This is a genomic window from Moorena sp. SIO3H5 (assembly GCF_010692395.1).
Classification (GTDB): Bacteria; Cyanobacteriota; Cyanobacteriia; order Cyanobacteriales; family Coleofasciculaceae; genus Moorena.
On record NZ_JAAHHS010000003.1, the window covers coordinates 1 to 95,773 of the forward strand.

Consider the following 95,773-nt stretch of genomic DNA (forward strand, 5'->3'; position numbering starts at 1 on the left):
TCTTTCTCTACTACTTTCCCAAGTCGTTTGATCATTTTGGCGTTAAAAACCTGGTGCCGATACTTGGAGGTTAACACCAGATGGGCTTTTAGAACACTTACTGATCGTCATGCCTGAAAGGAAATCACTTGTCATTGCAACATTTTCGGAATATATACTACAATTAGTGTATCCTTGTTTATAATAGTCACAAATCAGGGAGATGAAATACACTTACCAGTACAAAGCATTTCTAACCACCGAACAAAAGCTAGAATTAAATTTCTGGTTAAGAGTTTGTCGGTACTGGTATAATCGTCAGCTCGGCGAAAGGTTTGACTGGTGGGAACGCCATAGAACTGCGGTAAACTCTTGCCCATTGATATGTCATCTCCCTGAACTGAGAGATCGTCCTAGCTACTATAGTCAAAAGAAGTTGTTGCCAGGACTTAAGCATAGTGAAATCAGTGTGAACTGGTCAGGAGAGAATCTGGAATTTTCGCGGGTTCCTGCCAATACTCTCCAGGAAGTATGTAAACGTGTAGATAAAGCTTTTGAGCGATTTATTTCTGGGGATAAAAATAACAAAAGAAGTGGGAAACCTCGTTTTAAATCTCACGCTCGTTATCGTTCATTTATTGTTGAAGGAGCAGGATTAAGCCTACACTCCTGTTCAGTTGGGGGGAAATTTATTTATCTAAAAATACCCAAGATAGGCTTAGTAAAAATTCGCTCTCACCGCCATATCCCGGATGGTGCAATCCTGAAGCAGGTGCAATTCATCAATAAAAATGATGGATGGTTTGTAAATCTGAAACTTGATGACCCTACTGTTCCCAATACTCCTTCCGAAAAAATCATCCCTAATTGGGATAATTCCATGGGCATGGACGCGGTACTCCAATGGGATCATTACCTTGCCACTTCTGAAGGAGTTAAGCTTCCATCAGTAAAGTATTTGCGGGGCAACCAAGCTAAATTATCAAAGATTTCCAGAAATAAAAATGAACGCAAACGTGGGAGCAAAGCACGTCGAAAGCTAGCAAAAAGAGAGGGAAGGGTACATCAACAAATTGCTCGCGCCAGGAAAGATTTCCAGTACAAAACTGCTCACAGTTTGATGAGAACAGGCAAAAAGGTATTTTTTCACGAAAAATTAAACCTAAAAGGGCTAACTAGGCGTAACTCCCCTAAGCCAGACAAAAGTGGAAAATATTTACCTAATGGCCAATCGGCAAAATCTGGACTCAACCTAAGTTGGGCAGATGCCGCTTTTGGTGAGTTCTTTTTGATTCTTGGTCACATAGCTGAAAAAGCTGGAGCCATAGTAATCTCAAAGAATCCTGCTTATACTTCTCAAGTATTATCCTATCGAGATCAAGTAATCTTCACTGATTGTAGTATCCGAGAATATTGGGATGAAATAGAAAACCTCTGGGTTGATAGGGATATTAATGCTGCTATAAACATCAAGAGAGTGGGGCTGGACGTGTTCCCCACTATAAAACGCCGTAAAGGTGCCATTGTAGTAGTTGGTTCTACTACAGATGATACCTCTAAGGAAGTTCTACGCATTCTTCGGAGTGTCTGAGAAGCCTACACCATACCTGTAAAGGTTGGTGTGGGAGCGTCACTGATAGATAATTTGTATATGAGGCAACATTTTGCTTCACAATGAGTAAAGAAGCACGTAAGGAGTACTCCGAAAATGCTGGCATACCTCTTGGCGTTGGTTATAGCTCTTGGTAGCTCTGTCTTTTACCTAGCTGCCTTCTTTTTACCAGAGGTGCATCGTAAATATGACTTTATCTGGAGTGGAGTGGGATTATTCTACGCTCTAGTGTTATGGATTTGTGCTGGACGCATTACTGGCGGCGTCTTAATCGGTCAAATTGCGGGTGTATCGTTGGTAGGCTGGTTGGGTTGGCAAACCTTGACCTTGCGACGAGCCTTGATACCGATTGACCAACAAACCCCTATCCCAAGTCAAGCTGAATTGATCGCCAAGATTCAAGAAATACTGCCAATTGAGTCATTAAAAGGGCTACTACCTAAAGTAACTGGCTTTATTGGCAATCTTTTGGGCAAACGCCAAAACTCAGGCCGAACTCCTGGTGTACCGGCAGATACCACCATGGCGTCGCCCACCGAGGAAACTAATCCCAAAACTGCCCAACCAAGCTCTGCACCGGATGAAGCAACTACGGTAGAATCCACTACCCAAGCAGCGGTCTTAGAAAAAGAAGAGACTAAAACCTCAGATTCGGCTGAAACGACTCCCCCTAAAATAGAAACCCCCCAACCACTAGCAGTGCCTAAGGAAGACTCACCTCCCGCACCGCCAGAGTCAAGTCAGGAGCCAGAGCAGAAACCAGAAGCGATCGCACCAGAAGCGATCGCACCAGAAGCAAAAGCCCCACCACCTCCTAATCCCAAGGCCGGGAAAAAATCTCAGGAGCCAGAGCAGAAACCAGAAGCGATCGCACCAGAAGCAAAAGCCCCAACTCCTCCTCCTAATCCCAAGCCGGTAGAAAAGTCTAGCGCAACACAAAATCCGCCCCCAGCTCCAACTCCCAAAAAACCGATTCCTAAAAAATCCGACAATCCTTCCGAGGAAAGTTGAAAGAAAGTTGAAGGTTGGCGAGATGGTTGCCCATAATAAGACGGGTATGTATATATAGATATATATCCTTTGTTGACCGTTGATTGTTTAATTTTGCCGTAATGTTGAATGTAACGACGAGCGCAGTAAACACTCAGCGGTTAGCAGCTTAACTTGGGTTATAGCAATCTAATCAACTGATCTACTAGAATTTTGGCTTCAAACCTGTGACAGCATCCAAAAGCTATAAAGATACGGTCAATCTGCCCAAAACTGAGTTTAATATGCGGGCAAACGCTATCAAGCGAGAACCAGAACTCCAAAAGTTTTGGGCAGAGCAAACTATTTACGAGCGCCTGTCACAAAATAATCCTGGCGAGATTTTCGTGTTGCATGATGGTCCTCCCTACGCCAACGGCTCTCTGCACATGGGTCACGCCCTTAATAAAGTACTCAAGGACATCATAAATAAATACCAACTGCTGCAAGGTCGCAAAGTGCGCTATGTGCCTGGTTGGGACTGTCATGGCTTGCCCATTGAGCTGAAAGTCTTGCAAGCTATGAAGCTAGAGGATCGTCAAAAGCTCACTCCGCTAAAACTCCGCTGGAAAGCGAAGAAATTTGCCCTGAAAACAGTAGAGCAACAAAGCAAAGGTTTCCAGCGCTATGGGGTATGGGGAGACTGGGAAAATCCTTACCTGACTCTAAACCCACGGTACGAAGCGGCTCAAATTGGGGTCTTTGGTCAAATGGTCTTGAAGGGCTACATCTACAGAGGCCTGAAGCCAGTTCACTGGAGTCCCAGTTCTAAAACAGCCCTAGCGGAAGCGGAGTTGGAATATCCCGAAGGTCACACCTCCCCAAGTATCTATGCCGCTTTCCCAATGACTAAGGCAGCGCCAGGGATAAAGGAAATCCTAGACCCATTTTTGCCAAATCTTGGTGTGGCGATCTGGACTACGACTCCCTGGACAATCCCTGGGAATTTGGCAGTAGCCGTTAATCCAGAACTGACCTATGCGGTAGTCGAAGGTGCTCCGGAAACTAACCAATCCCAATTCCTATTAGTAGCAGCGGATTTGGTGGAAAGACTATCAGCTACTTTAGAAACTCCACTTACCGTCAAAACGACTGTTAAGGGTGAGGCGTTGGAAAATTGTACTTACCAACATCCCCTATTTGAGCGGGAAAGCAAAATTGTGATCGGTGGGGATTACATCACCACGGAATCGGGTACAGGTTTGGTTCACACGGCTCCTGGTCATGGTCAAGAAGACTATGGTGTGGGTCAGCGTTATGGCTTACCTATCCTTTCTCCAGTAGATGGGGATGGTAAGTTTACGGCAGAGGCCGGACAGTTTGCTGGATTGAATGTACTAAAGGATGCCAATCCAGCCATCATTGATGCACTGAACACAGCTGGATCATTGCTGAAAGAGGTGCCCTATGTTCATAAATATCCTTACGATTGGCGCACTAAAAAGCCAACTATCTTTAGAGCCACAGAACAATGGTTTGCTTCAGTAGAGGGATTCCGGGATGAAGCAATAAATGCGATCGCATCCGTAAAATGGATACCTGCCCAAGGACAAAACCGGATTACCCCGATGGTAGCGGATCGTTCCGATTGGTGCATTTCCCGCCAACGGAGCTGGGGTGTACCAATTCCGGTATTCTACGACGAAGAAACTAACGAACCCCTGCTCAATGAAGAAACCATTGCTTATGTCCAAGGGATTATAGCTGAGAAAGGTTCCGATGCCTGGTGGGAACTATCCGTAGAGGAATTGTTACCAGAATCCTATCGTAATAATGGTAAGACCTACCGCAAGGGTAACGATACCATGGATGTCTGGTTTGACTCCGGGTCCTCTTGGGCAGCTGTGGCCGAGCAACGGGAAGAATTACGCTATCCGGTAGATATATACTTGGAAGGCTCAGACCAACACCGGGGTTGGTTCCAGTCCAGCTTACTCACCAGTGTAGCCAGCAATGGCTATGCCCCCTACAAAACTGTTTTAACCCACGGCTTTGTACTAGATGACCAAGGGCGCAAGATGAGTAAGTCTATAGGGAATATCTTGGAACCAGCTATCATCATCGAGGGTGGTAAAAACCAGAAAAAAGAACCCCCCTACGGCGCTGATGTACTGCGATTGTGGGTATCTTCTGTAGACTATTCCTCAGATGTTCCCATCTCTCAGAGTATTCTCAAGCAGCTAGCCGATGTCTATCGCAAAATTCGCAATACATCCCGTTTCCTACTAGGCAACCTTCATGACTTTGACCCAGCTGAGCATAGGGTGCCTGTTCAGGAATTACCGGAATTAGACCGCTACATGCTGCACCGGATAACAGAGGTATTTGAGGATGTAACTGATGCCTTTGAGAGTTATCAATTCTTCCGCTTCTTCCAGAGCGTGCAGAACTTCTGTGTAGTAGACCTGTCTAACTTCTATCTGGATATTGCCAAAGATAGACTCTATATCAGTGCTCCCAACTCACCACGGCGGCGTAGTTGTCAGACAGTGCTACAAATAGCACTAGAAAATTTAGCTAAAGCGATCGCACCTGTACTCTGTCACATGGCAGAAGATATCTGGCAATACCTCCCTTACCAGAAATCCCATGAATCCGTGTTTGAGTCAGGTTGGGTAAAATTAGACGAGCAATGGAAAAACCCTGAACTAGCGCTGTCTTGGTCAACCTTGCGCACCATCCGCACAGAAGTAAATAAAGTACTCGAAAAAGCCAGAGCCGAAAAGATGATTGGCTCATCTCTAGATGCTAAGGTCTTGCTTTATGTTAAAGATAAACAATTAAAGCAGCGCCTGGAAGCCATGAATCCTTCCGATAGCCTGAGTGGAAATCAAGTGGATGAATTGCGCTATCTCCTGTTAGCCTCTCAAGTAGAATTAGTAGATTCCCCAGAAGCCATAGAAACAGCACCCTATAGCGCTGAATCAGACACTATAGCCCTAGGGGTAGTCAATGCAGAAGGCATAAAATGCGATCGCTGTTGGAACTACGGATCTAAAGTTGGTACAATTGCTGAGCATCCTACCCTCTGCGAACGCTGTAATGCGGCCTTAGCTGGTGACTTCTGAAGTGGCTTGTTAACTGAGTTGTGAGCTATTAGTGATTGAAAAATTGCTAAGGACGGTTAGCACTATTAGCCAGATCAGGGATTAGAGTTTGAACAGTAATCCCTGATCTATTCCATAGTTTTAATCGCCTCAAGCTTAAGCAAAAATTCTTCTGTTAACTTGAAGAACGCTTTAGAGCCAGCAGAATTAGGATGAGCGATAACTACAGGACTAAAACTATCTACGGCTTTAGCAACATTAACATCCATGGGAATACGAATTTGAAAAATTTGGTTGCTATCGAAATCGTTATCAACTCGCCTCATCACTTGCCTATAGTACCTACCCATCAGTCCACCGCCTGACAAAATAAAGATAATCCCCAACAGGTGTAAGTTAAGAGGACTGTCTTGCTTATGACTTTCTTTGAGCCTGGCAATCCGTCTTTCTAGGAGTTGAATCCCTACAATAGATAAAGGTTCTGGTCTAGCTGGTAGCAGATAGAAATCACTAGCCACAATGCCACTGCGAGTCAAAAGATTGTAGCCAGGAGCGCAATCTAAAATAATAAAGTCATAATTAGGGATAATCGGCTCTAATATTCCTCTGATTAATAGACTTTCAAAGCGACTCCAAACCTTACTAAATTCCACCTCCCCTTCCTGAATAGATTGCTTATGGAGTAGATCAGAAACTACATATTCATCATAAAGCTCAATATCTCCTGGTAATAAATCCAATCCTTTGATATTACAATTATCAGTTTGAATAATATCCTCAATTGTTAAGCGACTGCGATAGCTAGGTTTAGTCACTTTGTCAATTAACCGACTTAATGTCCGCCTTCCTTTTCTAGCTTTAGCAAATGCTTGGGGCTGCATTAAGCTCAAGGTTCCACTAATTTGGCTATCTAAATCGACTACTAATACCCGCTTATTATGATTTTTGGCTAAGCAAGTCGCCAAGTTGACGGTAAGGGTGGTTTTGCCCACACCACCTTTCATATTAACTGTACTAATAACTAATCCCATTGATTAACGTGATCTTGCCATGACACTATTTATTATCATTAAGTATTATCGGTTACTAGGCAAGAATTCTGATCGATTACGATAATTTACCCTTGGGCAGTCCGCAATCATCCAGTAAGTTATCGAGAGTTACACTGGAATCGTCGGTTGAATCCTCAACTGATGTCATCGTTTTGTATCGTGGTGATTCTATTAGAGAATTCAGTTGCCAGAGCCAGATTTGTTTTGTATCCTAACTAAATACCCCCCAAAATTGGGGGGATTTCAGCTAGGGAAAAGGTATTTGGAGAAAAGTGAACTGTTATAAAACCTTTTCCCTTCTCTTTTTTAGACTAATCAGAAACCAAGGGTTTCTAAACTTCCCTTGGGAAGATTTTTAGATAATGTTAGTGAGATTGATGGTTAGATTTTCCGCGTTTTCCTTTGAGCATGGAAGCAGCACCAAAGGCACCAAATACTAACATACCCAATACAGAGGTAGGCTCGGGAACTTTAACACCACCATTGATGAAGAATAATGTCCGGTCATACACCTTGTCACCAACTTGTCGCCCTAACTGTCTGCCGAATAGATCTCCATCATCGAAGTGAATTCCACCATAGATCCGAGAAATACCAGCTTCATCAGCAGCATCGGAAAATGTCTCCCAAAATAGGGTGACTTCATCCGTGGGAGTCAAACCAGGTTCAAAACGAGAGGCACCAGGGGCAAAGGTTACTGAATTGCCGAACTCATCACTACCGGTAAATAGCTTGAAAATCTCAGCTGCAGAAGCACTGAAAGCACTATGTCCTGAGGTGAATTCCGCAAAGGGAGGGGATGGATCGGCACCAGGAGTTTGGTAGGTAATGAAATCACTGGCTAATAGCCTGATCGTTCCTACTCCTGGTCCACCATAGGATTCGATGGCAAAGCCTCCCAGCTCCTCATCGAATTCACCAATTAAGCCCAGCTCACCCAGTTCACGAATCGCTCGGACGGGACGAGTATAGTCGTAGAAGACTTTTGCTTCCCAAGTCGCAATACCGGCATCCAAAACTGCATTCCCCAGACCAAAGTAAAGTTGGATATCTTCATCTAGGGTTTGGTCATCCCGTTCTGAGACGAAGGAACCAAAACTCATCCAAGTTCCAGGAGGGTAGGGAGTGCCAGAGGGGTCTTCCCAAAACTCAGCTACTAGTTTTTGCTCATCGGTGAGATTAGCGCTAGCCTCAATGACACGCTCAGCTTGTTCGATAAACCCAGGGTTAACAACGTCAGTATTAACCTCCCCGTCTTCGTTAACCAGACTAACCTCTGTACCATCCTCAAGAGTAACGGTACGCTCCTCCCGATTCAGAGTACCCTCTACTAGCAGAAAAGGTTCTGGTGCTGGTGGTCGAAATTCAGACCCAGAGTTCAAGGCAAAGGGAGTAACATTTCCCCACTGGGGAGTCAGAAAGCGTTGTAGTCTGGCATTGGGGTCGCCAATTGGTACTCGTTCTGGTGTCCAGCGAGTGATATCGACTACGTTATCGGAACTGTTCAGGGGCTGATAGCCAGTGGTGTCGGAATAAGGAACACCAAGTGTACCCCTCGGGTCATCCCCTAACTGGTTGGAACCATCCTGACGTCGGAATTCCAATAAACTGTTGGCTACTGTGTTACCAACTTGGGTAGCAGTAGGGATAGAAGCAGACTCGCTAGCAAGCGATGAAGCGAAGCTTCCGCTTGCTAGCGAACGCAGATCACTCAGAAGGGCATCGAAGGAAGCAACTTCAGAAGGAAAAAGGTCCGAGAGGACACTATGAGCCGCATAGCTAATCGCTAGGGACTTATTTTCCAGGGTGTTTTCAATATCAGGACGTTGCAGAGTATCCCCAAGAGTAGTACTAATCGGCGTTCCTTCATAAGCCGACCAGGCATCGTACATGGCAGTACCCAAGATGCCATAAGCCCGGGAGGCTCCTGTTGGTCCCAATGGCGGGTTATTTTCTACTGCCCTTAAGGCTTGATCCACCCAGAGATTAGCGCTGTTGTCTAGTGTTAGCTCTATGGCTTGTGCTGGTAAACCCAGGGATAGCCCTGCGGTTGTTACTCCAATGGTTAGGAGCGACGATAGATGCTGTCGTTTTTTCAGCCCTTGATGATGAGCCGAAAATAAATTTTTCATATTTACACCCGTGACTGGTTGTTTTTCAAAGATTGAATGGTAGATTGAAAGATAGCCAAACGTTCCGATCGGATTGATTACTTAGGAAAAAGCAATAATTCAGATCAGGTCGTCTCGCTAATTTAGGAGAAAATTTAGGATAAATAGTCTCCTGATAACACTACAGGTAAAAACACGAAGGTCTTGTCGTTGAATCAAGTACCAAAACAGACTAGCTACTCTGGCCATAAAGCCAGAAGCTCTTTAGATCTGGTTGATCAATCAGATTGTTTACTTGATACATAAGTCAACATTTTTGCCTGGAGTTCAATCTCTCATTTATCATCGGTACTTTCAGGTACAATGTCAATTGTCATCCGGAAAATTACTGATAACTTTAAAAAAGTTTCACAAACAATATCTGTATTTTTACTAGCTTCACAAAAAAATGCTTAAAAAAAATAATAATAGTTATGATTATAATTAAGGCGGCTAGGGTAAACTGCGACACAATACCGACCATGATTAGCTTAATCCAGCAAAGACTAAAACCATTGCTATATCAGGTTTCCTGCTTAAATTGTTAGCCATTATTAATCAGTTTATTTTATTGATTAGATGTGGCCAACTATGATGATCACAATCTTCACAAATTAGTCTAGTATTGTAACAGTGAAAATCCCTGGTGATTTTCACTGTTACTGACTATTACCAGGGATTTTCACAAATATTCAGTTTTTTTACCTAATTTTAACAATTTTCACAGAGTTACTATTTTGTTTGATTAATAACTCCCCCATTTTGATCCAGCTTGCGAAACATTTATTAACACGATTAAAGCATTGATATTCCGTGTCATGGTCGCAAACTATTTTATAGTTTTGTAACGTAATCAACGGCAGAATCGGTGTTTTGGATATTAACTTATATGTAGTTATTTATTCAGCAGGATCAATTTTGGGGTAATTTCAGCTAGGGAAAAGGTATTTGGCGAAACATGAACTGTTATGAAACCTTTTCCCTGTTCTGGTTGAGCTTTATTGACCTGAATAAGTAACAAGCTAAATTTATCATTGAACCTTGGACAAGACAGGTTTAAGCGCTAACCACTACTCGTCCTACAGGACGAGCCACACAAGTCAAAATCATCCCTTCCTGCCGTTCCTCGTCTTCCAAAGCGTCAGGCTCATCATCATACTCTACTTTCCCTTCTAGAAGCTTGCGCTTACAAGCACCACAGGCTCCCATCCGGCAACCGCTTGGTAATGGTACCCCTTCTTGTTCCGCCACATCTAGGATCACATCCTCAGCATCACAGCTGACCTCTTTTCCAGACTCAGCAAATACCACAGTGGGTTCATTAGAGGTTGATGGTGATTCTACTAAGTGTAGTCTAGGACGATCTTCCCCTTTTACTGGTGCAGGAGTTGTTGCTGCTGCTTTCTTTTTTGAGGGCTTTTTGCCGCCAAAGCTCTCTTCATTGTAGTTTTCCATCGGGAAGTCTAGACCGGCTAGCATCCCTTTCACCCCTGCCATAAAGGGATTCGGACCACAGACATAAACAATGCGATCGCGAAAATCAGGAGCCATCTGTTCCAGCATGGCTTCATTGAGTCTGCCGGTATAACCAGACCAAGCTTGATCAAGTTCTGGGCGAGTCATGGTAATCGCCAGCTTAAAATTAGGGTACAAAGCTGCCATCAACTGTAATTTCTGATGGTATATGATGTCTTTTGGGCTACGAGCACTGAAGACAAAGACAACATCCACATCAGCACCGGTATCACAAAGCCATTTGGACATGGACATCATCGGGGTAATGCCACTACCTGCTGAGATGAACAGCAGTTTATCAGCCCTATGGTCAGCACAGGTAAATTTACCCATTGGACCATTTAATCTCACCTCGGACCCGACTTTAATGTTGTCGTGCAACCAGTTAGACACCAAACCCGCTGGCAGATCAGGAGCGTCTGGTGGTGCTGGAACTCTCTTGACAGTAATTTCCAACGTATGAGGACGTGAGGGAGACGAAGAGATGGAGTAGGAACGCTTCACGGGTTTGCCATCAATCTCCAAATCGAGAGTGACAAACTGACCTGGCTTGTAGCTGAAGAGTATTGGTGGTTCCGCCACAAAGCGGAATGTTTTTACATCATCGGTCTCATCAATGACCTGTACACAGCGGACAGTAATCTCACCCTTAGTCCACTGCTTTATGCCAGTGCTATTACCATCTACCAGGTTGGCTTCCTGACTAGAACCATAGAGCTGTAAGTCTTTGACCAACAACACAAATTCACCGATGCGGATAATGTCATCTTCTTTCAGGAGCCAGTTTTGGTTAACATCTACCTCCTCATTATTGATCCGAGAGCCATCGGTGCTACCGAGGTCAGTAAAGTAGTACTTTCCTCCTTGACATAGAATTCTGCCGTGTACACGACTCACTACAGGACTATCCAAGACTAGGTCACAACTTGGATGGCGGCCAATCAGATACTCTCCTTGAATTCCAGTTTCCGGTTTCAGGGTTTTTTCCTGTAACTCGTTGGTTTGGTAGTTGATGACTGTAGTCGTAAGCATGTTTTGTGTCACTCCAAATTACCGAACTAATGGGTCAATTGCATCAATTGCTGAAATTTATGAAGGGATTGTCCATTGTGAGTTCACAATTCATCTCAACTTGTCTTCATTGGTAGTACCCTTACCCTTGGCCTGAGCCACTAGTAAGTGTTTTATAAGTGTTTTACTAGTGGCTATATCTTTATCAGCCTCTTTTTTTTTTTTTATGAAAAATTCTCTTTTTTTTTTCGGTATATCCTCCTCGTCTCACCCTTTTGAATGTACTATTTTGGAACACCTTGGACTAGTCATGATCAACTCATTGATTTTCATCTTTGCGGTCTTTTAGCAGCTTGGTGCGCTTATCAGAACGATTCTGCTTGCGGGATTCCCTGAGTATAGTGCGTTGATTAGAAGTACTAGTCTTCTTGTGCTCTTTGATGGTGCTCAGTACTTTATAAGGGTCCTGTCGATAATGGGGATACAAGATCGGTAAGTTTTCTTGCTCTTTACCAAGTTCTTCTAAAACCTGATAATGTTGCTGATCGTTGATACCCAGTTCATCCCGGATCTGCTGGAGAACCTCGAGACTACTAGCGGAATTCACATGTCCAGCTTGAATCGCTTCTCTTAGCACCCCTTTGTATACCCCCAAGCGGTATTGTTGGTTAGCACCGGGTAGGGTTTTAGCCAGGATGTGTAATTCCTGAGGTTTGAGATCATCCACGGAACGACCTTCCAGAAATTCCGAGAAGTCCAGGGGTAGCTTCTTGAGTTGACGGCGCAATTTGTCGGCCAAACTTTCTTGGGTATATTGATGGGAACTACGACCCCAAGTTTTATAAAGCCATAAGCTGCTCACCAGAATCACTACACTCTGAAACAGGAATTGCAGTATAACAGGGAAGCGATTAATTTCGGGACGACCCCCGTAGATGAAGAAGAAGTTAAAGGCAATAAAGCTACAAATGGAAAAGACTCGGTGCAATACCTGCTCGTGAGTGATAGACTTATTTTTTCGCCACAGAGCCGCTTTGTATAGCTTCTCTAGCTTGGTACAAATTACACAACTGAGGGCCACAAAGACAACAAAGGTAAGAGGAGTTGCCACCAGTTTAGGAATCGCAATCGGGTGATTCATGATGTAAAACCCTGGCTTGAAAAGCGCACCTAACTGATTTTCTTCATGGGTCCAAGCCCCAGACAGGTAATAATCGAAGTTTCCTGCATACAACCAGTAGTAGACGAAATAGCCAATCACCATGCCTAAATAACCGTATTGGACTAATTTCCGGCCAGGCTTAGTCAGTTGTTGCCAGTAGGCTTTTTCGGAATCGATATCCATACAAGGGGACTTACAACTGATACAAGCACTTTTTTCTTTACTTGTGGTCTCGTCTACGGTGCGGCACATGGACTGGGTAATGGTTTTTGGTGGTGCGTTGTGAGCTTCAGTGCCAAGCAATCCCCGTGGTCCAGTAAATACCATCTGAACCATGCCAAATGGACAGACATAATGACACCAACTTCTGCCACCATAAAGGAATACCATCATAATGGCGGATACGATAGTTAAGCTCAGAAACAAACCCAGAACCAAGCGGTCAGAGTTAACAAATAGAATCCGACAGTTCAACCCGATAAAGAAAATGGCAAACTGCACATATAAATGGTTACGAACTAGCCAGGGATTTTTGCTGATATCCTTCTGTGGCTGCAATCCCAACGCTCTCGGAATTTGGGACAGAAAGTAAAGTGGGCAAATGCGTCGCCAAGTCTCATGACCAAACACTAAAACAATCATGATGGCGCTAGGCACAATCATGCCCCAAAACAGTCGCGCTCCCAAGGCATAGGGTTTTTCATCTAGGCATACTCCCTGGACTAGAACACATGGCTCTCGGGTGAGTATGGGATCCCGAAACAGGCTCAATAGATTATCAGGATCAGTTAAATTGTGTGAGATCGGGTCATAAAACAACGAGAATATTAATATTAGCCAACTAATCGCTAGCACCCAACGGACTCGGTGCCAACTTTGTTCCGGTACCTTTGACAGCATCACTTTAACCCCCTTTTGCTCCATTGTGGGAAACCAGTTCAGGTATTGCCAGTACCCGTTTGGGTACTTCCTCACAGCTAGCACCAAAACCAATCCTAAGGATGAGCATTACCTTTCTTTGGGCATAATCTGCTCTATAAGACTAGCAAGAGTTAGGTCAACTCTGTTGAGCTTGGGTTTGTTGGCAACCTAACCAATACCATTGGTTTTTAGTACCAATTAGTTATCTGGTTGAGTCCATACCTTTTATGCAGTTTCCGAATTACTTATCTTCTGGTTGAGTCCATACCTTTTATGCAGTTTCCGATTTTTCTACATAACAACACAAAAATAACCCAGATGCTTCTAATCTGACTGTTGGGTAGACATAGCTCTACTTGTTGTCAGAAAGAGAATTGCTTGGAATTGTTCAAAAGTACTCTTAGCTATACCTGATGGGGTTGGGTAAGTTAGCTTTGTACCAATTATTATGAATAGGCTGATATAGTCATTGAAACTTATATTGAGACAACTCTTTATTGCTATTAAAGGGTTTCAGCCCCAACATGGTTCCATTGTTATTTGAAATGACTATAGTTTAGGTAGAGCTTTTAAAAAAGCTCTCGATGCTCTCTCTGTTGTCTCAAATCAGCACAAACTGCTCCCATTGGACAGCGGTATTGGGGAAATTCCCTCGCTCACCCTCTCATCAACATCGGTGTAACTAGATTTTACCAATAGGCCTAACTAAACTAGGCATCAATCACCACTTAGGCGCTTTGCTAGTTAGGATAGCTTGGGCAACTCCTTAATTGAGGTTATAGATGGATCTCAACAGCTCCCAGGAGTTAATCCACAAACTAACCGAATCTTGACGGCGAATCATCATATGCACCCTTATGGTTATCTGACTAGAGGACTTTAATGGCTTATTTCCCTCCACAGATAGTTTATCAGATTAATATAGAAACTTTACTAAAAATTTGTATAAATTTGGGTCAATCCACGGGTTTACCCAACCCATGTAGCTGGAATTATTTGCCAGTAAGGGATTCAGGAATATCTTCTCCCTTGGGCTTTGGCTTGGTGATCATCAGCATTCGCATCAAAGCGGGACGCGCGTCCATGGCATCTTCACAATCTTGAAGTGTAAAGCCCCCCAATTCCCAGTTTTCCTAAGCCTGGAAATGGGAATCACGAATAATTAACTAAGTGGTGCTCGTTCTCTCGATTAGTTGTAGCTGTTGATACCAATAATTGATAATTTAGTATCTAGTCATACTCAAACTGCTGGTATGGTAACTTTCATTACATTAGAGGAATCAAAATAATGATCAATAAATCAAAATAATGAGCGCCAGAATGGGCGCTTTTTGGGTTTAAGGGTATCGGTATTGTCCTGACTAACTGTCTTGTGATCAGCCTCTAGACCTAATTTTGGAGAGTTGGACTTTGGGGATTTTCGATTAGAAATGTTTTTACCCAACTGCCAGTCATTGTCAGCCTGCAATAAAACATAGGTAGCCACATTTTCAATCTGCTCGTCAGTCAGCTTCTTATTGAAGGAGGGCATAGCGTTTTTCCCATTGGTTACCTGGGTTTTAATGCTTTCGAGGTCATACATCTTGTATCGTTTCAGTACAGGTTTCTTCAAGGTTTTATTGGCCATAATCACGTTATTGCCACCGATATGACAAGCAGCACAATTTTGAGTAAAAACCTGAGCTCCCTGATCGGCATCACCAGCGAAGGCTGGACGTTCTAGAGCAAATGTAAACCATACCGTAGCAGTCAACAGGATTGATAGCAGCTTCTTCAAGGGTATTCTCCTTCTGATCAAACAAACAGCAGGCTACAGAGTGGCCTATAATTATTCCCTAGAATGACTGTAAGCCCATTAATAACCGCTGTCAAACCTAAGAAGCAAGACAAGACTATAAATAAAGGAAGCAGACCGACTAGATACCATACACGAAAGCCTGGCGGCTCTCAACTTAATACACTATTAATCAGTTTTAGAACCAAAATTACCTTAAAATTAACCCAAAATCAACCACTAATCTATGAGTCCTCTACCCCATCATCGCCCTAAACAACTATCCCTAGGTCCATTGGAACGAGAAATCTTGGAGATCATCTGGGCATTAGGTTGCGCTACTGTCAAAGATGTCCATGAACAGATTTTGTCTGACCCAGATCGGGAATTAGCTTATGCTTCAGTGACCACAGTGCTACGCCGCTTGACCCAGAAAGGTTGGCTCAGTTGTGATAAACGACAGCGTACCTTTTTATGGAGACCCTTAGTGTCTCGCCAAGAAGCTCATGTACTCGCAGCCCATGACCAGCTCAATCGCTTTTTAGCCGTAGGCAATCCAGATGTAGTTGCTGCTTTTGCCGATAGCTTAGATGCAGCCAGTGTAGAACAAATTTCTGCGATCGCACAACGACTGCAAGCCGCACGTCAAAGGCGGAAGGAGGTAAAATAGTGCATTTTGTAATGATAATAGCAGCATTAGGGCTGGCTTGCTGGCACAGGCACACAAGCTACCCACTCCCAGGGAGTTGTCCCAGGCTCTGGCAACAGGTACTAGTGCAATTTCTTGCTCCACCTCTACTCCTGCTAACCACTGCTTTGGCTGTCCTATGTATGGGGCCAAAGGGACAAATGATCGGGTTACGCACCGACTGGCTCAGCTACTGTCTAGCGCTAGGATTTCTGGGTTGGGGACTAGTGTTGTGGCTAAAGTCAGCAAAGCTTGGTTGGCAGTCTTTGCAAGAAATTCGTTCCTTACCCCAAATTTGCTTAATAAATGGGCAATGGGAAAGGGTTGAAAACTGTCCTGGCTTGACTCCAACCCCTGAATCCCTAGCTAGTCAGGGTCAATTGGCTCGTCTTTTAGACACTCCCATACCCTTTATTGCTCAGATTGGCTTTTGGCAACCCGAACTTTTGGTCAGTCAGGGACTATTAGAAACTCTCTCATCGGAACATCTAGAGGCTGTTATCACCCATGAGCAAGCTCACCACCATTACCGAGATACCTTCTGGTTTTTCTGGCTAGGGTGGATTCATCGAATTACTGCTTGGTTACCAAATACAGAGTCATTGTGGCAAGAACTATTGAGTCTACGAGAAATCCGTGCTGACCATTGGGCCGCTAAACGGGTCGATGCCCTATTGTTGGCAGAATCACTGTTAACTATGGTTAGCAGTCCGATGATTACTACGGAAAATTGCTGTGCTCCCTTTAGTAGACCTGTTCCTCCCAGCCGTTTCCAACAGAGAATCGATGCACTGTTGACAGAGCCAGAGTCTGCCACTGGTACTAGCTCCTGGAATTACTCCTGGAATTGGAGTTGGTTGTTATACGTATTATTACCCCTATTGGTTGTACCATTTCACCAATAAAATTAAGGGCTACAGGCATTACCACAGGCATGTTTGCCCCAGGGAAAGGAAAAAAAATATTTTTTTTGTCTTGACGTCGCGACATAGTGATGTAAATATATAAATATATCGCGACAAAAGGAACGAACACAGAAAACACTTAAGTAAAACACTTAAATAAACCCTCTAAGTGTAGTAACTACCTAAGTGTATTAACCAGTGTATTAACCCATTGTCATGATATCACGATATACCAATAGAAGTATATCGTGACAAAATGTGCCAAACTTATAAGAGGACAATCAAAATGTTGCTCTCTCCCGAGCTAGAGGACAAGGACATTGGTTCACAAAAAGACAGATCCCCGGTATGCATTACTGCGAGGACATATTCCAAAACATCTACTAAAGCGCTTCCGCAACTACTGTGTCGAACACGAGCTTGACTACAGTGAAGGGCTAGAAGATACGCTGACTCAATTTTTTCAGTACCTAGACAGCAGCCAACTATTAGCAGTTCCAGCACAAACGTCTACCATTGCTGATCTAATTCAGGGCTGGGACTTAGAAGAACTATCACGATTAAGTGAAGTTAGCGTTGAAAATCTGCAAGCCATTTTGGAAGGAAACCGAGCCACAGATGATGACTTGATTGGTTTGGGTGTAGTGCTATGCAAGAACAATGGTGAACCTTGGACAACGGATGAGTTAGTGGAGATTCGCGATCGCTGTTTCTACGGTTTTCCAAAATTGTCTAGCAACAACGAGTTGCCAAGGATTCAATAACCGTATTGCGGGCTAACAACTGCCAATGGTTATTGCTATCAGAGGGGATGTTTTAGACAAATTATCGTTTTTTGAAGCGATTTTTGGCTAAAATCAATCCTGCCAGTTACTGTACTATGGAAGCCGTCGGTTACTTAAATCACCAACCATAGAAGTTAGCCATAGTCTCCGTTTGTCCGGTTTAACTTGCTTAACAGCAACACTCACAAATCAGCGTGTCATTTTAGGTTTCAGTCTTCAACAATGGACAATTTCTTTTTCTCAGGGTGCCATCTATCAGTTACCACCGAGAGTTTCAATATTGAAGCTCCATCACGATTAGCGGCTTATGCTCTAAGGCGACATGCTAGTGAGCTGGCTGTATCTGCTCAAAAACTCAGGCTCCAACGGGCTATTGTATCTTGGCCCGGATGCGAGCGACCTTACCAAATTCCCACCTCCATACTCAGGAGCCAGATAAAGATGACCGGACCAATACGCCAAGACGGAACCTATTTGCTAGGAGCAAACTACCTTCGTGTTAATGATTTTATCAAAGAAAAGCGTGAAGAAGGTCGGATTGTAGTAATTACGTCAATGTGGAATGATGTTTGCTTACATACCAATGACCTACTTGCACCAGAACGAGGCATTCTCCAACCCCATCAGTGGACTGGCTTTAATTATCGGTACTTGTGGCGTGATAGTCGCGATGATTATAACGAACTAATTGATCGATTGACTCGGGAGCGTTACATTCCCAAATTCCAGTACACACTGAGGCGTCCCGATGGCACATTAGGCCGCTATGAGACCGATTATTACCTGGTAGATGATTATTTGAACGTACCAGTGCGCATTGGTGTCAGCAATGTCAATGCTTGGGAACTGATATCAGAACCGTTAGCAAGTTAGTTTCCATTTAGTTTCCATTTTCTATCAGCCATAACTCACCACCAAGACTCAAAATCGTTGATCCTGTTACCTAGGTAAGCGGCTTGGCGCTTAAGGATTGACGTTGGCCTAAAGGCCACGCTAGGCGAATGATTCGCGCTCGGGAACAATAAGGTATTACCTGACTTAATTGACCGGTCAATTAAGTACGCTCATTGAATAACTCCGAGGCGCTCATCTAATGGTCTACTTGAGCTAAGTAGCCAACAGCGATTTATTTCCCTAAAATTGCCAACAAATAACTATGCAAAACCAATCAATTAATTCGGTGCCTTCTGGCAATCATAACTGTGAAGCCAGCACTAGTGGTTTGGTGAATTATCCAACTGACAATCATAATGAAAAACAGCCGATAGTAAGGGGAGGGTATATTTTTGCTCTGATTGTGGCGATGATTTTGGGATTCCAGTCACTGGAAGCTTCCTATGAAAGAGTAAATGGTGAGGAAAATATTTCTTTTGCTACCAAGTCGGCTCCTTCTAGTCTCGTAATGGGTGGGTTAACCTTGATTGGCTTGGGGCTAGGTATTGAAATTGATAAATCTACAATCTCTTCCAAAAGCAAAGGAATAATTGAACTGCTAGTAAGTTACTATATGGATGAAGAGGATTAATATCATCTATAGTACCATCAATTAACGTACTGATTAGTCAAGACTTATGGTTTAGTTAGTTGTTTAGTTAGTCACCGGTTGAGTTCTAATTTCATGTCTGAAGACTATATCAGCTATCTATCTCAGCTATCTATTATCTATCTCAGCTGTATATCTCAGCTATCTATATCAGCTATCTATCTCAGTTATCTATTATCTATCTCAGCTGTATATCTCAGCTATCTATTATCTATCTCAGCTATCTATCTCAACTAGAAGACGCTGCTGACTAGTTTGCAATTAGTCAATAGCATTTATTCAGGGTTGCCAACACCTTTACAAAGGGTGTTAAATCTACTACTACTTCTAAAATTAATTGTATGACTGTCCTAGATTATTATAGTAAACTTGACTCTAGAAAGCAATGGCTACACATAACTAAACAATGGATACAAGGGGTTATAGGAAGAAAAATAGAACAGTACTATACGCCTCTAGTGATGCGACAGCTGCCAGGAAAAGGCTGTAAGTTGTTGCTTCTGGAAAGAAACACACCGGGAGCTGTCAGCACATGGCGATTTAACTGTGAGCTGCTGCAAAGACAATACATGCTAATTACTCTAGATAACCTAGCAGATTTAGATAGATATTTTCAGAGAAGCAATCGCCAAAGAAAACCAGGTAACACCAAAAGAGAAATTGTTAATTTACCGATTAGTAACGTCTCTCATCGCATCGGTATTAGCCTAATTGACCCCTTCAAAAACCAAGAGTGGATTGGGGTATGGGATTTAAACCTAATCGACGATTGGTCAACTTATCACGCAGAAGATTATAAGGCAGAGCAACTAGTGTTATACCTCGGTCGTCGCCTGATTAGTTCCTATGAGTTTATGCCCGACTTTTTTGAGCAACAGATTACAGAAAAGCGATGGTGGCAACAGCGTATTATGACTTTGTGTAAAGCAGATTTTACCAAAGATCACGATGTTAATCTTACACCACTGTCAGAAACAAAACCAGTGTCAGGAACAAAACACAGGTCAAACTTAATAGAGTTCAGAAGAAAAGTTGGATGAGCTGTACCAGTTAACTAGGTTAACCTAGTTAACTGGTACAGCACTCAGGAACTGATTTATTACTGACGCTTAACGGTTGAGGGTTGAGGGTTGACACTTAACCCTCAACAGCGAGAAAGATGGTGAGATCCCTTTCAAGTCAAGCCAGTTCGATACAGATGGCTCAAAGCTCTTGTAGTTGTCTTGGCTACATGGTATAAAATGCTACAGATTTCAAAAACGGGGTGTGTTCAGGAGTGATTGCTCAGTCAGCTGCGGTTGACTGGTGCAGAAGCAATCGCTCCTGTTTTTTTTTTCTGATAGAACTTACGAAGTTTAGTTGGTTTTGCCCCTCTAACCCCCCTTGCTATGTCTGACCAATGTGGGTGTTCGGTGATCCAGTATGGGTAGTGAGCCATGCGCTAGAGTAGGATAGATAGGGTAATTGAGATTAATTAACGGCGTAAGGAACGCCGACAAAAGGATGAGCTCTTGGCGCGATCGCTTAAATAAATTTGGTGGCAAAACTAGATTTGTAGTTTTTCGTTTGTTTGTACACTTAGCTGGTTCAGAAGTAACACCCTTGTTGGGGGTACTCAATCGTGCGGCACGGGAAGCCGTTGAATCAGATGGGGATTTGAACGTATTAGGGGAAGAACTGGTAGCAATTTGTCAAAACCTGCTACAGCTGCAGATCTACTGGCAATCCGCAGGGAATGAAGGGGATGTCTTCTGGAAGGAAGGAGAAGCTGGGGACTACGTTAATGAACTGTTTACTGACTCAGCTGGGCGCTATCTGTCTGAACCAGATTTCACTACACCCTTAGCTGACAACGAACCTTTATCCATACCTGTGACCCAAAACGTAATTGTTATGATCACAGTAGCCTACGAAGGGGAAGTTCCTGAACTAGAAACTAACCTAGCTAGTGTTGAGTACCTCGAAGCAGGTCTAAAGGCTTTGATTAATCTCCACTATCAGGAAAGTTTGCAAGCTATCCAGGTTCACTTCTCTCCAGCACAGTTGGGTGACGAACTGACTGATGAGCAAATTTTACTTAATTTCCCGGAACTGATTCCCCTGTAATCAGCATAAAATAGGTTAACTAAATATAGTGTTATAGTTTTCACTATCAGGTGATGGGGTGATGGGGTGATGGGGTGATGGGCAAGACGAACGGAAAATCTTCCCCAAATTGTCTTATTAAAAATTAACTAGCCCTCACGCAAAGCGCGATTAGATCAGCGCGATTGGACAATAATGATTTAAGAGAACAATAGTGATTTAAGAAAACTTTTTTAAGTATATGTTACGTACAATTGCGATTTTTGTTCTATCTCTAACCCTATGTTGGACTACAGTAGGGTGTGGTTCTCCTAACTCAAGCCAAGTTTCCCTGAATCGGGGTGGGAATACATCCTTTACTCCGACTCGGTTGAGTGATGGAAAATATCCCGTACAACAGGCTACCTACGATGATGTCAATGGGGTATATACCCTAATGGTACTCAATACTCCTGCGGGTAGTCCGCCAGTTTTTCGCAGCCAGGATTTGCAGATGGCACGTCTGACTGATGAGCAGGTCGCTGCTGGGGAAAATACTTATCTGAGTATTGATGACAATCAGCCGGTGATGTACCTTACCGAAGACTTCCGGATTGAATATGTTCACAATGTTACTGAGAATAGACCTAATCCTCAAACTGGTCAACAAGAAACAGTAATCGTGCGTCAGCAATCCAGTTTCTGGGCTCCGTTTGCTGGTGCGTTGGCTGGTCAAGCTATAGGTAGCCTACTATTTCGACCTCAATACTATGTTCCACCGGTTTATCAACCAGGAGGAGTTTTAACTGGTTATGGTGGGTATGGTAACAGCTATAGTCAAGCAGTGAAGCGATATGAAACACGGTACCAATCACCGCCACCCGTGGTTAAAAATACTCGCTCTTTCCGCACTACTGGTAGCTTAAGAAAATCTCCTACAGCTAATCAAGCCACTACTCGTAAAGCCTCACCCAACACTAATCGCTCCACAGGAAGTGGTTTTGGTTCAAGTCAGTTACGCACCTCTAGTCCATCTAGTGCTCAGAAAGCCAAACCAAGAAGCAGTGGTTTTGGCAGCACGAATCGATCACGTTCTGGCTTTGGCAGTAGTCGTGGTGGTAGTCGTTCCTTCAGACGCCGCCGCTAGTTTTAAGGCCCCTTAAAATATCCTTAAAATACATTAAGAAGCTTCTAAAGTCTTTAGAAGCTTCTTATTTTGCTGAACTATCAGGTTAGTTTGTGATTGACTAGGATAACCTGACTACTATAACTGGGGTGCTAGGATTCGAACCTAGGAATGGCGGGACCAAAACCCGCTGCCTTACCGCTTGGCTACACCCCATTGATTCCACTCCTACGATGATAACAGATCTGAGTGGGAATATGTCAAGTATTTTTTTGGATTATTTTTTCTGTGTTTGGGTGAAAGGGGGATTGGGGGTGATGGGTTGATGGTCACCGGAAGGTTGGCTACAGTTAACTAAAATCTCCAAAAATCTATCATAATATTGTAATATATGTTAGATTAAAACCATGGTACTCGTTCCACTCCGTAAGGCGGTCGAACTTACGGGACTCTCCAAAACCACTCTGAGGAAGTATGCAGACAATGGCACCATTAAATGCGAAAAAACCCCAGGAGGAACAAGATTCTTTGACACCGAAAGCTTGCTCAGTCTCGGAAGAAGACAACACAGTGATCCAGCTACCATCTGTTACTGCCGAGTCAGTAGTAGTAAACAATTTGACGACCTCTCTAAGCAAGTCGCATACATGCACTCCCTCTTCCCGGAGGCGGAAATCATCAAAGACATCGGATCAGGACTCAACTACAACAGAAAAGGTCTTAAAGCCATACTGGAACGACTTATGTGCGGAGATCAGCTCACAATTGTTGTTGCCTGTAGAGACAGACTTACCCGATTTGGGTTTGAACTCTTTGAGTACTTGGTCAGTATCAACGGTGGAAAAATCTTGGTTCTCGATCAACCTGAAAGTTCTCCAGAAGCAGAACTTACCGCAGATCTTCTCTCGATCATTCACGTCTTCTCCTCTCGTGTCCACGGACTCAGAAAGTACGGTTCAAAAATCAAAAAAGATCCGGATATTCCTCAACGCTGAGCAACGTGGGATTGTACGCAAATGGTTTGGAGTGTCCCGTTACGTTTTCAACAAAACCGTCAAAATTCTTGAAAATGGCGAAGTAAAGGCTAACTGGTTTTCCATTAAGACTAGCATATTGAATGACCTTCCCGAGTGGTGTAAAGCAGTACCTTATCAAATCAAATCTATAGCGATAAAGGATGCCTGCACCGCTGTCAGGGAGGCTAAAAAGAAGTACAATTTGACAGGAATTATAAATCGAGTCCGTTTTAGATCTCGTAAAAATCCTGTTCAGTCTTGCTATATTCCTAAATCCGCTGTTTCAACTAAAGGAGTTTATCACAAAAATTTAGGAGAGCTTACTTTTGCCGAGACGCTCCCGGACAATATTGGGGATTGTAGACTGACAAGCACCAACGGGGACTATTATTTGACAGTCCCCCACAAGACCACTCAGACAAAAACCGAAAACCAAGGCAGGGTAGTGGCCTTAGATCCTGGCGTTAGAACATTTTTGACATTTTTTAGTCAAGACTCTGTTGGTAAGATCGCAAATGGAGATTTTTCTAGGATTCAGCGAATTTGTTCTCATCTCGACAACCTCTTGTCAAAAATAAGCAAGGCAAGAGGGAAGCAAAAACGTCGAATGAGAAAAGCTGCGAGACGAATAATCATCAAAATCCAGAATTTGATCAACGAGTTACATCACAAAGCTGCCAGATTTCTAGTTGATAATTTTGACGTGATCCTACTCCCTAGTTTTGAGACAAAGGAAATGACCAAAAGAGGGAGTAGGAAAATCAGATCTAAAACAGTTCGGAATTTACTTTCTTTTGCTCACTATCGATTCAAGCAGTTCCTAAAGCATAAGGCACAAGAGACAGGCAAGGTAGTGGTTGATGTTTGTGAAGCTTATACCAGCAAAACTGTTAGCTGGACTGGGGAACTAGTCAAGATTGGTGGCAGTAAGACTATCAGATCAAAAATTGATGGCCAGTCGATGGACAGAGACATCAATGGCGCTCGCGGGATATTCCTGAGGGCTTTGGGAGATACCCCCTGGCTGAGAAATCAGCTTGCATTGGCGAGCTAGAGTTTACCTTTGGTAGATTCTGGTAGCTAAAAAGTATCGGAAGAGAAAGAGACCTTGATTGTTTGACCTCCGCATGTTTTTATCCCCTCTCTTCCTCTGCAACCTAGATTCAGGCCGGATAAATCCGTAAACGTCGGTTGGGTTCATCGCCAAAGCTAGAAGACTTGAGGCGATAGTGTTCAACTAACTCGTGTTGCATCTTCCGCACTTTAGGCGATCTGGGCAACAATTCTACGGGTTGGCCTTTGGGAATCACAATTTGCTCAACTGCTAAACGGGCTTCTTCTAGAGCCTCGATTTCATCTTCGCTAACGCTTTGGGCAAATAACTCCAAATCAGCAGCATCGGGAATTGTGGGGTCATCCATGTGCAACAGACGCCTTAATGCCCGAGTAATCTGGGGGATGGAGCTAGCTTTGATGGCGTGAATCGGGATCTGACGAGATTTAGCAATGGACTTGAGCTTGGAGTGGCTTTTGACATGCGATCGCAATCCTAAAACCACATCAGCAGTATCCATGTTTTTTGTCAAGACCACAGGCAAATTTAGGATTTGGATCACTTGCTCGATTTGATGACGACTAATGCCGTAAGGATAGACCTGTAGTGGCAAATCCTCACCATTGGGTCCTAACATCTCCATCCCTTTACCCAAGCGGTCTTGCTGTGACCAAGATTCAGCCAGCAGCTGTTCAAACATGCTATTTTCTCGAACTGGCTCTGGTTCTTGAAGGGATAGGGGCTTCATCTGTCCAGATGAACGCCAACCTTTTGGTTGGCTAGGAGTCGTTAGGGTAAGGTGACCCTTGGTCCGACCATTTGGCGGAATTGCAACTGGAGCGCTAGGTAATTCTCTGGTAATGGTGACCTTACCATTTTCATCTTCTGTCCTGACTGGAGGATTTGGTTGACGTCCCCTGAGCAAATTATCAACCGTGTCCGCAACACTTTCGTGTACTACCCAACGCTTACGCTCTAGCATTTCTACAGCGATTTCAAAGGTTGGGGGGGCTTTGCGCTCCAAAACGGTTTTCTGAGAGCCTCGCCGTCTGGCTTCGTCATCGCCTAGGGTGACAGCCTGGATACCGCCTACTAAATCCGAAAGAGTGGGATTTTTAATTAAGTTTTCAATCCGATTGCCGTGAGCAGTCCCCACCAGCATCACCCCCCGTTCCGCAATGGTACGAGCGGCCTGAGCTTCTAGTTCTGTACCAATTTCATCGATAACGATCACCTCTGGCATATGGTTTTCCACCGCCTCAATCATCACCTGATGCTGATGTTCTGGGCTAGCCACCTGCATCCGTCGGGCTCGACCAATAGCTGGGTGGGGAATATCCCCATCTCCAGCAATTTCATTAGAGGTGTCGATAATCACTACCCGTTTGTCTAATTCGTCTGCCAGAACTCGGGCAATTTCCCGTAAAGCAGTGGTTTTGCCTACACCAGGACGCCCCAGCATCAAAATTGACGAACCCGTTTCCACCAAGTCACGAATCATGCCGATGGTACCAAAAACCGCTCGACCAACACGACAGGTTAAGCCAATAATTTCTCCTGGACGGTTCCGAATCGCACTAATGCGGTGCAAGGTGCCCTCAATTCCTGCTCGGTTATCACCGCTAAAGGATCCTACTCGCTCAACACAGTGATTGATTTGTTCGATAGTAACTGGTGTATCAGAAAGGTATTCTGCCCGGTCACGAAAACGCACTTCTGGAAAGCGACCGAGATCCATAATCACTTCGATCAAACTGTCCTTTTCAGGATGTTTCTCCAATGATGAGCGAATTTCGGCGGGCAATATGTCTAGTAATTTTGGTAGGTCATCTGTAATTTTTTCACAGTTTGAAATCCCCTGAGTTTTGTCCACTGTTTCTTGGTGTTCCTTGGGAGGTATAGTTGCAAAATCTAGTTGAAGATTGTCACTTACCTCTGAGGATGGACCACTAACGGTCATCGCCTCAACCAAGTTATTTTCATAAACCACTGGTGATTCTTGATTGAATGACAGTTGTTGCTCTGAAAGCTTGTTTAGTGGAAAATTCACCATTTGTTTTGACCAAATAAAGCGATTTCTGCTGTTAACTTTTGCCCTGTTTAACTTTCGGTTGTTAGTCAGGTTTTGGATTTAGGTCATGTCTAATTTTCCTCCCTAATAATTTAAGGTTTTGATCCCAATTTAATCCAACAGTATTCATCGATTAAAGTCAAGAACATTAAATACTCTCGGGAATTTTTTTGACTGATTTGAGTTGAGCCACCAGGGCATGGGCAGTTGCCACAGCCTGCCAGAGCAGATCTGGTAAATCTTCAAGGTTTCTATAAGAGGGATTAGCAACGAATCCCTGGTGGTGATCAACGTCTTTGTCATAGTCTTGTTCTAACTTTTCTAGAATCGGTGAGAGTAGAACTCGGGCGTAGCTACCGTAAGCCACACCGGCAACGTAGGGTAGGTTATTTGGTTGTTCCCCTAGGGTGACCTTTTGGCAATGGTTGTTGTAAGAACGTTCAACCGGCAACCTATCAACTTGGGCTAGCTTAAAAAGGCTAGCTGCTCTTAGTTTGCTGACGGTGTGGTTATTGGTCCCACCAGCTAACTGTACGTATCCTGGTAATCCAGCAGCGATGACTTTTTGAGCGAGTTTGACAGCAGCATGAGTTGTACCCATGCCTATATCCCCACTCATAGGACGTCCATCAGTTTGCCAGATTAGACGACAGGGTAAAGGCTGGATGAGTTGGTAGATTTCTTTTAGGTAGTCAATCAAATCTTTACCATCTGGGCAGCTAATGGCTAGGAGTTTGAGTTGAGCGCACCAGGGTGCGATCGCATTCCATAGTCTTTTAAAATCGGTATGCANCCTGCTCCCTGCTCCCTGCTCCCTGTTCCCTAAAATCCCGAAATTGTAGACCTCATAGCTATGATAATTGCTATATTTATCCCTCGATACTCAAGGCTTAGTTTGCAGTGTTTCGCAATGTTTCTGAAGGTAACTCCCCAAACATAGCTTTGTAATCTTGAGTAAAATGACAAGGACTGTAGAACCCAAATTGACTAGCAAGGATGGCTATGGTACAACGTTCTGGTTCGCTTGCCTTCAAGCGTTCTCGCACTGCATTAAGTCGTCGTACCTTGAGATAGCGCATGGGACTCAAGCCAAATAAGTCCTGAAAACCATAAGATAAGGCAGAACTGCTAGACCCTAAATTTTGAGCTAGCTGTTTTAAGGTCAGAGGTTTTTCCAAGTGTGCTAACATTTCTTTTTCAGCTTGGGCAATCAACTTTGCTCTTCGGGAAGGTTTGATCAAACAATTGGAATTTAACTTAGTCGGAATATTACTAATCAACAAAGGAAGGAAATCATCAGCAACGAGTTGCTCAATATGAGGGTTTTGTAACCAATTGGGTTTGTGTAATGCTAACCAAACAAGTTGTTTCAGGTAATCTTTAATTTCGTTCATCCCCGTTGGTAGCAAATTCACATGATTTTTACTCCGGAAATTATCGTCTAGATCGTGGCGTTGTAGTTGGTCTGCATAAGCATCAAAGGTTTTAACAGGGATTATAATGTGTGTCAACCTTGCACCTTGAGGAAATATGTCGTCTGCTTCCCTGTTATTGAAACCAAAAATAGTCCTTTGAGGCTCCACAGGGTGACGGAAGGAGTAATATTCCTTTTCATTGTCAGACCAAAGTATCGCAAAAGATATGTATTCCTTTGTACCATCACCCGAAAATTTAATCCCTTGGTTCGCCTGATTATATACAAAAAATAAGTTACCAACCTGAATCGACAAAAACTCAGCTTGAAGAGGACCGGGACTGAGTTGTATTATTTCCTTATTTTGATACTCAAAAAACTCTTTGAAAGTATCCACATCTGTAAAGGATTTGGAGAAAATATTCTGATTGCCTGTCCCACGATCATCCTCAGCTTGGGTAGTTTTACTTTTGTTGGCATCAATTAACAAACTCATTTGAGCACCACTCGAACAAAAAAATAATCCAACCAACTATAAGCAAAACTAATATATTTAAAAAATTAGTTATTTAAAACTTATAGCTTAGAAAGTTGGAATTTTTGATTATTCACAGAGATAGTTTACTACTAAAGTTGACTTGGGGTAAGACCCGTGACGAATTTAATTACGGCTCAAGGGCACCGTGAGGTCTTTGACTTACCCCATAGCACAACAGAGTGGGCATGACCCACCCTGCATCGATTAGGGCTTTGGATGAATGCTTTTTCCTGGTGTGGAATAGTTCTCGACCTTGGTCAGCACCCCACTCTGAAGAGTTACGGCTCAGTAGAAACCTCCGCGCCTAGCCTGCGGCAACGCTGCGGGAACAGGCGCAAGAGGATGTCAACAAAGAGTTAATCAATGAAAAACTCAAGTGTTAACAGCACTAACTGTATGAAGAAAACTGTACTAAAACTTAAAAGATTACTCAATCTCCTAATTGTGGCAATTTTTTGCCTAGGAGTATTGGTACCACCAGCCTTGGCTCAGGCAATTCTGCCCCAACCTGACCCAGAATTTAAAGGTGACATTGGTGTCACTTACGAAACTTCCGGGGAGCCAGATAAGTCAATTATGGAATCCCCTGAAGCCCCAGATGATGCCCCTAACATTATCCTTGTCCTCTTGGATGATGTGGGATTTAGTTCCTCAGAAACCTTTGGTGGCTCGATTGAAACACCAACTTTGGAGAGGCTAGCAGACGAAGGGATAACGTATAATCGATTCCACACAACTGCCCTCTGCTCGCCAACTCGTGCGGCTCTACTAACAGGACGCAATCACCACTCAGTAGGCAGTGGAGTGGTTCAGGAACTGGCAACAGGTTATCCTGGTTATAAAGGCTTGATTCCCAAAAGCACAGCTACAATTGCCGAAGTTCTGCACGAAAATGGCTACAGCACAGCTTGGTTCGGCAAAAATCACAATGTTCCTGATAACCAAACCAGTATGGTTGGTCCCTTTGACCGCTGGCCTAATGGTTTGGGATTTGACTACTTCTACGGATTTATTGGTGGAGAAACAGACCAGTGGTATCCAGCACTGTATGAAAATCAGAACCCAATCAATGCACCAGCCAAAACCAGTGATGGAGAAGACTACAACCTAACCCATGACCTTGCGGATAAAGCAATTGGTTGGATGAACAATCAGCATTCAATTGCACCAGATCGTCCTTTCTTCCTTTACTTTGCTCCCGGTGCTACCCACTCACCTCACCAACCACCAGATTCCTATCGCGATAAATACAAAGGTGTGTTTGATGACGGTTGGGACGAAGAGCGTGTGAAAATTTACAATCGTCAGATGGGCATTAACGGTGAAACTGCGAAAACTCCCGATATAATTCCTGCTGATACTGTACTTACCCCTCGCCCAGAAGGAATACCTGCTTGGGATGACTTCGACGAAAGCGCTCGTGAGGCATTAGCCAAGGAGATGGAAATCTATGCGGCTTTTCTAGATTACACTGATGTAGAGGTCGGTCGTGTCCTTGATGCTATTCCTGAAAAGGAAGTAGAAAACACCATGATAGTCTATATCGTGGGTGACAACGGTGGCTCAGCAGGCGGTGGTGTGAATGGAACTTGCAACACCATGAAAAATCTTAACGGACTGGGCTATAACATAGAAGAAATCAAGGAGTGTGCAGAGGATTGGGGTGCGCGTGACACCGGAACCTCGCCAGGATACTCCGTTGCCTGGGCTTGGGCTACGGATGCGCCTTTCCAATGGACAAAGGAGATAGCTTCCCATTTTGGCGGTACTCGCAATCCCATGATTATTAAATGGCCTAAGGAGATTCCGCTTACTCCAGACAAAAGGGAGATCCGAGACCAGTTTCACCATGTTATTGATATCGCACCGACAATTCTGGAAGTAACTGGGATTCAGGAACCAGAGATCGTTAACAGCATCCAGCAGCAGCCGATAGAAGGGGTGAGTTTAGCCTATACCTTTGGTTTTGATAAGAAACTTCGTAATGGAGAAGGTGCTGAAGGTACTCATAAAACTCAGTATTTTGAGATGTTTGGGAATCGAGGCATCTACAAGGATGAAGGAGAACACGAATGGATGGCATCAACTGTGCATTCTAAACCAGTTGGCGATGAACCTCTTAAACCTTTCGATGAAGATGAGTGGGAACTGTACGATTTAAAGACTGATTTCTCCCAAGGCAACGACTTATCTAAAATCAGTGACTTATCTGCATCACCCTATCTTCCTAAGAAATTAGAGGAACTCAAAGACTTATTCCTAGTTGAGGGAGGTAAGTATAATGTTTTTCCTCTGGACGATCGCTTTGTTGAACGAGGTGATGTTAGTTTACGTCCCAGTTTTACTGCAGGACGCTATCATTTCGACTTCTATGAAGGTGCCGTTCGACTGCCAGAAGGGACAGCACCCGATGTGAAAAGCAAAGATCATAAAGTGACGGCTCAGGTAACGATTCCTGAGAGACGCGCTAAAGGTGTAATCTTGGCGCTCGGTGGAGAGACGGGGGGCTATAGCTTCTACATTAAGAAGAAAAAACTCCACTATACCTACAACTACTTTGGCACCCCCTATGATGTTGTTTCTGAGGCAGATGTTCCCAGTGGTGATGTTGAGCTAGGATTCGTGTTTGAATACTTAGGAGATTATGGAGATGGTGCGGGTAGTCCAGCTACAGTTAACCTCTTCATCGACGGTAATCAAGTTACTAATTTCACTGAAAACATCGAACATACTGTACCTGCACGATTCTCTCTGGAAACTCAAGATGTAGGGATGGATTTACTCACACCAGTAACTCATAACTATAAGTCACCTTTTAAGTTCAAAGGCACAATTAAGAAGGTGACAATAGACATTGAACCTCCTCCGGAAGAATCTACTTGACCATGGCAATGCCCACATTAACCACTAACTCTCCGTTGAAGTGGCTAATTGCATTGTAAGCTTAGACGCATTCATGTTTGCTGCTGATTTCTTTACCTATAAGGCTGTCAAGAACAAAAAAGTGCAATGTGTGTGCGTCTAAGCTTATTCCATTCACCTACAGTTCAGCTACAAAATTATTAAATGCCATGAATCCGGAAACTTTGGTATATACAGAAAATTACTACTCCAAACCGAGAGAAGAGGGTCAGAATATTTATGATCTTTGGGAAGAAGGAAAAGCTTACCAGGATTCGATCACTCCTAGTATCTAAATTCCCCAATACCGCAAGTTTATTACCAGCAGAATTAAATCTTTGGTTGACTATGACTACAGTAAACCGATTTTAAGTGTGGGTAGTGGGAATGCTTTTGTGGAAAGGGATTTACACCAGCAGGGTAAGCGCAAGAAAAAATGGCTCATAATGTGCATTGGTTAGATATCGCTTGATCGTGGTTTGAAACCCCTATAATCTCCTAGAACTGTACTCGCAATAGAGTTAATTTGTTGAGAATGACCTAGCTTTTTTCGAGGGTAAGCCACAGCTTATTGATTCTTGCCCTTACCCTGCCACCAACTATAAGTTTTAGTTATAGCTGGTGGAAAATTATTTAATTATATTTTATAGCTGAGAAAGTTGGAATTTTTGATTATCCACAGAGATAGCTTACCCCTAAGCTAGAGAATGTCGGCAAAGTCAATTTCCGAATAGCAAAAAAATAGACCTCTTGCAAAAGTCGATTTTGGCTACGTAAGACCAATAATTTCGGTTCCATTTTTGGATCCATTTTTGCATTTATGCAAGAGGTCTATTGTGTTAACCCCTTTTATGAGGTTTTATCTATGTTTTTCAACGGTCTTTTGCACCGGATAAAAAGAGGAGTGATTTTGGCGATCGCTACTTCCCTCTTCTTCAGCAAACTATCGCGTTTACTGTCAACAAAAAGACAGCAGGCAATTATCGCCCTAACGATGGTTTGTTTGTTTCTCTCAATGCCATCCTTAGCACTAGCTGAGGAAATTTGCACCGATGCAGAAATTCAGTACACCGATCAACCCTGGGACGGAGAAATTCGCTACAAAGCAGAAAATTCTACCCCAGACTATTTTGAAGCCCCAGAACCTCTTGCTGGAGCCCCCAATATCTTGACTATTGTTATTGATGATGCGGGTTTTGCTGGATTAAGTTCCTATGGGGGTCGTATTCAAACCCCTCACTTAGATCATCTTGCCAATAATGGTTTGCGCTATAACAACTTTCATGTCACTCCAGTATGTTCCCCCACTCGTGCGGCTTTATTGACAGGACGTAATCCTCATACAGTAGGTATGGCAGGGATTCCAGAAATTTCCAATGGCTATCCGAATAAGAGTGGTTCCATTCCTTCGAGTGCAGCCATGCTACCAGCATTGTTGAAACCCCAAGGATATACCACATTTGCCCTCGGTAAATGGCATTTGACCCCAACTTGGGCGGTGAATCCGGCGACGGGACACTTTGACCAATGGCCTACAGGTAAAGGATTTGACCATTTCTACGGCTTTCTTGGTGGTGAAACCAATCAGTATTACCCGGAACTTTATCGAGACACCACTCGCGTACAAGCACCTAAGTCTCCCGAAGAAGGCTATCACCTGAGTGAAGATTTAGTAGATAACGCGATTGGTTATATCAAAGACCTAGAGTCCAGCGATCCAGAACGCCCCTATTTCATGTATCTTGCCTTTGGTGCAGTGCATTCTCCCCATCATACTCCTGAATTTTATCGGGATATGTATAAGTATCACTTCGATGAAGGGTACGATGTAGAACGGCGTAAAATTCTCAAAAAACAGAAAGAATTGGGCATTGTTCCAGAAGATACTCAACTCACAAAAAGACATCCAGAAAATCCAAGGTGGCTTTCCTTGGATGACGATGAAAAGCAGTTGTTTACCACTTTCATGGAAAACTATGCGGGTTTTATGACCCATGTTGATGCTCAAATAGGTCGTTTAGTTGACTATCTTGACTCTATCGATCAACTTGATAACACATTAATTATGGTTCTTTCCGACAACGGTGCCAGTTCAGAAGGAAGTGAATATGGTACTCTCAACGAAATGACTTATTTCAATGGAGTTCCCACCGACGTTGATTACAATATAGAACATCAAGATGACATTGGCACCGTCCGTAGTGAACCTCACGTTCCTTGGGGTTGGTCCTTAGCTTACAATACACCTTTCCAGTGGGCAAAACGCTTTCCCCATGAAGGCGGTATTCGGGTTCCCTTTATTGTACATTGGCCTGCTGAGATTCTCGATCCAGGTGCGATTCGTTCCCAATGGCAATACGTTACCGATATTGTACCAACACTCTTAGAGATTCTAGGTATTGAGTTGCCTAAAACTGTTAATGAATATGTACAGCAACCTTTGGCTGGGGAAAGTTTTTATGACTCTTTCGAAAATGCTGATGCCGATAGTACCCATACGGTTCAGTATTGGGAAAACAAAGCAAACCGAGCAGTTTATCAAGATGGTTGGAAAGCTGTAACTGCACATACTACCCTACTTGGCAGTGTACCTGATGGACATAAAGGGAAGTTTGGCAAAGATACTTGGGAGCTTTATAACTTGGCAGAAGACTTCTCAGAATCCCATGATTTGGCAACCAAAAACCCCAAGAAGTTGCAACAGATGAAAGCTCTATTTGTGAAACAAGCCAAAAAATACAACGTTTATCCCTTAGACGATCGGGAAACCGCCGAACTTATTGATCTTCAGAATAAGGAATTAGGTGGAGAAAAAACTGACTTTACTTTCTATCAGGGGATGTCACCTCTCCATCAAGCCCTTGCCCCGAATACTTTTGGTAGTTCCTATACCATTGATGTTTATCTAGATCGGGAGCATCCTGATTCTGAGGGGGTACTGGTTGCTCACGGAGGCTCCGGAGGAGGCTACACTCTATACATCAATGAAAATAATAAGTTGGCGTATGAGTACAACTACTTAGGTTTTGAACGATTCAAGATTAACCCCGATCTTTTGGTTCCTACCGGAAAATCCAAAGTAACCTACAAGTTTACTCAAACTGGCATCGATCCAAACCGAAAATATTATATCGGGAATGGACAACTGTTCCTTAATGATGAACCTATTAGCGATGAAGTAGAAATTCATACTGTTCCCGCTTCCTTTGGTCTTGAGTTTTTTGATATCGGTCAAGATACTCAATCTCCTGTCTCAGAAGCTTACAAGCCAACCTTTACCTTTAATGACTCCATTGAAAAGGTAACTGTTCATATTGAGTCAGACGAACAGCCAGGAAAGTCGAGAAAAATGGTCCGAAATTATTTCGACTAGAACCCGAATTAAGCAGTACCAAACTGTTAGTAGGGTGGGCAATGCCCACCCTTATTCATCTCATCGCCCGAACTAAAACGAAACGGTTCAACCGCTCTGCGATCGCCCCGACCCCCTCTGAGATTACTGTTCTTGAATATCCATGTTTTTCTCCTTGCTTCAGAAGAATTTAACTCGTCATCTTGTTGGGATTTTGCTGGCAGTCTCCCTCTTCTTCCTCTTCCCAACCGTTTTAACTTCGTCACCTTTGGCTTTTGCCGATTCTCCCTGTCCTGAAGGTATGGTGTCGATCCCTGGGGGAACCTTTACGATCGGCTCCGACACCTACTATGCTTCAGAGCGTTCTGCTGTTGATGTGACCGTGGATAGTTTTTGCATCGATCGCCACGAAGTTACCAACGCCGAATATCAAGCATTTGTCCAAGCTACAGGCTACCTCACCGTTGCCGAACGTCCCCTGGCCAAAGACCAATTCCCTGGCTTAACCGAAGCGCAACGACAGCCCGGTTCCCTGGTGTTTCAGCCCCCTGGACCGGGTATCCAACAAGTAGCTTCTTTAAGCTGGTGGGATTGGGTTGTTGGTGCTAATTGGCAACATCCCTACGGACCCGACAGCACCATTAAAGGTTTTGACAACTACCCTGTTGTTCACATAGCCTATGAAGATGCGGTTGCCTATGCCAATTGGATCGGTAAAACCCTCCCCACCGAAGCCCAATGGGAATATGCAGCACGGGGTGGTCTTGACACTGACACCTCGATCCCTGGTGAACAATATGCCCCTCACAAAGCCAACACCTGGCAAGGCTTCTTCCCCTTCTTCAACACCAAAGCCGATGGCTATCTCGGTCCTGCGCCGGTCGAATCCTTCTCTGCCAATGGTTACGGTCTGTACGATATGCTGGGCAACCTTTGGGAATTAACCGCAGATTGGTATCGTGTGGGTCATAGGGGGAAAGATCGCAGCCTCAATCCATCGGGACCGGATCAAGGGAGTAGTTTCGATCCGCAAAAGCCTGATCAAGGGGCACTCCATGTGATTAAAGGCGGATCTTTCCTCTGCGCCCGAAATTATTGCAGTCGTTATCGTCCTGAAGCACGAGAGTCCCAAGCTCCTGATACAGGAACCAATCATGTGGGTTTTCGTTTAGTGGCGATGCCTTGGCACGATCAAGGTTAGGGCTGAAATCATTATCGTTCTGTCTATCCCAAAGTTACGGCTGACTGCTTACCTTAATTAATTTTGAAACAGCAGTGGCTGGTGCGTTACGGCGCTCCTGGCGTAAACTCTAAACTGTTGCTAGTTGATTACGCCGCACCTAATGCACCCTACGGGATCATTTATTAAAAACTGGTCACTGAATTCAGCCTACCACTTATCAGCCTGTTGTAAAACATAAGCAGCTACATCTTCAATTTGATCGGGTTTTAAAATTTTACCAAAGGCAGACATCATTCCTTTGCCGTATGTTACTTGTGTGATGATAGCTTGAGTAGGAGACGCTTTATAGCCCTCCAGATATTTCTCCAGGGCCTCCTTCTTCAGCGTTTTCGCGGGATTGAGTAGATTTTTGCCACCCGCATGACAAGCACTGCAGTTAGCGTTAAATACCGCTGCCCCTTTAGCTGGATTACCAGCAGCTAAAGCGGAATCAGGGAAGCTGAAAGTTATTAAAGCGAAAACTAGCAGAATCGCAATTAGTATTTTTTTCAAAGTGTTTCTCCTCTCAATATGGCGTTGAGCCAGATATTATCGTAAGCTGAGAGGGGTGACTCGGTCAAACCCCAGGGTGTGAAAGTTATAACAATAATTAACAATTAATAAGATGGGCAATCTCCACTCAGGGGAAACCAAAGAATCAATAAGGCAGCCTTAATATCAATATTATTGATATACCTATGCAATAGTCCTGATCATCAAGGCTTAATAGGGTCATAATATTTGCCCAATTTGAAGGTGATAACCTCTAAAATTTATTAATAATAAATAGCATTAAAGGTAGGCTAATTTAGGCAAGTGTGATTGACCGTAGGTCAATCACACTTGAGGTGCAAGTATTCACCGGTCAGTGGTCAGCCGTCAGTGGTCAGCTTATTTTATTCAAAAGCTGTTGGGGTAGCTTGGCCAATGGCTGATAACTGAATGCTGAACGCGCACGCGTGCGCGTAGCGCTTAAGCTGATAGCTGATAGCTGATCCCATCAGCCTCTGAGCCTTGTGATGGAGAAATTTACAATAAAACAAAGAAAGTCTTAGCATCTAAGTATCAACCAACATCCATGAGTCAAACCGAACAAATCCTATCCCAGTTACCTGGTGATGTTCTCGGACGCCTGCGCAGTGCTGACAAAGTCTGGAAAGCCTTACGAGATGGCACAACTCCGATTCCAGAAGTGATTACAGAAACCGAAGAGGGATTAGGCACCCTAGACTTGGATGTAGTAATCTGTGGCGGTACCTTAGGAATTCTGATTGGTGCTGCTCTACAACAGCGAGGCTGGCGAGTTGCGGTAGTTGAACGGGGGGTTTTGCGCGGTAGAGACCAAGAGTGGAATATCTCTCGCCAAGAACTGGAGGTATTCCTGGAACTTGAGTTACTCTCAACGGCGGAATTAGAGAATGCGATCGCATCCGAGTATAACCCAGCTCGGATCAGTTTTTTCCAGGGTCCTGATTTCTTGGTAAACGATGTACTCAACATTGGTGTTGACCCAGTCTTTCTGCTCGATACCCTCAAAGCCAAATTTTTAGCTGCTGGCGGTAAGCTCTTTGAAAAGACATCCTTTACACAAGCAACTATTCATCCCGATGGCGTCTCAATCGGGTTAAAAGTAAACCAGTTGGAGGTTACCCAAGTTAAAGCTCGTTTACTGATAGATGCCATGGGACATTTTTCCCCAATTGTTAAGCAAGTCAGGCAAGGTCAGAAACCAGAAGGGGTTTGTTTAGTAGTTGGTAGCTGTGCTGAAGGCTATCCTAAAAATGACATGGGGGATTTGATAGTATCCTTCACTCCTATCCAAAATCAATGTCAATATTTCTGGGAAGCATTTCCAGCCCGGGATGGTAGAACAACCTATTTATTTACCTACTTAGATGCTAATCCCGAACGTCCTAGTTTAGAATTTTTATGTGATGAATACTTCCGTCTCTTACCAGAATACCAGGGAGTAGACTTATCCCAACTTGATTTTAAACGAGTACTATTTGGCTTTTTTCCTTCCTATCAAAAAAGCCCCCTAAGAATGCCTTGGAATCGGATTTTACCCATAGGGGATAGCAGTGGTGGCCAATCACCAGTTAGTTTTGGTGGATTTGGTTCCATGGTCAGACATTTAAAGCGTCTAAGTAACGGAATTCATGAAGCCTTGGACTATGATTTGCTAGACCGCAATGCCTTAGCCCAACTACAACCCTATCAGCCGAATATTGGCGTAACCTGGATGTTTCAACGAACAATGAGTGTTGGCATCAAGCAACAATTAGCAGCAAATCAAATTAATCAATTACTCACTGGCGTATTCCAAGCCATGGCAAACCTAGGAGATGATGTGCTTAAGCCCTTCCTCCAAGATGTAGTGAAGTTTTCAGGATTATCTAAAACCCTATTTGTGACATCATTAACTAAACCAGGATTAGTGGTGCCAGTGATTCCTCAAGTAGGATTAACGATGCTATTGGATTGGATGGTTCATTATAGTAATTTAGCCCTTTACAGTAGTTTGTATCCAGCAGGTAAATTACTCAGTGGCATGTTGAATACCTTGCCACCCAAACCAAGATACTATTACCACCGTTGGCTGGAAGCATGGCGCTATGGGTCTGGGGGGGATTATTAATTTTAGGTTTTAGGTTTTAGGTTTTAGGTTTTAGGTTTTAGGGAGGTAAGCTATCAGCTATCAGCTTTCAGCTATCAGCCATTCCCGTAGCGTGGCCTTTGGCCAAGGTCTGTGGCGACGCTACGCAAACAATTTATGCCCATAGCGCACGCTACACCAAACAGCTTTTGAACAAAATAAGCACCTCAAGCAGCGTGAGCTTTAGGCTGACGGCTGTTCGCGTAGCGTGGCCAAAGGCCTTCGGCTGACGGCTGAATGCTTACAAGTCAAACCCCTTGAATAAGATGCACCCAGCCAGGATTGATGATCGTGATATTTTTGCCATGATAGAAGTAACTCCTATTTAGGTGGGAGGAAAACCGCGCTGATGTTGATTAAGCCTCTTACCAGCGCGGTTATTAGTATCGGTCGTAACTTTCTATAGTATAAATAACTCCTGGGAAAAATGCAAGGAGTAATTGAAAAGTTTTACATTTATTTACAAATAGTAATTTAGGATTTTATAGACTAAAATATGTGTAAAGTTTTGGCTTTATTTTGGTTATTTTAATCCTAAGTTAATTGTAATAATTTTTGTTGACTATTCCCTGCTCCCTTTTTACATCAATATTATGTTTACATTTAAACTAAAAATGCTATAGGATAGTATCAATCATCATTTACAAACTAGTTATGTTAACCCTTGATGAAATCGAAACGGCTATTCGACAATTACCGAAGAGCGAGATTCGAGAGCTGGCAGCCCGCTTACAACATTATTTAGATGATTTAGACAATCGGTGGGACCAGCAGCTAGAATCTGACCTAAAATCGGGAAAGCTAGATAGCCTGATGAAGCGAGCAGAAGCAGATATTGCTACCAATCAAGTTAAGGAGCTTAATGAAATCCTTTACGACACCTGATTTTTGGAAAACTTACGCCTTACTTCCGACCTCAGTTAAGGAGCAAGCGCGAAAAGCTTACCGAATTTGGCAGCAAAATCAATTTCATCCATCATTGCACTTCAAGAAAGTGGGTAACAATCTTTGGTCAGTACGTATCACTCTTAACTACCGGGCTTTAGCAATCAAGAAAGGTAACGATTACTACTGGATTTGGATTGGCACACACGATGAGTATCAAAATCTTATCAATAGCTAATCTTTTGCCAATTTAAATTGGAGATTACTCAGTTATTAAAAAAACTCAAACCCTATCCCCCGATTCCCGACTCCCGATTCCCGATTCCCGATTCCCGATTCCCGACTCCCTGCTCCCTTTGCTAAAGTTATATACTAAAACTGTGAGTAATCTCCTTCAACTATGGAACCATTAGCTGCTGCCGTTGTCGCTATTTCTACTGTGCTCGCCACTAAAGCCTTAGAAAAAACTGGAGAAAATGTCGGGCAAGTTGTATGGGACCAGACTAACCAGTTTGTGGAATCCCTCAGAAACCAGTCTCCAGATACAGTAATGGCTATCGAGCAAGCTCCAGAGCAACCTCTTGATTATGCTGAGATGGTATTGGAGGTAGAAGCAGCAGCGAAGCAAAATCCCAAAGTTGCCCAAAGTATCGAGGGTTTGGTGACTACGGTTGATGCTGAAGCTTTGCCTAACTTAGAGGAAATTCTTGAAAAGATTACCAAAGCCTTGGAATCCCACCAGGCTACTAGTGAGACTTACAACATTGAGAACATAATTGAAAACGTGGAGAACTTTGCCAAAGGAGATATTAATCAAGGTAATACTAATATTGGAAGAGATAGTATTGGAAGAGATAGTATTGGTCGAGATAATATTGGAGGAGATAGTATTGGTGGAGACAAAATAACTAATAATTATAATTGACTACAGTCGCCTGGGAGGCAGGTTAACCAAACTCGAACAAATCAAGCACCCCCACTACCTGCGTATTATGTCGAACGCCCGGAAGTAAGCGAACAACTAAAACAAAAGCTTTTATCGGAAGAAACCGCTAGAGCTGGCACCTTAGTGGTTAGTGCCATCTATGGTTTAGGAGGAATTGGTAAATCTACCTTAGCTGCAGCCTTAGCCCATGACAAAGATGTTCAATCCCATTTTCCCGATGGGATTTTTTGGGCAACCTTAGGTCAGCAGCCTGATATCTTATCCTTTCTAAGTACGTGGATACAGGCATTAGGAGATTATGACTTCAAACCGATTAATATTGATAGCGCTTCGTTACAATTAAGAACATTATTATCCGATAAACAAGCCTTGCTAGTCGTGGATGATGTTTGGCATCCTGACCATGTTGAACCCTTTCGAGTAGCAGGGGGTGGCTGTCGGGTTTTAGTGACCACAAGAGAAGCCCCAGTTAACGGTGCGATTCGCTATGATTTAGATGTGATGACTCCAAAGCAATCCTTAGAGTTATTAACCGCTTGTTTCAACAATGAGTTAACTAATCAAGAACTCGACTATGCTAAAACCTTAGCTAAAACTGTGGGCTACTTACCCCTAGGATTAGAATTAGCAGCTGCTCAAGTTAGGGATGGATTCTCTTGGGAAGAGTTACTTAGTGAATTACAAGCTGAAATTGCTGATTTAGAAGCCTTGGATCGATTGGAAGCAGAGGAAGAACCAAGTGACGCGAAGCGCAAAAACTACAGTCTAGTCGCTTCCTTTAATCTCAGTTTAAAGCGATTATCTGCCGAGAGATTGAAACAATTTGCTTGGTTAGGGGTACTGCCGGAGGATGTCACTATTACTGAAACCATGGCGAAAACGTTATGGGACTGTAATTCAGTTCAAGCCAAAAAGACCTTAAGAGTCTTACGAAAAAAAGCGTTATTATTACCAGGGGTCTCTAGTACCCAAGACACTAACTATCGCCTCCATGACTTGTTACATGATTTAGCCCGTAATTTGCTGCAACCAGAGTTAGGATTATCCATTATAGAAGCTCATCAGCAATTATTAGAACGTTATCAAACTAAGACCGATAAGGGATTATGGCATAGCTTACCCGATGATGGTTATATCTATAGCCACTTAACCTGGCACCTAGAGAAAGCCAAAAGAATTAATGAAATTCATCAACTCCTGAAAGAAGAAACTCCAGCAGGAGATAACGGTTGGTATTGGAAGTGTGAGAGACAGGGAAACACTGCTAATTTTATCAAGGATGTATCCAGAGCTTGGGCAATAGCAGCAGCTAAGTTTAAGGAAAATCCTACAGAATCGATTAGTTTACAGTGTCGGTATGCTCTGATTACGACATCCCTCAATAGCTTGGCTAGCAATATTCCTCCAGAGTTAATGGCAGCATTACTTAAGAACAAAATTTGGACGCCAGCCCAGGCACTAGCTTATGTCCGACAGAATAAAGAATATAGCAGTCAAGTACAGGGTTTGGAGGCAATTAGTGAGTATCTTCCCGCTTCTTTATTACCGGAAGCCTTAGATTGCGCCAGAGAGATTTCCCATAAAAGATACCGAGCCAGAGCCTTAGTGGCCTTAGCCCCCCACTTACCCAATCTGTTACCGGAAGCCTTAGATTGCGCCAGAGGGATTTCCGATGAATACTCCCGAGCCGATGCCTTAGGAGCCTTAGCCCCCCACTTACCGAATGTGTTACCAGAAGCCTTAGATTGCGCCACAGGGATTTCCAATGAAATATACCGAGCCAATGCCTTAGGAGCCTTAGCCCCCCACTTATCCGATGTGTTGTTAGCCAAAGCCTTAGATTGCGCCACAGGGATTTCCAATGAAATATACCGAGCCAGAGCCTTAGGAGCCTTAGCCCCCCACTTACCTGATGTGTTACCCCAAGCCTTAGATTGCGCCAGAGGGATTTCCGATGAATACCACCGAGCCGATGCCTTAGTGGCCTTAGCCCCCCACTTAAGCGAAGTGTTATTACCCCAAGCCTTAGATTGCGCCAGAGGGATTTCCGATGAAAGATACCGAGCCGATGCCTTACTGGCCTTAGCTCACCACTTACCAGAACTGTTACCCCAAGCCTTAGATTGCGCCACAGAGATTTCCTATGAAAGATACCGAGCCGATGCCTTAGTTGACTTAGCCCGCCATTTACCGGAAGAGTTGTTACCCCAAGCCTTAGATTGCGCCACAGAGATTTCCGATGAATACCACCGAGCCAGAGCCTTAGTGGCCTTAGCCCCCCACTTACCAGAACTGTTACCCCAAGCCTTAGATTGCGCCACAGGGATTAAGTCTGAATACTTCCGAGCCAGAGCCTTAGTGGCCTTAGCCCCCTACTTATCCGATGTGTTGTTAGCCCAAGCCTTAGATTGCGCCACAGAGATTTCCGATGAAAAATACCGAGCCGATGCCTTAACAGCCTTAGCCCCCCACTTACCCGATGTGTTACCCCAAGCCTTAGATTGCGCCAGAGGGATTAAGTCTGAATACTTCCGAGCATTAGCCTTAACAGCCTTAGCCCCCCACTTACCGGATGTGTTGTTACCCCAAGCCTTAGATTGCGCCACAGAGATTTCCTATGAAAGATACCGAGCCGATGCCTTAACAGCCTTAGCCCCCCACTTACCGAATGTGTTACCAGAAGCCTTAGATTGCGCCAGAGGCATTGACCATGAATACCACCGAGCCGATGCCTTAACAGCCTTAGCCCCCCACTTCCCGGATGTGTTACCAGAAGCCTTAGATTGCGCCAGAGGCATTGACCATGAATACCACCGAGCCGATGCCTTAACAGCCTTAGCCCCCCACTTACCGAATGTGTTACCGGAAGCCTTAGATTGCGTCAGAGGCATTGACCATGAATCAGACCGAGCCAATGCCTTACTGGCCTTAGCCCCCCACTTAACCGATGTGTTGTTACCCCAAGCCTTAGATTGCCTCAGAGGGATTGACCATGAATCAGACCGAGCCAATGCCTTAGGAGCCTTAGCCCGCCATTTACCGGAAGAGTTGTTACCCCAAGCCTTAGATTGCGCCAGAGAGATTTCCTATGAAAGATACCGAGCCAGAGCCTTATTCGTCTTAGCCCTCCACTTACCGGATGTGTTACCGGAAGCCTTAGATTGCGCCACAGGGATTTCTGATGAATCAGACCGAGCATTAGCCTTACTGGCCTTAGCCCCCCACTTAACCGATGTGTTGTTAACCCAAGCCTTAGATTGCGCCAGAGGAATTTCCGATGAAAGATACCAAGCCAGAGCCTTAGTGGCCTTAGTCCCCCACTTACCCGATGTGTTACCAGAAGCCTTAGATTCCGCCAGAGGGATTTCCGATCAAGACTCCCGAGCCAGAGCCTTAGTGGCCTTAGTCCCCCACTTACCCGAAGTGTTACCGGAAGCCTTAGATTGCGCCAGAGGCATTTCCAATCAATTATTCCGAACCTATGCTTTAAAGGACTTAATTAAGACCTTAACTCCTTCGTCAGTTGATTTTCCTCTTTGGCAACAAATTCTTGATGGTTTAGCTAGTCTAACCCGTCGCAATTTTTTTGAAGCTCTTCCTCAATTAGCTCCTTTAATCATCAAGTTTGGGGGTATTGAAGCCCTAAGAGAAACGGTAGCAGCGGTTGAAGATGTTAGTCGATGGTGGAAGTAAATAAGAGGGAGCAGGGAGTAGGGAGCAGGGAGTAGGGAAGAGGCAAAAGGCAAAAGGCAAGAGGCAAGAGTTAATCAAGGATAGAGGAATTATGATTAGCTTTACTGGGTGTGAAGTTAACCAGTGTTAGGATTCAGTTGAAATTTATTATAAAATTAAAGTATAGAACTACGCATTAAGGTGTTTGACATTGATAAAAGCTTAAAAGCTAATGCACGTCAATTTTTGCCTCTTGCCTCTTGCCTCTTGCCTCTTGCCTCTTGCCTTGCGCCTAGCGTGGCAAAGTCAGTTTTTGTACTCTTTAATTATACCGTTATTTTTGAAGAATTTAATAAAGGTAACTCTTTCCCTCTAGCTTGGTAATCTTCTACCAAAAGCTCCAACACGTCTTTAGCATTTTTTAGAGCTTCTTCGTAGCTGCTGCCATGGGTATGAGCATAGGGACCAAATTCTGGCAAACTGGCAATGTAGGTTTGGTCTTGCTCTGACCATTGAATTAAGATACTATAGTGGTTTGTCATTTGTATTTATTTCTGTAAATTATCTAAGTCTATGACCTTATCAAGAAAAAGAAGTGATAGAAGTACTCAAAGAACTGGCAGAGTTAGAACAGGAGGATGAATCATGAAATATAGCATTTTAATTCAATGGTCAGAGGAAGATAACTCTTATGTGGCTAGTTTACCCGAATGGGGTAACTATGCTCGTACCCACGGTGACACCTATGAGGAAGCTCTTGAGAATGCTAAGGAAGTTTTAGAGGATTTGGTGTACGCTTATAGCCAAGTTAATAAAGAGTTACCAACTCCAAAGATACTAGAGGTAGCCTGAAATTAGTCTAAAAGTAAGCATTTGCCTATTATAGCAATTCTAGGACTTGTGAGGTACAAATATATGGGTTTTAGGGAGCAGGGAGCAGGGAGCAGCGCTGCATCGCTATTGCCTATTGCCTATTGCCTATTGCCTTGCCCTATACATCTTCATACAAAGCCTCAAGACTAGTCCTAAAATCCACAGTTTCTAGATGAATCTCACTGCCCGGATAATAAAATTGCAATGTCCAAACTCCTTCGGAATTCCGGCGAAAGCAATCTAGGCGTTTACGATTTTGGCTAATTAAAACATATTCCACCAAGGTTTCTAATTGTTGATAGTCCGAAAATTTGTCACCCCGGTCAAATGCTTCAGTCTTGGGAGATAAAACTTCTACAATTAAACAAGGATATTTTTTATAGTTAGCTAATTCTCGGTCTCTGGTATCGCAAGTCACTAGAACATCAGGATAATAATAACTATTGGATGCTTCGACATAAGTTTTCATATCTGCCATATAAACCCGACAGCCAGTGCCCCTGACATGATTTCTTAAGGCTGAAGCCAGGTTAAGGGCAATAGTAACATGGGCATCACTCGCGCCAGCCATGGCATAGACTTCTCCATCACTATACTCGTGTTTGATGGCACTATCCTCTTCGTAGGATAGATACTCTTCTTTGGAAATGTAATTGGGGCTTTTATCAGCAATCATGACAGTTTCAAGAGAGTGACACTATTAGTATAGAATAAAGGGAGTAGGGAGTAGGGAGTAGGGAGTAGGGAGTAGGGAATCGGGAATCGGGAATCGGGAAGATTTAAAAAATTATGTGTAATTCATAACTGCAAAAAAGGCTATAAAACTATAATATTTTTACAATTATTAGGGATTTATGGGGCTTTTTTTTTTAAACGTAATATCGATCATTAATAATTAAACTTAGTCAAAAAAACATTGAAGGCTGGTGGGCAAATTAATCTAATCTAAACCACTAAAACTTCCCAATTTTTTTTTAATCCTACAAGAATATCAAGAGTCAAAACAAATATCAATTGAAGTCTGGTGGGCAAAGTAATCTAATCTAAACGAATCAAAATCACCTAACTTTCTTTGCCCACCCTACAAGAATATCAAGAGTCAAAACAAATACTAATTGAAGTCTGGTGGGCAAAGTAATCTAATCTAAACGAATCAAAATCACCTAACTTTCTTTGCCCACCCTACAAGAATATCAAGAGTCAAAACAAATACCAATTGAAGTCTGGTGGGCAAAGTAATCTAATCTAAACCACTCAAAACTAACCAAACTTTCTTTGCCCACCCTACAAGAATATCAAGAGTAAAAACAAATACCAATTGAAGTCTGGTGGGCAAAGTAATCTAATCTAAACCACTCAAAACTAACCAAACTTTCTTTGCCCACCCTACAAGCTCCCGACTCCCGACTCCCGACTCCCGACTCCCGATTCCCTGTTTCCTATAAAAATAATTTTGTCAACCCCTCTTCAGGCGATATACTAAAATTTAAGCATATTTTTAGATTTAAAATGAACTCCTCAACACCATCCATCCAATTCTTTGACGGTATTTATGAACAGCTGAGTGACGTCAGCCTCAGAAAAAACCGACGCTCAGGAGCCCGCATCGTCTTGATGACCTTTGAAAAGTTAAAGGCTATTGAACAATTCAACAGTTATAGAAACCGATTTTCTCAATCAATGGTCTTAACAGACGAAGAAGGGGTGATTAATATGACTCCATCCTCAATAAAATTTCGCTTCGGTGGTCCAGAAGGAGATGACCTAGCAGGAGTGGAGTGTAAAGTTGAAATTGATCAAGACGACCACTGGGAACGCTTCATGCGCTTCATGAGTCGGTACGCTGAAGCCAACGGTATGGCTTACGGTGAAACCAAACCAGCAACTGAAGGATAAAGGGTGATAAGCCGTTATGCATTAAAAATGCATAACAGTAAGGCAGAAGGCAGAAGGCAGAAGGCAGAATGGACAAGAGTTTAAGGTTTTTTTGCTGATTTAATAAAACCTCATGTAAATCCGCAACAGCAGATCAGGCCCGATTCATTGCCCATTCTAAAAATTTCCCCCGGTCTTCGGGTCCCGTTCCAGGTTAACGTGACATACTCCCAAACTGAATCAAAGATTACAGTGTGGACTTCTTACCAACTCCACCCAACGGTTAGGATACTCGGTAAGCTTTATTAACGACACGGGATGCCCCTCCGCGCCGGAACAATACAATAAGTTGTACTTTTGATTAGTAGGTGGCGGTTAGCTCTTAATTTGTCTTCCCTACTATATCTAGTATAAGCGAGATAAACCCTGTCCGCAATTCATCTGACACTCATGCTGCGCATGTTCGTTGTGAGGCAATTGAGCGGACGATGCAAACATATGAGTGTGCTATCAGACACGATATAAACCATGAAGGATGAAGTATGAAAGTCGCAATTACTGGAGCAACAGGATTTGTCGGTAGCCGCTTAGTGGAGCGTCTACAGGAAGAAGGACATCAGCCCTTAATCTTAACCCGTGACTCAGCTAAAGCTAGGAAGCAATTTCCTAATATAGAAACTATTGCCTACACTCCCACCGAATCAGGGGATTGGCAAAATGCGATCGCAGGCTGTGATGGTGTAGTCCATTTAGCTGGAGCCCCCATTGCTGAGGAGCGCTGGACACCAGCCCGTAAGCAGGAAATCCTCAATAGCCGCCAATTAGGGACCCAAAAAATTGTGGAAGCGATCGCTCTTGCTGACCCTAAACCCACGGTATTAGTAAACGCTTCTGCCATTGGTTACTACGGCACTAGTGAAACAGTAACCTTTGATGAAACAAGTCCTGCTGGAGACGACTTTCTGGCAGAGGTTTGTCAAGCCTGGGAAGGGGAAGCCCAGAAAGTCAAAGAAGCTGATGTGCGACTAGTGATTGTGCGCATCGGTATAGTTTTGGGCAATGGCGGTGCCTTAGCCAAAATGATACCCCCCTTTCAAATGTTTGCTGGAGGGCCAATCGGTACCGGTCGCCAATGGTTTTCTTGGATTCACCGAGATGACTTAGTGAACTTAATCATAGCTGCCCTAACCAGACCAGACATGGAAGGGATTTTCAATGCCACAGCCCCCAATCCTGTCTTGATGTCTGAACTATGTAAAGCCATTGGAGATGTTCTCAATCGTCCCTCCTGGCTACCAGTTCCCAGTGTTGCCCTAGAAGCCTTGCTGGGAGAAGGAGCCATAGTCGTCTTGGAAGGTCAACAGGTGCTACCCAAGCGAACTACTAGTTATGGATGGGAATATCAGTATCCCACAGTAAAACAAGCTCTAATAGACATATTGAAAACTGAAAACTGAAAATTGAAAATTGATCACAATTAACAATTAACAATTAACAATTAACAATTTCTCAATGACTAATAACTAATGACTAATGACTATAACTCTACGGTGTTGCAGTCATGGCATTAGTGGGAGTCGGAGGAAGTTCCTCTTCCTCTATCTGAGCCGAAACCCGTTCTACTCTAGCACCAAGTTGTCGGAGTTTACCCTCCAAATCGTCATAACCCCGGTCTAAATGACGGAGTCCCTGAATAGTAGTTATTCCTTCTGCCCCTAACCCAGCTACCACAAGTGCAGCAGATGCCCGTAAATCCGTACCCACTACTGGTGCTCCCGACAACATTGGCACACCTCTGATAATCGCATTATTCCCTTTAACCCGGATATCCGCCCCCATGCGATTCAATTCAGCTACATGACGCAGCCGATTTTCAAAAACCGTTTCGCTAACCACACAGTTTCCTTCACTCAGAGCCAGCAACGCCGTAAACTGGGCTTGCATATCCGTAGGAAATCCAGGATAAGGCAAAGTTTCAATATCCATTGCCTTTAGTTTATGAGGAATAATTCGTAAGCAATTCGGTTCCTCAACCATCACCTCACTACCAATTGCCCGTAGCTTAGCAATCACAGCCGTTAAATGTTCCGGTATTACTGGGTAAAGGCTCAGTTCAGACTGAGTAATTGCCCCAGCTACCAAGAAAGTGCCAGCTTCAATCCGGTCAGGAATAATCGGGTAATCCACCGAATGTAAACTAGAAACCCCAGAGATACTAATAGTTTTAGTACCAGCACCACTAATTTGAGCTCCCATCGCTCGGCAGAAATTCGCCAAATCCACCACTTCTGGCTCTTGAGCGGCATTTTCAAGGGTGGTTTCCCCTTCTGCCAGAGTCGCGGCCATCAGCAGAGTTTCTGTTGCGCCTACACTGGGGTAATCCAGGTAGATTTTCGCCCCCTTTAGCTTGTTGTTACCTGTGCCTTTCACATAAGCATTGACAATGCCATGCTCAATATGAACCTGAGCGCCCATAGCTTGTAGACCCCTGACATGGAGGTCTACAGGTCTAGCACCAATCGCACAGCCACCAGGCAGTGGTATCCGTGCCACTCCCAATCGCGCTAGCATCGGACCAAGGATAAAAAAGCTAGCTCGCAGCTGGCTCACCAACTCATAGGGAGCTTTTGATTGTCCGATATGGCTGACATCTAGATCTAAGATGTCACCACTACGTTTGAGCTTGACTCCCACAGCAGCAAGAATCTGGCTCATCCGCTCGATATCTACTAAGGACGGCACATTACGCAGTCGGCAATCTTGAGAACACAGTAAAGCTCCTGCCATAATTGCCAAGGCAGAATTTTTAGCTCCACTAATTTTTACCTGTCCGTGGAGAGACGCTCTACCCCAAATCTTGAGAACCGATTCGTTTTCCTGGGACAGAGCTTGTGGATTTATCTGGCTTTGAGAGTGATTGATGGGTCTATCCTCCAAAATCATTGTAATTTCTGGCGAAATGTTAAATTTGGTTTTGATTTTACCTGAAACTTTATAAATGTCTAGTTTTCCAAGTATCTTGATCGAATGTAAGGTTTTCCACTATACTCAGAAGTTGGCAATGTAAACCGGGAAATTTCCAGGCGTTGCGGCTATCGACAAGAAACTTGTCCACAATAGCAGTAAATGCTGTATACTAAAAAACCGGTGAGCTAACAGAGCAAGCCCACTAGCAATTCCTTTGTGGAATCCTCAACCGTGACAGTTCTGATTCAGAACTGACCACTATCGGAATCAGCAAAGATTGCTATAACGCCAACAAAAGCGGAACTGGCGGAATTGGTAGACGCGCTAGATTCAGGTTCTAGTGTTCGCAAGGACTTCCGGGTTCAAGTCCCGGGTTCCGCATAATTAGCCAGACTTGTATGCTGACAAGCACTAAGAATCCCCTAGTCAAGGAAATTCGCAAGCTGCACAGAGTAAAAGGACGTCGGCAGCAAGACCTGTTTCTGTTGGAGGGAACCCACCTGTTGGCAGAAGCCTGTGCCGTAGATTATCCCCTAGTAACCCTCTGCTATACACCAGAATGGCTGGAAGCTCATCCACAACTATCCCAAGATGCTTCCGTTCGGTCTCAAAGAGTGGAAGTGGTAAGTCAGTCTGTACTAAAAGCGATCGCTACTACAGTTGAGCCAGATGGAGTGATAGCCACAGCAACCCGTCTTCCCCTTTCCCCGAAATCCTTCAATTCCCTCTCCTTAGGGCTAGCCCTAGAAACTATACAAGACCCAGGAAATCTTGGCACAATCATTAGAACTGCCGTAGCCGCTGGTGCAGAAGGATTGTGGCTAAGTTCCGATAGTGTAGAGCTAGATAATCCTAAAGTATTGCGAGCCTCAGTCGGTCAGTGGTTCAGTCTGCCCATGGCAGTTACCCCGGATTTGCCCACCCTCGTAGCTCAAGCTCAAGCTCAAGGCATACAAGTAGTAGCCACAGTACCAGATGCTAAGGTCAGTTACTGGGATATAGATTGGCGCTGTCCTAGCTTAATACTCCTGGGCAATGAAGCAGCTGGACTTAAGGAAGAGTTGGTAAAAACCGCAGATCAGCAAGTTAAGATTCCCCTGATGCCAGGAGTAGAATCCTTAAACGTAGCGATTGCTGCTGCCTTGATGTTGTACGAAGCTAAACGGCAACGTTTCTGAAAGTCTTTAGTGTCAAGTGTGAGGTGGGCTGCTTGACTGACAAAACGGTCAGCGGTCAGCGGTCAGCGGTCAGTGGTCAGCTTATTTTATTCCAAATTACCTCAAGTAGCCTGCCCATAGCCTATCAGCACTTCAAATAGGTTGGCCATTTCCGTAGTGTGACCTAAAGGCCAAAGGTAATGGCTGATAGCTAATGGCTGATAGCTGAATGCTCTTCTTGATACTTCATACTTCACCCTCCCAATCTTAATGGTTGAGCACTTGCAATCCTGGATTGGTCAAGTTGAAAATAATAAAGACTAACAAAGTATACCCAATCTAGACTAGGAGATAGATGTGAGTCAAGAGTTTGATTACGATTTAGTGATTATCGGTGCTGGTGTGGGGGGTCATGGTGCTGCTTTACACGCAGTTAGCTGTGGTCTTAAAACCGCTATTATTGAAGCCGGTGACATGGGCGGAACTTGTGTTAACCGGGGCTGCATCCCTTCTAAAGCCCTATTAGCCGCATCAGGTAGAGTGCGAGAGCTACAGGACGCTAATCACCTCAATGCCCTTGGGATTACAGTAGCAGGGGTTGAGTTTGACCGAAATGCGATCGCAAATCATGCCAGCAATCTAGTCAGTAAGATTCGTGGTGACCTGACCAACAGCCTAAAACGCTTGGGTGTGGATATTATCAAAGGCTGGGGTAAAGTAGCTGCTTCTCAAAAAGTAACCGTTGTTACAGAAAATGGTGAAACAACTATCACTGGCAAAGATATTATGATATCCGCTGGTTCAATTCCCTTTGTACCCCCAGGAATTGAGATTGATGGCAAAACCGTATTTACCAGCGATGATGCCATCAAACTAGAATGGCTGCCAGATTGGGTAGCAATCGTGGGCAGTGGTTACATTGGTCTAGAGTTTGCTGATGTCTACACAGCACTAGGGTCTGAAATCACCATGATCGAAGCCCTAGACGACCTGATGCCAACCTTTGACCCTGATATTGCCAAACTAGCCACACGAATCCTGATCAAACCTCGGGACATTGAAACCCACACTGGGGTGCTAGCGATGAAAGTAACTCCCGGTTCCCCGGTAGTAATTGAACTAGCAGATACCAAAACCAAGGAAGTAGTCGATGTACTCGAAGTCGATGCTTGCTTGGTCGCTACAGGTCGGATTCCGGCCACCAAAGACCTAGGACTAGATGCCGTAGGAGTGGAAACAGACCGGCGCGGTTTTATTCCCGTAGATGACACCATGGCAGTACTTTCAGCAGGGGAACCCGTACCCCATCTTTGGGCAATTGGTGATGCCACTGGGAAAATGATGTTAGCCCATGCCGCATCCGCTCAAGGTATTGTCGCAGTAGAGAATATCTGTGGACGTCAGCGCACCGTAGACTACCGCAGCATACCCGCAGCCGCCTTTACCCATCCAGAAATCAGCTACGTCGGCCTAAGCGAACCACAAGCCAAAAAATTGGCCTCCGAAGAAGGCTTTGAAGTATCCGTTGTAAGATCTTACTTTAAGGGTAATTCTAAAGCGATCGCAGAAGGAGAAGCAGATGGGGTAGCGAAAGTAATCTACCGTAAAGATACCGGGGAAGTCCTAGGAGTCCACATCCTAGGTATCCACGCCTCTGACTTAATTCACGAAGCCTCAAATGCGATCGCAAACAGACAATCCGTCAACTCCCTCGCCTACTTAGTCCATGCTCACCCCACTCTCTCAGAAGTACTCGACGAAGCTTACAAACGAGCTGTAACTCATTAGTCAAAGTCCTTTGTTAATTGCTAATTAACAAAGGATTTTAGTACTGACGCACTGAGAAACTGACGCACTGAGGGACTGACGCACTCACGCACTATATAAAACTACTGATGCAAATTCGCCGACGCCCACCTAATCCAGCAGTTAAAATCAAAAGCCTGCACTATCAAGTTGCACTACCAGACGATAAACCCCACCATATTCTCGAAGAAATTGTCTGGCACAAAGAGAAAGAAATTGACCAGATGCGGGAAAGTCTGCCCCTAGTGGAGTTGCGCAAGCGAATACAAACAGCACCACCCCCCCGAGACTTTCTAGCAGCCCTAAAATCAGGAAAGACTAGTCCTGCCCTGATTGCAGAAGTCAAAAAAGCATCTCCTAGCAAAGGGGTTATTCGAGAAGACTTTGACCCAGTAGCCATTGCTCAGTCATACAGCCAGGGTGGTGCTAGTGCGATCTCAGTGCTGACAGATCAAAAATTCTTTCAGGGTAGTTGGGAAAACCTGGCAAAAGTTCGTGCGGCTGTAGACGTGCCTTTGCTGTGTAAGGAGTTCATCATCTATCCCTACCAAATGTACATGGCTCGTAGTCACGGAGCAGATGCAGTTTTACTGATTGCAGCCATCCTTTCCGATCAAGACCTGCAATACTTTATCAAAATTGCTAAGACTCTGTCGATCACACCCTTGATCGAAGTCCATACCCAATCTGAATTAGATCGAGTATTATCTCTCGATGGAGTTACCCTAGTAGGTATAAACAATCGTAACTTGGAAGATTTTTCCGTCGATTTACAAACAACCTGTCAATTACTAGCAGCAAGGGCTAACCAACTACTCGAACGTGGCATTCTGGTAGTCAGTGAATCAGGGCTTCATACCAACGCTCACCTTGATCAGGTAGCATCTGCCGGAGCCACAGCCGTCCTCATTGGTGAGTCATTGGTAAAACAGCCAGACCCAGCAGTTGCTATTGCCAGCTTGTTTAGCCATCAGGGACCTATACCCCAAAAAAATAGTCCATTTTGATGGCAAACTCCGACTCACCGAGGTACAGGAAATTTCATGGATCCAATTCCCCTTCCATCTTATATTCACTACGAACTGCTGCTCCAACTGCTAGAGCGCCAAACAGCATTTGCTACCAGTCAAAACCCCCAATTGCGACAGCAGGTTCATCAATTGATCAGTACTCTGCGTAAAGCCCTAGTTCAGCAGAAGCAGTTAGAACAAAGCTGTCAGCGAGCCAACTTGCCAATGGAGTATCGCTGGTCTCTCAACAGCGTCAAATTGGATGCCCATAACTCAAAAAATGGTTTACCGGATTCAGCAGGAAGACTCCCCCATTAAATAGTCAACAAATTGTCAACTTCATAAAAAAAAACTAAGAAATTTAGTCAGAGTATCTCATTTGAGCCAATATATTTTGAGATTGTTACCTACTCCTGAGGAGCGTTACTCCCACTGTCGGCATCAATAACACATGCTTGCTATGGCTCCCAACTAAAGAGTGTCCTAACTGCAGGGTGTCAATATACACAGACTTGAAGGCAAGTTTAAATCTAGCGCGGCTGGTTTGGTCGTGTAAGCATGGTTGGGCATAACCGTTCCCATGCTCCGGTGGTGAAACCCCAAATTAACCCCTAAATTAACCTTGAATTTCCGGTTTTGTCCGGTAAGGTCCAAAACTTAATCGGTCAATTCAGAGTAACTAACCAATCATCAGATCACAACAACCCTAGATACCAAGACTAACTACAGATGGAAGACAAGCTCAAACTAATGATTCCTGGCCCGACGCCAGTACCAGAACAAGTATTACTGGCCATGGCCAAACACCCGATCGGACACCGTAGTCCCGAATTTAGCGAAATCATGGCAGAGGTCAATGAAAACCTCAAATGGCTACACCAGACCAAAAATGATGTCTTGACTGTAACCGCTAGCGGTACCGGAGTCATGGAAGCTGGTATTATTAACTTCCTCAGTGCAGGCGATCGCGTTTTAGTTGGTTCTAATGGTAAATTTGGCGACCGTTGGGGCAAAATCAGTACTGCTTTTGGTCTGGAAGTGGACACCATTACTGCCGAGTGGGGTAAGCCCCTAGATCCAGAGCAGTTTCGTGAAAAGCTAGAAGCTGATACCGAAAAGCAAATCAAAGCCGTAATCGTCACCCACTCTGAAACCTCTACTGGCGTTCTCAACGACTTAGAAACCATAAATCGTTACGTCAAAGACCACGGGGAAGCCCTAATTATTGTTGATGCTGTTACCAGCCTTGGAGCAGTCAATGTACCCATTGATGAGTGGGGTCTCGATGTAGTAGGCTCTGGTTCCCAGAAGGGATACATGATTCCCCCAGGACTCGGATTTGTCAGTGTTAGTCCTAAAGCTTGGGAAGCCTACAAAACAGCTACCCTGCCCAAGTTTTACCTAGATTTAGGGACTTACAAGAAATCTACTGCTAAAAACAGCAATCCCTTTACCCCGCCAGTGAACCTAGTCATTGCCCTACAGGCTGCACTGCGCATGATGCAAAGAGAAGGGTTAGAATCAATATTTTCCCGTCACCAGCGTCTGATGGAAGCAACCCGCGCCGCTGTCAAAGCCCTATCATTACCATTGTTTGGTTCTGATGAGTATGCTAGCCCAGCCGCCACTGCAGTGATTCCCACATCAGTAGAGTCGGAACAAATCCGTTCTGTGATGAAAAAACGCTATAACATTGCTCTAGCTGGGGGACAAGACAACTATAAAGGAAAAATATTCCGCATTGGTCACTTAGGTTTTATCAGTGAGCAAGATATTCTTGGTGTCATTGGTGCTCTCGAAGCCACCCTTCAGGAATTGGGACACCAATCCATGACACCAGGAGCAGGTATTGCAGCTGCTGCTAGTGTCTTTGCCAAGAGCTGATTAACAGTTTATGGTTGACGGTTGACCGTTGACTGTGTTCTGCGGTGAAAGGTCAACCCTTGGCCTACGGCCACGCGTGCGCGTTCAACTCCTCATAGTCTTTTTAATTTTTAATGAAACTTCCGCCACCTAAGTTCAGTAAGGATGGCGGAATAATTCCTAATTGAGTTCAACACCACCATCAAATCCCAATTCTCAATTGGGACCCAATGACATACCCAATTCCCAACCCAATTGCCAAGTTTTCCTGATCAGTACCAAATCCTGAGGAGTTAATTAAAGAAGTTTTGGCTCTGCCATAAGAGTTGTATCCTGATCATCCTAAATAACCGCCCAAATCTGTTATGCCCTGACTGGGAAAAAGAATTTGACTTAAGCAAAAGTTTTTTAACTCTCAAAGCAATGCCCAGTAATGATTTCAGCATCAGTTAAATTCCAATTACCATAACAAGTTCGGCTATAGCCGAAGGGTTTAACTGCTCTGACGTAGAATAAAATACATGGGTGATGTGAGGGTATGCAAAAGCCAATGTTTGAAACAGCTGAACAATTTCCTGTCTTGGGGTTACCCGTTCACCTTTTAGACAACTACAGCAACTACTTAGACGATCGTCTCACCAAAGGTCTAGGTAGTCATGTCGTAACTCTAAATGCCGAAATGGCAATCCAGGGAGAGCGCAACCCTGAGCTAGCTGCCGTTATCAAGCAGGCAGAACTGGTGATTCCTGATGGGGCGGGTATTATATTTTACTTACGACTTCACGGTAAAAAAAAGCAGCGCTGTCCAGGAATTGAACTAGCTCAGTCTTTACTGGCCAAGGCTGGACAATACGGAGAATCTTGCCCAGTATTTTTCTTTGGGGCAGCCCCTCATGTAGTCCAAAAAACAGCTAGGGTTTGGCAGAAGAGAGTTCCAAATCTAGCGATCGCTGGAATTAGTGATGGCTACCTCAGTGCAGAAGCAGAGGAAGAATTAAAGCTGACCTTAAAACAACAGCAGCCCAAAATCATATTAGTGGGCTTAGGTGTACCACGTCAAGAATTTTGGATTGCCCAGAATCGCCACCTGTGTCCCCAATCCATTTGGATTGGTGTTGGTGGTAGCTTTGATATCTGGTCAGGGGCTAAAACCCGTGCGCCAGCCTGGTTCCGGAACAATAATCTCGAATGGTTATATCGGTTGTATCAAGAACCCCACCGTTGGCGGCGAATGATGGTTTTGCCTCAGTTTGCTCTCAAAGCTTTAGGTCAAAGAATGATGGTTCTGCCTAAGTTTGCTCTCAAAGCCTTAGGTCAAAGAATGGCATAATCTAATCCCTAATCAATAGACCTGAATCAATACACCTGACAACATGAGTATTGTCGAGTATTATATTGATGCGATCGCGTAGCGTGGCATTTGGGGAGCGGCTATGTGCTAAGGCTTGCGGGAGCACCTTCTCAGCCTCCCCATCTCCCCATCTCCCCATCTCCCCATTTCCCCATTTCCCCATCTCCCCATCTCCCCACACTTCCCTCTCTTTCCCTAATTCCTAATGACCCAGAAAGCGATAATCCAATTACAAGGAGTGACAACAACCTATCCCAACAACCGAGGTTTGTTTAACGTCAATCTAGAAGTCAAGTCAGGGGACTTTTTATTTATCACAGGGCCTTCTGGTGCTGGTAAATCCACATTGCTAAAATTACTCTATGGTGAACAGCGTCCCACCCAAGGTAAAGTATTTGTCGATCAATTAAATGTTGGGCAATTACGAGGCGATCGCTTGTCATTCCTACGCCGTCGCCTGGGGATTGTTTTTCAGGACTACAAACTAATACACTCGCGAACTGTATCAGAGAATATCGCTTTTGTGCTGTGGGCACAGAGTTTCACTCGCAAAGAAATTAAGCGACGGCTAACACCAACCCTTAAATTAGTGGGTTTGCAAGACAAAGCCAACTGTTTTCCAGAGCAACTTTCAGGAGGAGAACAACAACGGGTAAGTCTAGCTCGTGCCATTGTTAGTACACCGCCGTTGATATTAGCTGATGAGCCAACAGGTAACCTCGATCCCGACAATTCGTGGCAGGTATTAAACATTCTCAGGAAACTCAATCACCTAGGGACTACAGTTATTGTCACAACTCATAATGAAAACTTAGTCAGAATCTCCAATCAGCCAGTAGTACAGATGCGCGAAGGTCGTTTGTATTGCCCTTTTTAGAGGCAATAGTTTCCGAAAAATCAAACATTATGGGAGAGGACTGGGCTCAAACATTGTTGTTCAATTTTCTTAGCACTCTCGGTCAGTCCTGCTCTGACTTGTTGGTATTCAGACTCAAGCAGCGGAAATATTTCCGCTGCTCCAGTGATGGTTTTCGATCTCCCCAGACTTTCCAAGTCCTGACACAGTTTGGAGAGATTTATCCCCCCTAGGGTAGCGCTACTAGACTTTAATGTGTGAGCCGCAATTTCCATGGCTTTTGGATCTTCTTCAATAATTGCTTGAGCCATGTTTTTTACTAACCTCGGAGTATCTTTTAAGTAAATTTCAATCAAACTAACCAAACATTCCGCCCCCCCTTCTCCGATACTGTCGATCAAGGATTGCAAAACCGAAAAGTCAACAGCTGGATCAGCTAGTACTGGGTTGGCAGGTTCACGATGGTGCGGACATTGACTCAAGGCACGGACTAACTCTGGTACCTGGATCGGCTTGCTAATGTAATCATCCATTCCTGCACTCAGGCACATTTCTCGATCCCCTTCCATGGCATTAGCAGTCATGGCAATAATCCAGGGGCGTTCATGAGCTGACCATTGTTCACAAATGTGTTGCGTCGCAGTTAAGCCATCCATTTCCGGCATCTGGACATCCATCAAAACCAGGTCATAGGGCTGACGACTAAGAGCTTGGAGTACTTCTAATCCATTCCCCGCGACATCAGCCCGGTATCCCATCCGTTTCAACAGTTGCAGGGCTAACTGCTGGTTCACGATATTATCTTCAGCCAACAAAATGCGCAAAGGATGCTTTTGCGCCATTTCAGTGTCAAGTTTTAGGTGTTGAGCAGGTGTGCGCTTAATCTTGATTGGCTGTCCGCTCATCACCTGGGTCAAAACATCGTAAAGCTGAGATTGCTTAATAGGCTTGTTTAAGACAGCTGCAATATCTAGCTGACTCTGATGATGCTTTGTATCTGATTGACTCATTGAGCTGAGCATTACCAAGGGCAAGGCTTGAGCCTCAGACTCCTGGCGGATTTTCGTTGCTAGGGTAAAACCATCCATCTCAGGCATATACCCATCAAGAATGGCAATGTCAAATTTATCCCCCTGACTGAGCCAATCGAGAGCTTCTCTACCTGATGCTGCTGTCTGGGTAAGCATACCCCAAGACTTGGCTTGCTCGGAGATAATCGTGCGGTTGGTCGCACTATCATCCACAATCAGCAGCCGCTTTCCTTCTAACAATGGCTGAGATACTGGCAGGTTAGGTTCCTCGATCGGATCAGGCTGTTTAGCCAATACAGTGAAATAGAATTTAGAGCCTTGACCAACTTGACTTTCTACCCAAATCTTGCCACCCATCATGGTGGTTAGCCGTTGACAAATAGCCAAACCAAGACCTGTGCCTCCATATTGGCGAGATGTGGAGGAATCCAGCTGAGAAAAAGACTGGAACAGGCGGTCGATCCGATCCTCAGGAATGCCGATGCCAGTATCCTTGACCACAAATTGGATTTCGTAGATTGAAGATTGGGTCGAAGCAGGAGAAAATCTGGTGGTGTTAGGGTTGTGGGAGGAAATCTGGGGGTGAGGCGGTGAAAATACTCTCGTGTTGTCTCTCGTGTTGTTCTGTATTCCGTTAGCTCCCCTGACCCCGTTGATATACCCCGTCTGGTCAAATTCTCCTTGTAAAGTGTAGTCCTTTCCATTGGCTAGAGTAGGGAAACTCAAAGAGTAATGTTTTCCGTACTCAGGACCAGACGCCAACGGGTAGGAGTAGTTAGCAGTATTGCTTTGTTCTTTTTCTTTGCCATCAACGCATTCCCCTGTGCTCACTTCTCGGGCGGTTACAGAAACTAACACTTCCCCGCTATGGGTAAATTTAATCGCATTCCCCAACAAATTGACTATAATTTGGCGCAGCCGAGTCACATCTCCCACAATCATAGGTGGAGTGTTGGGATGGAATAGATAAGCTAACTCCAATTTTTTCTCAGCTGCTTTTGCCGCCAACAAGTCTAGGGATTCCTCAACGCAAGTGATCAAATTAAACGGTTGTTCTTCTAACTCCAGCTTTCCAGACTCAATTTTGGAAAAATCCAAAATATCATTAATGATGGTGAGTAAACTATCCCCACTATTGCGGATCGTTTCCACAAAGTTTCGTTGCTGGGACGTTAAATCTGTATCCAGTAGCAAACCTGTCATGCCAATCACAGCATTCATAGGAGTGCGGATTTCATGGCTCATAGTTGCCAGAAATTCGCTTTTTGCCTGAGTGGCCGCTTCGGCAGTTCTTCTAGCTTGCTCTAGGGCGAAATTTTGCTCAGTCAATTGCTCTCGTTGGCGGGTTTCTTGCTCAAGCAGGTGAGCCTGAGCAATAGCAATCCCTACTTGGTCAGCCACGGCTTCGAGTAACTCAATTTCATCCAGACTCCACTGACGAAATTCATCACACTGATGTATTCCAATCACACCATTCGGTTCCCCCTGATAAGAAGTACGAATTAGCAACATGGATTTGACTTCAATTTGCCAACATATTGGGATCATCGGTTTAAGAAGGGGGTCTTCGTAAACATTAGGGGAACTGATGGCTCGGTCTTGGACTAACAACTGCTCTAAATAAGGATTCCCCAGAATCGGAAGTTCTAAATCCAGTATGGATAGATAACCCTTTTCTAAATACTCAGCCACTGTAGGAATGCGAGGATAGGGTTGGGAAACATAGGTATGAATGGTGCAACGATTGACCTGAAACACTTGACCAATTTGTGTGGCGGTGGTCTGAAAAATTTGTTTAGTGTTTAAACTTTGGCGGATTTCTTGGGTCACCTGTTTGAGTAGCATTACACGAGTCAGTTGCTGGTGTAATGCCTCCTCGGCTTGCTTTTGCTCAGATATATCAATCGATACACTTAATACCGCTGGCATGTGGGAAATTGCTAAGGAGAAGGGAATTTTGGTAGTTTGGATGATACGCTTTTCTCCATCGGGATAGATGATCGTCTCTTCTGGAAGGTGTGTCGGTTCTCCACTCTCCAATACCTGCAAATCCGCCTCTCTAAACTCGAAGGATTTTAAGAAAGACTGAGCAAAATCTTCATCCCGATGGTATAGTAAGTCATCTACTGTCGTACCATAAGCTTCCGCAACGGCTTTGTTAGCTAGAAGAAACTCTCCATCTCGATTCTTGGCGTAAATGAAATGAGGCACTAAATCAATAACTTGACGCAGTTGTTTCTCACTTTCTTTCAGATGTGACTCGCTTAATTTACGATTTGTAATATCTCGGATAGTGCCAGAGGTACCTGTGATATTACTGTCAGGATCTAGGGTTAATTGCGCATGAATCTCCAGCCAGCCCGAGCCGCCATCTTTGGTAAGATACCTTAGTTCCTGCTGATAATACTCCTGTTTGTGGGTAATTAGGGATTGAAACAATTCAATATTAGTTTGACGGTCATCAGCATGGAGATAATCAATAAAGTTAGTACCAATGCTATCTGCTATAGAAAAGCCCGTCATTTCTGTCCAAGTTGGATTGAGAAAAGTCAACACCCCAACCCCATCGGTTTGGAAAATAACCTCTTGCACATTTTCCACCACTGACCAATACTGCTCCTCTCTCTCCAGCAAGGCCAGTTCAACTCGCTTGCGTTCGGTAATGTCTTCAACAGAGCCTTCGTAGTAGAGCAAATTTCCATTAGTGTCTCGGACAGGGCGCACATTTTCCAAAATCGAGATTACACTACCATCTTTGCGGTAAGCCTGAGCCTCAATGGATGATACAGCGCCATTTTCCGCTAGCAAGTCAGTAAACTCGTTACGACCCTCAGTGTCCACATAAATTTGTTTTGAAACGTTCGTGATTGACTCTACTAGTTCTTCTGGGCAAGAATAGCCATAGATTCTCGCTAAGGCTGGATTGGCACTAATAAAGCGCCCATCCGGTGTAATCTGATAGATGCCCTCTACTGAATTCTCAAAGATGCTGCGGTAATTCGCTTCAGCTTGCTGCAGTGCTTCCTCGGCTCGCTTACGATTGGTGATATCACTAAAGGTACAAATGACTTGCTCTACTGACCCACCCACCCCCACCTGGGGATCGGCATTCACTAGTAACCATACCCAATCTTTCGTCGCTTGATTGTGGACACCCATAACCACATTTCTTACCAGTTTACGGGTGCTAATTGCCTGTTGGATAGGACGACTTTCAGTGGGGAATGGAGTGGTGTCTTCGTGAATGATAGTCCAATCTGAACCAAAAGGACTTTTATCCAACAATTCACTTTCGCTGAAGCCCAGTATATCCAGAGCCGCCTGATTAAAGAGCATGAATTCGGTTTTTGCCTCGAATAGCAACACCCCTACCTGCATTTCTCGAATCACTGTCCGGAATAGCCTTTCGCTTTCTTGCAATGCTTCTTGTCTAAGAGCTTGCAGTGCTTTATTCGTTTTCTGCTCGTAATTTGAGGCAAGTAAGGTGAGGCTGAAGATGATTAGGTTAGTTATCCCTATGGTGCTTGTTACTACGGAAGTATTTAATGTCGCAGAAAACCCAGTGTCTAATGGTGGATTAACGGGAAACTTGGCTGCCATCATGGTTGTATAGTGTACAGAGGTAATGGCTAATCCCAGGATCACTGCCCAGCAAACCTTCCACCCATGAAGGACTTTTCCGGTTCCTACCCCCACATCAAAGGATAGCCACAAGATGAAAAACGATGTCAAGCTGGCTATAACAACGGATAGGGCAACAAAAAAGAGGTTGTAGTGAATCAGCCCTGGTATTCTCATGGCAGCGATGAGCACGTAGGGTATGGATGCGATCGCTAATCCCATTACCACACTGCCCACCATTAACTGTCTGAGGTTGTTGATGCGGCTGACACTATAGAGTACGGCACCAGATATTAGCACTGCTACCCAGTAAGAAAGCAGTACCATTGGGGTATCATAAGTGATAGGTGTGGGGAAGCGGAATGCTAGCATTCCCAAAAAGTGTATTGACCAGATCCCAATTCCCATGATCATTGCCCCACCAATCAGCCAACCTTTACGGTTAGTCTTTTGTGAGGTTTTTACTTGTCTAGCTAGAATCAGCACCGTATAGGTCACAATCGAGGCGATAGCAATGCATAGAACAACTAACTGTAGGTCATAGATACCACTCATTGCTCTATCTGTATCGCTAATTGGGACAGTTTCTATGAGAAAATTGAGCCAGACCAAAACCATTGAGTAGGGCATACCGAGATCTTATCTCCCAGACCTTCTAGGGGTCTTGTTGATATATTTAGACGCGAAAATTGTCTTGTAATTATAAATATATGTCTTGAATTTACACAATTTTGATGAATTAATTTACCGTATAAATACGGATTTTTACTATAGCTATATCCTGAAATTTACCGAATATAATCTATTAGTTGAATCAGAAAGCACCAAATTTAAAACTCGGTAATTGTAATTGCATAGATTTTTTTAGCTACCAAATAATTATCAACAGAGGGAAAGATAAGTAGATTTATCCATACCTAATTAAATTTTTGATAATCATCATTGGGTCTATACCGTAAAAACAACTACTTTGGTAAGCAGTCAGCCGTTGGCCTTTGGCCACGCGTGCGCGTTCAGCCGTCAGCTGACGTAACTCAGCATTAAACCAATGCTTACCTGTTTGATTCAAAAGCTGTCAGCTAATGTAAGGCAAGCCCTGATCAATAAACAGAGTAGGAAGTTTTTCGTTAATTAAAAGTTAATAGTTAATAGTTCAAAGTTAATAGTTAACCTGACGTAAGTCTTGTAAAACTGGATGTAGTGGGTCATAAACTCGTTCAGAATTTCCTTGAATCACCCGGTGAATGGGAACAACCTCCACCACGCAGTTAGTGTAAGCGATCGCATCCAACTGTCTTACCAACTCAGGTGACCAAGGTTCCTCACAAACTCTCTGATTTTGACAAGTCAGCCACTGAATTAAATGCGATCGCATCACACCGGGTAAAATTCCAGCTTCCACTGGTGGTGTCCACCACTGACCATCTCCCCATCCCCATAAGTTACCTGTGCTAGTTTCCAGCCAATTCCCGTGATTATCTACCAGAATCCCTTCTTGTGCTCCCATATTTTGCGCCATTTGCTTCGCCCGCCATGGAGATAGGTAATTCCCGGTCTTGTGAGTAGGTAAGCAGCGATGAAATTTTTCGGAGGAGGACTGGGCTACCCAAGCAGTGATACCCTGGTCTTGCCACTGGGCTAAATTTGCTGGCAGAGGACGACCCATAATCAATTCTCGCCCATCGGGGAATAGGGTAATTCTCAGCACTGGGTAAAGGGTGATCAGTGATTGTGCTCCTTGGCGCAATTGCTCCCAATCCGGTTGTTGCCAACCAAATGTTTGTAGAGTCGATTGGAGGCGATGGCAATGATTAGTCCAATGGGTTAGTGGGTGATCTAATGACTGATGGTAAACTCGTAGGGTGGTAAAAACTGTAGCGCCATAGATAAATCCTGGCTCATCAATGGTCAGGCTCAGGGAGTTACCCTCAATTAGCTCGGCATTGTACCAGAAGCAAGGTTTTGACATCGCTCTTATAGTAATTAACCAGAATTGCGATTATAATCTGCTTTTCCTCTTCGAGCCGTTTGCCTAGAACGGATGGTATACTGACCATGAATGTTCACCAAGTAGGGAACTATATAGGTTAAACCTGCTGAAATCCATCGCTGTCGATTCATCTGTCCTTGTAGGAGAGCAGAACCATGATTGATCACAAACAGAAGTGAGCCAACCACCAAAGCTACCCTCAGCGCAGTTGGCATCAATTCGAGATCAACAACACTTAGACAGAACTCTTTTAGAGGTTTCACGCTGTACCTATCTAGGAAGCTGTTAATCATCTAATTTTACATAACTGATGGTTTTTTTTGGCAGTTGACTCTTAATTACCCAATTAGCTAACGTCTCAACAAAAAAACGCATTTTGTTGACTGACTCAATCCTTGACTAAGTTAGAGTTAATTCTTCTTAAGCCCTTACTGGGATACCCTCCTGACTACGCGATCGCTGAGTTTTCAGCAAAGAAATATTAGTAGTTAACAAGAAACTGGCAAAGCTAGCAATAGCAATAATTGGAAGAATCGAGGTATCAGACAGAACGCTAAGAATAACGGTAGTACTGACCGGTGTTTTGGTGACAGCCACATTCACCGCTGCCATCAGGCAAAGCATAGCAATGGTGGGGTGAATTCCGGGTAAGGCGATGGAGATAGCTAAACCGAGATTGGCACCGATGAAAAATAGAGGAAAGATAAATCCGCCTCTAAACCCACCGTGGAGGGTAAAACTGATCGCAAACATTTTTGCCAAGGCAATCCCCAGTAACATGGTTACCCCCAAAGTGGGACCTTGTTCAATCACTGTTTCAATTTGCTCCTCGCTAAAAAATAGGGTTTGGGGAAAGAATACAGCAATCAACCCGATCGATAATCCGCCTAGTGTAGCTAGCAAAATGTGCCGATGTTCAATCGATTTAATCCAAGATTTGGTAAAGCGAAAGATATAGATAAACACGATAGCAGCTAATCCACCAGCAACTCCGAGTAATGCACCATCAATTAAATTTAGCCAGGACAGAGTAGGTAACGTATCAAAAAGGTTAAAGCGGTAAATTCCTCCCACATCTAACCCAGTACCAAAGCGGAACACAGAGAAGCTAAAAATTGACGCGACAATGGCTGGTACGATGGCTTCATAGTATTCCAGACTCCGGCGGTGGGGAATTTCTAGGGCAAACAATGCCCCCCCGATCGGCGCACCAAAAAAGGCACCAAGAGCAGCACTCATCCCGCAGAAGGTCAATATCCGGATATGGCTGATTGCTAGTTTAAGCTTTACTCCTAGCCAGCTACCTAAGCTACCATTAATCTGTACCAATGGTGCTTCTGGTCCAGCACTCCCCCCAGCGGTGATGGAAATTAGAGAGGTCACAATCATGCCAGGAGTTTGACGAGGCTCCATCCTACCTGGATCGTGGACTTTTTCAATCACCAACGCCATTTCACCGGGTAACCCCAAGAAGTAGAGGGATAAGCCCACGAAAAACCCACCAATGGTAGTAGCAATCCACACATAATTCCAAGAGGGTAGCCAAGTCGGGAAATAGGGTTCTAGAAATTCCGGTAACCGATGCCAAACCAAATGCAAACACTGTTCTAGGACAAAATAGTAACTAGTTGCTACTAATCCACCAGCAATGCCAATCCCTGTAGCGCAAAGGATTAGTTGGATATAGGCTAGCTTGACTGGTGTATTGTCCCGATCTGATTTTTCCGTCTGATTAGTCCTTTGATTTACCGATAATACTTCAGCTGTCTCTGATGTCATTGTCCTCATGACCCAGTTGTCTTTTAGGAAAATTGGTTATTTTTTTGATCATGAACAAAAATAACATAAATAGATAGAGTCACTATGTATAGAGTACATAAAAATAAATTTATTTTTACATTCAGCATTCTTCGCATCTTATTTTGAAATGCCTACTCGATATGATCCTGATATAATGAGCAATTTTGCTTATTATTTTTGCCTTTTTGTCTGAGTAAGGCTTGTAGAATTTACATGGGTTTGCCCTGTTTTCACATCCAATTTTTGTTTATGTTGATTTTGCATTAATTAAAATTGTTTTTTGCATAAAGTAGTTTTCATAACCTTTAAAACTGACTTATCATTAACAATGGAAACCCTAAATAAATAAGGGGTAGTCGGTTAGGGGAATTTTGCCCTCGTCTAGTCTGATGGTTCAATACCTAATATTGCTTGAGGTAAGCCTGACAAGAGTTTGCCTGAGTCGCGGGTGTTGCTACAGACTACAACAAACCCTCCGAGTGCAAGTCCTCTAATTGGTAAGCCAGATGCAGCAGCTAGTCCAGAACTGCTCGCTTCAAATCATTGGTCTAGCTGCAAAGCACTGGCATAAGCTTTTAGCTGTAAGCATTCAGCTAATGCGCTACGGGAACAGTTTTTTAATAAAAGTGGCAAGGATTCGTTTAATGTGAGTTCCTTCTACTGATAGCCTTTTCCCCAGACTTTCAATTATGATTAATCTCGAACTATTAAATTATCACGCTTAGAGGTTTATTTTAAGCTGACTGCTGACAGCAGTCAGCAGTCAGCTTACGTTTAGCATGAATATTTTTCATGTGCTTCTTCACTGTGCTGAGAGTAATGAATAACTTAGCGGCAATGTCTTTATAGGAGTAATTGACTCGACGCAGTAACCAGACTTCTGCTTCACGAGGAGTTAAACCATAGTGGTAAACTTCTGCAAGCACTAGATTTTGAATGGATTGATGTTGGTCTTCAAGAGTAACTAAAATACAAGGCTCTTTAGATAACTCTAATTTGAGCCATCGAACTCGAATCCGAACAGGATTTGACTGACTCGTAGTAAGATGAGAGTCTATAATAACTGTCTGAGAATGATAGGACTTAAAACTGTATTTCAAAGCTTGACAGATACGCCAGATTTGTTTAGGCACCAAATTAGATGGTTTACTGTCTGGTGTGAGTTGATCCAACAGAAGGCGAGCAGATTCATTGGCATGAAGTATCTTTCCTTTTGTACTCAGAATCAAAATGCCATCAATAAATCCTTCCAGTATCCCTTGTAAAAAAACCTGATCTAACTGTTGTGCTTTAGTATTGGCTCTTTCTAAAGAGTTAGTGATAGTATTCATCTTGTAGACCTATTCTAAAAAAAGTTGGATAGTCTGTGACAAGGCGATTTCGCACTGCTCAGTTTGGGGGAGCTAGGTCATGTGCGGTAAAGTGTAGTTAGTTGCTAGTGTTAAGGGTCTTAATACTTATCAGGATTAAGCCTTACCGTTTATGCAGAATGTCGCATTTTTGTAACAAAACTTAACTAGATGGCGCAAGTAAAGCCTATACCCTGAAGGGGTTTGCACAACATCGGGATAATTTATAAAGATGGAGATGGGTAAGATGAGAAAGATGGGCAAGATGGGAAAGAATTTAGCCAAAGTCGGACTGACTTCTGTTACGTTTTAATCCCTTAAAATTTCTATAGTGTTAAAGAGAGTAGGGAATATGGTATCAAAAATTATCACAATACCTACAGAAATACCTAGAGTTCAAAAATTGACTATTAGTAAAATCCAATGGACACAATTACATTAGACGTGAATCCAATGATGACATTACGTGAAACCAGCAATCGTAAGATAGAACTGCAATAAGTATTCAAGCAGACATAATCTAATGACAGACCAGGTTTTAATCCTAGGAGGCAAAGGACGAATCGGGAACAGTGTAGCGCAAGACTTACTTGCCCATACTCAGGCGAAAATTACGATTACTGGACGTCAGGGTAAACTTGACTTAGCATTGCCACAACAGTTACAGCCTCGCCTGCAGTTTATCCCTCTAGACTTAGCTGATCAGGAGGGGTTAAAAAATGCGATCGCATTTTTTAACCTAGTCATCCATTGTGCTGGTCCGTTTCTGTACCGAGACGCTACTGTCCTAAACACTTGCATCGAACAAGGGGTTAACTATCTCGATGTCAGTGACAACCGTGCTTTTACCCGTAAAGCCTTAGCCTTCCGTGAACAAGCTACTGCTGCTGGTGTCACCGCTATTGTGAATTCTGGCATTTTTCCTGGTATCTCCAATAGCATGGTGCGTCACGATGTGGAACAGTTAGACGTTGCAGAACGGATTCACCTCAGCTATGTAGTTGCCGGTTCTGGTGGTGCTGGAGTGACGGTAATGCGTACTACCTTCCTGGGATTGCAAGAACCCTTTGAAGCTTGGATTGATAATCAGTGGCAAACGGTGAAACCTTATAGCCTAAGGGAAACCATCCAATTCCCTACTCCCTATGGTAAAGCTGGTGTCTACTGGTTTGATATGCCAGAAGCCTTGACCTTAGTGGACTCATTCCCCGTTAAGACCGTCATCACTAAATTTGGCTCAGTTCCCGATTTTTATAATCATCTTACCTGGATAGCTGCCCACATCTTCCCCTCATCTTGGCTGAAAAATCCCGCTGGAATCGAGTTTTTGTCCCATGTCAGTCACATCATGACCGATGTAAGCGATCGCGTTAGTGGCGTTGGTGTTGCAATTCGCTCAGAAGTTACTGGTTACAAAGATGGTAAATCAGCCCGTGCTGGCTCAACCTTAGTCCATGAGAATACTGCTGTCGCTGCTGGGATGGGTACTGGAATGCTTGGTGAACCTCACGTTCAGGTATTAGCTGAAAAACTTTTAATTAGGCTAAACAAACAATAAGGCATGAAATTACACTACTACGGGAATATGTTAGGATTTCAGAAGAAAGAACCACAGAGCCACACCAGGACACAAAGAGAATCTATAGCTCTGTGCTATCGTATATGTTACTTTATAGTATATACAACTCTGAGTAGTGAAAAATGAAAGCAATTACGAGTAATCAAGCCAAAGAACAATTAGATGAACTAATTGAGCGGGTCATTCTTGACGTCGAACCAACTATTGTATGTAATGATCAAGGAAAACAAGCTGTTTTAATGTCTTTAGATGAATTTAACTCTTGGCAAGAAACACTATATTTATTATCCAATCCTACTAATGCCGAACATCTATTAAAATCAATTGAACAAGCTAAATCAGGTAAAAAGTTAATTAAAGAATTAATTGATGAATGAAAATAACTTTTACTGAAGCATCTTGGTCTGACTATATTTGGCTACAAGATAATGATAAAAGGCTCTTAAAAAGAGTCAACTTATTAGTTAGAGACATCATCAGAAATCCATTTGATGGCATTGGAAAACCAGAGCCTCTCAAGGCAAATTTATCAGGATATTGGTCAAGGCGGATCAATTCTGAACATCGTTTAGTTTATGAAATTACTGACGAAGAATTAACAATTATTTCTTGTAGATTTCACTATCAAAAATAAATGATTAGCGATGCTCCTTGGCCTTGGCCTATTGGCCACGCTACGCGAATGGAGCCGCTACGCGAACGCATTTGAATAGGGTAGTTTGAAAGGCGGAATCTAGACTGAAGTTCCCCTTTGACAAAACGGCACAACCTATGCAGGATAAGGAATTAGAGATTTTCGGGAAGTTACTTACTGGGTACAAACAGGGAAACATTAAGCAAATCCAAAGCTTTTTGTTGGACTTGTGTGGGTTGAGTAACCTTGGAAAAAGTTAGAGAATTTCCCTCTAATTTAGCAGTAATAGTGTTGAGAGTAATTGTCCCCAGATCTGCCATCAAAGTTGGAAAGCTATGTACGGGTAAGTTCTCTAATGTCTTCTTCCTACGAGCTTTGGATAAAGCCTTTTTTGAACGTTTGACAGGAGTTACTCCATCCCAATCGATAGGAGTGTCATCCTCATCCTCAAACAAAATCGGCCCTAAGGCCTGCTTCATATGCCATTCCACATAATAAGCCAGCATACAAAGAAAAATGTGAGATTTAACTCGGCTTTCGAGATGGTGATAAATCGGACGGACTTTTAAATCCATCGTCTTATAAGAGCGAAAAGCCTGTTCGACTTGAGACAGACTTTTGTAAGCTTTCACTGTAGCTGGAGCATCTAAAACTTCGGTGTCTACAGAAGTACGAATGACATATAATCCATCCAAGGCAGCGGCGGCTTTTAAGCCTTGGGGCTTGCGGGTGTAGGAAAAGCTGTTGTTCGTGATTTCCAGTTCAAAGAACTTCCCCACTCGATACTTGTTAATCACCTTTCCGACTCGAAGGCCAATTTGGTCAGCACCCTTTAAAGCCCTTTTTTCTCGGAGAGTAGCTTGAACAATTTTTTCTAATTCTTCTCTCTTGGTGCGCGTTCCCTAGGTCGGGAAACCCGACCGGGGTCGCACCGCTTCTGTTTTCTGTAAGAGTTTTTCTCGTTTTTGAGCCCTTGACTCAGCAGTTATTGGATTGCGACAAGCGATTAATCTTTCTCCCGGATAATCTACGGATTCCACTTCCACTAAATTTTGTTCATCAAACAGTCCCAGTTGAATCACTTCTTGGTCAGCCAAGAGTTTGATTTGACCAGCAGTTAAGGCTGTAATCCAATCGAGATCCTCTCTTGTCGAGAACTCTTGGTTGATACGGGTTTAAGTAATCATGCCTCTATCTCCAACCCAGATGATTCTGGAGAGTCCATAACACGATAATATTAAAAGTCAAGAGGATAAAAAAAAAAGCAGTTTGTCCACGCTGCGGACAAAGAAGCCACAGACTACATCAAAATAAATATCATTTAGTGAAAGATTTACCCTGGAGCGGTCAACAGGTAATTTTGAAAGTGAATAGAAGACAGTTTAAGTGCAAAAATTGTCAAAAACCGTTTAGTGAGAAGTTATATTTTGTAGAATAAATAAAAAAATCAAGAAAAGATATGCGGAAAAAATCACGCAGCAAGTTTTTCATAGTGATGTAAAATATGTGGCATAAAGTAATGGATTAACAGATGAAAAAGTGGGGAACAATGTAACATTAATATGGGAGTTAATCAAGCCAATAAATTTATAAAAATTAAAAAAATTAGGGATAGATGAAATCAGCTTAGTGAAAGGACAAGGAAAGTTTATAGTAGTATTAGTAGACTTAGAAACCCATAAATGAATTAACTGGATTAGTAGGAGCGAGAACTCAATTATAAATAATAAAAGTCATGGTGACATGGGGATAAAAAGTTTTAAATAAAATATAATAAGTGAGTATAGATATGATAGGAAATTATAAATTATTGGTGAAAAAGCTCTGTCCAAATGCCGAGGTAACAATAGATAGATTTCATGTAACGAAAATGGTTCATGAAGAATTAAATCAGGCAATAATAGACCAAAAAAAGACAGCAAAAACATTGCAATTAAAAGAAATAGCGAAATTAAAATTATTTAGAAGTATAAAATGAAGTAAATATACGTTAGAAAAATGTTTGGTGAGATCCAACTTTCCGAATTAAAAATATAAACAAATTTATCAGAACAACAAAAAAAAACTATAACAAGTAAAAGTTGCATCACCGCTAATATAAATTATGCATAATATTAAAGAATAATTTACTCATATATTTGACAAAATTAAAGATTTAGTATCAGAAACATTGAGGTGAATATACTGGTTCAAAAAAGCGGAAAAATACTATCCAAAAAGCGTTAATACAATAAAAATATGGCTAGTAGAAATAGTGGAATATTTTGAAAGCAGGACAAATAGTGGAGTGGTGGAGGGAATAAATAACAAATTAAAACTAATAAAAAGATGTGGATTTGGGCTAAAAAATTTGACTAACTTTGAAATTAGCTCTATAATGAATTGGCACTTTGATAATAGCTTAGCATACTAAAAACGAAAGAGCCCAAAAGGAAGGAGAGAAAAACAAAAAATGGTTCAATAACCTGGACTAGGAATGGGTGGACGATATTCCTACCTTACTCAAAGTAGGTACTCATAAAGAGCCTGAAAAGAGAGGAGCGCAGTGAGGTTAAAGTCTCATGCTGCGTTCTGAAGACGAGTCGGGTTGGTGACAACCTGGCTTAGTTTAACGCCAATTGCGATGACAGCATTGAAGTTACCTGGACGATAAAGATATGTGTGGAATAGTTGGATTTTTTGGCTCAAATTTACCTGGCTTTGAAGACGCATTGTCAATCTTAGCTCATCGCGGACCGGATGGTACCAGTAGCATTTGCCAGGAAAACTATGCTTTAGGACATAATCGTCTTGCCATTATTGATGTAGAAGGAGGACAGCAACCATTATACGATCCGCAGAGCAAATTATACGCTATTGCTAACGGAGAAATTTATAACCATCAACAATGGCGCGATCGCTTGCAGGGAAACTACAACTTCTCAACCAACAGCGATACGGAAATTCTGCTACCGCTCTACCAAAAGTTTGGCACTCAGATGCCTCAAAAAATCAGGGGTATGTTTAGCTTTATCTTGGCTAGCGATCAGGAATTCTTTGTCGCTCGCGATCGCTTAGGCATTAAACCTTTATACTATGCTCAAAGTGAAGAAGGTTTATTTTTTGCTTCGGAAATCAAAGCTTTAATAGAGCATGGTGAACAAATTAAAGAGTTTCCTCCAGGACATTATTACCATTCTAATGAGGGTTTACAACCCTACTACGATTTTCCCGAAGTCGATGTGTTTTTAGAAGATGTAGAGGTGATTTTAGAAAAAATTCGCCAAGGACTTTCTCAAAGTGTCCGCAGGCGTTTAATGTCTGACGTTCCTGTAGGAGTATTTCTCAGTGGAGGACTTGATTCTAGCATTATTGCGGCCTTAATGAAGCGAGAACTGTCAGAACTACATTCTTTTTCCACCGGATTTGCTAACTCTCCAGATCTGAAAGCAGCAAGATTAGTAGCAGAATATTTAGGAACAATTCATCACGAATATATTTACTCAGAAGCAGAAATGCTTTCTGTTCTACCCGAGGTAATTTACCACTTTGAATCCTATGATCCCGCTTGGTTAAGAAGTTGTGTACCTACCTACTTGCTATCTCATCTTGCTAGCCAATATGTCAAAGTAGTTCTCGGAGGAGACGCATCAGATGAGTTGTTTGCTGGCTATAGTTATCTAGCTGATTACAATGATGGCAAGACGTTAAATCAAGAATTGGTATATCGGATTAAAGGATTACATAATCTCAACTTGCAAAAATTAGACAGACTGACAATGGCTCATGGTTTAGAAGCAAGAGTTCCTTTTCTAGATATAGACTTTGTGGAAATGGCACTGACTATAGATCCTACCCTCAAGCTTTACCAGAAATTTGGCATTGAAAAATGGTTGCTCCGTAAAGCTTTTGAAGACTATTTACCCCCAGAAATAGTTTGGCGAGACAAGATGGAATTTGCTCATGGTTCTGCTTCCTCTAAAGTTTTAGAAGCTCACGCTGAGGCTACTATTTCTGACCAAGATTTCGATCAGGCACGCTTTCGGGGAGACCCCATAAAAACTAAGGAGGAATTACTCTACTACAGGATTTTTGAGCAGTATTTTCCTCAGCCATTTGCCGTCAATTTAGTTGGCAAGTGGGATCGAACTTTCCATTAACAGTTCAATTCTTAGTTAAATTGAAGAAAAAATGGCGACCACAGTCAATTACTATGATGTTCCCTTAAAAAGGTTAAATTACCAAAATGCTCTGGGATTAGGGGTTGTATTCACGGATTTTGAAAATGCTAAAATAGAGTTATGCAGTGGCATTTCAATACATCCTGGAGTCTGGCATACAAATCCAATATCACTTTCGGGGAAAGAAGTTGTTTATCATAGAAAACAAGGCAGTATTTATGCAACAATCGATTGTTTCTTAACCAAAGAGCATAATACTTGGTTAAAAATTCCCCTAGGTCAACCGCAAGACGGTTAAACTGCTATATTCTATTTATCGATAAAAGGAGTAATATGGTCACATTAGTTCAGCAACTCAAATCGGCTTTTCGCATCCAATCGGTTACCACCGTCAATAACGGGGTGCAAATTACTTGGAAAGATGGTCACGAAAGCTTTTATCACAACCTCTGGCTGCGCGACACTTGCCACTGTCCCAAATGTTTTCAACCAGACACATTAAGCCTCAACAGTGGAGAAGGAGAAGGACACGACCCCCTGAAAATGCCACTAAATCCGATAACTGAAACGGTCAAAATAGACAGCGAAGGAAATTTAGATATCATTTGGGGCGGTGAAGAACCCGGACATCATAGCGTCTACGATCCATCTTGGCTGCGAGTTCACTGTCAAAAAGAGCCCGCTCTCAAACAGCGACGAAAACCCCAACTGTGGGACTCATCGCTGTCCATCCCATACTTCGATTACCAGGAAGTGATGAGGGACGATGAAACGCTACTGCATTGGTTGGATAAAATGCTGGATGTGGGAATGGTAATTATTGACAGCTTTCCCAAAACGAGAGAAGCATTTCAGGCATTAGTAGAGCGCGTCGGACCGATTCAGCAACGATATCACCCTACCGACATCTATACTTTAGACACAGCCAACCAACTAGCAGGAAATATCCACCACTCCTATAAGTACTTGCATCGGCTGGACAATCATAGCGATCACGTCTCCTACAACGTTCCTCCCAGACTTCAATTTCTCGGATGTATTGAATACGAAAATCCTGACAATGACAGACAAGGATATTCCACTCTGGTAGATGGTTTCAAAATTGCTGAAGTTCTGAGGACTCAGCAGCCAAAATATTTCGAGCTACTCACCCAAGAGTATATACCAACAGGTCGCAGACGACTGGGTGTAGAGGAAAAAGTATCTGACAAGGAAAAAGGCACCAAAAAATACCAATGGGAAATCTATTATCGCCACCACGTCATTAATTTGGATAAAAATGGCGAAGTTTACCAGATTCGTCACAATAAAAACGACCGCGTACCCCTTGAGGTTTCCCCGGATAAAATTCAAGACTTGTATGCCGCCTACCAAGCATTTACAGCATTAGCTGAATCTCGAGAGTATAACGCCGAATTTCTTATAGCTCCCGGACAGGTATTGGTAAATGATAACTGGCGACTGCTCCACGGACGGACGGGTATTCGGAATCCCCAACTGCGACGAGTTTTACTGGGAGCGTATATGAAGCCGGAAACATTCCGCAGCCGACGGCGACTGTTGCTCGGGAAAAAAAGTGGAATGCCGGATATGTGGTTAATGGGATGTTCAGACCGCGCTTTAGAAATTCTGGCAGAGCGCATGAGCGATTGAAATTAAGGCTAAATTTAGCTATTTATTGGTACTAAGGGCCAAATAAGCGCCCAATCTACCTGTTTGAGTACCACTTGTAGGGGTTGTTGCCGATGCTCCTAAATAATGAAGGTACGTAGAACTGAGTGCCGCTGCACTACTTGTTGCCAAGCCTGCTCCCAGATATCAACTTGCAAGGGACTAATTTTCAACAGCAATTGCTCTAAATAGACCCCTGATTCGGGAGCATAGAGACTCTCAAATAGCATCCCTTCTTGCATCGGAAGGGATAGATTGATTCTAAATTATTATAGTTAATTAATGTGAGTAAACTGTCGATTTCGGTTTGACTCAACTGGGCAAGAGGAAAGTCGGAAGGACTATATATTCTCGCTTCTAGAGATTCTATTCGCTCTTGTAAGTTCACTATATACTGGTCTTTTCGGCGGCTCAAATCCTATTATACTGTATTGGGCGATCGCGACTTAAATAAACTTACCAGAATCCTGGGAGAATTACCTGAGTTGAGTTCTTTTTTTTGTTTTCTGAATCATGGAACTACCAACCATCAATTCTGTAGATAGGGTGACGCGAGAAGAACTAAACACCCTTGTTAATCTGGGTTGCTGCTATGTCAGAATACCAGAAACAGAAATTTTTGAACATTTTAAAATTCTAAAAAGAGAGGCTTTAGATTTTTTCAGGCAGGGCGAAATCCAAAAACAAAATAAGAAAAGCAATAGTGGAATGAAAGCTCATAAAGACTATGATTTGATGACTGTAATTTTGATGGACAAGCCAGGATTAGAAGTGTTGTGGGATGAGCAATGGCATGACGTTAATCCCCAACCAGGGTATGGGGTGCTATTTCTGTCTGAAACCTTAGAAAAAATGCTAGGTGGAAAGATAAACTCAAGTATACATCGAGTTCGCATACCAGATGAAGAACGTATTTCTATAGGTGTTTTTAAAGGGCCAAATACTAATATTCCTATTCGAGATTACATTCATGATCAAATCCTGTTTGATTCACATGAGCAGTGTTTAGAACATTATCGCCAGTTATTCCGGGGGGAGTGACAAAAAAGCCTGTAAGCTTTTCCGGATGGAAATTTGAGTCAAAACACTTCTTTTTTTGGGACTAGAGTTGACTATTCATGCTGATGCTGCTTGGGGTGGTTACTTCGCTGCCATGATTCTGGAAATTGTTCAAGACTCGAACCAGACAATGTACATCAATTTCACAAGGCTATACCGCTGCGATCGCGAGGCCAGTAGATTATGAATGCTTTACCAATAATGTTGTCTCTGGGAACAACCCCCCAACAGCGGCTATCGTAGCTGTTTTCCCGGTTATCACCTAGTACCAGATAGGAGTTAGGTGGCAGTGTCACCGGTTTAGACAAATAGGGTTGCGGTGCAGATTTACAAGCATCAATGACTGTTCGTTGACCGTCAGCAATATAGTCTTCTGCTAAGGGTTGATCATTAATGTAGATCTTTCTATCTTTAAGTTCTACCTTCTCACCTGGTAAACCAACCACACGTTCAATAAATGCGTCCCTGAAGTTTTGTTTTTTGAGAGTATCAGTAGGGTTAAATATTATGATATCTCCTCTCTCTGGATCGTTGAAGCGATAACTTAACTTTTCAATAATCAGGCGGTCATTAATTTGGAGCGTAGGTAACATCGCACCAGAAGGTATGTAGCGAGCTTCTGCAACATATGCTTTCACATAAAATGCCAAACCAACCTCACAAATACCAAAAATCATTAGGAGTAGAGAAATGGTTACTATAAAATTTTTCGTTCTTTCCCTACGAACTGGTGAAGCCCAGTAAGCATGATAAGCAACAAAACCGGAAAAAATCAGTGGAGCTAAGGGAAAAATTCCTGAAACTATAAAAATAATAAAGAATAAAATACCCAGCCCAACTTTCTTAATGTATAAATGCCCCAAACCAGGCCAACCAGGTATTATTCCTGATAAAAATACAGCCAGCCAGGGGTCTTTGTCTCTTTTTCTCAATTCTTCAAACCTTGAACTATTCGCTTTTATGGCACATTGATGAGCATCAAAGAGATTCCATAACCAGAGCGGCATCATAGCTAACCAGCAGAGGAAGCCGATTACCCATTCAACTTTAGGAGTTAAGATAAGAATGAATCCCAAGTACAACAGTAAAGTTGTAATAGATATTATCCACAATCCTCTAATAAGTTTACCTGAGTATATCTGCCCAAGCCCAGGCAAAAACTTTGATAAAATTACCGCTAACCAAGGTTCTTTACCAGATAATGACTCGTCATTAATCGGGGGTTTTCGACTTTTATTATTATTAATATATTTAGAATTTTTAGCCTTGAGAGCACTCTTGGATTGTTGAACTATGCTGTCTGCTATAGGTACATCATTTGAAGTGGTATTCTCCGACGACGATATCGGTACAGATTTGAAAGCACCAGGGCTCTCTTGTACTCCACCAATTTGATTTTTATCGTTACTTTCTGTGGTTTCGATCTGCTCTTGAATCCCCCTGCTCCATAGCTCTCCTACTTTGGAGTCACCAAAATTTTTTTGGTGGAGTACTAACTGGATTGTTTCACGCCAATCTGGGGAGTTTTTACCCAACTGACATCCATAAACCTTGACGGTGCTAATCGATTCAACTCCCAAACCGATGATTTTTTTACGAAGGAAAGCTACTAATTCTTCTTGATTTGGTACTTGAGTTGACTCTAGCAACACAGACAAGCAGTCATCTCTGAGTTTAACTTTAGCTCTAATGCCTTTGGATTTGAGAGAATGGTTGATTAATGCCGCGATCGCTTTTGGATTGCCTTGCTTAGCTAATCCGGTAATGTTCTGATGGCTCATTATTGTAAACTATCAATGGCAGTGATGCTTGTAACAATCTACTCAATTCAATTAAACTAAATTGAAATTCAAGGTTGATATAAATTAATCTGCTAAAAGTTAGATTTATTAAAAATTTTAAATTTTGGGATAATAGATAAATTTAATTTAAATTCTGGCATTTTGGTCAGTATAACTATTAATAATATTTTAGGTTTTGAGTATTTTTCTGTTGGTTCTATGGGGAGATTTCAGATTTGAGGGTATGGAGATCACGAATTCTAGGATTAAGCCATTGCCTGGTCATTGCCGAGAGTTCGATTTCTGCGATATTGAGCCAGGAGCTATGTTTGGGGCTGTGGTGGATTTTAATGTTTTTAGTGCGATGCTCCTTGGCCTTGGCCTATTGGCCACGCTACGCGAATGGGCCACGCTACGCGAATGGAGGGAGCCGCTACGGGATTGGCCGTAGGCCACGCTACGCGAACGCATTATCTTGATTGATTGGATTTCACCAAGCTCAACCCAACATCATCGATCTCGGGCAACAAGTAGCAGAAAATTAAGCAAGGGGCAACGATCTATGATCGGCGAGTCATAGCCATTACCCCGTAGACCTTAAGTTCGCGCTGCCCTGTAGGCGTTGCCTGACCCTCGCCCATAGATCCAGGGCGTGTCCTACTCCCGTCCTTTTTCTGTAATATTGTTACTGTAGTTTACGTCCACTTTTAGAAGTCCGCTTTCTGAGGCGCAGCCTAACCAAGATCATTTGCTGGAGCGGTAATGGTACTTCTGGGTGTAGTCCCTCTGATATATCTTCAAAGGTTTTGATTGACCCAGGATAAACCACAACTAGCCATCCTTGTTTGACAAGGCAGGCGTTTAAAGCTGACTCCTCAAGCAGGTATGTTATCCCTAGATGCTGCCTACGCTCATCCAGTTGTTCTGTTTCTAGCTGTTGAACTCGGTTCATATAGTTTTGGGCAAATAAATTTACCAAGCCTTGAAAAGATTCATTTTTTTTGTAAAGGCTCTGAAGCTCCTCATAATATATCTTAAAGTCCGATTGCTGCTCAATTTCTGACGCTTTCTTGAACTTAAATTGACAGCTTCCGGAGTACTGATCGAACAGGGAATAGTTTTCATTAATAAACTGCTCTCCAGTGCGAATTGCCTCCAACCGAGCTTCATCCCCTTTCACTCCCTGTCTCACCTCGATTGTCAGTCGGTATATACTATCAGTAACTAGGACTAGGCAAGCATTAAAGTTTTCACTAATCCATTTAATGCATGGTTCAATGCGCTTACGATCAACAAAGTTTTTGCTGCCAAGGCTGATTCCGAAAATACACTTTTTATACTCAGAAAGTGAGCTACGTAGGTGAGCGGGAGATACCTTAGATAAACTTGCTTTATACCCATAAATTATAGTATTACTAGTAGTAGACTTGGTTAAGTCTAACTCCTGTCTGTTTAGATCAATTCCTTTGCTAATTTTAGATCTAAGCAGCTTCAAATGCTCTAGGGAAAGCTGATTCCAGTCAAAGTTGTCAATGATCGTTTCTTCATCGCTATCACTATTCATACTGTTAATTGTTATGGTAAATGTTGTTGGAAGCCATCTGGACAAACAATAAGTATTATGCTATGGTCAGCGTTTACTATTTTATCCACAGGTTTTTTACGAGCTTTATAGCCCTACGCGCAAGGCAAGAGGAATCCCCCCTACTGCCATAGTAAGGGGGGCGGGCAAGAGGCAAAAGTTCACTAAAGCAGCTGTTGCTGCTTGTATCAATGTCAAACACCTTAATGCCTAGTCCTATAACAATAGGATTTTGATAGACTCAATCAAGGGTAAATTGACTTATTCTGCTAGAAGCCATGTCTAGCCATTGACTATAGCAGTTTCTAACCTAATGAAATACACAGGATTTTTTCCATGTTTCCTCTTATCTCTTATTTCTTCCCTGTTCCCTGTTCCCTAGAACCAGGTACTCTCTACCTCACCAAATTGAAAACGGCTATATATACATCTAAATAAATATTGCCTTTTCGTTAGGAATCAGAAGATAGAAAGTTTTCAGCTTATCCTTTTTGGACAATCCAAAAAGCTGACACATATGAAAGTTGGATCCTATTGCCGCAGTTCTTTTCTAGGGTTTCCCTCAAACCAGTAAATAAAGAATTCTTCTGCTGCGACTCTAGGTTGATGTAGGTTGAGTAAGTACTCAACAAGGCCAGATAATCATCGATGCTATAGGTAGGTTCGCAGAGTACATATTCCGATTTACAGTCATAAAAATAACCGGAGTCTATAACCTTCTCTACAAATTCGTTCAGCTTTTCTAACTGAGTTTTTGTATCTTCAGCATATCGTCTCAGAGATGGAGCATGGATCTGATAGACCTCATCCAACATTTGGTAAACTTCAGGCTGAGGATGGGGTCTGGTATTCCACAGTATAATGAGTACACCATTCTGTTTTAAAGCAGCATTAACTTTGGCATACCCACTTCCAGGGGCAACCCAATGAAAAGCCGTTGCTGCTATAACCGCATCGAATCTCTGGGACTCTAGCTCCCACTCCTCAAAAGTAGTATTCTTAATCTCTACATTGGGATACTGGGCACAGTTTTGTCGCGCTAGCTTACAAGCCGACTCACTGGGTTCTATACAGACCATTCTAAAGCTTAATTGCCCAAAGGCTTTAGTTACAGTTCCAGGTCCACATCCTATTTCCAAAATTGTGGCATCATCTGGGAGTTGGGCTAACTCTACAGCCCGATCAACTATCGTTTGAGGATAGGTTGGTCTGGTTCTGTTGTAGGCATCTGCTACTGAATTAAACCAGGTCTTGTTTTGTTGTGACGTTCTGATATCTGCTACTAGCTTGAACCAGTTTCCGTCTTGTGACAAATCTTGCATAAATGCTTGCTTATTAATGATTAGTTGTTGTCAGTTAAGCGGAAAGATCACAATAATTTGACCCAGGTACTTGATTCTACGGCCTAGGTTCCTCTGTTGTTGCCACTATCCCTCCAAATACTGCCATACCATAATACTTCCAAGGCACCGCTACCGAGGAAAATCCAGCAGTTGTCAGCATTTGCAAATGGCCATAAGTGGTGGTAAAGCGATCAGGACCAGAATAACCCTCAGAGATACTCGTTCCGAACTTAGCGCGAACTTCTGCTAGGGTCGTTCCCTGACTTTGCGCCCAATCCTCTCGCCTTTCCTGGTAAACTTCCTTGAGGGCTGGTGATTCTGGCAAAACCCGGTCAGCATTCCAAAACACGCCCCCTGGGTTGAGACTTTCCCGAATTCGCTGAAATAACTTCAGCTTAATCTCATCGGTAAGATGATGGATGGCAAAAGAGGAAACACAGACATCAAATTGTTCTGGTAATGATAAGTTGTGATTCGCCCAGTCACCAAAATCTCCCTCGTACGCTTTCCATCTATTGCTATATCCAGCATCCTCAATTTTTGCACGGGCAAAGGCCAGCATTCGGGGGGAATAATCTACCGCAATTACTTCAGCATTCCGACAGCGATCAAGGATTTTTAAACTCGTCTCGCCAGTACCGCAACCGAGATCTAAAATTCGCTGGGCAGAAGGAGGAGTACAACGGGCTAAAACATCCAGAATTTCCTCATAGCGAGGCATTAGCTGGCGAATGCCACTATCGAAGTTGGCAGTATCTGCAAAAACTTCTCCTTGAAAAATCTCTTTCATCAAATTAATGTTGGTATCTATGACTACTAATATAGGGATTTGTAGAGGAATAAACTACACAACCAGTGTTTCATTTAATGTAAGGAACCTCAAGACCCAACATCATCACTCTCGGGCATAAAATAGCATAAAATTAAGCAAGGGGCAACGATCTATGATCGCCGAGTCATAGCCATTACCCCGTTGACAGTAAGTTCGGGTAGAATGCCTAAGCTTGGTAGAATGTCTTCTCCTGAAAAGACTATGGGTAGGTCATCTCCCTGCCAGACCCAAATCTGCTGACGAGCAAAATCGATTAACCAGGCTAATTGTGTTCCATTACTGAGGCAATGAAGAATTTTGTTTTGCAAGTTTAAAGTGCTTTGGTCAGGGGAACGAATTTCAATCAGCCAATCGGGTGCTCCATCAAGGGGTCCGTCTTGATCAGGAAGATGATCCCAGGCAACGATAGCAATATCTGGCACTGGCGAGTAGGGAGGTATGATGCAGCGTAGCTCCTGTACCGCTTCAAATTCATTGGTACGATCATTGATGTAATTAACCAGATTGCGTTGTAGGCGGGAGTGAAAGAGGGTTGGCATTGGTTTTTGGACTGCTCGCCCATCAATTAATTCCCATGCCGGAGAAGCCTCAATATTGGGTTGAGTGAGAAATTCTGCGAGGGCAATCCTTGGAATCGACTGGGTCATAGCTGCTTACAAAATTTCACTGGTTCAGTTTATACCAACCATACTAGAGCCCAAATCTTGCCCAGGGTTGCGCAAGAGAAGCATGCTTCCCTTGCCTGATCACCGAGTAACCCTTTAAAGATTAGCTTGCCTAACAGTCTTTCTCATCCGCTTAAAGTTCCACAGACCAAAGATTAACCAGAACGCTAGTAATCCTATTGTTAGCAGTAACACTACCGATGGGCCAAATTGCACAATCAGTGCTGGTGCAGCAGCAGTAAACAAGCCACCACCTACTATCGGTTCAAAGAACAACTGTTTGTAGGCGAAACTCTCAAAAGCACCGGTATGGTTATCTGGGTCTACCATCTGGATCAACAAAATACCGGTTGCTGTCACTCCCATGGATTGTCCCATATCCCCGATGCCACGCTCAAACCAGTATCTGGGGAGTATACGGGGTGCCAGGAATAGAAATGCCCAGATGTTCCAAACGATGCCAGCGATCGCAAGAATTAAAAATGGCAGGAGGTTGTTTCCCAGCACTCTTAGGGAAATTGACGCTAATGCGGTGACAATTACCACATCTAACGCTACCCCAGAGATGCGCTCCTGCAAGGGTCGAATAATTAGTGACCCCAGTCCTAGACGCACGGTTACGACTTGGACAATCAAACCACCAATTAGTGCCATGGGAAACAGAGGCACATACTGAATTACTTGAAAGCCACCGGCTCCCCAAGTCACTGACTCAATGAACTTGAGCACTGCCAGGATTAGCCAGCCGATTGCGATCGCAACTCCTACAAAAGCAAGGTTCAATGACAGGGGATCGATCAGTAAACCATCCATTAATCTCGCTCTCCCTGTTTCCGGTGTTAGGGGGCGGGGAGCAGGGAGCAGGGAGCAGGAAGAAGGTAAGAGATAATAGGTAAAAAATCCTGTATACCTCATAGCTATAATAAACGGTATAAACAAAGGAGATAATGATGGGAAATACTGCATTAGTGACAGGCGCATCAAGTGGCATTGGTGCTGAAATTGCCCGATTACATGCTGCCAAAGGAGGCAATCTAGTCTTGGTTGCTCGTCGTGAAGAGGTTCTCAACAAATTAAAATCAGAGTTAGAGAATGCATACAATATAAAAGCAACTGTTATTGTCGCTGACCTGGCACAACCAGATTCTGCCGAACAAATATTTGCAGCAACGGAAGCGGCTGGAATACAAATTGATATTCTGATCAATAATGCTGGTTTTGGTGGCCACGGGAAATTTCATGAACGTGACCTTGCTAAAGATCAAGCTATGATGCAAGTTAATATGGTCTCCTTAGTTAAGCTGACCCATCTGTACTTACAAGGGATGGTAACCAGAAATTATGGTAGGATTTTGCATGTCGCCTCTACCGCAGGCTTTATACCAGGACCACTACAGGCAGTTTATTACGCAACACAAGCCTTTGTTGTTTCGTTTTCTCAGGCCATTGCCCAGGAATTGTCTGATACAAATGTTACCTCCACTGCCCTTTGCCCTGGTGCTGTTGCCACAGGCTTTGTAGCGGCTGGCGACCTAGACGGTACATCAATGTGGGACAAAGCCGCCTCTCCTGAGTCCGTTGCTAAATGCGGCTATGACGCTATGATGAAAGGCGAGTTAGTGAAAATTAATGAGGCATCCTTGAACTTTATGGTAAATTGGGTCGTACCGTTTCTGCCTAGAAAGACTGTGCTGAAAATGTCCCAACAAACCATGGAAAAAAGTAACTAATAATGAAGTGTTGAAATCTTTTATTTGCGATCGGCGAAGCCGATCGCAAATAAAGAAAGAATGCAGCGGTTTGCTCATCTAAATTCGTATTAGATAAAAGAATTGACCCAAACAGGATCAGATTAGTTTTACCCAATTAGTATAACAGTAGCGCTAGATACACATAAGTTTGCCTGTGCTGCAACTGAGGCAAACGGTTGTGATACAATCATATGGGCTTAATAAAAAAAAAGGAAGTATTTTATGAAACGTCTTTTTTCCTTGCTGCTGTCAGGAATCCTGATGGTCTCTAGCACGCTATTGTTGGGTATCGCCGTCGCTGAAGGCGTTGCCCCCGGTCAAGCACAAGCACTGGTTGAAGAAAGTCAGACTGAAGAAAGTCAGACTGAAAAAAGTCAGACTGAAAAAAGTCTAGCTAAGTGTTTTTACAGTCGAGTGAGTCAGGGTAAAGATGTGAAAGAATGTGACTCGGTTTTAGAAAAAGAGCGGAACGCAATCAAATCTGTTGAACTTAAAACAGCTGCTCGCTGTTCTAAACTCAAAAATATGGTGGAAAACAACAAGCCTGAATATCTGAGGCTTTATGAGGTGAGGGATTGCCATTTATTCATAGAAAACAGTTCGTTTTGGACTAGTATTTACTATGGCGATGATGACTCTCCTTGTAAATACGATTCGCTTTATAAGGAGTACGTCTGCGAATAATTGTTCGTCCGATCGCACTACTGTCTGTGTATCAGTTCAAACCTAATTTGTGGGCAGATTATCTCAGTCAAGAGCTTAAATATCTCTGGTTAAATCTAAAACTAATTTAGCTTTTTAATTCATTAGATTTTTCGACCTCAGAGTTAGAAGAAGTTTGGCTTACTCCCTTGAAAGTTTTCATGGAACAGCCAAAATTTATTAGTGGGTTGTCGGGAACTTTGGACAAGGTAACTTCGGATCAGGGTCAAAGAATTGACCCAAACAGGATCACAAATGGGTTACCAATCGGCAACCCATCAGTAACCCATCAGTAACCCATCGGTTGGGATCAGGCTACCTGAAGCAATGACTCCTTCAAGCGAGTTTGGTCAAACCCCCGCTGATGAAGCAGTACCCAGGATTCGATCAAATCAGGACCATTGACATCCCCAGTTAGTGCAGCACGAAGCGATCGCATAACCAATCCTTTCTTGACCTTTTGCGCTTTTGTGACTTGGTTAATAATCTGCTTAGCTTCCTCTGGACTCAGCTGTTGGTAATTACCCAGTTGGTCAAGAATAGCTTGCACCACCTCACTAGCACCAGCTTTTTTGAGCTGCTCTACTGCCTGCTCCGTGTACTCAACTGACTCAGTAAAGAACATCCGAGTCATATCTACTGCTTCTGGCAAGCGAGTCAAACTTGGCCCAATCATGGCAGTCAACCGTTCCAGCCAAGGGCGATTTTCCACAGGATCACAGTTGTAGCCAGCACTTTCCCAGTAGGGAATCAACAAGTCCACTAACGCAGATGCACTCATCTGGTGGACATATTGACTATTAATCCAATCCAGCTTAGCCCAGTCAAACTTTGCCCCAGCTGGGTTCACCCGTTCAAAACCAAACTTTTGAGCGGCTTGAGCCAAAGTAAAGATTTCCTGAGTGGAGTCAGGGGGAGACCATCCCAGCAATGTCATATAATTAACCATCGCCTCAGGGGTAAAGCCCATGGCTTTGAAGTCAAAAATAGAGGTTACACCATCGCGCTTAGATAGCTTCCGTCCCTCATCGTTAAGAATCAGAGGTGTATGGGAAAATTCTGGGACTACGCTCCCTAGGGCTTCATAGAGCAAAATCTGTTTAGCAGTATTCGCAATATGGTCTTCACCGCGAATGACATGGGTAATCTGCATATCAATGTCATCCACCACCACAGCTAGGTTGTACAGAGGCTGACCGATATCATTCTCTTGAGATGCCCTAGCAATGACCATATCACCCCCAAGGTCACTCCCTTTCCAGGTGACTTTACCTCGGACTAGATCATTCCAGACAATCACGCGGTCATTATCAATCATAAAGCGGATCACCGGCTTGCGCCCTTCCGCCTCAAATGCTGCTTGTTGTTCTGGTGTCAGATTGCGATGGCGATTGTCATAGCGGGGGGCTTCTTTTCTTGCCTTTTGAGCTTCCCGCAGTTGTTCTAGTTCCTCAGCTGTGGTGTAGCAGCGATAAGCCAATCCCTGGTCTAAGAGTTGTTGAATAGCAGCACTATAAAGGTCAAGACGTTGGGATTGGAAAAATGGTCCTTCGTCCCATTCCAGTCCCAGCCAAGTTAAACCATCAAAGATGTTTTGGGTATATTCCTCTCGCGATCGGGTTTGGTCGGTGTCTTCAATGCGCAGAATAAACTTACCGCTGTGGCGACGGGCAAATAGCCAGTTAAATACAGCGGTTCTAGCGGTACCAATGTGTAAATTTCCGGTTGGACTTGGGGCAATACGGACTCTAACTGTCACAGCTGATTGCTAAGAAGTTAATTACTATAGTCTTTTCGTCTCTATTGTACCTGCAACAATCGACTAATCCGACTAGATCATGTTTAGGATCATCTTTAGGAGGAGTCGATAGTATCCTACATTTTTTCTACGGGACTGACGGGGCTCGAACCCGCAACTTCCGCCGTGACAGGGCGGTGCTCTAACCAATTGAACTACAGTCCCAATCTCCGAGCCATTTACTATTATTATGTATGACTGGTGTATTTGTCAAGGCTTTTTTTGAAAAAAACTGAAAAATACTTTCAGCAGTCACTTTAGAGCTCTGAGCTCTCAGCCGATTTGCCTTGAGCTCACCCTCGACCAATGACCGAAGGCTCAGTTTATGGCTACAACCAGTATAACCTATCCCAGCGCTAACGCAATAGGGTGGGCTAATCACCTACCCTAAGACTCACTATTATTTTTTCAAGACCAAAAACCTTATTTACTGCTATGGCAGAATCACCGTTCTCTTTTGGTGTTAGAGACTTTTGAGATTAAAATTGCCTCTGAAGCTGTTCTGCTGAATGGATAAAATCGTTCCAGGCTAAGAATTAATAGGAGCATCAAAACCTGTACTGGCCAAGGTGCCATAGCAAAACCAAATATTAGACAGACAATGCTACTGCCTACTCCCAATAAGCGAGGGATTTCGTGAGATACTCTCCAAGATATCAAGATGCTCCCTAGGGCAGTTACGAGAAGAATTAGAAAAAGTGGAAGCATATTAATCACCTCTTATAAAAGAAATTCTAGACTTCAATAATTTCCAGACCTGTGACATACTCCCGACGCCGAATCTTTGATTACGGCGCGGGCTTCTCAACCTCACAGTTAAGAGTTCCTGCGTAGCACTTATCTAGGCACAATACCCCCGACAGTACGCCATTAGCAGGCAGTTTCCGTTCCCCAATAGTCCTTGGGTACTTATCAATTCCACGATTACAAATCACTTGGGCTGAGGCGACATCACGATTGTTTGAATACCCACATTCAGCGCAGGTATGCCAACGGATTGATAGGTTATTCTCCCATTGATAACCACACTCAGGACACTGTTTAGATGTACCCTTGTGGTCAACAGTCGCGAAAAACTTTCCTCGTTTCCAGCATACCCATTTCAGCAATTCTCGGAATTGACCAAAGCCAGCATCTAGAATATGTTTTCCCAAAAAACCCTTAGCCATCACTGTGTAATCAATGTCCTCAACAAAAATCGAATCGGCTTGGTCACATAGTTGATGTGCTATTTTTAGGTGAAAATCTTTACGGGTATCAGCAATTTTGTGATGTAACCGTGCCACCTTGATTTGTGACTTTTCATAATTCTTAGACCGTTTTTGTTTTCTTGTCGCTCTACGTTGCAGCAATTTCAGCTTGCGTTGTAAGTCTACAAAAAACTTCGGTCTAGGAATCCTTAACCCATCTGATGTTGCCAGAAAATCGATTAATCCGACATCGACACCAATTGCCCGTCCAAAAAACGGAATATCAGGTACAGATACATCAGCCTGGATGGTAATGACGACAAACCACTTTGTTCCTCGACATCTCGACACAACCCTGACACCTTTGATTTTGAATCCATCAGGGATTTCTCGGTGCAAGTTGATGTCTACAAGCCCGATCTTGGGTAGTTTAATTTGACTCCCTTTAAGGGGGTTTGTTGATAATTGCGGAAACAAGAATGATTGATAGCGACCATACTTTTTGAAGCGAGGGAAACCTCTCCCTCTTTTTCTGAAAGACTCCCAGGAATTATGCAGACGTTTAACAACATCTTGTGTAACTTGAGAATGAACCTCTTTGAGTGAGGAATCGGTTTTTTTCCACTGCGTTAACTGTCGCTTTTGTGACCTTTCGCCAGGGAAAGGGATATCCGGAGACATGATGTATTCCCTGTTGATTGAACACCNAGTTAGGAATTAACCTGACCAAGGTAGGTAGGGGAGTCTTGACACTCCCGAACCGTTATGATTTGTTCACTTCATTGAGTAAATCATATCGGACAAGAAGTGAAGAGGCGCGGTTTCAACCCGCCTCGTAACAACCTTGTGGAATCCCCCTGCTTTTAGCGGGGGGAGATGTCAAACTTAAGCATAAATGAGTAAAAAACAGTGAACTCTATCCCTATCAAGCAATTTAAGACTAACATCCAAAACTTTATTAAACAAGTCATCAATCAACATACTCCCCTCAAAATCACCGATCCCAATCAGGGAGACTTTATTATTATTAGTGCCAAAGATTGGGAACAACAACAAGAAACCTTGTATGTTTTACAAAATAGCCATTTAATGGAACAGATTAACCATTCTCAAGCTACCCATACCCAAAATAAAGGCTACTCTCCCAATCAGGAAGAATTAGATGAGATCCTTAGTATTTGAGGGCAAAACTTGGGAAATTTACGAAGAACTTCGTAAAAAAGATAAAAAACTCCATCAAACCCTTTGTAAACTCATCAAAGAAATGCATCAGAGACGATCCTGCTAAAGGCATGGGAAAACCTGAACCGTTAAAACATAATTTATCGGGGTTGTGGTCAAGAAGACTTTCTCAAAAAGATCGCCTTATTTACAAATTTGATGATAACTATATTTATATTTTTGCAATAGGTGGTCATTACGATCAATTTAATTGATTTTAGTTCATGTAGGGTGGGCAGTGCTGGATACAGATAATATCACCTGACAAAGTTGCTGGGCACTGCCGACCATAAGATGTAGGGTGGGCAGTGCTTGATACAGATAATATCACCTGACAAAGCCCGTTGCTGGGCACTGCCCACCATCGGTGTAGCCCCTTCTTGTCAATAGACTGGAAATAGTTATTAATAAAAAACGCCTCATTGTGTTTATTAACCTACAGAATGTTTCATAAAGACATCCAGAGATAGGTTGTTGTAGCTGAAACCGACTTCCACCGTTGCGATATTCTGTTCGCGTAGCGCATCGCAACAGTAGCAAAAACCAACATCCCAACTCCAGGGCGTACCCTAAGCAAAACTAAGCCCACGGATCAGCACATTCTTTCCGGATTTTTTACAAATATGAGATAAACCATTAGCAGCTGTGTATACCCGCACAGCTGATCACACAGGTGCATTTTACTGATCACTCAATTACTATGTTGGATTTCTTTTTCATCCGCGACACCAAGTGGCTGTTTGAAACTGCCATGGAAAACCCCGAATTCGCTCCGTCCGTAGTTGAACTGCTCTTCCTAGAAGAGATTAAGTACAACGTTCGTGATAGTTCAATTTTAAAACATCACTATTATCTGACAAATTTAAGACAAGCCTATGCTGACACTATCCGGTCTAACTATGCGGGGGAGGATAGTAGAAATTCATAGTTGATGTAGTTGATGTAGGGTGGGCAGTGCTTGATACAGATAATATCAGCTGACAAAGCCAGTTGCTGGGCACTGCCCACCATTGGTGTAGTAATAATTTCAGCCCATAAGTTGATGTAGGGTGGGCAGTGCTTAATACAGATAACCTTACAAAGCCCGTTGCTAGACACTGCCCACCCTACGATTAATCTGTTCGCGTAGCGCATTAGCTTAAAAAAAAATAGCCGTAGAAATCTTTCCACGGCTATTTCAGTGCTGTAAACGCAATTGTCATGTCTATCAGTTTCCGAATCAATCCGCATGTGATCCTATGCGAATAAACCCGAGTATTGACCAGGGGGGAAACCCCCCCATAAGTTTAACCGATTAACGCCAAGTCGAAGACTTGCTTGCAAAACTAATTACTTGCCCTGGAATTCCCGTTGGCTGTAAAGGGCTCCAGTCCGAAAGTGACCCATACCCGAGTGCATAAAGGCCGTAAATAGTTTTGGTAACTGCTTCAGGAGAACCCTTAATGTAATTAATACGTTGTTTTTTCGGGTTATAATCCTCAGGGTTATTGTCGTGATTCGGAATAAAGTCTGTAGACATGGCTAAAAAACTAAATTGTGTTTATATTGATTATTGTAATGATTATAATTTTATTTGTCAAGGGTTTTGAAAATTTTTTTGGGGGGGGATGATTTTCATATAAATTGTTAGTTAATGTAGGGTAGGCAGTGCTTAATAAAGATTACCTTAAAAAGCCCGTTGCTAGACACTGCCCACCTTACTATTTAATCTAGTTCCTGTCGGTGAGCAGCTTATGTAGGGTGGGCAGTGCTTGATACAGATCAGCTTATAAAGCACCTTAGTAGACACTGCCCACCTTACGATTAATCTAGTTTCTGTCGGTGGGCAGTGCTTAATACATATCAGCTTACAAAGCCCATTGGTAAGCACTGCCCACCCTACGATTAATCACTGCTTTATTACTGCCGATCCTACGATTAATCTAGTTCCTGTCGGTGGGCAGTGCTTAATAGAGATAACCTGAAAAAGCCCGTTGCTAGGCACTGCCCACCCTACGATTAATCACTGCTTTATTACTGCCCACCTTACGATTAATCTAGTTACTGTCGGTGGGCAGTGCTTAATATAGATCATATTACAAAACTCATTGCTAGGCACTGCCCACCCTACGATTAATCTGATAGCTGACCGCTGACCGCTGACCGCTGTTCGCGTAGCGCTTAAGCTAATAACTTAAAGGCATCGGACAATAATAACTATAATGCCCTGGCATTTGTAATCCCTGTAATTTCAAACTTTGCAGGCGATATAAATAAGCAGATCCAGTCATAATGTGGTGGGCAACATCTACTACATGCCGGGCTTCCGGTTGAGCTAAGTAAGACCCTTTGACCCATTCATTAAAGGAACCCATAGCAGGACCACACCAGATTTGATAATCCATTTCCCGACCTTTTTCACCAGCACTAGACCAGCGAGACGATAAGCCAAGATACCAGCGGAAAATTAGAGCCATTTTGCGCTTAGGATTGTTAGTAGCTCGGGTAATTTGTTCAGGGTCCCGTTTAGTGAAATAAGCTACTGTATCCTGCCAAACCGATTCAATACTCTTGCCCAACACTTGGGTTTCTAATTTCTTTCTTTCCTCAACCGGAATCTCTTCAATGGAGTTATAACTTCTGTAGAGGTCGTATAATTTTTGAGCTCGCATTGGGAAAAGGGTACCTCGTTTAAGCAATTGCACCTTCACCCCCATCTCAAACATATCCGCACAGGGAGCCATGGTTACATCAGCCATCCCAGCTTTAGCCAGTAAACGTTTGGTGTGGTCAGAGGTGCCAGCTTCCACACAGGCTTGATTAACTGACCCAGTCACCACATAAGCCGCTCCCATCATAAAAGCCGCTAAGGCTGACTCTGGTGTCCCAATCCCTCCTGCAGCACCAACTCTCACTTGTTGCTTGTAACCGTATTGCTGCTGAATTTCATCCCGCAATACGATGATAGAAGGCAGAAGACAAACTAAAGACCGATTATCGGTATGGCCACCAGAATCTGCTTCTACCGTAATGTCATCCGCCATGGGGATTTTTTCAGCTAGGGTAGCCTGTAACTCGGTAATCAATCCTTGTTCAAGCAGTTGCCGCAGAAATTTAGTTGGGGCTGGCTCTAAAAATTTCCTAGCTACTTCTTGCCGAGAAATTTTAGCAATGATTTTGTTATTTACCTCAATGTCACCCATTGAATTGAGACTCAATCCAGCAGCTCGATAATATACAATATGAGGAGTTAAATCCATAAACGCAGAAGCCTCAACGGTCTTGACACCGTGTTTGAGATACAACTCAACTGCTCCTCGTTCTAACGCTTCTTCACTAGGGCTGTGAATTAGATTAAAAGCGTAAGGGCCTTGGGGCAGGGCTTCTTGAATTTGTTTAATGGCAGCTTCAACCCGGTTAGGCACTAAACCAGCAGAGCCGAAACTACCGAGAATTCCAGCTTTGCCCAGAGCAATCACCATAGCCTCCGAAGCAATACCTCCCGCCATGGCACCAGCAGCATAGGCATACTTAAGCCCATGAAACTCTCGGAAATTGCGATCGCCTAATTGTTGAGGTGGCAGGGGTGGCGCAACCATCAGGGTTTGTACCAGCTGACGTTGATAACTATCAAACCCATTGCTTTGATTAGCGATTCCAATCCGACCTTGGTGTGTAACTACATAACAAGGTTGCTGTAAATTCAGCAGCTTAGTTTTAATTCCAATATCATCAAATGAAATTAACTCTGAATAACTTGACTGACTTGAGTTTATCCCATGGAAACTATTGGAATTACTGTAATTATCAGTTAATAGAGCAGTGGATGAATTGTTTGGTTTTTTGCCGTTTTCTAACATGGTTTTAATAGGGAGTAGGGAGTAGGGAGTAGGGTGTAGGGAGTAGGGTGTAGGGTGTAGGGTGTAGGGTGTAGGGTTTAGGGTGTAGGGAGTTGTGGCACAGGCTTCCAGCCTGTGACCTAACTGATAGCTGATAGCTTTCAGTGGTCAGCTATCAGCTAAATCCTTAAACCCTAGGGCGTGTTTTCAAAGTTTTCCGCAAGATTATGATCCCCCCCAGCCCCCCTTAATAAGGGGGGAGCCATTCTCAAAGTCCCCCTTTTTTAAGGGGGATTTAGGGGGATCTCCGAGTTTGAAGACACGCCCTAGGCTTCCAATAAGCCAATCGCAATATCCTTAATTTCGTAAATCCTCATATTATCTTTCCACAAACTAGCATCACCAATAATCTTGATTTGTTCATTATCAACCTCAATAGATGAGATATGAACTTCCAAGAACATTTTGCGGTTTTCTGGAGTAATCTGACCCCGATATTTCCAGGTAATTTGATGATTAAGGACTTGTCCAAACCGAGGGGATTTCAAAAATTTGCCTAAATCTAGCTCCAGGGCATAAACTTGCATAGCTTGCAAGATAGCTTCCACCCCTAGCGCCCCTGGCATCACTGGATCTTGATAAAAGTGACGGGAGAAAAACCAGTCATTTGGGGTAATCTCTGTACTGGCATAAATGTAGCCTTTTTGATACTTTCCGCCCCCTTCTATAATCAGAACATCATCGAGAAAATCTAACTGACTGTGAGCTAAACGGTAATGAGGCTTATTAGGTGGAGCGTGATAAAATTTCTGCCGATTTTCAGGAGCGTTGAGGTTAATCGTGATTGCGCTAGGATTTAAATTTTGTTCATACCAGGGTGCTACTAATTTACCATTATCTAAACCGACTTGGTTAGCCAGTACTTGGTGACTAAAATACCCAAATACCATATTCCCCTGGTAAAATTCTTCCCCATCGCAGAACATTTGGAAATCAAACTTTTGAATAATCGCACCTTTGACAGCAGTGGATGAGAGCATTGTCACTTTGTCAGTGATAGTTTTGCCTCGGAGATCGATATCCTTGATAACTTTTGCGTGACCATCCAGATTTCGGAAATATAGATCTTCATCTGGGAATAACAAAGTTGTGCCCAAGTGAACACCCAAGAAAATGCACGGTTGACCTGCAATTTCAATGTATGCACAATAAGGCAAATAAGGGTAGGAATTGTGGTTATAAAACCAAGCTGTTGGAGAAACATCATAGTTGGTAGTAATTGTTGAATTTGGCTGTAATTCGTGCCGTTTACCCTCTACCTCTAAGACTCGACTAATTAAGCAAAACTCCTTATTCGGTACACGGACGCAACGGCGATTATCATAAATTTGGAATTCTTGTCCCAGACAGCGAGTCACAGAACCTTCCGCCAGTTCTTTCAGTTGCTCTGAACTAAATAAAGCTGGTGGTTCAGGTGTGGTGATTTGACTTGGTAATGTCCCTAGCTGCTTTTGAGATACTGGCTGTTTTTCCGATAACTGTAAGCCCAAGTTCTTAATCGCAGCAATGGTTTTGCCAGCAAAGATAATATCCACATTAGCGGACGCAAACGGTTGGGGAGACAGTCCAATTTCAGTAATTTCTAGTTGGTAGACTAATGTACCAGACCCAGGAGTGACTTGTCCGCGAAAACGAGAACTCATGGGAAGTTCAGCAATGGGCTGAAATCTAGCATCTACCGTAAGGGTTTGTAGCCCTAAGAACAGTAGATAAAATTGCAACAACTGACAACTTCCTTCAACCATGAGACTACCAGGCATGGTCGGGTCATTTTTAAAGTGACAGAGAAAATACCAATCCTCTGGTGTCACGGATTTTGTCCCCATCACTAAGCCTAATCCTGCTGCACCTCCTTGGGGGTCAATGTCAATGACACGGTCAATCATCAACAGCTTTTCGGGAGGCAAACGCAGTGATGGATTGCCCTGTTGTTGGTAATTACTCCCAAAGCAAGCCGCAATATTTCCTTGGCTTAAGTTGAGCAGGTCTTGTTGGTCGAAAATAAGTTTTTCACAGGAGAGCAAGGGTTGGAAATGCTGTGGCTGGATGCTATTAAGTGCTTTCTTATCATCTTCTTCCGTAGATACAATTCCATTTCCTAGGGCAAGTTCTTCATCAGAAAATAGTCCAGCACAGCCTCCATCTAATGTCATCCAAAGTTTATCACCAATCCAACATTCTCCCTTAAAAAATATCAATAAGCTATCTTCAGTTATCACATGAGATGTTATTTTTACTTCATAGCGGAGAGTTTTTATGGCTTCAGGTTGGTTATCTAAAAATTTAGA

Annotated in this window: 81 protein-coding genes, 3 tRNA genes and 3 pseudogenes; 50 read left to right on the forward strand and 37 right to left on the reverse strand. The window is 43.3% G+C overall.

Annotated features, from left to right (window positions below; genetic code table 11):
* Positions 1-89: pseudogene (locus tag F6K52_RS00775) on the reverse strand (IS200/IS605 family transposase); the annotation flags it as partial.
* A 113-nt stretch (positions 90-202) separates the two neighbouring features.
* Here F6K52_RS00775 and F6K52_RS00780 point away from each other — a divergent pair.
* The 3 genes from F6K52_RS00780 (at position 203) to ileS (ending at position 5,688) form a co-directional block, all read left to right on the forward strand.
* Positions 203-1,570 (forward strand): transposase, encoded by a 1,368-nt coding sequence (locus tag F6K52_RS00780; protein ID WP_293072639.1) that lies wholly within the window; start codon positions 203-205, stop codon positions 1,568-1,570.
* A 117-nt stretch (positions 1,571-1,687) separates the two neighbouring features.
* Positions 1,688-2,602, forward strand: coding sequence for a Ycf66 family protein (locus F6K52_RS00785; protein ID WP_293072641.1), 915 nt, complete (start codon positions 1,688-1,690; stop codon positions 2,600-2,602).
* A 206-nt stretch (positions 2,603-2,808) separates the two neighbouring features.
* Entirely contained in the window at positions 2,809-5,688 is a 2,880-nt protein-coding gene (gene ileS, locus F6K52_RS00790; protein ID WP_293072643.1) for an isoleucine--tRNA ligase, read from the forward strand.
* Between the two features lie 107 nt (positions 5,689-5,795).
* Here the strand turns inward: ileS and F6K52_RS00795 are convergent, their stop codons facing one another.
* The 5 genes from F6K52_RS00795 to petJ form a co-directional block, all read right to left on the reverse strand.
* Positions 5,796-6,698 carry a ParA family protein gene (locus F6K52_RS00795; protein WP_293072644.1) on the reverse strand — a complete coding sequence of 301 codons (903 nt, stop codon included), beginning with the start codon at positions 6,696-6,698 and terminating at the stop codon, positions 5,796-5,798.
* Between the two features lie 386 nt (positions 6,699-7,084).
* On the reverse strand, positions 7,085-8,851 hold the full coding sequence (locus F6K52_RS00800) for a vanadium-dependent haloperoxidase (RefSeq protein ID WP_293072646.1): 1,767 nt from the start codon (positions 8,849-8,851) through the stop codon (positions 7,085-7,087).
* A 1,074-nt stretch (positions 8,852-9,925) separates the two neighbouring features.
* Positions 9,926-11,416: an FHA domain-containing protein gene (locus F6K52_RS00805; RefSeq protein WP_293072648.1), complete on the reverse strand. Its 1,491-nt coding sequence runs from the start codon at positions 11,414-11,416 to the stop codon at positions 9,926-9,928.
* Positions 11,417-11,714: 298 nt separating this feature from the next.
* Positions 11,715-13,481, reverse strand: coding sequence for a 4Fe-4S binding protein (locus F6K52_RS00810; RefSeq protein ID WP_293072650.1), 1,767 nt, complete (start codon positions 13,479-13,481; stop codon positions 11,715-11,717).
* 1,297 nt (positions 13,482-14,778) lie between these two features.
* On the reverse strand, positions 14,779-15,255 hold the full coding sequence (gene petJ / locus F6K52_RS00815; protein WP_364415447.1) for a cytochrome c6 PetJ: 477 nt from the start codon (positions 15,253-15,255) through the stop codon (positions 14,779-14,781).
* Between the two features lie 244 nt (positions 15,256-15,499).
* Here petJ and F6K52_RS00820 point away from each other — a divergent pair, with 244 nt between their 5' ends.
* The 8 genes from F6K52_RS00820 (at position 15,500) to F6K52_RS00855 (ending at position 22,384) form a co-directional block, all read left to right on the forward strand.
* The gene (locus F6K52_RS00820) at positions 15,500-15,922 is read left to right on the forward strand and encodes a BlaI/MecI/CopY family transcriptional regulator (RefSeq protein WP_293072652.1); all 423 of its coding nucleotides are present in this window, start codon (positions 15,500-15,502) and stop codon (positions 15,920-15,922) included.
* Positions 15,922-16,845, forward strand: coding sequence for a M56 family metallopeptidase (locus tag F6K52_RS00825; protein ID WP_293072654.1), 924 nt, complete (start codon positions 15,922-15,924; stop codon positions 16,843-16,845). Before F6K52_RS00820 ends, F6K52_RS00825 begins: the two co-directional genes overlap by 1 nt.
* 320 nt (positions 16,846-17,165) lie before the next feature.
* On the forward strand, positions 17,166-17,609 hold the full coding sequence (locus tag F6K52_RS00830; RefSeq protein WP_293072656.1) for a hypothetical protein: 444 nt from the start codon (positions 17,166-17,168) through the stop codon (positions 17,607-17,609).
* 243 nt (positions 17,610-17,852) lie between these two features.
* The gene (locus F6K52_RS00835; protein WP_293072658.1) at positions 17,853-18,503 is read left to right on the forward strand and encodes a hypothetical protein; all 651 of its coding nucleotides are present in this window, start codon (positions 17,853-17,855) and stop codon (positions 18,501-18,503) included.
* A 283-nt stretch (positions 18,504-18,786) separates the two neighbouring features.
* Positions 18,787-19,155 (forward strand): hypothetical protein, encoded by a 369-nt coding sequence (locus F6K52_RS00840; protein WP_293072660.1) that lies wholly within the window; start codon positions 18,787-18,789, stop codon positions 19,153-19,155.
* A gap of 359 nt (positions 19,156-19,514) precedes the next feature.
* Positions 19,515-20,213, forward strand: coding sequence for a hypothetical protein (locus tag F6K52_RS00845; protein ID WP_293072662.1), 699 nt, complete (start codon positions 19,515-19,517; stop codon positions 20,211-20,213).
* Between the two features lie 463 nt (positions 20,214-20,676).
* On the forward strand, positions 20,677-21,279 hold the full coding sequence (locus F6K52_RS00850) for a DUF1517 domain-containing protein (protein WP_293072664.1): 603 nt from the start codon (positions 20,677-20,679) through the stop codon (positions 21,277-21,279).
* A 220-nt stretch (positions 21,280-21,499) separates the two neighbouring features.
* On the forward strand, positions 21,500-22,384 hold the full coding sequence (locus F6K52_RS00855) for a hypothetical protein (protein ID WP_293072666.1): 885 nt from the start codon (positions 21,500-21,502) through the stop codon (positions 22,382-22,384).
* Between the two features lie 123 nt (positions 22,385-22,507).
* On the opposite strand, the gene F6K52_RS00860 is transcribed toward F6K52_RS00855, so the two are convergent.
* Positions 22,508-22,579: transfer RNA gene (locus tag F6K52_RS00860), tRNA-Gln, on the reverse strand.
* A 191-nt stretch (positions 22,580-22,770) separates the two neighbouring features.
* On the opposite strand from F6K52_RS00860, the gene F6K52_RS00865 reads away from it, so the two are divergent.
* Positions 22,771-23,358 carry an IS607 family transposase gene (locus tag F6K52_RS00865; RefSeq protein ID WP_293072668.1) on the forward strand — a complete coding sequence of 196 codons (588 nt, stop codon included), beginning with the start codon at positions 22,771-22,773 and terminating at the stop codon, positions 23,356-23,358.
* The gene (locus F6K52_RS00870) at positions 23,294-24,433 is read left to right on the forward strand and encodes a transposase (RefSeq protein ID WP_293072670.1); all 1,140 of its coding nucleotides are present in this window, start codon (positions 23,294-23,296) and stop codon (positions 24,431-24,433) included. Before F6K52_RS00865 ends, F6K52_RS00870 begins: the two co-directional genes overlap by 65 nt.
* Before the next feature lie 109 nt (positions 24,434-24,542).
* Here the strand turns inward: F6K52_RS00870 and F6K52_RS00875 are convergent, their stop codons facing one another.
* From F6K52_RS00875 to F6K52_RS00885, 3 genes are all read right to left on the reverse strand, one after another.
* The gene (locus F6K52_RS00875) at positions 24,543-26,486 is read right to left on the reverse strand and encodes a R3H domain-containing nucleic acid-binding protein (protein ID WP_293072671.1); all 1,944 of its coding nucleotides are present in this window, start codon (positions 26,484-26,486) and stop codon (positions 24,543-24,545) included.
* 166 nt (positions 26,487-26,652) lie between these two features.
* Complete coding sequence (locus tag F6K52_RS00880; protein WP_364415501.1) at positions 26,653-27,333, reverse strand: LdpA C-terminal domain-containing domain; 681 nt, start codon at positions 27,331-27,333, stop codon at positions 26,653-26,655.
* 61 nt (positions 27,334-27,394) lie between these two features.
* Entirely contained in the window at positions 27,395-28,414 is a 1,020-nt protein-coding gene (locus tag F6K52_RS00885; RefSeq protein WP_293072673.1) for an AraC family transcriptional regulator, read from the reverse strand.
* A 227-nt stretch (positions 28,415-28,641) separates the two neighbouring features.
* On the opposite strand from F6K52_RS00885, the gene F6K52_RS00890 reads away from it, so the two are divergent.
* The 5 genes from F6K52_RS00890 to F6K52_RS00910 all read left to right on the forward strand — a co-directional run bounded on the left by F6K52_RS00890 (position 28,642) and on the right by F6K52_RS00910 (position 35,910).
* Positions 28,642-28,764: a hypothetical protein gene (locus tag F6K52_RS00890; RefSeq protein ID WP_293072675.1), complete on the forward strand. Its 123-nt coding sequence runs from the start codon at positions 28,642-28,644 to the stop codon at positions 28,762-28,764.
* A gap of 55 nt (positions 28,765-28,819) precedes the next feature.
* Positions 28,820-31,339, forward strand: coding sequence for an arylsulfatase (locus F6K52_RS00895; RefSeq protein WP_293072677.1), 2,520 nt, complete (start codon positions 28,820-28,822; stop codon positions 31,337-31,339).
* A 188-nt stretch (positions 31,340-31,527) separates the two neighbouring features.
* A complete protein-coding gene (locus F6K52_RS00900; RefSeq protein ID WP_293072679.1) occupies positions 31,528-31,653 on the forward strand; it encodes a hypothetical protein in 126 nt (41 codons plus the stop codon).
* Positions 31,654-32,222: 569 nt separating this feature from the next.
* Positions 32,223-34,730, forward strand: coding sequence for an arylsulfatase (locus F6K52_RS00905; protein ID WP_293072681.1), 2,508 nt, complete (start codon positions 32,223-32,225; stop codon positions 34,728-34,730).
* Positions 34,731-34,872: 142 nt separating this feature from the next.
* Positions 34,873-35,910 carry a formylglycine-generating enzyme family protein gene (locus tag F6K52_RS00910; protein ID WP_293072683.1) on the forward strand — a complete coding sequence of 346 codons (1,038 nt, stop codon included), beginning with the start codon at positions 34,873-34,875 and terminating at the stop codon, positions 35,908-35,910.
* A gap of 189 nt (positions 35,911-36,099) precedes the next feature.
* On the opposite strand, the gene F6K52_RS00915 is transcribed toward F6K52_RS00910, so the two are convergent.
* Positions 36,100-36,444 (reverse strand): c-type cytochrome, encoded by a 345-nt coding sequence (locus F6K52_RS00915; RefSeq protein ID WP_293072685.1) that lies wholly within the window; start codon positions 36,442-36,444, stop codon positions 36,100-36,102.
* A gap of 565 nt (positions 36,445-37,009) precedes the next feature.
* Between F6K52_RS00915 and F6K52_RS00920 the strand changes: the two genes are divergently transcribed.
* From F6K52_RS00920 to F6K52_RS00945, 6 genes and pseudogenes are all read left to right on the forward strand, one after another.
* Entirely contained in the window at positions 37,010-38,569 is a 1,560-nt protein-coding gene (locus F6K52_RS00920) for an FAD-binding oxidoreductase (RefSeq protein ID WP_293072687.1), read from the forward strand.
* Positions 38,570-39,241: 672 nt separating this feature from the next.
* Positions 39,242-39,472 carry a hypothetical protein gene (locus F6K52_RS00925; protein WP_293072689.1) on the forward strand — a complete coding sequence of 77 codons (231 nt, stop codon included), beginning with the start codon at positions 39,242-39,244 and terminating at the stop codon, positions 39,470-39,472.
* Positions 39,450-39,710 (forward strand): hypothetical protein, encoded by a 261-nt coding sequence (locus F6K52_RS00930; protein ID WP_293072691.1) that lies wholly within the window; start codon positions 39,450-39,452, stop codon positions 39,708-39,710. The genes F6K52_RS00925 and F6K52_RS00930 overlap by 23 nt, the downstream gene beginning before the upstream one ends.
* 162 nt (positions 39,711-39,872) lie before the next feature.
* Positions 39,873-40,397, forward strand: coding sequence for a hypothetical protein (locus F6K52_RS00935; RefSeq protein ID WP_293072693.1), 525 nt, complete (start codon positions 39,873-39,875; stop codon positions 40,395-40,397).
* Positions 40,398-40,499: 102 nt separating this feature from the next.
* Positions 40,500-41,099 (forward strand): annotated as a pseudogene (locus F6K52_RS00940) (NB-ARC domain-containing protein); the annotation flags it as partial.
* A gap of 189 nt (positions 41,100-41,288) precedes the next feature.
* Positions 41,289-44,111, forward strand: coding sequence for a hypothetical protein (locus F6K52_RS00945; RefSeq protein WP_293072805.1), 2,823 nt, complete (start codon positions 41,289-41,291; stop codon positions 44,109-44,111).
* A gap of 305 nt (positions 44,112-44,416) precedes the next feature.
* On the opposite strand, the gene F6K52_RS00950 is transcribed toward F6K52_RS00945, so the two are convergent.
* Positions 44,417-44,632 (reverse strand): type II toxin-antitoxin system HicB family antitoxin, encoded by a 216-nt coding sequence (locus F6K52_RS00950; protein ID WP_293072694.1) that lies wholly within the window; start codon positions 44,630-44,632, stop codon positions 44,417-44,419.
* A 103-nt stretch (positions 44,633-44,735) separates the two neighbouring features.
* On the opposite strand from F6K52_RS00950, the gene F6K52_RS00955 reads away from it, so the two are divergent.
* The gene (locus tag F6K52_RS00955) at positions 44,736-44,942 is read left to right on the forward strand and encodes a type II toxin-antitoxin system HicB family antitoxin (protein ID WP_075898394.1); all 207 of its coding nucleotides are present in this window, start codon (positions 44,736-44,738) and stop codon (positions 44,940-44,942) included.
* A gap of 139 nt (positions 44,943-45,081) precedes the next feature.
* Here the strand turns inward: F6K52_RS00955 and F6K52_RS00960 are convergent, their stop codons facing one another.
* Entirely contained in the window at positions 45,082-45,639 is a 558-nt protein-coding gene (locus tag F6K52_RS00960) for a Uma2 family endonuclease (RefSeq protein ID WP_293072696.1), read from the reverse strand.
* A gap of 701 nt (positions 45,640-46,340) precedes the next feature.
* Here F6K52_RS00960 and psb28 point away from each other — a divergent pair.
* The gene (psb28, locus tag F6K52_RS00965) at positions 46,341-46,859 is read left to right on the forward strand and encodes a photosystem II reaction center protein Psb28 (protein ID WP_293072698.1); all 519 of its coding nucleotides are present in this window, start codon (positions 46,341-46,343) and stop codon (positions 46,857-46,859) included.
* Between the two features lie 521 nt (positions 46,860-47,380).
* Complete coding sequence (locus tag F6K52_RS00970) at positions 47,381-48,295, forward strand: TIGR01777 family oxidoreductase (protein ID WP_293072700.1); 915 nt, start codon at positions 47,381-47,383, stop codon at positions 48,293-48,295.
* A gap of 88 nt (positions 48,296-48,383) precedes the next feature.
* Here the strand turns inward: F6K52_RS00970 and murA are convergent, their stop codons facing one another.
* Positions 48,384-49,781 carry a UDP-N-acetylglucosamine 1-carboxyvinyltransferase gene (murA, locus tag F6K52_RS00975; RefSeq protein WP_293072702.1) on the reverse strand — a complete coding sequence of 466 codons (1,398 nt, stop codon included), beginning with the start codon at positions 49,779-49,781 and terminating at the stop codon, positions 48,384-48,386.
* A gap of 321 nt (positions 49,782-50,102) precedes the next feature.
* Between murA and F6K52_RS00980 the strand changes: the two genes are divergently transcribed.
* From F6K52_RS00980 to F6K52_RS01010, 7 genes are all read left to right on the forward strand, one after another.
* A tRNA-Leu gene (locus F6K52_RS00980) sits at positions 50,103-50,186 on the forward strand.
* Between the two features lie 17 nt (positions 50,187-50,203).
* Complete coding sequence (locus tag F6K52_RS00985; protein ID WP_293072703.1) at positions 50,204-50,983, forward strand: RNA methyltransferase; 780 nt, start codon at positions 50,204-50,206, stop codon at positions 50,981-50,983.
* Positions 50,984-51,319: 336 nt separating this feature from the next.
* Positions 51,320-52,750, forward strand: a complete 1,431-nt coding sequence (lpdA, locus tag F6K52_RS00990) for a dihydrolipoyl dehydrogenase (RefSeq protein ID WP_293072705.1) — start codon at positions 51,320-51,322, stop codon at positions 52,748-52,750.
* 104 nt (positions 52,751-52,854) lie between these two features.
* Entirely contained in the window at positions 52,855-53,775 is a 921-nt protein-coding gene (gene trpC, locus F6K52_RS00995; protein ID WP_364415505.1) for an indole-3-glycerol phosphate synthase TrpC, read from the forward strand.
* Positions 53,776-53,811: 36 nt separating this feature from the next.
* Positions 53,812-54,096, forward strand: coding sequence for a DUF5340 domain-containing protein (locus F6K52_RS01000; protein WP_293051929.1), 285 nt, complete (start codon positions 53,812-53,814; stop codon positions 54,094-54,096).
* 411 nt (positions 54,097-54,507) lie between these two features.
* On the forward strand, positions 54,508-55,662 hold the full coding sequence (locus tag F6K52_RS01005) for an alanine--glyoxylate aminotransferase family protein (protein WP_293072709.1): 1,155 nt from the start codon (positions 54,508-54,510) through the stop codon (positions 55,660-55,662).
* Between the two features lie 517 nt (positions 55,663-56,179).
* A complete protein-coding gene (locus F6K52_RS01010; RefSeq protein WP_293072711.1) occupies positions 56,180-56,971 on the forward strand; it encodes a WecB/TagA/CpsF family glycosyltransferase in 792 nt (263 codons plus the stop codon).
* 1 nt (position 56,972) lies between these two features.
* On the opposite strand, the gene F6K52_RS01015 is transcribed toward F6K52_RS01010, so the two are convergent.
* Positions 56,973-57,155, reverse strand: coding sequence for a hypothetical protein (locus F6K52_RS01015; protein WP_293072713.1), 183 nt, complete (start codon positions 57,153-57,155; stop codon positions 56,973-56,975).
* Positions 57,156-57,197: 42 nt separating this feature from the next.
* Here F6K52_RS01015 and ftsE point away from each other — a divergent pair, with 42 nt between their 5' ends.
* The gene (gene ftsE, locus F6K52_RS01020) at positions 57,198-57,869 is read left to right on the forward strand and encodes a cell division ATP-binding protein FtsE (protein WP_293072715.1); all 672 of its coding nucleotides are present in this window, start codon (positions 57,198-57,200) and stop codon (positions 57,867-57,869) included.
* 20 nt (positions 57,870-57,889) lie between these two features.
* Here the strand turns inward: ftsE and F6K52_RS01025 are convergent, their stop codons facing one another.
* The 5 genes from F6K52_RS01025 to F6K52_RS01045 form a co-directional block, all read right to left on the reverse strand.
* Positions 57,890-63,130 carry a PAS domain S-box protein gene (locus F6K52_RS01025; RefSeq protein ID WP_293072717.1) on the reverse strand — a complete coding sequence of 1,747 codons (5,241 nt, stop codon included), beginning with the start codon at positions 63,128-63,130 and terminating at the stop codon, positions 57,890-57,892.
* Positions 63,131-63,659: 529 nt separating this feature from the next.
* Positions 63,660-64,469 (reverse strand): aminotransferase class IV, encoded by an 810-nt coding sequence (locus F6K52_RS01030; RefSeq protein ID WP_293072718.1) that lies wholly within the window; start codon positions 64,467-64,469, stop codon positions 63,660-63,662.
* 14 nt (positions 64,470-64,483) lie between these two features.
* Positions 64,484-64,705 carry a nitrate/nitrite transporter NrtS gene (nrtS, locus tag F6K52_RS01035; protein ID WP_293072720.1) on the reverse strand — a complete coding sequence of 74 codons (222 nt, stop codon included), beginning with the start codon at positions 64,703-64,705 and terminating at the stop codon, positions 64,484-64,486.
* Positions 64,706-64,910: 205 nt separating this feature from the next.
* On the reverse strand, positions 64,911-66,269 hold the full coding sequence (locus F6K52_RS01040) for a chloride channel protein (RefSeq protein ID WP_293072722.1): 1,359 nt from the start codon (positions 66,267-66,269) through the stop codon (positions 64,911-64,913).
* Positions 66,270-67,024: 755 nt separating this feature from the next.
* Positions 67,025-67,621, reverse strand: a complete 597-nt coding sequence (locus tag F6K52_RS01045; protein ID WP_293072724.1) for a helix-turn-helix transcriptional regulator — start codon at positions 67,619-67,621, stop codon at positions 67,025-67,027.
* Positions 67,622-68,162: 541 nt separating this feature from the next.
* On the opposite strand from F6K52_RS01045, the gene F6K52_RS01050 reads away from it, so the two are divergent.
* The 3 genes from F6K52_RS01050 (at position 68,163) to F6K52_RS01060 (ending at position 69,852) form a co-directional block, all read left to right on the forward strand.
* Positions 68,163-69,197, forward strand: coding sequence for a saccharopine dehydrogenase NADP-binding domain-containing protein (locus F6K52_RS01050; RefSeq protein ID WP_293072727.1), 1,035 nt, complete (start codon positions 68,163-68,165; stop codon positions 69,195-69,197).
* A 143-nt stretch (positions 69,198-69,340) separates the two neighbouring features.
* A complete protein-coding gene (locus tag F6K52_RS01055; RefSeq protein WP_293072730.1) occupies positions 69,341-69,595 on the forward strand; it encodes a type II toxin-antitoxin system prevent-host-death family antitoxin in 255 nt (84 codons plus the stop codon).
* Positions 69,592-69,852, forward strand: coding sequence for a Txe/YoeB family addiction module toxin (locus F6K52_RS01060; RefSeq protein WP_293072732.1), 261 nt, complete (start codon positions 69,592-69,594; stop codon positions 69,850-69,852). Before F6K52_RS01055 ends, F6K52_RS01060 begins: the two co-directional genes overlap by 4 nt.
* A gap of 170 nt (positions 69,853-70,022) precedes the next feature.
* Here the strand turns inward: F6K52_RS01060 and F6K52_RS01065 are convergent, their stop codons facing one another.
* Both F6K52_RS01065 and F6K52_RS01070 read right to left on the reverse strand, forming a co-directional pair.
* A complete protein-coding gene (locus tag F6K52_RS01065) occupies positions 70,023-70,649 on the reverse strand; it encodes a hypothetical protein (RefSeq protein WP_293072735.1) in 627 nt (208 codons plus the stop codon).
* Between the two features lie 105 nt (positions 70,650-70,754).
* The gene (locus F6K52_RS01070; protein ID WP_293072738.1) at positions 70,755-70,949 is read right to left on the reverse strand and encodes a hypothetical protein; all 195 of its coding nucleotides are present in this window, start codon (positions 70,947-70,949) and stop codon (positions 70,755-70,757) included.
* Positions 70,950-71,104: 155 nt separating this feature from the next.
* On the opposite strand from F6K52_RS01070, the gene F6K52_RS01075 reads away from it, so the two are divergent.
* The 6 genes from F6K52_RS01075 (at position 71,105) to F6K52_RS01100 (ending at position 75,665) form a co-directional block, all read left to right on the forward strand.
* Positions 71,105-71,290, forward strand: coding sequence for a transposase family protein (locus F6K52_RS01075; RefSeq protein WP_293072808.1), 186 nt, complete (start codon positions 71,105-71,107; stop codon positions 71,288-71,290).
* Between the two features lie 339 nt (positions 71,291-71,629).
* Positions 71,630-71,830 (forward strand): transposase, encoded by a 201-nt coding sequence (locus F6K52_RS01080; protein WP_293072741.1) that lies wholly within the window; start codon positions 71,630-71,632, stop codon positions 71,828-71,830.
* A 201-nt stretch (positions 71,831-72,031) separates the two neighbouring features.
* Positions 72,032-72,265, forward strand: coding sequence for a transposase (locus F6K52_RS01085; protein WP_293072811.1), 234 nt, complete (start codon positions 72,032-72,034; stop codon positions 72,263-72,265).
* A gap of 244 nt (positions 72,266-72,509) precedes the next feature.
* Positions 72,510-73,991 carry an asparagine synthase B gene (gene asnB / locus F6K52_RS01090; RefSeq protein ID WP_293072744.1) on the forward strand — a complete coding sequence of 494 codons (1,482 nt, stop codon included), beginning with the start codon at positions 72,510-72,512 and terminating at the stop codon, positions 73,989-73,991.
* Positions 73,992-74,022: 31 nt separating this feature from the next.
* Positions 74,023-74,310, forward strand: a complete 288-nt coding sequence (locus F6K52_RS01095) for a hypothetical protein (RefSeq protein ID WP_293072747.1) — start codon at positions 74,023-74,025, stop codon at positions 74,308-74,310.
* A 35-nt stretch (positions 74,311-74,345) separates the two neighbouring features.
* Positions 74,346-75,665, forward strand: a complete 1,320-nt coding sequence (locus tag F6K52_RS01100) for a TauD/TfdA family dioxygenase (protein ID WP_293072749.1) — start codon at positions 74,346-74,348, stop codon at positions 75,663-75,665.
* Between the two features lie 98 nt (positions 75,666-75,763).
* On the opposite strand, the gene F6K52_RS01105 is transcribed toward F6K52_RS01100, so the two are convergent.
* A complete protein-coding gene (locus tag F6K52_RS01105; RefSeq protein ID WP_293072752.1) occupies positions 75,764-75,925 on the reverse strand; it encodes a condensation domain-containing protein in 162 nt (53 codons plus the stop codon).
* Positions 75,926-76,196: 271 nt separating this feature from the next.
* Here F6K52_RS01105 and F6K52_RS01110 point away from each other — a divergent pair, with 271 nt between their 5' ends.
* Positions 76,197-76,724 (forward strand): 2OG-Fe(II) oxygenase family protein, encoded by a 528-nt coding sequence (locus tag F6K52_RS01110; RefSeq protein WP_293072755.1) that lies wholly within the window; start codon positions 76,197-76,199, stop codon positions 76,722-76,724.
* Between the two features lie 161 nt (positions 76,725-76,885).
* Here F6K52_RS01110 and lepB read toward each other — a convergent pair whose 3' ends face one another.
* The 7 genes from lepB to F6K52_RS01145 all read right to left on the reverse strand — a co-directional run bounded on the left by lepB (position 76,886) and on the right by F6K52_RS01145 (position 83,860).
* The gene (lepB, locus tag F6K52_RS01115; protein ID WP_293072758.1) at positions 76,886-78,523 is read right to left on the reverse strand and encodes a signal peptidase I; all 1,638 of its coding nucleotides are present in this window, start codon (positions 78,521-78,523) and stop codon (positions 76,886-76,888) included.
* A gap of 217 nt (positions 78,524-78,740) precedes the next feature.
* On the reverse strand, positions 78,741-78,875 hold the full coding sequence (locus F6K52_RS36885; protein ID WP_364415510.1) for a hypothetical protein: 135 nt from the start codon (positions 78,873-78,875) through the stop codon (positions 78,741-78,743).
* Between the two features lie 333 nt (positions 78,876-79,208).
* Positions 79,209-80,087 (reverse strand): tRNA-dependent cyclodipeptide synthase, encoded by an 879-nt coding sequence (locus tag F6K52_RS01125; RefSeq protein ID WP_293072764.1) that lies wholly within the window; start codon positions 80,085-80,087, stop codon positions 79,209-79,211.
* A 500-nt stretch (positions 80,088-80,587) separates the two neighbouring features.
* Positions 80,588-81,427: a class I SAM-dependent methyltransferase gene (locus F6K52_RS01130; RefSeq protein ID WP_293072767.1), complete on the reverse strand. Its 840-nt coding sequence runs from the start codon at positions 81,425-81,427 to the stop codon at positions 80,588-80,590.
* A 76-nt stretch (positions 81,428-81,503) separates the two neighbouring features.
* On the reverse strand, positions 81,504-82,238 hold the full coding sequence (locus tag F6K52_RS01135) for a class I SAM-dependent methyltransferase (RefSeq protein ID WP_293072769.1): 735 nt from the start codon (positions 82,236-82,238) through the stop codon (positions 81,504-81,506).
* 152 nt (positions 82,239-82,390) lie between these two features.
* On the reverse strand, positions 82,391-82,927 hold the full coding sequence (locus F6K52_RS01140) for a Uma2 family endonuclease (protein WP_293072771.1): 537 nt from the start codon (positions 82,925-82,927) through the stop codon (positions 82,391-82,393).
* Between the two features lie 114 nt (positions 82,928-83,041).
* A complete protein-coding gene (locus F6K52_RS01145) occupies positions 83,042-83,860 on the reverse strand; it encodes a hypothetical protein (RefSeq protein WP_293072774.1) in 819 nt (272 codons plus the stop codon).
* Between the two features lie 35 nt (positions 83,861-83,895).
* On the opposite strand from F6K52_RS01145, the gene F6K52_RS01150 reads away from it, so the two are divergent.
* Both F6K52_RS01150 and F6K52_RS01155 read left to right on the forward strand, forming a co-directional pair.
* Positions 83,896-84,675 (forward strand): SDR family oxidoreductase, encoded by a 780-nt coding sequence (locus F6K52_RS01150; protein WP_293072777.1) that lies wholly within the window; start codon positions 83,896-83,898, stop codon positions 84,673-84,675.
* A 243-nt stretch (positions 84,676-84,918) separates the two neighbouring features.
* On the forward strand, positions 84,919-85,380 hold the full coding sequence (locus F6K52_RS01155) for a hypothetical protein (RefSeq protein WP_293072780.1): 462 nt from the start codon (positions 84,919-84,921) through the stop codon (positions 85,378-85,380).
* Between the two features lie 328 nt (positions 85,381-85,708).
* Here F6K52_RS01155 and gltX read toward each other — a convergent pair whose 3' ends face one another.
* The 4 genes from gltX to F6K52_RS01175 form a co-directional block, all read right to left on the reverse strand.
* On the reverse strand, positions 85,709-87,157 hold the full coding sequence (gene gltX / locus F6K52_RS01160; protein ID WP_293072783.1) for a glutamate--tRNA ligase: 1,449 nt from the start codon (positions 87,155-87,157) through the stop codon (positions 85,709-85,711).
* A gap of 130 nt (positions 87,158-87,287) precedes the next feature.
* A tRNA-Asp gene (locus tag F6K52_RS01165) sits at positions 87,288-87,361 on the reverse strand.
* A 279-nt stretch (positions 87,362-87,640) separates the two neighbouring features.
* Positions 87,641-87,904: a hypothetical protein gene (locus tag F6K52_RS01170; RefSeq protein WP_293072786.1), complete on the reverse strand. Its 264-nt coding sequence runs from the start codon at positions 87,902-87,904 to the stop codon at positions 87,641-87,643.
* An 80-nt stretch (positions 87,905-87,984) separates the two neighbouring features.
* Entirely contained in the window at positions 87,985-89,067 is a 1,083-nt protein-coding gene (locus F6K52_RS01175) for a transposase (protein WP_293072789.1), read from the reverse strand.
* A 228-nt stretch (positions 89,068-89,295) separates the two neighbouring features.
* Between F6K52_RS01175 and F6K52_RS01180 the strand changes: the two genes are divergently transcribed.
* From F6K52_RS01180 to F6K52_RS01185, 3 genes are all read left to right on the forward strand, one after another.
* A complete protein-coding gene (locus F6K52_RS01180; RefSeq protein ID WP_293072792.1) occupies positions 89,296-89,568 on the forward strand; it encodes a type II toxin-antitoxin system Phd/YefM family antitoxin in 273 nt (90 codons plus the stop codon).
* Positions 89,565-89,822: a Txe/YoeB family addiction module toxin gene (locus F6K52_RS36890; RefSeq protein WP_364415496.1), complete on the forward strand. Its 258-nt coding sequence runs from the start codon at positions 89,565-89,567 to the stop codon at positions 89,820-89,822. The genes F6K52_RS01180 and F6K52_RS36890 overlap by 4 nt, the downstream gene beginning before the upstream one ends.
* 485 nt (positions 89,823-90,307) lie before the next feature.
* Positions 90,308-90,535 (forward strand): hypothetical protein, encoded by a 228-nt coding sequence (locus F6K52_RS01185; protein WP_293072795.1) that lies wholly within the window; start codon positions 90,308-90,310, stop codon positions 90,533-90,535.
* Between the two features lie 366 nt (positions 90,536-90,901).
* Here the strand turns inward: F6K52_RS01185 and F6K52_RS01190 are convergent, their stop codons facing one another.
* From F6K52_RS01190 to F6K52_RS01200, 3 genes and pseudogenes are all read right to left on the reverse strand, one after another.
* Positions 90,902-91,126, reverse strand: a complete 225-nt coding sequence (locus F6K52_RS01190; RefSeq protein WP_293072798.1) for a hypothetical protein — start codon at positions 91,124-91,126, stop codon at positions 90,902-90,904.
* A 646-nt stretch (positions 91,127-91,772) separates the two neighbouring features.
* Complete coding sequence (locus F6K52_RS01195; protein ID WP_293072801.1) at positions 91,773-93,446, reverse strand: PfaD family polyunsaturated fatty acid/polyketide biosynthesis protein; 1,674 nt, start codon at positions 93,444-93,446, stop codon at positions 91,773-91,775.
* 305 nt (positions 93,447-93,751) lie between these two features.
* A pseudogene (locus F6K52_RS01200) lies at positions 93,752-95,773 on the reverse strand (hypothetical protein); the annotation flags it as partial.

Excerpts from the sequence above, each read along its gene's own strand:
- F6K52_RS00780 (WP_293072639.1), top strand. The coding sequence starts at position 203 with ATGAAATACACTTACCAGTACAAAGCATTTCTAACCACCGAACAAAAG.
- F6K52_RS00785 (WP_293072641.1), top strand. The coding sequence starts at position 1,688 with ATGCTGGCATACCTCTTGGCGTTGGTTATAGCTCTTGGTAGCTCTGTC.
- F6K52_RS00795 (WP_293072644.1), bottom strand. The coding sequence starts at position 6,698 with ATGGGATTAGTTATTAGTACAGTTAATATGAAAGGTGGTGTGGGCAAA.
- F6K52_RS00800 (WP_293072646.1), bottom strand. The coding sequence starts at position 8,851 with ATGAAAAATTTATTTTCGGCTCATCATCAAGGGCTGAAAAAACGACAG.
- F6K52_RS00805 (WP_293072648.1), bottom strand. The coding sequence starts at position 11,416 with ATGCTTACGACTACAGTCATCAACTACCAAACCAACGAGTTACAGGAA.
- F6K52_RS00810 (WP_293072650.1), bottom strand. The coding sequence starts at position 13,481 with ATGGAGCAAAAGGGGGTTAAAGTGATGCTGTCAAAGGTACCGGAACAA.
- F6K52_RS00820 (WP_293072652.1), top strand. The coding sequence starts at position 15,500 with ATGAGTCCTCTACCCCATCATCGCCCTAAACAACTATCCCTAGGTCCA.
- F6K52_RS00835 (WP_293072658.1), top strand. The coding sequence starts at position 17,853 with ATGGACAATTTCTTTTTCTCAGGGTGCCATCTATCAGTTACCACCGAG.
- F6K52_RS00840 (WP_293072660.1), top strand. The coding sequence starts at position 18,787 with ATGCAAAACCAATCAATTAATTCGGTGCCTTCTGGCAATCATAACTGT.
- F6K52_RS00845 (WP_293072662.1), top strand. The coding sequence starts at position 19,515 with ATGACTGTCCTAGATTATTATAGTAAACTTGACTCTAGAAAGCAATGG.
- F6K52_RS00850 (WP_293072664.1), top strand. The coding sequence starts at position 20,677 with ATGAGCTCTTGGCGCGATCGCTTAAATAAATTTGGTGGCAAAACTAGA.
- F6K52_RS00855 (WP_293072666.1), top strand. The coding sequence starts at position 21,500 with ATGTTACGTACAATTGCGATTTTTGTTCTATCTCTAACCCTATGTTGG.
- F6K52_RS00865 (WP_293072668.1), top strand. The coding sequence starts at position 22,771 with ATGGTACTCGTTCCACTCCGTAAGGCGGTCGAACTTACGGGACTCTCC.
- F6K52_RS00875 (WP_293072671.1), bottom strand. The coding sequence starts at position 26,486 with ATGGTGAATTTTCCACTAAACAAGCTTTCAGAGCAACAACTGTCATTC.
- F6K52_RS00885 (WP_293072673.1), bottom strand. The coding sequence starts at position 28,414 with ATGAGTTTGTTAATTGATGCCAACAAAAGTAAAACTACCCAAGCTGAG.
- F6K52_RS00890 (WP_293072675.1), top strand. The coding sequence starts at position 28,642 with ATGACCCACCCTGCATCGATTAGGGCTTTGGATGAATGCTTTTTCCTG.
- F6K52_RS00895 (WP_293072677.1), top strand. The coding sequence starts at position 28,820 with ATGAAAAACTCAAGTGTTAACAGCACTAACTGTATGAAGAAAACTGTA.
- F6K52_RS00900 (WP_293072679.1), top strand. The coding sequence starts at position 31,528 with ATGAATCCGGAAACTTTGGTATATACAGAAAATTACTACTCCAAACCG.
- F6K52_RS00905 (WP_293072681.1), top strand. The coding sequence starts at position 32,223 with ATGTTTTTCAACGGTCTTTTGCACCGGATAAAAAGAGGAGTGATTTTG.
- F6K52_RS00910 (WP_293072683.1), top strand. The coding sequence starts at position 34,873 with ATGTTTTTCTCCTTGCTTCAGAAGAATTTAACTCGTCATCTTGTTGGG.
- F6K52_RS00920 (WP_293072687.1), top strand. The coding sequence starts at position 37,010 with ATGAGTCAAACCGAACAAATCCTATCCCAGTTACCTGGTGATGTTCTC.
- F6K52_RS00925 (WP_293072689.1), top strand. The coding sequence starts at position 39,242 with ATGTTAACCCTTGATGAAATCGAAACGGCTATTCGACAATTACCGAAG.
- F6K52_RS00930 (WP_293072691.1), top strand. The coding sequence starts at position 39,450 with ATGAAATCCTTTACGACACCTGATTTTTGGAAAACTTACGCCTTACTT.
- F6K52_RS00935 (WP_293072693.1), top strand. The coding sequence starts at position 39,873 with ATGGAACCATTAGCTGCTGCCGTTGTCGCTATTTCTACTGTGCTCGCC.
- F6K52_RS00945 (WP_293072805.1), top strand. The coding sequence starts at position 41,289 with ATGGCGAAAACGTTATGGGACTGTAATTCAGTTCAAGCCAAAAAGACC.
- F6K52_RS00950 (WP_293072694.1), bottom strand. The coding sequence starts at position 44,632 with ATGACAAACCACTATAGTATCTTAATTCAATGGTCAGAGCAAGACCAA.
- F6K52_RS00955 (WP_075898394.1), top strand. The coding sequence starts at position 44,736 with ATGAAATATAGCATTTTAATTCAATGGTCAGAGGAAGATAACTCTTAT.
- F6K52_RS00960 (WP_293072696.1), bottom strand. The coding sequence starts at position 45,639 with ATGATTGCTGATAAAAGCCCCAATTACATTTCCAAAGAAGAGTATCTA.
- F6K52_RS00970 (WP_293072700.1), top strand. The coding sequence starts at position 47,381 with ATGAAAGTCGCAATTACTGGAGCAACAGGATTTGTCGGTAGCCGCTTA.
- murA (WP_293072702.1), bottom strand. The coding sequence starts at position 49,781 with ATGATTTTGGAGGATAGACCCATCAATCACTCTCAAAGCCAGATAAAT.
- F6K52_RS00985 (WP_293072703.1), top strand. The coding sequence starts at position 50,204 with ATGCTGACAAGCACTAAGAATCCCCTAGTCAAGGAAATTCGCAAGCTG.
- F6K52_RS01000 (WP_293051929.1), top strand. The coding sequence starts at position 53,812 with ATGGATCCAATTCCCCTTCCATCTTATATTCACTACGAACTGCTGCTC.
- F6K52_RS01005 (WP_293072709.1), top strand. The coding sequence starts at position 54,508 with ATGGAAGACAAGCTCAAACTAATGATTCCTGGCCCGACGCCAGTACCA.
- F6K52_RS01010 (WP_293072711.1), top strand. The coding sequence starts at position 56,180 with ATGCAAAAGCCAATGTTTGAAACAGCTGAACAATTTCCTGTCTTGGGG.
- F6K52_RS01015 (WP_293072713.1), bottom strand. The coding sequence starts at position 57,155 with ATGGGGAAATGGGGAAATGGGGAGATGGGGAGATGGGGAGATGGGGAG.
- ftsE (WP_293072715.1), top strand. The coding sequence starts at position 57,198 with ATGACCCAGAAAGCGATAATCCAATTACAAGGAGTGACAACAACCTAT.
- F6K52_RS01025 (WP_293072717.1), bottom strand. The coding sequence starts at position 63,130 with ATGCCCTACTCAATGGTTTTGGTCTGGCTCAATTTTCTCATAGAAACT.
- F6K52_RS01030 (WP_293072718.1), bottom strand. The coding sequence starts at position 64,469 with ATGTCAAAACCTTGCTTCTGGTACAATGCCGAGCTAATTGAGGGTAAC.
- nrtS (WP_293072720.1), bottom strand. The coding sequence starts at position 64,705 with ATGCCAACTGCGCTGAGGGTAGCTTTGGTGGTTGGCTCACTTCTGTTT.
- F6K52_RS01040 (WP_293072722.1), bottom strand. The coding sequence starts at position 66,269 with ATGACATCAGAGACAGCTGAAGTATTATCGGTAAATCAAAGGACTAAT.
- F6K52_RS01045 (WP_293072724.1), bottom strand. The coding sequence starts at position 67,621 with ATGAATACTATCACTAACTCTTTAGAAAGAGCCAATACTAAAGCACAA.
- F6K52_RS01050 (WP_293072727.1), top strand. The coding sequence starts at position 68,163 with ATGACAGACCAGGTTTTAATCCTAGGAGGCAAAGGACGAATCGGGAAC.
- F6K52_RS01055 (WP_293072730.1), top strand. The coding sequence starts at position 69,341 with ATGAAAGCAATTACGAGTAATCAAGCCAAAGAACAATTAGATGAACTA.
- F6K52_RS01060 (WP_293072732.1), top strand. The coding sequence starts at position 69,592 with ATGAAAATAACTTTTACTGAAGCATCTTGGTCTGACTATATTTGGCTA.
- asnB (WP_293072744.1), top strand. The coding sequence starts at position 72,510 with ATGTGTGGAATAGTTGGATTTTTTGGCTCAAATTTACCTGGCTTTGAA.
- F6K52_RS01095 (WP_293072747.1), top strand. The coding sequence starts at position 74,023 with ATGGCGACCACAGTCAATTACTATGATGTTCCCTTAAAAAGGTTAAAT.
- F6K52_RS01100 (WP_293072749.1), top strand. The coding sequence starts at position 74,346 with ATGGTCACATTAGTTCAGCAACTCAAATCGGCTTTTCGCATCCAATCG.
- F6K52_RS01105 (WP_293072752.1), bottom strand. The coding sequence starts at position 75,925 with ATGCAAGAAGGGATGCTATTTGAGAGTCTCTATGCTCCCGAATCAGGG.
- F6K52_RS01110 (WP_293072755.1), top strand. The coding sequence starts at position 76,197 with ATGGAACTACCAACCATCAATTCTGTAGATAGGGTGACGCGAGAAGAA.
- lepB (WP_293072758.1), bottom strand. The coding sequence starts at position 78,523 with ATGAGCCATCAGAACATTACCGGATTAGCTAAGCAAGGCAATCCAAAA.
- F6K52_RS01125 (WP_293072764.1), bottom strand. The coding sequence starts at position 80,087 with ATGAATAGTGATAGCGATGAAGAAACGATCATTGACAACTTTGACTGG.
- F6K52_RS01130 (WP_293072767.1), bottom strand. The coding sequence starts at position 81,427 with ATGCAAGATTTGTCACAAGACGGAAACTGGTTCAAGCTAGTAGCAGAT.
- F6K52_RS01135 (WP_293072769.1), bottom strand. The coding sequence starts at position 82,238 with ATGAAAGAGATTTTTCAAGGAGAAGTTTTTGCAGATACTGCCAACTTC.
- F6K52_RS01140 (WP_293072771.1), bottom strand. The coding sequence starts at position 82,927 with ATGACCCAGTCGATTCCAAGGATTGCCCTCGCAGAATTTCTCACTCAA.
- F6K52_RS01145 (WP_293072774.1), bottom strand. The coding sequence starts at position 83,860 with ATGAGGTATACAGGATTTTTTACCTATTATCTCTTACCTTCTTCCTGC.
- F6K52_RS01150 (WP_293072777.1), top strand. The coding sequence starts at position 83,896 with ATGGGAAATACTGCATTAGTGACAGGCGCATCAAGTGGCATTGGTGCT.
- F6K52_RS01155 (WP_293072780.1), top strand. The coding sequence starts at position 84,919 with ATGAAACGTCTTTTTTCCTTGCTGCTGTCAGGAATCCTGATGGTCTCT.
- F6K52_RS01170 (WP_293072786.1), bottom strand. The coding sequence starts at position 87,904 with ATGCTTCCACTTTTTCTAATTCTTCTCGTAACTGCCCTAGGGAGCATC.
- F6K52_RS01175 (WP_293072789.1), bottom strand. The coding sequence starts at position 89,067 with ATGTCTCCGGATATCCCTTTCCCTGGCGAAAGGTCACAAAAGCGACAG.
- F6K52_RS01185 (WP_293072795.1), top strand. The coding sequence starts at position 90,308 with ATGTTGGATTTCTTTTTCATCCGCGACACCAAGTGGCTGTTTGAAACT.
- F6K52_RS01190 (WP_293072798.1), bottom strand. The coding sequence starts at position 91,126 with ATGTCTACAGACTTTATTCCGAATCACGACAATAACCCTGAGGATTAT.
- F6K52_RS01195 (WP_293072801.1), bottom strand. The coding sequence starts at position 93,446 with ATGTTAGAAAACGGCAAAAAACCAAACAATTCATCCACTGCTCTATTA.